The following is a 115,343-nucleotide window of genomic DNA, read 5'->3' as shown; positions in this document are numbered from 1 at the left end:
GTTGATCGCCGGGGCGCCGTGGGCGCTGATCATGTCGGCGGTACTGCTGTTTCTGGTGCTCAAGTTGCTGCCCCCGGAAAGCAATAGCATTCCCGGTGGCAAGGAAGCGGTGGCGCAGTCCCTGGTGGAGATCGGCCCGATGACCGGGCCGCAGAAGCGCTTGCTGACCGTTTCGGTATTGCTGCTGCTGGCCTGGGCCACGGAAGGGCGCCTGCACAGCTTCGATACCACCTCCACCACCTACGCCGGCCTGGTGTTCCTGCTGCTGCCGGGGATCGGCGTGATGACCTGGAAGGACGTGCAGTCGCGTATCCCCTGGGGCACGGTGATTGTGTTCGGTGTGGGCATCAGCCTGGGTACCGCGTTGCTCACCACCCAGGCCGGGCAATGGCTGGGCGCGCAGGTGGTGGGGCATACCGGCCTGGATCAACTGGGGCCGCTGGGGGTGTTTGCGATCCTCGGCGCATTCCTGATTGTGATTCACCTGGGTTTTGCCAGCGCCACCGCGCTGACCTCGGCGTTGTTGCCGATCCTGATTGCCGTACTGCAAACCCTGCCGGGAGACTTCAGCCGGCTGGGCATGACCATGTTGCTCGGGTTTGTGGTCAGCTACGGTTTTATCCTGCCGATCAACGCCCCGCAGAACATGGTGTGCCTGGGCACCGGCACCTTCACCGCGCGGCAGTTTGCCAAGGTGGGCTTGCTGGTCACGGTGATTGGCTATCTGCTGATGCTGGTGTTTGCCGCCACCTACTGGAGCTGGCTGGGCTGGATCTAAAACCTCCTGTGGGAGCTGACTCTCACAGGGGGGGGGTCGGCTGGGCACATATTTGCGCCACATCACAAATCAAATGTGGGAGCAGGCCAGCTCCCACAAAGATGACAAGATGAACCCCGCTCAGGTCTACTAAGCTCTGAGTCAGGGTTTTACCGGCCTCGTGCGTCGGTCATCAAGGTCACGAATGGATAAATACACCCCGCACACCTGGCAACCCCACGAGCGTCCGAGCTTGCCGGGGTCGCCGTCGACGCCCCATCACCCCACGCTCAAACGCTGGGCTTTTGCCCTGGTTGGGGTGCTGGTGGCAATCACCGGCGGCCTGGGCAATGCGCTGGTGATCGCCAATCTGCCGTATCTGCAAGGGGCATTGGGCGCGACCACCGCCGAAATGGCCTGGCTACCCGCCGCCTATGTGATGACCAACGTGTCCATGAACCTGCTGCTGGTGAAGTTCCGCCAGCAGTTCGGCTTGCGCGCGTTTACCGAGGTGTTCCTGGTGCTCTACGCCCTGGTCACCTTTGGCCATCTGTTCGTCAATGACCTCAGTTCGGCAATCGCCGTGCGTGCCGCCCACGGCATGGTGGGCGCGGCCCTCAGTTCCCTGGGGTTGTACTACATGGTCCAGGCGTTCCCGGCGAAGTGGCGGCTCAAGGCTCTGGTGCTGGGCCTGGGTACCGCGCAACTGGCGTTGCCGATGGCGCGGCTGTTTTCCGAAGACTTGCTGCAGATTGCCGAGTGGCGCGGCCTGTATCTGTTTGAGCTGGGCATGGCGCTGACTTGCCTGGGCTGTGTGTTCCTGCTCAAGTTGCCGCCGGGCGATCGCTTCAAGACCTTTGAAAAGCTCGACTTCCTGACCTTTGCTTTGCTCGCCTCGGGCGTGGCATTGCTCTGCGCGGTACTGTCCCTGGGGCGCATCGACTGGTGGCTGGAAGCCCCGTGGATCGGCGTGGCCTCGGCCTGTTCCCTGGTGCTGATCATGGCCGGGCTGGCCATCGAACATAACCGTGCCAACCCGCTGCTGATGACCCGCTGGCTGGGCGGCGGGGTGATGATTCGCCTGGCCCTGGCGGTAATCCTGATCCGCATGGTGCTGTCGGAGCAATCCACCGGCGCCGTGGGCTTTTTGCAGGCGCTGAATATGAGCAGCGAGCAGATGCGCACCCTGTACCTGGTGATGCTGTTGGGGGCGATCAGTGGCCTGGTGATCAGCGCGTTGACCATCAACCCGGCACACTTGCTGATGCCCCTGGTGATTTCCCTGGCGCTGATGGCCACGGGCTCGGTGATGGACAGCTTCTCCAGCAACCTGACGCGGCCGCAGAACATGTACCTGAGCCAGTTTCTGCTGGGGTTTGGCGGTACCTTCTTCCTCGGCCCGACCATGGTGCTGGGCATGCGCAATGTGCTGGCCAACCCGCGCAACCTCGTGAGTTTCTCGGTGTTGTTCGGGATCTGCCAGAACCTCGGCGGGCTGATGGGCGCGGCGTTGCTCGGCACCTTCCAGGTGGTGCGGGAGAAATTCCATTCGAGCATGATTGTCGAACACCTGACCCTGCTGGATCCGCGGGTCGCGGCCCGTGTACAAAGCGGCGGCTCGGCCTACGGCTCGGTGATTGCCGACCCGGAACTGCGCAACCTGATGGGCATCCGCAGCCTGGCCACGGCGGCCACCCGCGAGGCCAATGTCATGGCTTATAACGACGTGTTTATGCTGATCGCGATCATCGCGATCCTCACCATGTTGTGGATCTTTACCCGCAGCCTGTGGCTGATGAGCACCACCAAGAAAGCTGCCGCCAGTGCAGCGCCTTCCGTTCAACCTAGCGGCGCACTTCCTTCATGAGCGAACCTACGGCTACCACCACGACCACCAATGCCATTGCCGCCACCCCGGAGGGCAGCACGCCACCGGGTGCGACGGCCACCGAGCCGCGCTCCCTGGGCGTGCGCATCGTCTCGTCCCTGGGCTTTGCCGCGATTGCCATCGTTGGCGTGTTGATTGTGCTGTACGCCTGGCAATTGCCGCCGTTCAGCAGCGCCGTGGAAACCACCGAAAACGCTCTGGTACGCGGCCAGGTGACGATCATCAGCCCACAATTGGGCGGTTATGTGTTCGAGGTGCCGGTGCAGGACTTCCAGCACGTCAAGGCCGGGGATTTGCTGGTACGCCTCGACGACCGCATCTACAAGCAACGCCTGGACCAGGCCCAGGCGCAACTGGCGGTGCAGCAGGCCGCCCTGGCCAACGTGGTGCAACAGCGCAACAGTGCCGAGGCGACCATCAAGCTGCGCCAGGCCGCCCTGGCCGACAGTCAGGCCCAGGCGCGTAAAAGTACTGCGGACCTGCGTCGCAACGAAGAGCTGATCAGCGACGGCTCGGTGTCGCGCCGCGAACTGGACGTGACCCGCGCCGCCAACGCGCAAACCATCGCCGCTGTGGCCCAGGCCCAGGCCAGCCTGGAAATCGCCCGCCAGGACCTGCAGACGGTAATCGTCAATCGCGGCTCCCTGGAAGCGGCGGTGGCCAGTGCCGATGCGGCGGTGGAGCTGGCGCGGATCGACCTGTCGAACACCCGCGTCCTGGCCCCCCGGGACGGTCAACTGGGGCAGATTGGTGTACGTCTGGGGGCCTACGTCAACTCCGGCGCGCAGCTGATGGCACTGGTGCCGAACCAGTTGTGGGTGATCGCCAATATGAAAGAAACCCAGATGGACAACGTGCAGGTGGGCCAGCCGGTAACGTTTACCGTGGATGCCCTGGACCACCGCAAGTTTCATGGCACGGTGCAGCGTATTTCGCCGGCGACGGGGTCTGAGTTCAGCCTGTTGCAGGCCGATAACGCCACCGGCAACTTCGTCAAGATCGCCCAGCGCGTGCCGGTGCGGATCACGGTGGACCCCGATCAGGAGCAAAGCGAACGCCTGCGACCGGGGCTGTCGGTGGTGGTGAGTATCGACACGGCGGGGCGCTTGAAGAACAGTCCGCCTTGAACTGGATGATGCTCCTACAGCATCGGTGGCAGGGTGCCCAATAGGGAAACGGCCGCCACCGCCGCCGCGCCCAACAGCCATTCCAGCAACACGCTGGCCTGCAATTGGCCACGTCGCTGCTGGCAATCCTGGGTCCGTAGCCGGTTCAGCACTGCCAGGCCGAGCATGCCCGCCACCAGCAGCGCCTTGATCAACAGGATCAAGGCAAACCCGCTGAACAGCGGGGTAGGCCAGAATTGCCCGGTGAGCACGCGGATATTGATCAGCCCGGTGACCAGCAAACCCGCCACCAGCCCGTAACCGACGCCACTGAAGCGCTGCAGAATCTCTTCCAGGGGCGTGTGCTGCGTTTGGCGCAGGAGCAGGACCAACAACAGCAACCCACCGAGCCACGCACCGACGCAGAGCAGGTGCACCGCCTGGTTGAGGATCAGCAATTGGCCGCTAAGGCCACTGAGCATGGCGCCATGGCCCACGGGGGCCAGGGTTGCCAGGAGCAGCGTCGTCAGGGGCAGGCGCGCGCGGTTGCAACGTGTCAGCAGGCTCAGCACCAACAGGCCATTCAACAGCAGGTGCACGCTCCAGACCTGGCCGAAAAAAGTCTTGCCCAGCACCAATTGCACCGTTGCAAGGTCCAGCGCCAGCAAGTCGCTGCCGGCCATGCTGGCACTGATCAACAGCAGCCACGCCACGCCGCTGCCCAGGGCCAGCCAGGCCAGTGGCCCGGTGAGGCGCGCCAGTTGCCGGTCCACTGCCGGCTGGGGCTTGGTGCCCAGGAGCAAGGGCCGGAACACACTGGCCCCGAACATCAGCAGCACCGCCATAAAGTGCAGGAAACGGCACAGCACCAGCAGGGTTGCCATGGGTTATTGGCCGACCTTGAAGCTGTAGCTGCCTGCGCTCTTGTGGGTATCGACCGAGATGGCGTGCCACTCGACCTTGTAGGTGCCGGCAGCCAACGGGGCGGCCGGGGTCACCACCAGGGTTTTCTTGTCTTTGTCCGGGGTTTCCAGGCCCTTGACCGCCACTTCGGTGCCGTCCCTGCTCAGGGACACCTTGGTGAACGTGGCTTCGACGCCTTCGGAAAACACCAGGCGCAGGTCGGCGGGGGCCGTGACGGTGCTGTCGGCCGCCGGCGTGGTGCTTTTCAGGTGGGCGTGGGCCAAGGCCGCCTGGGCGCCCAGCAGAGAGGTCAGCAAGGCAACCGCCATCAACGTGTTCTTGATCAACATCGTGCACTACCTATCAAGGGGAGGAGCGGGCAGTGTACGAAGTTTCCACTCAGGCTGTCGCCCCGATCTAGAGCGGATGGTAGTCTTCCAGGCATGTCGTTGTCAGGGAGCCCCTATGGGCAATCACAAGATCGGTATCCGTCGGGTCAACGTCGAAAAGATTCTGCTGGCCGCTGAAAAGGTCTTCGCCGAAAAAGGCTATGGCAGCACCGCCATGGCCGACATTGCCGAACAGGCGCAACTGCCGCGCTCCAACCTGCATTACTACTTCAGCACCAAGAGCGAGTTGTACAGCGCGGTGTTGTTCGACCTGCTGGAAGTGTGGAAGCAGGACGCGCTGTGCTTCGAAATGTTCGATGATCCACGGGTGGTGCTCAGCAGCTACATCCGGGCGAAGATGCAGCACTCGCGCAGCCGCCCCTATGGTTCGAAAGTCTGGGCCAATGAAATCATCCACGGCGCGCCGACCCTCGGCGAAGCGCTGGATGCGAGCCTCTACGATTGGGCCAAGATGAAGGAAGCGAAGATCCGCCAATGGGTGGAAGACAAGCGCATCCTCGCGGTGGAGCCGTCGAGCCTGCTGTATATGATCTGGGCCTCGACCCAGCACTATGCCGACTTCGATCACCAGGTGATGATCCTCAACGACCATCAGGCGCTGTCGGATATGCAGTTCGAGCGGGCGGTGCAGACGGTGACCAGTGTGATTCTGCGGGGGATTGGCTTGGAGCCCTGAGCTTTGGGGAGAGGTTGAGGGCCTCATCGCAGGCAAGCCAGCTCCCACATTGGATTGGATCTACACCATTGAAATGTGGAAGCTGGCTTGCCTGCGATAGCGATTTAAACGGTTACACCGCCTCCCGACAGGGGTTCCTCGGATCCTGGGTCCAGTTGAGAAACGGCTTGCCAGTGTCCATCGGCACCATCTCGATGCAATCCGCCACCGGGCAGGTGATCTGGCACAGGTTGCAGCCCACGCATTCGTCGTCGATCACTTGGTACACGTGGGTGCCATCGGCCTGCTTGAGGCTGGCAATCGCCTGGTGCGAGGTGTCTTCACAGGCAATATGGCAACGCCCGCAGCCGATGCACGCGGCCTGGTCAATCTTCGCGATGACCTGGTAGTTGATGTCCAGGTACTTCCAGTCCGTGGTGTTGCCCACCGCGCGCCCGGAAAAATCCTGCAGGCTGCTGTAGCCCTGGCTGTCCATCCAACGCGACAAGCCATCCTTCATCTCGTCGACAATCCGAAAACCATGCAGCATCGCCGCCGTGCACACCTGCACTGCACCGCAGCCCAGGGCCACGAATTCTGCGGCATCGCGCCAGTTGCCGATGCCGCCGATCCCACAGATCGGCAGGCCCTGGGTCTGGGGATCACGGGCAATTTCGGCGACCATGTTCAAGGCAATCGGCTTGACCGCCGAGCCGCAGTAGCCGCCGTGGGTGCTTTGGGTACCGACGATCGGCAGGGCGACCATGCGTTCCAGGTCGACGCTGGTGATGGAGTTGATGGTATTGATCAGCGACACCGCATCGGCGCCCCCGCGATACGCGGCACGGGCGGCCACGCGAATATCGGTGATGTTGGGCGTGAGCTTGACGATCACCGGCAGCGAACAGTAGGTCTTGCACCAGCGTGTCACCTGTTCCACGTACTCTGGCACCTGGCCCACGGCCGCGCCCATGCCCCGTTCCGGCATGCCGTGGGGGCAGCCGAAGTTCAGTTCGATGCCATCGCAACCGGTGGCTTCTACCAGGGGCAGAATGTTTTTCCATGACTCTTCGACGCACGGCACCATCAACGACACAATCAGTGCGCGGTCCGGCCAGTCCTTTTTCACCTGGGTGATTTCCCGCAGGTTGATCTCCAGGGAGCGGTCGGTAATCAGCTCGATATTGTTGATACCCAGCACTTCGCGGTTGGCGCCAAAGTGCGCCGAATAACGGGACGAGACGTTGACCGCCGCCGGGTCCTCACCCAGGGTTTTCCAGACCACGCCACCCCAGCCGGCCTCAAAGGCGCGGACCACGTTGTAGGCTTTGTCGGTGGGTGGCGCGGAGGCCAGCCAGAACGGGTTAGGGGCTTTGATACCGGCGAAGACAATCGAGAGATCGGCCATTTACGCAGCCTCCACGTTGAGCATGAGTTGAGCGTGCATGGCCTCGGCGGCCAGCTTGCCGTGTTGCACGGCCTGGACGGTGAGGTCTTGCCCGAGGCTGACGCAATCGCCGCCGGCATACACGCCGGGGATGCTGGTTTGCAGCTGCGCATCGACAAAGATCCGTTCACCCTGGCGTTGCAGTTGCTGGGCCAGGGGATCGTGCAAGGCCTGCTCGTCGAAGCCTTGGCCGATGGCCTTGAAGATCGCATCGGCCGCCAGCTCGAAGGTTTCGCCGGTGGTGTGCAGCCGGCCGTTTTCCAGGCGCGTGCGGGCAAAGCGCATACCGCGTACCTGGCCGTGGTCGTCCAGCAGCACGGTGTCGGGTTGGGCCCAGGTCAGCAGGCGGACCTGGTTGGCCTTGGCGATCTCCTGTTCATGGTCGGTGGCGCCCATGTCGGCAAGGCCACGGCGATATACCAGGTTGACGTCCCGCGCGCCCAGGCGAGCCATTTGTACGGCCATGTCGATGGCGGTATTGCCGGCACCGAGCACGATGCAGCGGTCGGCCAGGGGCAGTTGGCTGAGGTCGTCGGCCTGGCGCAGCTCACGGATGTAGTCGGTGGCGGCGAGCAGACCGGGGGCGTCTTCGTGGGGCAGGCCCAGGTGTTTGCTGGCGGCCAGGCCCAGGCCGAGGAATACCGCGTCGAATTGCTGGTGCAGGTCGCTCAGGCTCAGGTTGTCGCCCAGGCGCTGGCCGTGGCGGATTTCGATGCCGCCGATCTGCAAGAGGAAATCCAGCTCCTGCTGGGCGAAGTCATCCACCAGTTTGTACTTGGCGATTCCGTATTCATTGAGGCCGCCGGCCTTTTCCCGTGCTTCGAAAATCACCACGTCATGCCCATGCAAGGCACTGCGATGGGCACAGGACAGCCCCGCAGGCCCGGCACCGACCACCGCGATGCGCTTGCCGGTAGGGGCGGCGCGCTGGAACGGGTGTTGCTCAAAGTGCGCGTTGTCGATGGCATAGCGTTGCAACAGGCCGATCAGCACCGGGGCGCATTCGTCGCTGTGGTTGCGCACACAGGCCTGCTGGCAGAGGATTTCTGTCGGGCAGACCCGGGCGCAACTGCCGCCGAGGATATTGGCCGAGAGAATCTTCTGCGCCGCGCCCTGGACGTTGTCGGTGTGGATATTGCGAATGAACGAGGGGATGTTGATCTCGCTGGGGCACGCGTTGACGCACGGCGCGTCGTAGCAATACAGGCAGCGCGAGGCTTCCAGGTGGGCCTGGCGGGCATTGAGGGGCGGTGCCAGGTCGGTGAAATGGCTGGCGAGGGTCGCCCCATCTTCGTTGGGGTGGGGGAGGTGGTTCAGGGTCTGGATCACGGTAAGGGCCTCACGGTTTTTTTTGCCTCTGGCGGGCATTGGTTTTTTGTTGTTTGCACTGGCCTCATCGCGGGCAAGCCTGCTCCCACATTTGATCGGGTTCACCTATCAACGGGGGGCAGCTGGCTTGCCTGCGAGTGGCGATTTCAGCGGTTTATCGCGACTGACCTGGAATGCTCGGCCCGCTTGCGCAGCTGCTCGAACACCGCCGGATACGCCGGCCGTTCGACATAGCGCCCGGCACCACGCTCGGCGCGCAGGTCGCCATCGACCCACACCAGCTTGCCCTGGCTGATGGTGTGGCTGGGTACGCCGCGTACGGTCTTGCCTTCGAAGATATTGAAGTCCACCCGCTGGTGGTGGGTCTTGGCCGAGATGGTCCGTGTGCCCTGGGGATCCCACAGCACCAGGTCGGCATCGGCACCGACGCGGATCGCCCCCTTGCGTGGGTAGAGGTTGAAGATTTTTGCGGTGTTGGTGGAGGTCAATGCGACAAACTCCTGCATCGACAGGCGCCCGCTGTTGACGCCTTCGTCCCACAGCAACGCCATGCGGTCTTCGATGCCGGCGGTGCCGTTGGGGATCTTGCTGAAGTCGTCACGCCCGGCGGCCTTTTGGTCGGCGCAGAAGCAGCAGTGGTCGGTCGCGGTGGTGTGCAGGTTGCCCGATTGCAGGCCGCGCCACAGTGCGTCTTGATGCCCGCGGGGGCGGAAGGGCGGGCTCATCACGTAGCCCGCTGCGGTTTGCCAGTCGGGATGCTGGTACACGCTGTCGTCCAGCAGCAGGTGCCCGGCCAGGACCTCGCCGTAGACCGCCTGGCCCTTGGCGCGGGCGTAGGTGATTTCGTCGAGGGCTTCCTGGGTCGAAACATGCACCAGGTACAGCGGCGTGCCGATGGTTTCGGCAATCCGGATCGCCCGGCTGGCCGCTTCGCCTTCCACTTGTGAAGGGCGCGACAGCGGATGGGCTTCGGGCCCGGTGATGCCCTGGGCCATCAGCTTGCGTTGCAGGTGATACACCAGCTCGCCGTTCTCTGCATGCACGGTGGGCACCGCGCCCAGTTCCAGGCAGCGTTCGAAGCTGGCGACCAGGGTGTCGTCGGCGGCCATGATCGCGTTCTTGTAGGCCATGAAGTGCTTGAAGCTGTTGATGCCGTGGTGGCTTACCAGCTCGGCCATTTCCTCGCGCACCTGTTCGCTCCACCAGGTAATCGCGACATGAAACCCGTAGTCGGCCGCCGACTTCTCGGCCCAGCCGCGCCACTGATGGAAGGCCTCCAGCAACGACTGCTGCGGGTTGGGAATCACGAAGTCGATGATCGACGTGGTCCCGCCCGCCAGGCCTGCTGCCGTACCGCTGAAGAAGTCCTCGCTGGCCACGGTGCCCATGAAGGGCAGTTGCATGTGGGTATGGGGGTCGATACCGCCGGGCATCAGGTATTGGCCGCTGCCATCGAGTATCTCGGTGCCGGCGGGCACCTCCAGATCAGTGCCAATAGCGCGGATTAGACCGTCTGCGCACAAGACATCGGCTGGATAACTTTCATCATGGGTAACAACGGTGGCGCCGCGGATCAACAGAGACATGCCGAGTTCCTCAGGGGCTTGACCGGCTTATGCCAGTTCTAAGTGTTGTAGTTCTGCTCACCGTACAGAATCTATTCTTGTCATCGGTGACAGGAATAGAAACTAGCCCGAGTTTTTCGAATGATCAAGATTATTTTTTATAAGTATATATCTGTAATAACTTATTGATTTATAAGGGTAAAAACTGAAAATCACCAAAATGTAGCGACCTCTCACCATTTTGACGCACTTGACAGGTTCCCAATATGAGCAACATTTCCTATTGCAAATCAGACGCTTGAGAGTTGCCTCTTGACGGCAGGCAGTAATAAAAATAATTGTGTTGCACCAGATTGAGTCCTGATTGTTCGGACAACTTCTGCGTTATTTGGCCTGAGTAACGTTGAAAGTGCCGTGGGACTTTTCGGTAAACAAAATAAAGCTGATAAACATCAGCCAGTTATATAAGCGGTACGGATGCGGTGACGGTGTGCGGCACGGTAATTGAGTGCGCTGCCGGTTGGCCGGGTCCGTGATGTCATGTTGTCCATGCGGGACTGCGGCCATCCAGCGTTGAACGCCGGATGAGCAACAATAATTCAAAAAAACCGTGGAGCGGCCATGCAACAGAACAGATCGCAAGTCATAGAACGCGACGGCCTGTATGAACTCGACGCCGGCAGCGACGTCCTCGACAGCCCCCGTTACAACCACGACATGGCACCGACCAAGGTGCACGAACGAACCTGGAACAAGTGGCACATCACCGCGCTGTGGGTCGGCATGTCGATCTGTGTGCCGACCTACACCCTGGGCGGGGTGCTCACCGCGTACTTCGGCTTGTCGGTGGGCGAGGCGCTGGTGGCGATCCTGCTGGCCAATATCGTGGTGCTGGTGCCCTTGACGCTGAATGCCTTTCCGGGCACCAAGTACGGCATTCCGTTCCCGGTGCTGCTGCGTTCATCCTTCGGCATCCTTGGTTCCAATGTGCCGTGTCTGATCCGGGCGCTGGTGGCCTGCGGCTGGTTCGGTATCCAGACGATGTTCGGCGGGCTGGCGATCCACTTGTTCCTCGGCTCGATCTTCGAGGGCTGGAAGAGCCTGGGCGGCACCGGTGAGGTGATCGGCTTCATGATCTTCTGGGTGCTGAACCTGTGGGTGGTGCTGCGCGGTGCCGAGTCGATCAAATGGCTGGAAACCCTGTCGGCACCGCTGCTGGTGGCCGTGGGTATCGGCCTGCTGGTGTGGGCGTTGCCCAATGTGTCGCTCAGCGAGTTGATGGCGATCCCGCCCAAGCGGCCCGAAGGGGCGAGCCTGACGGGGTACTTTATGGCAGGGCTGACCGCGATGGTCGGGTTCTGGGCCACCTTGTCCCTGAATATTCCTGACTTCAGCCGTTATGCCAAAAGCCAGAAGGACCAGATCCTGGGGCAGATTTTCGGCCTGCCGCTGACCATGTTCCTGTTCGCCGCCCTGGGCGTGATCATGACCGCCGCCTCGGTGAAACTGGTGGGGGTCAGCGTCTCCGACCCGGTGACCCTGATCGGGCACATCCAGAGCCCGGTGTGGGTCGCGGTGGCGATGGCGCTGATCATCATTGCCACGCTGTCGACCAACACGGCGGCCAATATTGTCTCGCCCACCAACGACTTCCAGAACATCGCGCCCAAGCTGATCAACCGCACCACCGCGGTGATACTCACCGGCCTGGTGGGGCTGGCGTTGATGGCCCACGAACTGCTGAAAAAGCTCGGCCTGATCGTGTCCGATGTCAGCCTGGAAACCGTGTATTCCAATTGGTTGCTGGGTTATTCGAGCCTGTTGGGGCCGATTGCCGGGATCATGGTGGTGGACTATTTCCTGATCCGTCGCCAGCAACTGGACCTGGCGGGGCTGTACCGCGATGACGTGTACCCGGCCTGGAACGTGGCGGGTTTTATCGCTTTCGGTGTGCCGGTGGTGCTGACCTTGCTGTCGTTGGGCAGCGATGCCTTCAGCTGGTTCTACAGCTACGGCTGGTTTACCGGATCGGCATTGGGCGGGGTGTTGTATTACGGGCTGTGCAGCAAGCGCAAAACCAGTCCTATCGCCGCTAAATTTCCGTCGTAAATGCGGTCAATGTGGGAGCTGGCTTGCCTGCGATAGCAGTGGTAACTGACCCGCCGCCATCCCAGGCAAGCCAGCCCCCGCGGATATCGCGCCGACTCAAACAATAATATTGCCTGAGGAGATCCCCATGAACGCTGCCATCGACGTTCTGCAATCCACCCATCAGCACATCAACCGCGACCGCCTGTGGCAGTCGTTGATGGACCTCGCCAAGCTTGGCGCTACCCCCAAAGGCGGTGTGTGTCGCCTGGCCCTGACCGACCTTGATCGTCAGGCCCGGGATCTGTTTGTGCAGTGGTGCGAGGCGGCGGGGTGCACTGTGACCGTCGATGGGGTGGGCAATATCTTTGCTCGCCGCCCGGGGCGCAACCCGGCGCTGGCGCCGGTGATGACCGGCAGCCATATCGACACCCAACCCACTGGCGGCAAGTTCGATGGCTGCTTCGGTGTACTGGCGGGTGTGGAGGTGTTGCGCACGCTCAATGACCTGAAGATCGAAACCGAGGCGCCGCTGGAGGTGGTGGTGTGGACCAACGAAGAAGGCTCGCGCTTCCCACCGTGCATGATGGGCTCCGGGGTGTTCGCCGAGAAATTCACCCTGGCAGACACCCTGGCCAAGACCGACGCCGAGGGCGTCACGGTGGGCGATGCACTGAATGCGATTGGCTATGCAGGCACCCGGCCGGTCAGCGGGCATAAGGTGGGGGCCTATTTCGAAGCCCATATCGAACAGGGGCCGATCCTGGAAGACGAACGCAAAACCATCGGCGTGGTGCTGGGGGCGCTTGGCCAGAAATGGTTCGACCTGACCCTGCGCGGCGTTGAGGCCCATGCCGGGCCGACGCCGATGCACTTGCGCAAGGATGCTCTGGTCGGCGCTTCGGCAGTGGTGGCTGCGGTCAATGCCGCAGCCCTCGGCCATCAGCCCCATGCCTGTGGCACCGTGGGTTGCCTGCAAGCCTACCCGGGCTCGCGCAATGTGATCCCCGGCGAAGTGCGCATGACCCTCGACTTCCGCCACCTGGAACCGGCGCGCCTGGACTCGATGATTGCCCAGGTGCGCCAGGTGATCGACGACACCTGCGCCAAGCACGGCCTGACCTTCGAAATGGTGCCCACCGCCGATTTTCCACCGCTGTATTTCGATAAGGGCTGTGTCGATGCAGTGCGTGAGGCGGCCAATGGCCTGGGGTTGTCGAACATGGATATCGTCAGTGGCGCCGGGCACGACGCGATCTTCGTCGCTGAACTGGGGCCGGCGGGGATGATATTTGTGCCGTGTGAAGGCGGGATCAGCCATAACGAGATCGAAAATGCGGCACCGGATGACCTGGCGGCGGGGTGCGCGGTATTACTGCGGGCGATGCTGGCGGCGTCAGTTGCGGTCGCTCGCAAACAGCTGGCCTAGATCTGTAGGGGCCGGCTGCCTGCCGGCTCCTGGCTGGGCTCAGGCGTGATGCGCGACCGGCTTGTGGCTCTTGGCGTGTGCAGCGGGTTTGGGTTGTGGGTGATGGTGCCGGCGGGTCACGCGCAACACCCCCCACAACATGGCGCCGGCGACGGCCAGCCAGCCAAGCACCAGCATGAAAATCGTGGTTGTCAGGCTCATAAGTGCCTCCTTTTGCCCTGTGCAGGGCACTCACTGTCTTTGCAATGGACAGTCTAGCTGCCTCCCGGTTGCGTGCTATTGACCAATGGTCGTGTACATCCAACTTGTTTGCTCTATGCCGGGCTTTTTACTGTGGCCCAAGGCTATACCCGCGTCCCCGGGCGCCCTATGATCAACGCCCCAGCCCGCTGATGATCAAGAGAGTGAAGAAGTTGCGTTTACGGTCGAACCTCAAAACATCCTTGTTGGTGGCTGCCTGCGTCCTCGGCTTGGCCGCGTGTGCGGGGCATCCCACTCCCTCGAACATCCGCGGTTTGCCCGAGCGCGTAGAGCTCAACGGGGTGCCGGCGTTTCGCGGTGACACCTATCAGGGTGGTCCGGCCGCTTTGGCTAGCATGCTGTCGCAACAAGGCATTGTGATTACACCGGGGTTGCTGGATAAGCCATTGCACTTGCCGGGCGGGGAAGCCGACCTTGAGCGCAATATGCAGGTACTGGCGCGTGAGTACGGGATGCTGGTGTATCCGCTGGACCCCAAGCTGACCGCGCTGTTGGCGCAGGTGGCGGCGGGGTACCCGGTGATGGTGCGGATTACCGAGGGCTCGACGCTATGGGCCGAGCCGCGTTATGCGGTGCTGGTGGGGTTTAATCAGCAAAACAGTACGGTGGTGTTGCGAGTTGCCAGGGACCGGAGACGCCCAGTGGCGTTCAGCGACTTCGAGTCCGCCTGGAAAAGCGCCGGCCAGTGGGCGGTGCTGGTCCAGCGGCCAAGCCAGTTGCCGGCCAACCTGGATGCGGGTAGGTGGCAGCAGGCCGCCAACGCCACGGCCCAGGCCGGCCAGGAACAGGCGGCCGCCCAGGCACTCAAGGTGATGGCCGAAAGGCCGAAGCAGCCATAATGCAAATGGCGCCCGAGGGCGCCGTTTTTTGTGCCTGTCAACCGTGCCTCAGTGGGACTGGGCGACCCCGGTCTGGCGGGCCTTGAGGTTCTTGTCGGCCTTGTATTGCAGGGCCACGTCCGGCACCGAGCCGCTCTTGCCGGTTTCGATCCACTTGCGGATGCGGCTGGCATCGGCAAAGTGTGTGAACTTGCCGAAGGCATCGAGGATCACCAGCGACACCGGGCGGTTGCCCATGCTGGTCACCAGCACCAGGCAGTGGCCGGCCTGGTTGGTGAAGCCGGTCTTGGTCAGCTTGATATCCCAGTTGGCACGGTTGACCAGGTGATCGGTGTTGGAAAAGCCCAGGGTGTAGTTGGGCTTGCGGAACGACACGGTTTTTTCCTTGGTGGTGCTCAATTGCGTGAGCATCGGGTACTTGCGCGCGGCCTGCACCAGCTTGCTCAAGTCGCGGGCGGTAGACACGTTATGGATCGACAGACCGGTCGGCTCGACATAGCGCGTGCTGTTCATGCCCAAGGCCTTGGCCTTGGCGTTCATCGCGGCAATAAACGCGGCATAGCCGCCCGGATAGTGATGGGCCAGGCTGGCGGCGGCGCGGTTTTCTGAGGACATCAGGGTAATCAGCAACATCTCCTTGCGCGGCATCTCGCTGTTGAGCTTGACCCGCGAGAACACCCCTTTCATTTCCGGGGTGTCGCTGATGTTGATGGAGATGTACTCGTCCATATTCTGCTTGGCGTCCAGCACCACCATGCCGGTCATCAATTTGGTGACGGAAGCAATCGGCACCACTACGTCGGGGTTGCTGGCGTAGATCACCTTGTTGGTTTGCAGGTCCACCAACATCGCGCTGCCCGAAGCGATGTGCAGTTGCGAGGTGTCCCGTGGGGCCAGGGTGGTTTCGCTGGCGTTGGCGACAGTGCCTGCGAATGCGAAGAACAGGCTGACAAGAGAAAGACGAATATTCACGCGGATGAACTCGCTAAAAGGTAGAAAAACACCGGGTGTGACCGGCTATATGAAAAATGACGTTACATATTATTAGTATGGATCAGAAACTGATAGAGAGCCTTTAAATAAAGGCTGTAAGCCGATGATTGGTTAGGGTTGTAGCGCAAAGCGCATTGGCGCGCAGATATGGCAAAAACGCTTCTGTCAGCCCTGGGCATGTAGGACTGATACAAAAACCTCAGGGCCTTTGAGAGGGGCTTTTTGTCAGCGTTGCGTCGAGTAGGAGTCGTTGAAATCAGGGACGAAGATGAACGGTAAAACGATTCGTTGGGCCACCCATTTATTACTGTGCGTAGGGGTACTACAACGTTGTTGATCGGTGAAGCCGCAGATGCCACTGACCATCATAGGGTTATGGGGTTTGGGGATTGCACTGCTGATTGGCGTTGCTTTTAAGTGCGCAGGCATGACTTTCAGAAAGCCGCGGCGCACTGTTCTGTCGAGCGGGAATAAAAAAATCCGCTGCCAGACAGCTGGCAGCGGATTTTTCAGGAAGCCCGGCGTGACCTGTGAACAGCCTTGGGGTCAAGGCGGGGCTCTTTTGGCGTTGCAGGTGATCAGCTGTGCAGGGTTTCGGCCGCGTACAGCGTGTTTTCCAGCAGGCAGGCACGGGTCATCGGGCCAACACCACCCGGCACCGGGGTAATCCAGCCGGCACGGGGCAGGGCGGTTTCATACACCACGTCGCCCACCAGCTTGCCGTCGTCCTGACGGTTGATGCCCACGTCGATCACGATGGCGCCTTCCTTGATCCACTCACCCTTGACCAGGCCCGGCTTGCCGGCGGCGACTACCACCAGGTCGGCACGGCCGACATGGCCCGCCAGATCCTTGGTGAAGCGGTGGGTCACGGTCACGGTGCAGCCGGCCAGCAGCAGTTCCATGGCCATTGGGCGACCAACAATGTTGGACGCGCCGACGATCACGGCGTCCAGGCCGTACAGGTCGACGCCGGTGCTTTCCAGCAGGGTCATGATGCCCTTCGGCGTGCAGGGGCGCAGCAGTGGAATACGCTGGGCCAGGCGACCGACGTTATAGGGGTGGAAACCGTCGACGTCTTTGTCGGGGCGGATGCGCTCCAGCAGCAGGGAAGCATCCAGCTGCTCCGGCAGCGGCAATTGCAGCAGGATGCCGTCGATGTTCGGATCGTCGTTGAGGCCGTCGATCAGGTCGGTGAGGGCCTGCTGTGTGGTGTCGGAAGGCAAGTCGTAGGCCTTGGAAATAAAGCCGACCTCTTCACAGTCTTTACGCTTGTGCGAGACATAAACCTGGGAGGCAGGATCGCTGCCGACCAGGATCACCGCGAGCCCCGGCGTGCGCAGGCCAAGCTGGCGACGCTCGGCGACACGTTTGGCGATCTGCTGGCGCAGGCTGGCGGCGATTGATTTGCCGTCGATAAGTTGTGCAGTCATTACGCGTGATTAACCATCGAGAGGGGGAGGAAAAGTGCGCGCATTCTCGCACGCCAGGACGTGAGGGCAAAGGCGCTTGGTCTGCAAATTCCCCTAACCCCTTAAATAAAATGAATTTTTTTCAAAAAAGATTTGACGGCCCCTGGGGGCGTCTATACTATTCGTCGCACTTGTCGGGCACAGCCTAGCACTGGTTAAGAAGGTCGAGCGCAATAGCTGTTTGATTGTGTGAGGCTGGAAGCATTTAGTTTGTAGTCCTCCAAGAGTACAGATTAATCAGGCGCCCGTAGCTCAGCTGGATAGAGCATCCGCCTTCTAAGCGGATGGTCGCAGGTTCGAGTCCTGCCGGGTGCGCCATTAGGCAGCTTTGGCACAAGTAGCGCAAGATGGTGGGCGTAGCTCAGTTGGTAGAGCACGGGATTGTGACTCCCGTTGTCGAGGGTTCGATCCCCTTCGTCCACCCCATATTTCAAAAGGCGCCAGATTTAACGGTCTGGCGCCTTTGTTTTAAAAGTTTCAAGCCGCGGATGTGGTGGAATTGGTAGACACACTGGATTTAGGTTCCAGCGCCGCGAGGCGTAAGAGTTCGAGTCTCTTCATCCGCACCAAATACAGCGTCACCCTTGCCATGGGCTAGGTTGGGGCTTAACAGAGAAGGCAATTGGCTTCTTTGTCACGCAATATGGTGGGCGTAGCTCAGTTGGTAGAGCACGGGATTGTGACTCCCGTTGTCGAGGGTTCGATCCCCTTCGTCCACCCCATATTCCGAAAGGCGCCAGATTTAACAGTCTGGCGCCTTTTTTGTTTTAGCGGTTTGCGTATTCGGCGGCTGCAGGTACTGGGTCGCAGGGGTGGGGCGCTTCGTCGTATTTTTGTTTCTCGATGATGCCGAACTACCCGCCGGCCTTGCGTGCAAGGTCGGCTGTCAGGGAGATGGTCGCTGGCTGCTTCTATATATAGAAGGGTTGGCACAGAGCCCTGGCGTGATTGGCTGTATTTGTCACTGGGGCGAGGAGCATTCGTGCATTCGTACCTGTAAATTGCCTGCTGTTTTTTTACCCGTTTTCAGTAGGGTGACTTCTTGAGTTTGACCCACTAGAATGCATGCCCTTGATTCTTGGGTCGGAAACGGCCGGCTAACGTCTGTGCAACGAGGAATATCCATGCAAGTTTCTGTTGAAAATACTACTGCTCTCGAGCGCCGCATGAGCATCACCGTGCCGGCAGAGCGCATCGAGACCGCGGTCAACAAGCGTCTGCAGCAGACTGCCCAGAAGGCCAAGATCGCTGGTTTCCGTCCAGGCAAAGTGCCGATGAGCGAAATCAAGCGCCGTTTTGGTGCTGATGCACGTCAAGATGCTGTCGGTGACGTGATCCAGGCTTCCTTCTACGAAGCGGTTGTCGAGCAAAAGCTGAACCCGGCTGGTTCGCCTTCCATCGAGCCTAAGTCCCTGGAAGCTGGCAAGGACCTGGAATACGTTGCTGTATTCGAAGTGTTCCCGGAGTTCACCGTTGCTGGCTTCGAAGGTATCGAAATCGAGCGCCTGAGCGCCGAAGTGGCCGATGCCGACCTGGACAACATGCTGGAAATCCTGCGCAAGCAGAACACCCGTTTTGAAGTGGCCGATCGCGCTGCCCAGAACGAAGACCAGTTGAACATCGACTTCGTGGGCAAGGTTGACGGCGAAGTGTTCGCTGGCGGCTCGGCCAAGGGCACCCAGTTGGTACTGGGCTCCAACCGCATGATCCCGGGTTTCGAAGACGGTCTGGTTGGCGCTAAAGCCGGCGAAGAGCGCGTTCTGAACCTGACGTTCCCTGCTGACTACCAGAACCTGGACCTGGCTGGCAAAGCCGCCGAGTTCACTGTGACCGTCAACAGTGTTTCCGAGCCTAAGCTGCCAGAACTGAACGAAGAGTTCTTCGCCCAGTTCGGTATCAAGGAAACCGGTATCGAAGGTTTCCGCGCCGAAGTTCGCAAGAACATGGAGCGTGAGCTGCGCCAGGCCATCAAGTCCAAGGTCAAGAACCAGGTTATGGACGGTCTGCTGGCCTCCAACCCGATCGAAGTGCCTAAGGCCCTGCTGTCCAACGAAGTGGATCGCCTGCGCGTACAAGCTGTTCAGCAGTTTGGTGGCAACATCAAGCCTGATCAACTGCCGGCCGAGCTGTTCGAAGAGCAAGCCAAGCGCCGCGTTGTGCTGGGTCTGATCGTGGCTGAAGTGGTCAAGCAGTTCGACCTCAAGCCAGACGAAGATCGCGTTCGCGAAATGATCCAGGAAATGGCTTCGGCCTACCAGGAGCCTGAGCAGGTCGTGGCTTGGTACTACAAGAATGACCAGCAGCTGAACGAAGTCCGTTCGGTTGTGCTGGAAGAACAAGTTGTGGATACTGTTCTGCAGAAGGCTAAGGTGACCGACAAAGCGGTCTCTTACGAAGAAGCAGTCAAGCCGGCAGAAGCAGCACAAGCCGACTGATTGTCCAACTCGTTTGAAAATACACCCATAAGCCAGCCTCGCGCTGGCTTATGCGTATTCAAGACATGACTATTTGGGAGTAACTGCAGAGCATGTTCCGTAATTCGTATATTCAGCAGAACTCTGATATCCAGGCCGCAGGCGGCCTGGTCCCGATGGTTGTCGAGCAATCTGCTCGTGGCGAACGCGCCTACGACATCTATTCGCGCCTGCTCAAGGAGCGAGTGATCTTTCTGGTTGGTCCGGTAGAGGACTACATGGCCAACCTGATCTGTGCGCAACTGCTGTTCCTTGAAGCGGAAAACCCGGACAAGGACATCCATCTTTACATCAACTCCCCAGGCGGTTCGGTGACAGCCGGCATGTCGATCTACGACACCATGCAGTTCATCAAGCCGAACGTGTCCACCACTTGCATTGGCCAGGCCTGCAGCATGGGTGCATTCCTGCTGACAGCCGGTGCTGAAGGCAAGCGTTTCTGCCTGCCTAACTCGCGTGTGATGATTCACCAGCCACTGGGCGGTTTCCAGGGCCAGGCGTCGGACATCGAAATCCACGCCAAGGAAATCCTGTTTATCCGTGAGCGCCTCAACACGCTGATGGCCAAGCACAGCGGGCACACCCTGGAAGAAATCGAGCGCGACACTAACCGCGACAACTTCATGAGTGCCGAAGCCGCACGTGAATACGGGCTGATCGACGCCGTGATCGACAAGCGCCCCGCTTAATATAAGCAGCTCAAAATAGGCCTGGTCGGCATGTCCGACCACCGGCGGGCTTGAAAAAGCCCGCATAAGCCTTCATCTTGTGTTGCAAGCCTATCGGATTTGGATCGAACGAATGACTGACACCCGCAACGGCGAGGACAACGGCAAGCTGCTCTATTGCTCCTTCTGTGGCAAAAGCCAGCATGAAGTGCGCAAATTGATTGCCGGCCCCTCGGTCTTTATCTGCGACGAGTGCGTCGACCTGTGCAATGACATCATCCGTGAGGAGGTGCAGGAGGCACAGGCCGAGAGCAGCGCGCATAAATTGCCTTCGCCTAAAGAAATCAGCGGCATCCTTGATCAGTACGTGATTGGTCAAGAGCGTGCAAAGAAGGTTCTGGCCGTAGCGGTGTACAACCACTACAAGCGCTTGAACCAGCGTGACAAGAAAGGTGATGAGGTCGAACTCGGCAAGAGCAACATCCTGCTGATCGGTCCTACAGGCTCGGGTAAAACCCTGCTTGCAGAAACCCTCGCTCGCCTGCTGAACGTTCCCTTCACCATCGCCGACGCCACCACCCTCACTGAGGCGGGTTACGTGGGTGAAGATGTCGAGAACATCATTCAGAAACTGCTGCAGAAGTGCGATTACGACGTAGAGAAGGCCCAGATGGGTATTGTCTATATCGATGAAATCGACAAGATTTCGCGCAAGTCTGACAACCCGTCGATCACCCGGGATGTTTCCGGTGAAGGCGTGCAGCAAGCCCTGCTGAAGCTGATTGAAGGCACGGTCGCTTCCGTACCGCCCCAAGGCGGCCGCAAGCACCCGCAGCAGGAATTCCTGCAGGTTGATACGCGTAACATCCTGTTTATCTGTGGCGGTGCGTTCTCCGGCCTGGAAAAGGTTATTCAAAACCGTTCCACCCGTGGCGGCATCGGTTTCAGTGCAGAAGTGCGCAGCAAGGAAGAAGGCAAGAAGGTGGGCGAGTCCCTGCGTGAAGTCGAGCCTGACGATCTGGTCAAGTTCGGTCTGATCCCGGAGTTCGTTGGCCGTCTGCCGGTCCTGGCGACGTTGGACGAGCTGGATGAGGCTGCTCTGATTCAGATCCTCACCGAGCCGAAAAACGCCCTGACCAAGCAATACGCCAAGCTGTTCGAAATGGAAGGTGTAGACCTCGAGTTCCGTGCCGACGCGCTTAAATCGGTGGCCAAGCGGGCACTGGAGCGCAAGACCGGTGCACGCGGTTTGCGTTCGATTCTCGAAGGCGTATTGCTCGACACCATGTACGAAATCCCCTCGCAGTCCGAGGTGAGTAAAGTGGTGATCGACGAAAGCGTTATAGAAGGTAAGTCCAAGCCACTGTATATCTACGAAAACAGTGAGCCGGCTGCCAAGGCTGCGCCAGACGCGTAAGCGTTTCGCAGTTTCGGTACAAACAAGGGGCCTCTAGGGGCCCCTTTGTTTTGCATAGGAATTTTTACTGTGTGTAACTGCCAGCATTGAGCTTGTTTTTTTTACACGCAGCCCCCATCTTGGTTTCAAGCTTACTTTCATCTGTCATAGAGGCGAAATCATGAAGACAACCATTGAATTGCCTCTCCTGCCATTGCGTGATGTGGTTGTGTATCCGCACATGGTTATCCCGCTGTTCGTGGGGCGCGAGAAGTCTATCGAAGCCCTCGAGGCCGCGATGACGGGCGACAAGCAGATCCTGCTGTTGGCCCAGAGAAATCCGGCTGACGACGATCCAGGCGAAGAAGCCCTGTATCGCGTCGGCACTATTGCTACCGTTCTGCAATTGCTCAAGCTGCCAGATGGCACCGTCAAGGTGCTGGTCGAGGGCGAGCAGCGCGGTGCGGTCGAGCGCTTCATGGAGGTGGATGGCCACCTGCGTGCAGAAGTGGCGTTGATCGACGAAGTCGATGCGCCTGAGCGTGAATCCGAAGTTTTTGTACGCAGCCTGCTGTCCCAGTTCGAGCAATACGTGCAACTGGGCAAAAAAGTCCCGGCTGAGGTCCTGTCCTCCCTCAACAGCATTGATGAGCCAAGCCGCCTGGTCGACACCATGGCCGCGCACATGGCGCTGAAGATCGAGCAGAAGCAGGACATCCTCGAAATCATCGACCTGTCGACCCGGGTCGAGCACGTCTTGGCCCTGCTGGATGCCGAGATCGACCTGCTGCAGGTTGAGAAACGCATTCGCGGTCGCGTGAAGAAGCAGATGGAGCGCAGCCAGCGCGAGTACTACCTGAATGAGCAGATGAAGGCCATTCAGAAAGAGCTCGGCGACGGCGAAGAAGGCCACAACGAGATCGAAGAGCTGAAAAAGCGCATCGACGCCGCTGGCTTGCCTAAAGACGCGCTGACCAAAGCCACCGCCGAGTTGAACAAACTCAAGCAAATGTCGCCGATGTCCGCCGAAGCCACCGTGGTTCGTTCCTACATCGACTGGCTGGTGCAGGTGCCGTGGAAGGCCCAGACCAAGGTACGCCTGGACCTGGCGCGTGCCGAAGATATCCTCGACGCCGACCACTATGGCCTCGAAGAGGTCAAGGAACGCATCCTCGAATACCTCGCCGTGCAAAAGCGTGTGAAGAAGATTCGTGGCCCGGTATTGTGCCTGGTCGGTCCTCCTGGCGTGGGTAAAACCTCCCTGGCCGAGTCGATCGCCAATGCCACCAACCGCAAATTCGTGCGCATGGCCCTCGGTGGTGTGCGTGATGAAGCGGAAATTCGCGGTCATCGCCGGACTTACATCGGTTCGATGCCGGGAAGATTGATTCAAAAGATGACAAAGGTTGGCGTACGCAACCCACTGTTCCTGCTCGATGAAATCGACAAAATGGGCAGCGACATGCGGGGCGATCCGGCATCGGCCTTGCTCGAAGTGCTCGACCCCGAGCAGAACCACAATTTCAACGACCATTACCTGGAAGTCGACTACGACCTGTCCGACGTAATGTTCCTGTGCACCTCCAACTCCATGAACATCCCGCCGGCGTTGCTGGACCGGATGGAAGTGATTCGTCTGCCGGGTTACACCGAAGACGAGAAGATCAATATCGCCGTCAAATACCTCGCGCCCAAGCAGATTTCGGCCAATGGCCTGAAGAAGGGCGAGATCGAATTCGACGTCGAGTCGATCCGCGACATCATTCGTTACTACACCCGCGAGGCCGGTGTACGGGGCCTTGAGCGCCAGTTGGCGAAGATCTGCCGTAAGGCGGTCAAGGAACACGCCCTGGAAAAACGCTTCTCTGTGAAGGTCACCGCCGATGCTCTGGAACACTTCCTGGGTGTGCGTAAATTCCGCTACGGCCTGGCCGAGCAGCAGGATCAGGTAGGGCAGGTGACTGGCCTGGCGTGGACCCAGGTGGGCGGCGAATTGCTGACCATCGAAGCGGCGGTTATCCCTGGCAAAGGTCAATTGATCAAGACCGGTTCCCTGGGTGACGTGATGGTCGAATCCATCACTGCCGCGCAGACCGTGGTGCGCAGCCGCGCCCGCAGCCTGGGGATCCCCCTGGACTTCCACGAGAAGCACGACACCCACATCCACATGCCGGAAGGGGCTACCCCCAAAGACGGCCCCAGCGCTGGCGTAGGCATGTGCACGGCCCTGGTATCGGCCCTGACCGGCATCCCGGTGCGCGCCGATGTCGCCATGACCGGGGAAATCACCCTGCGCGGCCAGGTATTGGCCATTGGTGGCCTGAAGGAAAAGTTGCTGGCGGCCCACCGTGGTGGCATCAAGACGGTGATCATTCCGGAAGAGAATGTTCGCGACTTGAAGGAAATTCCTGACAACATTAAGCAGGATCTGCAGATTAAACCGGTTAAATGGATTGACGAGGTCCTGCAAATTGCGCTGCAATACGCGCCGGAGCCCTTGCCGGATGTGGCTCCGGAGATAGTCGCGAAGGACGAAAAACGCGAGACTGACTCTAAGGAAAGAATTAGCACGCATTAATACGTTTAAGCCTGGTGGCTTCCTTGACAGCTTTTTAGAGCCCTTGTTATAAAGCGGCTCTTAAGTGTCTGTAGGCCATTCAGCACTGGTTTTTGCTTTCACCAAAAAACTTAGAATCATACTCAATAGATATAAGGGGACTTAGAGTGAACAAGTCGGAACTGATTGATGCTATCGCCGCATCTGCTGATATCCCGAAAGCCGCTGCTGGCCGTGCGCTGGACGCAGTAATCGAATCCGTCACTGGCGCTCTCAAGGCCGGCGACTCCGTGGTGCTGGTAGGTTTCGGTACTTTCTCTGTGACCGATCGCCCAGCTCGCACTGGCCGTAACCCACAGACTGGCAAAGCACTGCAAATCGCTGCTGCCAAGAAACCAGGTTTCAAAGCCGGTAAAGCCCTGAAAGAAGCCGTTAACTAAGCTTCGTTCAAGCCTTTGCCTATCCGGGCTGGACGCTGGTCTGGCCTGGCAGCGGAGCGGCAACTGACCCGAGTATCCATCGGGTCGCTACGCCGGGGGGCGGGTTCAATACCCGTCCGTTCCGCCAGTTACGAGAAGGCGCATCCTCGGATGCGCCTTTCTTCTATCCGGATTCTACCCACGCTCCACGGTTGCCTAATTTTGAAGTTCAACCGTTTCTGGGGGACGCATGCTGCAGAATATCAGGGACAATTCACAAGGCTGGATTGCCAAGACCATTATCGGCCTCATCGTTGTATTGATGGCTTTCACCGGTATCGAGGCCATTTTCCAGGCCACGACCAACAGCCAGGACGCGGCCAAGGTCAACGGTGAAGAAATCAGTCAAAACGAGCTGAGCCAGGCCGTCGACATGCAACGTCGGCAGCTGATGCAACAACTGGGCAAGGACTTCGATGCGTCCTTGCTGGATGAAAAAATGCTGCGCGAAGCGGCCCTCAAGGGCCTGATCGAGCGCAAGCTGCTGCTGCAAGGCGCGGCGGATTCGAAGTTCTCCTTCTCGGAAGCTGCACTGGACCAAGTGATCCTGCAGACCCCGGAGTTCCAGGAAGACGGCAAGTTCAGCGCTGAGCGCTTTGACCAGGTGATCCGTCAACTGGGCTACAGCCGTATGCAATTCCGTCAGATGCTGACCCAGGAAATGCTGATCGGCCAACTGCGTGCAGGCATTGCCGGCAGCGGTTTTGTCACCGATCAGGAAGTCCTGAACTTTGCGCGCCTGGAAAAACAGACCCGTGATTTCGCCACCGTCAGCGTCAAGGCCGACCCGGCCGCAGTGAAACTCACTGACGACGAGGTCAAGGCTTACTACGACCAGCACGCCAAGGAGTTCATGACCCCGGACCAGGTCGTCATCGACTACCTGGAGCTGAAGAAGGCTTCGTTCTTCGACCAGGTAACGGTCAACGACGATGAGCTGCAGGCCCTGTACGAGAAAGAAACCGCCAACCTCGCTGAACAGCGTCGTGCCGCGCACATTCTGATCGAAGTCAACGACAAGGTGACCGAGGCCCAGGCCAAGGCCAAGATCGACGAAGTCCAGGCGCGTCTGGCCAAGGGCGAAAGCTTCGAGGCCCTGGCCAAGGAGTTCTCTCAGGATCCGGGCTCGGCCAACAACGGCGGCGACCTGGGTTTTGCAGGCCCTGGCGTCTACGATCCTGAGTTCGAAAGCGCCCTGTACGGCTTGAACCAGGACCAGGTCTCGGCACCGGTACGTTCCAGCTTCGGCTGGCACCTGATCAAGCTGCTGGGTGTTGAAGCGCCAGAAGTGCCATCGTTCGCCAGCCTGAAAGACAAGCTGACCCGCGAGCTGAAGACCCAGCAAGTGGAGCAGCGCTTCGTCGAGGCGACCAAGCAACTGGAAGACGCGGCATTCGAAGCCTCCGACCTGGCCCAGCCAGCTTCGGACCTGAAACTGACCGTGCACACCTCGGCGCCGTTTGGCCGTGAAGGTGGCGAAGGCATCACGGCCAACCGTGCCGTGATCCAGGCAGCTTTCAGCCCTGAAGTGCTGGATGAGGGTGCCAACAGCACCGCCATCGAACTGGATCCGGAAACCATCGTAGTCCTGCGCGCCAAGGAGCACCGCAAGCCGGAGCAATTGCCGCTGGAAAGTGTGGCGACCGCCATCCGTGCCCAGATGACCAAGGAGCGTGCAAGCGCTGCGGCGAAGGCTCACGCTGACGAGCTGATCGCCAACCTGCGCGATGGCAAGCTGGCGTTGGACAAGCCGGTTGATGGTCAGGCCTGGAAAGTCACTGAAGCGGCCACCCGTGGCCAGGAAGGCGTTGAGCCTGCCGTACTGCAGGCACTGTTCCGCATGGCCAAGCCTGTTGCTAAAGACAAGCCGACCTTTGCTGACGTGACCCTGCGTGATGGCAGCTTGATGATCGTGCGCTTGAACAGCGTCACCGAAGGGGCTGCGCCAACCGAAGAGGAGAAGGAGCAGTATCGTCGCTTCCTCGCTTCGCGCGTCGGCCAGCAAGACTTCGCTGCGTTCCGCAAGGAACTGGAAGCCAAGGCTGACATCAAGCGCTTCTGATGCTGTGATACCGCCGCAAAAAAAGACCCCGGCCTGAAACCGGGGTCTTTTTTTGCCTGTTTGTCAGGTACGGCGAGGCTGTAGGGTGGTGATCAATGCCAGCGTAGCCAAGGCGGCAACGACCCAGGGAAACCACATGACGCCCCATCCCTGAAGCAGTATGCCGCCCAGCAGCCCACCGCCGGCAATCCCCAGGTTCCACACCGTCACCAGCATCGACTGGGCTGCATCCGCCGAGTCACCGGCCGACTTGGCCAGCGCGGTTTGCAGCAAGGCAGGCAAGCCGCCAAATGCCAGGCCCCAGATGGCGACCGACAGGTAGACGACCTCGGTAGAGGCGATCCACAGCCCCAGGGCCAATGCCGCAGTGGCAAACAGCGTGCAACTGATCACCAGCAAGACCTGCAGCAGGCGGTCAATCAACAGGCCGACGATCCAGATCCCCATCAGCGCGGCCAGGCCAAATACCAGCAACACCCGGTCGATGTCGGCGCTAAGCCCGGCGGGCACCAGGAACGGCGCGATATAGGTGTACAGAATGTTGTGCGCCAGCACGTAGGTAAAGGTCACCCACAGCACCGGACGCACCCCCGGCAAACGCAGGACCTGGTGCAAGCCCAGGCGCTGTTGCGCACGTTGCCCGGCAAAGTCCGGCACCTGCCAGCGCACCCACGCCAGTAGCAGCACCGTCAGTCCGGTCATGATCGCAAAGCTCAAGCGCCAACCCACTGCAGTGCCCAGAAACGTGCCGGCAGGTATTCCAAGGGATAACGCCAGGGGCGCGCCCAGCATTGCCACGGCAATCGCCCGGCCCTGTAGGTGCGGCGCCACCATGCGGCTGGCGTATCCTGCCAGCAGTGCCCAGAGCAAGCCCGCGAACACCCCGGCCAACAGCCGTGCGACCAGGGTCAGCCAATACACGCTTGATAGTGCCGTGACACTGTTGACTAGCGCGAAGCCACCAATGGCTAGCATCAGCAAGGGGCGGCGGCGCCAGCCACGGGTGGCGATGGTCAGGGGGATGGCGGCCAGCAACGAGCCGAGGGCATACAGCGTGACGAGCTGGCCGACCAGCGCCTCGCTCACCCCGAGGCCGGCGCTCATCTGGGGCAGCAGACCTGCGGGCATCGCCTCGGTGAGGATGGTGATGAAGCCGGCGGTGGCCAGCGCCAGCAAGCCCGCCATGGGCAGGCGTTCGCGCTGGCTGGGCAGGCATTGCGGTGTACTGCAGTCATTCATGTGGCTCGGCTCCGTATTCAAGGCATCAGGACATCGGGGCAGAGTAGGGGGCTGAACCACTTGGAAAAATGGGCTAAGGTTCCGAACTTATCGGACGTTTATATCCGTAATTCGCAGGAAGTGACAATGGACAGTCTGGGCAGTATGTCGGTGTTTGTGCAGGTCGCGGAGACCCGCAGCTTTACCCAGGCCGGTCGGCTGCTGGGGGTGTCGTCCTCGGCTGTGGGCAAAAGCATTGCGCGCATGGAGCAGCGTCTGGGGGTGAGGCTGTTCCATCGCAGTACCCGCAGTATCACGCTGACGGCCGAGGGCGCGCTGTTTCTCGAGCGTTCACGGCGGATCCTGGCCGAGGTTGAAGCGGCCGAGCAGGAGTTGACTGAAGCAGCGACCACCCCCCGAGGCAAATTGCGCATCAGTTTGCCCCAGGTCAGGGGCCTGTTGATGCCGGTGCTGACCGAGTTTATGCGGGCCTATCCAGAGATTGAGCTGGACGTGGATTTTTCCGACCGCATGGTGGATGTGATCGAGGAAGGCTTCGACGCTGTGGTGCGCACCGGCAAGCCCGAGGATTCGCGGCTGTCGGCGCGGCTGCTGGGGCACTATCGGTTGGTGCTGGTGGGAGCGCCGCAGTACTTCGCCCTACACGGCGTACCGGCCTGTCCTAAGGACCTCAACCATCATGCCTGCCTGCGTCACAAGTTCTGCGCCACCGGCAAGCTGGAGAGCTGGCCCCTGCGCCATTTACCCGGCGAACCCGAGCCGGTGCTGCGTGCACCGTTGGTCAGCACTACCATCGAGTCGCTAAAGCACGCAGTGCACGAAGGCCTGGGGATTGCCTGCCTGCCGGACTTCATGGTCCGCGAATCCGTCGAGCAGGGCCGCCTGCAGCGGGTGCTGGACGATTACCTGGAGCACAGTGGCAGCTTCTGGATGCTCTGGCCGTCGAGCCGACATGCCTCGGCCAAACTGCGGGTGTTTATCGATCATATGAGCGCCAGGCTTTTTCCTGCACCGCGCGTCGAGCCGGCCAGTGACGTTTTACCGACAGGAATCCGCGCGCGCACCCGGTGATCTGTTGCACAATACCGCCCTGACCGTTTTCCTCAGGATGATCAATGTCGACTTCATTTCACTTGCGTGGCCTTGCGCTCGCGCTGGTGCTGGCAGGCGCCACGGGCTGCTCGTCGCCCAAGACCGCTATCTACGAACATGAGAATTTCGACGATTCCGGTACGTTTTCGCGCAATTACCCGGTCAGCGATGTCGCGGCCTGCGAAGCGGCACGCCGGGCGTTGCTCAGCCAGGGCTACATCATCACCAGCAGCGACCCGAAGCTGGTGAGTGGTAACAAAAGTTTCCAGCAGACCGGCGAGACCCATCTGCAGATCAGCTTCAACGTGGTGTGTGCCGAAGATGGCGGCGGCGAGCATCATGCGACGATGTTTGCCAACGCCCTGCAGGATCGCTACGCGCTGAAGAAGGTCAACAACTCCGCCAGCCTGGGGGTGGGCGTGCTCGGTTCGGTGTCGATGCCGATTGGCTCCACCGACGACTCGATGGTCAAGGTGGCCAGCGAGACCGTCACCTCACCCAAATTCTATGACCGCTACTTTGCCTTGGTGGACGTGTTCCTGCCTCAGGAAGTGAAGGCCGCCGAACACATTCCCGAAGCGCCCAAGGCCGATCTCGGCGTGCCGGAGCCCAAGCCCGCGCCGGTGGTGGACAAGGTGCAAGCGCCTCAGGAAGCGCCGACCATGCCTGTCGCACCGCCCGTCTCGGAGCCGCTTGCACCACCGGTGGAAGCCACGCCGATTGCGCCAGAGGCAGTACCGGCAGAAGTGCCAGCGCCGACTGCGCCTGTGCTGCCGCCACCGACAGAGACCATCCCGCCGCTGCCGGCCAACGGGCAGTAACTAGACGCCGGTCGGGTCGGCTTTATCGACGTCGATCCCGTAGCGGCTGATCGCCTCGCCGACTTTGGTACGGCTGATCAGGCCGTCATCAGCCAGGGCCTTCAATGTCGCCAAGACGATGAAATGGCGGTCCACCTCGAAGAACTCGCGCAGCGCTTCACGGGTATCGGACTGGCCAAAACCGTCAGTGCCCAGCGCGACAAAGCGCCTGCCTGTGACGAATGGGCGAATCTGATCGGCGAAGATCTTCATGTAGTCGGTGGCTATCACCACCGGCCCCGGGTGGTCCGCCAGGCATTGCTCCACGTAGCTGGTGCGTGGCTCGTCCTCGGGGTGCAAGAGGTTCCAGCGCTCCACCCCAAGGCCCTCGCGGCGCAGTTCAGTGAGGCTGGTAACACTCCAGACGTCACTGTCCACGGCAAAGTCCTCGCGCAGCAAATCTGCGGCGGCGATCACTTCGCGCAGGATCGAGCCACTGCCCATCAGTTGCACCTGGGCTTGCTGGCCCGCCTTCAGTCGATACATGCCCTTGAGAATTCCATCCTCGACACCTTCGGGCATGGCCGGGTGCGGGTAGTTTTCATTGAGCAGGGTGATGTAGTAGTAAATGTCCTCCTGTTCGACGTACATGCGCCGCATGCCCTCGCGGATGATTACCGCAAGCTCGTAGGCAAAGGTTGGGTCGTAGGACACGCAGCAAGGAACCACCGAGGCCAGCACATGGCTATGCCCATCATCGTGCTGTAAGCCTTCGCCCATCAGTGTGGTGCGCCCGGCGGTGGCCCCCAGCAGGAAGCCACGGGCCCGCGCATCGCCTGCGGCCCAGGCCAGGTCGCCGACACGCTGGAAACCGAACATCGAGTAGAAAATATAGAAGGGCAGCGTCATCAGGCCGTGGTTGGCGTAGGACGTGCTGGCAGCGATCCACGAAGAAAACGCGCCGGACTCATTCAGGCCCTCCTGTAGGATCTGCCCGTCTTTGCTCTCTTTGTAGTAGCTCAGTTGCCCGGCGTCCTGCGGGGTGTAGAGCTGACCCACGGCAGAATGAATACCGATCTGGCGGAACAGGCTTTCCATGCCAAAGGTGCGCGATTCGTCCGGCACAATCGGCACGATCAACTTGCCGATGTTCGGGTCTTTCAGCAGGGCGCCGAGGATGCGCACGAAGGCCATGGTAGTGGAAATGGCACGCTCGCCAGTGTCTTTGAGTTGGGTGGCAAACGCTTCGAGCGGCGGCACTTGCAGGGCCGGTACCGAACTGTGCCGGGCAGGAATATAACCGCCCAGGGCCTGGCGCCGCGCGGCAAAGTAGCGGCCTTCTTCGCTGTCGGCAGCGGGCTTGAGATAGGGGATTTCAGCCAGTTGGTCGTCAGCCACCTCCAGGCCGAACCGGTCGCGGAACGCCTTGACGGCCTCGGCGCCCATTTTCTTGAGTTGGTGATTGATGTTCTGGCCTTCGCCTGCCTCGCCCATGCCAAAACCCTTGACGGTTTTCGCCAGGATCACCGTAGGTTGCCCGGTATGGCGGACTGCGGCGGCATAAGCGTTGTAGACCTTGTCGGGGTCATGGCCGCCCCGTGAGAGCTTCCAGATATCGTCGTCGGAAAGATCCTCCACCAGTGCCAGCAACTCCGGGTATTTGCCGAAGAAGTGTTCGCGCACGTAGGCGCCGTTTTGCGACTTGTAGTTCTGATAGTCGCCATCCACACATTCCATCATGCGTTGGCGCAGCAGGCCGCTGCGGTCCTTGGCCAGCAGGGCATCCCAGCCACTACCCCAGATGACTTTGATCACGTTCCAGCCGGCAGCGCGATACAGGCTTTCGAATTCCTGGATGACTTTGGCGTTGCCCCGTACCGGGCCGTCGAGGCGTTGCAGGTTGCAGTTGACCACGAAGATCAGGTTATCGAGTTTCTCGCGCCCCGCCAGGGAGATCGCCGCCAGGGATTCCGGCTGGTCCATCTCGCCATCCCCCAGGAACGCCCAAACTTTGCGCCCCGCCTCAGGCTTGAGGGCGCGCAGGTCCAGATAGCGCATGAATCGCGCCTGGTAGGCCGCAGTGATCGGCCCCAGGCCCATGGACACGGTAGGAAACTGCCAGAAGTCCGGCATGAGGCGGGGGTGGGGATAGGACGACAGACCCTGGCCGCCGGCCTCGCGGCGGAAGTTATCGAGTTGTGCTTCGTCGATGCGCCCTTCGAGGTAGGCGCGCCCGTAGATGCCTGGCGAGGAGTGCCCCTGGATATACACCAGGTCGCCGGCAAAGGTCTCGGTTCGACCACGGAAGAAATGGTCAAAGCCTACGTCGTAGAGTACCGCGGCCGACGCATAGGTGGCGATATGCCCGCCCACGCCCGAGTGTTTACCGGCGCGCAAGACCATGGCCATGGCGTTCCAGCGGATAAACGCATTGAGCCGGCGTTCGATTGCCAGGTTGCCGGGGTAGGGCAGTTGCCGGTCCACCGCGATGGTGTTGACGTAGGGGGTGGTGACCCGCCCATGGAAGTCGCCATGTCGCGCTACGTCGAAATCCAGCAACTGATCGATCAGGTAATGGGCGCGGGGGCGACCTTCGGTGGACAGCACCGATTCGATGGACTCCAGCCATTCGCGGGTTTCCTGTGGATCGTCGTCGAGTCTTACTGCGTTGTTCGCGTTCATGTGAGGCTCCAGGTGTGCGGATACCAGCGTGCGGTTTCCTTGTGGGAAGGTGATTCGGCACGCTGCAAAAGTAATTGCAATTGCAACTACATGCCTGAATTTAGCGCGGGATGCGCTACCATTGCAACCTTCTCGAATTCCCCGGATGGTGTTGCATGTCGTCGAAAGAGCCTGATGTCTGGTTCCGTTTTGTCAGGGCCCACAGGACAGTCATCCGTGAAATCGAACGGCGCCTGGCCTTGGCCGACCTGCCGCCATACGCCTGGTACGATGCCCTGTGGGGCCTGGAAAGCGGTCCTGATGGCACTCGGCGCATGCATGAATTGGCCGATGTGCTGGCGATCGAGCGCTACAACCTGACGCGATTGGTGGACCGCCTGGAAAAGGACGGCCTGGTGGTGCGCTCGCGCTGCGAAGGTGACGGGCGCGCCGCGTTTGCCTCGATCACCGATGAGGGCCGGGTGTTGCGTAAAAAGATGTGGGGCATCTACGAAAGTACTGTGGATGAACTATTCCTCTCGCAACTCGACGCCGAGCAACGCCAGGGCTTTGCCGATGCGCTGGAGCGCACGGCCGGGCTGGCGATGCAGGCCAGTGTGCAGACCCGCGGACGGCGCAGGCCTGAAACACCATAGGCAAGGGCATGCTCTTGCTCATTTGAGGGCGTACTGTTGCAGCGCGCGCTCCACTTGTCGCACCTCGATCCGTCCCTCGTCTGCCAGCGCCTTCAGGGCCAGCACGGCAATCCAGTAGCGGTCAGGTGCCGTCGGTTGGACTGAGCCGGCCCCCAGCGCGACAAACCGTGCATCCACATGGGCCGCCAACGGGTCGACGATGGATTGCGGATAGCCGGTGACAGCGATCACCGGGCTGTGGTGGGCCGCCAGGCAATCGCGCAAGTGGCAGCTACGCTTTTCGGCCAGAGGGTGCAGGCGGTTCCAGCGCTCGGCGGCGCGTGCTTCCCGCGCCAGTCGGGTGTAGCTGGGGCAGCTCCATAACTGCGCCGATACGTTCCAGTCGGTCTCCAGCAGCCTCGCTGCATGCAGGACTTCTTCAAGTGCGCGGCCAGCCCCCAGCAAGCGCACGTGCAATTCGCCGGGTGGCTCGCGCCCGATCCGATACATCCCCTTGATTGCATCCTGTCGGTGCTGTGGCGCCAGTCCGGGTCCGTCGTCCTGGTCATGCAGGGCCAGGTAGTAAAATCCGGGCCTGCCGTCGACATACAGCGCGTGCAAACCCGCCAGCACAATCGCTCGGGTTTCGTCGCCGGAGGCTGGATCGTATGGGGTGCACTGCGGGTTGCTGGCCAGCCATAGCGCAAGTGAAGGGTGCGCGCCGTGGCGCCCGGAGGCGGGGCGGGTGTGGATGTCGTTGCACAGAATCCCGCGTTGATCGGTGCCCTGGCAGAGGGCACGCAACTGCGCCGATGAAGTGGCGTTATGTAGGTACAGCAGTGGTTTTTCCCCGGTATTACGCGCAAACCAGGTGGGCCAGGCGGTAATGCGCCTGGAGTGGGATTGGCCGCGAATGACCCAGGCTTGCCGGCGTGTCGCCGGGTGGAACTCCAGGGTGTTGGCCATGGCCATCACTGTATACAGGGGCGAGCTGCGGGGTGGTTGTTGATCGTTGAGGGTGTCGATGCAGATTCGTGCGGATTGCGCAGTGCTGGCAGTCATGAGTCACGTCCCATGGCAATGGAGAGCATCACCCTACTGGAAGTTGATATATGATTGCAATTGCAATGATTGCAGTTGCATTTAAATCGCTCGGTTAAATCCGCGCCTGGCTGCTGCGTTTAATCTTCAAGCGCAGGAACGTCATGCCCCTGTCTTTTTTTCGTCATGACGGCACTTTACGCTGGTGATGCAGGTCACTTGAGTCACCTGCTTTGATTAAACAAGGAGTCGACGATGGACGATTATCAAGAAGAGCTGCTGGAATACCAGGCCTTTGAACTGGACCCTTCGCACCCGGCCGACGACGCCACCGAGCTGTAGGCAGGCGTCAGGCGGAATGCCGCTGACTGCGGCGAAATTCCCCTGGGGTCTGGCTGTTCCAGCGCTTGAAGGCCCGTTGAAAGGCTTCCGCTGAGGCGAAACCGAGCAAGTAGGCAATTTCCCCGAACGCCAGTTCGGTATCGCGAATGTAGGTCATGGCCAGGTCGCGACGGGTGTCGTTGAGAATGGCGCGAAACTGCGTGCCTTCCTCGGCCAGTTTGCGGCGCAAGGTCCAGGTCGGCAGTTTCAGGCGTGCCGCCACTTCTTCCAGGTCGGGTTCCCGGCCGCCATTGAGCATCGGCCCCAGTAAACGTGTGATGCGCTCGCGCAGGCTGCGGGTGCGGGTCAGTTGTTCCAATTCCCGTTCACACAGTTGCAGCAGCAAGTGCCAGGTACTGGGGCAGTGCTGCGGGTTGCGCAGGCCAAGGCTGTGCTGGCTCAGGCGCAGTTGATTGAGTTCGGCGCCGAACTGGATCGGGCAATCTCCCAGCACGGTGTAGCTCGCGCTGTAGTCCGGCGCGGCGAATTCGATTTCGATCCGCTCGGCCAATACAGGCTGCTGGCACAAGGTCGCCATCTGCTGCAGCCAACCGGCCAGAATCGAGTCCACCACGAAGCGGTTATAGGCGTTGTAGGGGCTGATGGAATAGAAACGCAGCCAGGCACCCTGGGCGTCTTCATGAAAGCTCGACTGGCCACGGTAGTTGGCGCCGTACAGGGCCTCGAAGCGCGTCAGGGTGCGCGCGGCTTCGCGCACGTTGGGCGCCTGGGCGGCGGTGACGCCGGCCAGGCCAAGTTGATTCATGCGGCTCAACTGGCCCATGCGCAGGCCCAGGCTGGGGTCGCCGGTCAGTTGGATGGCTGCATGGCCCAGGCGCATATAGCGTGGGATCGACAGGCGCGCACCGGGCTCACTCAAGCGCGCCGGGTCGAGGCCGTACTGCAACAGCAGCGGCTGCGGGTCCAGGCCATGGCTGAGGATGGCGTCGGCCAGGGTATGCACGATGCCCACCGATAAGTCCCCGAGGCGCATCGGTGCCGGTTTCATGGGCTTACAGCCACACGTTCAGCAGGCGCGCACCACGCGCGTTGCTGTCGGCGAAGACTTGGCCCTGGGCACTGAGAAAGCTCTGGCCGCTGGTTCCCTGGTCCCAGAATTGCCCGCGCATGAATACGCTCATGCCCGCACCCGCGAGGCTGATGGGAGGCTGGCTGATCAGGCTCAGACGATGCCAGGCTTCGCCTTCACTGAGCTCTTCGGGCTTGAGGCTGACTTCCGGGGGCGTGGACACGCTCTTGAAGCCGCGCCATGGCTTGTCCCAGGTGTCGCGGCCAATCACCAGTGCCGGCACGGCCACCAATTGCGCACCTTGTTCGTTGAGCTTGCGGTAGTTGTCGGGGTACCAGCTGTCGCTGCCGATCAGGATGCCCAGGCGCCCGGCCGGGGTGTCGATCACGCTGATCGCGTTTTCGTCGCCCGGGGCGATAAAGCCGCGCTCATCGAAGATCGGGTAGAGCTGGCGCTGGGGTTGGCCCAACGGCAAGCCATCGCGGTCGAACACCAGGCTGGTGTTGTACAGCGCGCCATGACCGACCTGCAATTGGCCCTGGCTGACGCTCGGGTTGGGCAGGGCGATGGAGCCGGCCACCAGGGTCACTCCGAACTCTTTGGCCAGACCGCCAAACAGCACCTGGTAATCACGGGCCATGGCCGGCGCCTTCATGCGCAGGTAGGCATCGTCCAGGCGGTTATCGCCCTGGGCACTGATCAGTGCGCGCAGGAACAGCAACGGATTGCTTGCCGACAGCCAGTTCATCGCCTCTTTCAGGCTGGTGGCCTGATACAGCTGGTTTTTTTCGCCGCTGACCATCAACCAGGTGCCGACGTGCTCCGGCAGGACCACGATGGTTTTGTCGTTGATCAGGCCCATGTCCCGGGCATTGCGCAGATAGGCCGAGAGCTTCAGGTGCAGGCGTTCCAGGCTCTGGTAGTCGGCGGGGAACAGCTCCGGCTGGATGCCCAGCAGGTTGCCGTGATCGGCGGGAGTGCCCTCGTTCACCGCCAGGTTGATCCGCAGGTCCGACAGGTAATGCCCCACGGGGCGCTCCTGGGTCCAGACCAGATAGGCGGAAACGGCGGCGACCAGGGCCATGGTCAGGGTCAAAGCAAGTAATTTACGCATGGGGGAACAGACAACAGGCCGTGTGCAGGGTTCGCCCCTAGGGTAGGGCCCGTCGTCCCGCTTGCCAAGGGGCGCTGCACATTTGGATCAATAAGTTGTCAGTTTCAGTCATTGAGCGCTAAGGGCGGGGCTCTTAGTCTGTGGGACATAAACCGATGGCCGGCCATTCGAGCCTGCCACGTCCCGTGATGATCCGTTGTGGAGCTGTACCATGACCGCTGCTGCCTACCCGCACCTGCTGGCCCCGTTGGACCTGGGTTTTACCACCTTGCGCAACCGTACCCTGATGGGGTCGATGCACACCGGCCTTGAAGAAAAGCCCGGCGGCTTCGAGCGCATGGCCGCGTATTTTGCCGAGCGTGCCCGTGGCGGCGTGGGCCTGATGGTCACCGGCGGTATCGGCCCGAACGATGAAGGCGGGGTGTACTCCGGGGCAGCCAAGCTGACCACTGAAGCCGAAGCGCTCAAGCACAAGATCGTCACCCAGGCCGTACACGAGGCGGGCGGCAAGATCTGCATGCAGATCCTTCACGCCGGGCGTTATGCCTACAGCCCCAAGCAGGTTGCGCCGAGTGCGATCCAGGCGCCGATCAACCCGTTCAAGCCCAAGGAGCTGGACGAGGAAGGCATCGAGAAGCAGATCAGCGACTTTGTCACCTGCTCTCTGCTGGCCCAGGTCGCTGAGTACGACGGCGTCGAAATCATGGGTTCCGAAGGTTATTTCATTAACCAATTCCTCGCCGCCCACACCAACCATCGCACCGATCGCTGGGGTGGCGCCTACGAAAACCGTATGCGTTTGCCGGTGGAAATCGTGCGCCGGGTGCGCGAAGCCGTCGGGCCGAATTTCATCATCATCTTCCGCCTGTCGATGCTCGACCTGGTGGAAGGCGGCAGCACCTGGGAAGAAATCGTGCAGTTGGCCAAAGCCATCGAGCAGGCGGGCGCGACGATTATCAATACCGGTATCGGCTGGCATGAAGCACGCATCCCGACCATCGCCACCAAGGTGCCGCGCGGCGCGTTCAGTAAAGTCACGGCCAAGCTGCGTGGCGCGGTGCAGATCCCGTTGATCACCACCAACCGTATCAACACCCCGGAAGTGGCCGAGCAGATCCTCGCCGAGGGCGATGCCGACATGGTGTCCATGGCGCGGCCGTTCCTCGCCGACCCGGAGTTCGTCAACAAGGCCGCCGCTGGCCGGGCCGACGAGATCAATACCTGCATCGGCTGCAACCAGGCCTGCCTGGACCACACCTTCGGTGGCAAATTGACCACCTGCCTGGTCAACCCGCGCGCCTGCTACGAGACCGAGCTCAATTACCTGCCGGTCCAGCAGATCAAGAAAATCGCCGTGGTCGGTGCCGGCCCAGCCGGCCTGGCTGCTGCCACCGTGGCGGCGGAGCGCGGCCATCAGGTGACCCTGTTCGATTCGGCCAGCGAGATCGGTGGCCAGTTCAACGTGGCCAAGCGCGTGCCGGGCAAGGAAGAATTTTTTGAAACCCTGCGTTACTTCAAGCGCAAACTGCAGACCACCCATGTCGAACTGTGCCTCAACACCCGGGTCGATGTAGCGCAACTGGTGGCCGGCGGTTATGACGAGATCATTCTGGCCACCGGTATCGCGCCGCGTACCCCGGCGATTCCTGGCGTGGAAAACCCCAAGGTGCTCAGCTACCTGGACGTGCTTCTGCAGCGTAAACCGGTGGGCAAGCGCGTTGCGGTGATCGGCGCCGGTGGTATCGGCTTCGACGTGTCGGAGTTCCTTGTGCACCAGGGCGTGTCCACCAGCCTGGACCGTGAAGCGTTCTGGAAGGAGTGGGGCATCGACACCCTCCTGCAGGCGCGCGGTGGCGTGGCCGGGATCAAGGCCCAGCCCCATGCCCCGGCGCGTGAGGTGTACTTGCTGCAGCGCAAGGCTTCCAAGGTTGGCGACGGCCTGGGCAAGACCACCGGCTGGATCCACCGTACCGGCCTGAAGAACAAAAAAGTGCAGATGCTCAATAGCGTCGAGTACCTGAAGATCGACGACGCCGGCCTGCACATCCGGATCGGCGCCGAGGGCGAGCCCCAGGTGCTGGCGGTGGACAATATCGTCATCTGCGCCGGCCAAGACCCGTTGCGCGAGTTGCAGGACGGCCTGGTCGCCGCTGGCCAGAACGTGCACCTGATCGGGGGGGCCGACGTGGCTGCCGAGTTGGACGCCAAGCGCGCCATCAACCAGGGCTCGCGCCTCGCCGCCGAGCTGTAAGGCGACACGAGGGGCGGTGTTAGACTACCGCCCCTTTTTTCATGCAGACATGCACTGATGGGTCCTTTCGACTGGCTTCCCCATGCGCCCCTTGAACCTTTGCAACTGGAGTGGCTGAACGGGGTAGAGGTGGCGGTGTTGCGCCTGGACCGCATCGACCCGCTGATCAGCGGCAACAAGTGGTTCAAACTCACCGGGCACCTGGCCGAGGCGCAACAGGCGGGGGCCAGCGGTATCATCAGTCTGGGTGGCGCCTACTCCAATCATCTGCATGCCCTGGCGGCGGCCGGCAAACGCTTCGGTTTTGCCACCGTCGGCCTGCTGCGTGGGCACCCACAAGACACCCCAACCGTCCTCGACCTGCAAGCTTTCGGCATGCAACTGCACTGGCTGGGCTATGGCGGTTACCGCGCGCGCCATGGGCCGGACTTCTGGTTGCCTTGGCGCGAGCGATACCCGGATTTGCATCCCGTGCCCGAGGGCGGCGGCGCAATGACAGGGGCGTTGGGCTGTGGCGTGTTGGTCGAGCAGGTGCGCAGGCAGTTGCACACCCTGGGCTGGGCCGATTACCACGCCTGGTGGCTGGCAGCCGGTACCGGTACCACCCTGGCGGGCCTGGTGCTGGCGGAGGCGGGTGCCCATCTTGTGTACGGGGCCCTGGCGGTGCCGGATGACCACGGCGTTGCGCAGAACGTGCAGGCTATCGTGCAGGGCGGGTATGAGTTGCTGGATGCCAGCCGTGGCGGCTTTGCAAAGGTCGATCCGTTATTGCTTGAGTTTATCCAGGCCACCGAGCGGGCCAGCGGCCTGCCGTTGGAACCGCTTTACACCGGCAAGGCGCTGCTGGCGCTCAAACAACAGATCGAGGCCGGGCGCTTTGCCCCCGGCACTCGCCTGATTTTTGTGCACACCGGTGGCCTGCAAGGCCGCCGGGGTTTTGTGGGTTAACGCTTGGGCAACATGCGCAACACGGTGTTATCCCGCATGAAGTAGTGGTGGTACAGACCCGCCGCGGCATGCAGGCCGATCAGCCAATAACCGAGGGTGCCGCCCAACACATGCCAGCCTTCGATCTGCTTGGCCAGGTCCTTGTTCTCACCAATCAGCGGTGGCAACTCGATCCCGTAGAACCACACCGAATGCCCTTCGGCACTGACGATCAGCCAGCCAAAGATCGGCATGCCGATCATGAACACATACAGCGCCACATGCATCAGCGTCGCCAGCAGGGCTTGCCATTGCGGCGGCGCGGGTAAAATCTTCGGCGCCACGCCAAGGCTGCGGGCAAACAGGCGCAGCCAGACCAGTACGAATACGGTCAGGCCGAACATGAAGTGCATTTCCTTGATCAGGGTGCGGCCGCCGCTACCCTTGGGGAAAATCCCGCGAAACTCAATGGTGGTGTAGACCAGCACCAGCAGCACTAGCATCAGCCAGTGCAAGGCGATGGACATCGTACTGTAACGGGACTCGCTGTTTTTCCACGGCATCGCGTATTTCCTCACTCATCAGGGGCAAACCTCCGTTCTTTGGCGACGAAGTCCCTTTAGCCTAAACCTGTTATGCAAGGTTTGCCCGAGTGAGGGGCGATGTATTGACGTCGATCAGGCGCTTTGCGGCATTTCACCTCGGGCCAGGCGCTGATTGATGTCGGCGATCACGCCGGGCAGGTCGGTGATGGTGTCGATCAGGTAGTGCGGGCGCGAGCCGGCAAACAGCGTTTCGATGCGCTGGCGTTCACTGGCCAGGGTCGCCGGGTCCAGGGCGCGGAACTGCTCGTAGGTCAGGCCCAGGGCGTTGCCTGAGCAGGTCAGCGCCACGGTCCACATCCCGGCGCGGCGGCCTTCGAGGATGCCCGGCACGGTGTCGTCGATCTTCACGCAGGCCGCCACGTCATCGATGCCCAGGGCGATCACGTTGGCCAGGGCTTGGGCCGGCCATGGGCGGCCATTGGGTACTTCGTCGGTGGCCACGACGTGGTCGGCGATGTAGCCGTTGGTGGCGGCCAACTCGACCACTTTGTCCATCACTTGCTTGGGGTAGCCGGAGCAGGAGCCGATCTTGATCCCTTGCGCACGCAGCGCGGCAATGGTCTCCAGGGCGCCGGGAATCAGCGCCGAGTGTTCGGCGATCTTCTCGATCTGCAACGGCATGAAGCGCTCGTAGATGGCGGTCACGTCATCGTCGGTCGGCGTGCGGCCGAAGGCCTTGCGGTAGCGCTCGGCGACTTGCGGCTGATCGCACAGGGTGCGGATGTGGTCCCACTTGCCCATGCCCATCGGGCCACGGGCTTCTTCGATGGAGACCTGCACGTCGAACTCGGCAAACGCTTCGACAAAAATCTGCGTAGGCGCGAAGGAGCCGAAGTCGACCACGGTGCCGGCCCAGTCAAGGATGGCGGCCTGCAGGGTGTTGGGGTTCTGATAGTTCATGGTTTAAATCCTGTCAGTAAGGGGTAGGAGTCGGCTTGCCGGCGATGGCGGCCGTGAGGCCCCGTCGCCGAGGGAATCAGATTTTGAGTACTTCCATCTCTTGCAGCGCCTGGGCAATCGCCGCCACCGCGGCTTGCATCTCGGCCTGGTTGACATGGCCGATGCAGCCGACGCGGAAGGTCTCGACTTGGGTCAATTTGCCCGGATACAGAATGAAACCCTTGGCCTTGACCCGCTCGTAGAAGTCTTTGAACTGGTAGCGCGGATCGTTCGGCGCATGGAAGGTGACGATGATCGGCGCCTGGATCGCGCTCGGCAGGAAGCTGCGCAGGCCCAGGTCGGCCATGCCATCCAGCAGCGTCTGGCAGTTGGCTGCATAGCGCTGATGGCGCGCCGGCAAGCCGCCTTCTTCGTTGTATTGCAGCAGCGCTTCATGCAGGGCGGCCACCACGTGGGTCGGCGGGGTAAAGCGCCATTGCCCGGTCTTGGCCATGTAGGCGTGCTGGTCGAACAAATCCATGGCCAGGGAGTGGCTGTTGCCCTGGGCCGCGGCCAGGGCCTCTTTTTTCGCAAACACAAAACCCATGCCTGGCACGCCTTCCAGGCATTTGCCGGAGGCGGCGATCAGTGCATCGAACGGCACCTGGGCGGCGTCGATGGGCAGCGCGCCAAAGGAGCTCATGGCGTCGATGATCAGGTGCTTGCCGTGGCGCTGGATGACCTGGGCGATCTCCGGCAGTGGGTTGAGGATGCCGGTGCTGGTTTCGCAGTGGATCAGCGCGATATGGGTGATGCTGCTGTCAGCCTGCAACAGCCGGTCGACATCGGCGGCGGTGGTGGGCTGGTCTTCGGCGGTTTCGAAGGTGCTGAACGGGCGGCCCAGCACTTCGCAGATCTTCGCCAGGCGCTTGCCGTACGCGCCGTTGATCAGCACCAGTACCTTGCCATCGCGGGGTACCAGGGTGCCGATGGCCGCTTCGACGGCGAACGTGCCGCTGCCCTGCAAGGGCACGCAGTGATGGCTGTCGCCACCGTTGATGATCGCCAGCAGTTGCTCGCAGAGGCTGGCGGTCAGTTGGTTGAAGCGGTCATCCCACGAACCCCAGTCAACCATCATCGCCTGGCGGGTGCGGGCGGAGGTGGTCAGGGGCCCAGGTGTGAGCAGGATCGGCGCGGCAGTACTCATTCTCATGTCCTCGCAAAGCAGTGGGATGAAGCTACGGGACATAAATTGCAGTTTGGCTTGTCATCAATCAAATTGTTTGTTGTTATGCCAGCCATCAGTGAGGCCGATAGCTATGAATCTTTTCCAACTCCGTGCATTTGACGCCGTGGCCCGGGACGGCAGTTTTACCCGTGCCGCCGCACGCCTGTTTATCAGCCAGCCAGCCGTGACCGGGCATATCAAGGCGCTGGAAGAGCACTACCAGATCACCCTGCTGCGGCGTACCGCGCGGCGCGTCGAGTTGACGGAGGAGGGCATCAAGCTGGCGGCCATTACCCGCAGTATCTTCGGCCTGGTGGATGAAGCGCAGACCCTGCTCGAAGCCAACCGCCAATTGCTCACCGGGCGCCTGGAAGTGGCGGCGGATGGCCCGCATATGGTCATGCCGATGCTGGCCAAGCTGCGTGCCCGTTACCCGGGGATTACCGTCAACCTGCGCCTGGGCAATGCCCAGGAAACCCTGGCGGCGCTGCTGTCCGAGCACGCGGATGTGGCCGTGTTGACCGAAGTCGAGCCGCGCAAGGGCGTGCACCTGCAACCCTTGAACGAATCCCGTATCTGCGCCTTGGTACCGGCTGGCCATCCGTGGCTGGCGGACCCGGCGGGTATCCGTCTGGAGCAGTTGGACCAGGTGATCATGGTACTGCGCGAGCCCAGTTCCATTACCCGCCGCACCTTCGACGACGCCTGTGCCAAGGCCAGCGTGCAGCCCAGGGTGTTGCTGGAACTGGACAGCCGCGAAGCGGTGACGGAAGCGGTGGCTGCCGAGTTGGGGGTGGGCGTGGTGTCGTCGGTGGAAGTCAGCCGCGATCCGCGGGTGCATGCTATTCCCATCCGTGGCGACGGGCTGCTGAACCAACATATGCTCGGCTGCATGGAGCGGCGCCGGGAATTGCGCTTGATTCAGGCGTTCTTCGAGTTGGCTTCAGGCTGATCTTCGCGCAGGCTTTCGCGGACAATCTCCAGAAAGGTCGCCACTACCCGCCGCGAACTCTGTTCCTTGAGGCACACCAGTGTTTCCTTCATGCGCTGGGTGCAGTCGCGGATGGGCATGGCATACACCCGTGAATCGGCGCCGAACTCCGACGCCGACACCACGCCCACGCCAATCCCCACCACCACGGCCTCGCGCGCGGCTTCGCGGCCTTCCACCTGGATCGCCGGGCGGATGCGCAGCCCGGCCTGGTGCATCTCGCGCTCCAGGGTCTGACGGGTCACCGAGCCGGTTTCCCGCAGGACCAGAGGCGTGTCGTCCAGATCCGCCAGTTCGATGGACTCGCGCCCGGCCCACGGGTGGTTGCGGGCGACGAACGCCAGCATCGGGTCATCACGCAAGGGGATCGAGAGCAGGCGCTCATCGTCGACGTCACGCCCCACCAACGCCAGGTCGGCCTGATAGTTGTAGAGGCGGTACAGCGCATCATCGGTGTTGCCGGTCTCGATTTTCACGGTGATTCCCGGATAACGTTCGCAAAACCGGGCGATTTGCGGCAGCACATGCACCGGGGCGTCCACCGCCAGGGTCAGGCTGCCGGTTTGCAGGGCCTTGGAGTCTTGCAGCAGCTCCTGGGCTTCGGCGGCGATGACAAACAGGCGCTGGGTGATACTCAGCAGGCGCTCGCCGAGGTCGGTCAGGCGCACCGAGCGTTTGTTGCGATGGAACAGCAGCACGCCAAAACGCTCTTCAAGCTTGCGCACTTGGTCGGAAATGGCCGGCTGGGTGAGGAACAACCGTTCGGCCGCCAACGTGAAACTGCCATGGACAGCCACGGCATGGAAGGCTTTGAGTTGGGCGTGGGAAACCGACATGGCGCGACCTCTTACAAGCTGAGCTTATATTTGAAATACGATAAATCGATTTTACCTATTAGTCAGCCATTGCTTTGATAGCCCTCAGTCGCCGTAGGTTGAGTCCTACAACTTCGGCGATCATGAGCCCTTGCGTGCAACCTTGCAGGACTCATCTGACCAGTACCCGGTGCTCTGCCACCCGGTACTGCAGTGCAAAACAATAAAAACACAGGCAATTGCTTCCGATTCTGCCGGCACACTCACACCTGAGGTCAGAACCACCATGAATATCCCTATGGGTAGCATCAAGCGTTGGCGCGTGCAGATTTTCGCCATCACCTGGCTGGCATATGCCGCTTTCTATTTCACCCGCAAAGCATTTTCCGTGGCCAAGTTAGGGATCGTTGACGACCCGAGTTTCCCGCTGGACAAGATGATGATGGCCAACCTGGATGGCCTGTACCTGGCGGCCTATGCCGTCGGCCAGTTCACCTGGGGCATACTCGCCGACCGTTTCGGCCCACGGGTGGTGGTGTTGGGCGGGCTGGTGATTTCGGCGGCTGCCGCCCTGGTCATGGGCACGTTTGCCACCTTGCCGATCTTTGTCACGTGCATGTTGATCCAGGGGTTGGCGCAATCCACCGGCTGGTCGGGGCTGTGCAAGAACCTCGGTAGTTTCTTCCCGGCGCAACAGCGCGGGCGGGTGCTGGGCTTGTGGAGCTCGTGTTACGCGTTTGGCGGGCTGGTGGCCTCGCCCTTTGCCGGCTGGTGGGCCTACACCCTGATTGGCAGTTGGCACGCGGCATTTATCTCCAGTGCCGCGGTGGTGGCGGTGGTGGCGGTGCTGTTCTTTATTTTCCAGCGCAACACGCCACAGGACGTTGGCCTGCCAGAAGTGGAGCCCGAGCCGGCAATGAGCGCCGAAGAGCAGGCGGCGGCGAAAAAAATCAGCATCCTTGAGCCATTGCGCGAGATCTTGCGCAACCGCACGGTGCTGACCCTGGGCCTGGCGTACTTCCTGTTGAAACCGGCGCGTTACGCGATCCTGTTGTGGGGCCCGGTGATTGTCTATGAGCAGATGCCCTCGGTGGGCAAGGTCGGCGCGGCCATTGTGCCCACGGCGTTCGAGCTGGCGGGGTTGTTGGGGCCGATCATGATTGGCCTGGCGTCCGACAAACTGTTCGGCGCCCGGCGCATGCCGGCCTGTGTTCTCAGTTTGTTGGCGCTGACCGTGTCCCTGGCGCTGTTTATGGGGGCGTTGCATACCGGCAGTGTGATGTTGGTGATGGCTTTGCTGTTTGTCATGGGCCTGACCCTGTACGGGCCGGACTCGATGATCAGCAGCACGGCGGCCATTGACTTCGGTACCGCCAAGGCCGGCGCTACGGCGGCGGGTTTCGTCAACGGTTGCGGCTCGGTGGGCGCGATCCTCGGTGGCCTGCTGCCGGGCTACTTCGACACGGTGACGGTGTTTATCGTGTTCGCCGGCGCCGCCCTGTTTTCCTCGCTGGTGCTGATGCCTTATTGGAACGCCCGGCCTGCGGTATTGGCGCAAGTGGGCGACTTTGTGCCGGATCGCACTGTGGCAATCAAACCCCTGCGCACCTGAGGTACCTGCAACGCTGGCCGGTTTTTTGGTGGAACGATGGGTTCTTGCCCTATAAACTCTGCGGCCAAAGCGCCGGCCAGTAGACGTCTCGGCGCCACGGATATCAAGAGAGTGAGTCATGGGCGCACAGTGGAAGGTTAAACATAAAGAAGCGGCATCCAATGCCAAGGGCAAGATTTTCGGCAAGCTGGTGAAGGAAATCACCATTGCCGCCCGTAACGGTGCGGACACCGCGACCAACGCCCACCTGCGTCTGGTGGTCGAGCAGGCCAAAAAGGCCTCGATGCCCAAGGAAACCCTGGAGCGCGCAATCAAGAAAGGCGCGGGCCTGCTCGGCGAGACCGTGCAGTACCATCGCGTGACTTATGAAGGGTTCGCCCCGCACCAGGTGCCGTTGATCGTTGAATGCGTGACCGACAACATCAACCGCACCGTGGCGGAAATCCGCGTAGCTTTCCGCAAGGGGCAACTCGGAGCTTCGGGCTCGGTGGCCTGGGACTTTAACCATGTAGGGCTGATCGAGGCCTCGCCGGACACCCCCGATGCCGACCCGGAAATGGCCGCCATCGAAGCCGGTGCCCAGGACTTTGAAGAAGGTGAAGAAGAGGGCACGACCCTTTTCATCACCGAGACCACCGACCTGGACGCGGTGCAGAAGGCGTTGCCGGAGCAGGGTTTTACCGTGTTGTCGGCGAAGTTGGGCTACCTCGCGAAAAACCCGGTCAGCGGCCTGAGCGACGAGCAGATGGCTGAAGTCGAAGCCTTCCTGGAAGGCCTGGACAACCATGACGACGTGCAGGACATGTTCGTCGGCCTGGCGGGCTAAACCCGGCCTGGAATTATGGGCACGGGCTTGTTTGGGAGCGGGTTTGCCCGCGATTGCGGTGTATCAGATGGCACATCAGCTGGCTGACCCACTGCTATCGCGGGCAAGCCCGCTCCCACATAAGCCCGCTTCCGCATTTGCAGGGCGTTTCAGAGTGAGGACAGCAGTGCCTCGATCTCTTCGAACGCCGGACGCGCCAGCACCTGCGGCTGGCAGCAGCGGTCCCGCAGCGCCTCCAGCACCTGGCGCTGGTCATTGCTCAAACCTGCATCAATGCGCTCCAGCAACTCCCCCAGCAACACCCCGAACGCCCGCACTTCAATGCGCTGCAACGCCCTGGTTTCCAAGGTGTCGGCCGTGGCATGGAATGACGCCGCGCCAAAGTCCCCCAGCAAACAATCACCCCCGGCATTCCACAGGATATTGTGGCCATACAGGTCGCCATGGGTGATGCCGTGCCGGTGCAGGTGTGCGGCCACGGAGGCGATGCCGCGCGCCATGCGCAACGCCACAGCCACGCTGAAACGGCTGGCGGGGTCGTAGATGTCCCGTGTGCAGGACGCCAGGCTGGGCAGGCCGGCGAGGTTGCGGTAGCTCGGGTCGATCAGGTCCATCACCAGCGCGGCCTGGTCATCGGGGTGGCCGATTACCCGGCCTTGCACCTTGATCAGGTTGGGGTGCAGCCCGGCGGCAATGCAGGCCTGCATTTCATGCAGCGGTGAACCGTCGCTGGTGATGGTGCCCTTATAGAGTTTGACCGCGACCGGCTCGTTCGACGGTTTGCGCAGTGCCTTGCGAATCACCCCCGAGGCGCCTTCGCCGAGCACCTCGGCCAGCTCCAGTTCGGCCCAGGGAATATTCGCTGTGTTGTCGTCAATTGCCAGTTCGACCGCGCTTTCCACCGGGTTGCCGGCATAGGCCAGCCAGGTCAGGCGCGGCAGCGTCAGCAGCCATTGCGGCAATTGCGTCAGGCGGTTGGCGGCGATGCGCAGCAGTTCGAGGTTATGGCACTGGGCCAGGCTCGCCGGCAGTTGCTCCAGGCGATTACCGGCCAGCATGAGTTTTTGCAGCAGCGGCCGTTCGCCGAGTTCATCCGGCAAGTGGCTGAGACGGTTATCGGTGAGGATCAACCAACGCAATTGCGGCGGCAGTGCAGCAGCCGACACCTGCTCGATCTGGTTGGCCTTGAAGCCGACCATGCTCAATTGCTGGCATTGCCCCAGGCACGCCGGCAGTTCGGTGAAGGCGTTGTCCGAGCAAAACAGCACGCGCAGGTGGGGCAGCCGGTGCAGGTCGTCGGGCAGGCTGCGCAGGGCGTTGCCGCTCAGGTTGAGGATTTCCAGGGAGTCGGCCAGGTCGAAGATTTCCCGGGGGAACTGCGTCAGGCCGCAGGACAGGTCCAGGCGCTTGATGCCAGCCAGTTGGCCAGCCTTGAGTTGGGCAAGGGTATCCATGAACAGCTTAGGTCACTCGACAAGGTCAAAGGCGCTCATGATAGCGACTTGAGCGCCAGCGGGCTGACTTGTTGCAACTGCCCCAGGCGGCTGCGGGTGCGCGCCAGGTCAATCGCCTGGCCTTGCAGGGCATCGTCCAGTGGCTGTTGGCCCAGCAGGGTCAGGTGCTTGTCCTGGTCGTACAGCACGTCGATCAGGTTGATAAAGCGCTGTTGCACGGCAATCGGGCAATCGCCGAGCAGCGGCAGGTCGTCGATGATCCAGTGGTCGAAATCCTCGCACAGCAGCAGGTAATCCATCACGGCGGTGGGCTGTTCGCACAGGTCGTTGAAGGTCAAGGCCAGGCTGCGCGCCTGGTGCCAGCGCACCTGCAGTTGCCGCGAGCCGACCGCCAGCGCCAGGGGCGGGCCATCGGTGGCGGGCAGCCCCAGCTCACGGCGCTGGGCCGGGGCGCCCGGCCACACGTACTGGCCATGGGTGAAGCGCTGCAGCTGGTGGTTCTGCGCCAGGCCCCGGTAGTCCTGAGGCGCGCTGACTTCCATGACGTCCATGCGCGCGCTGATCAAGTCAATCACCGGCTTGAAGCGCTGATGGTACAGCGGGTTGGGCAGCAAGCCCTGGGGCGGGTAATTGGAGGTGACCAGCAGCAGGATGCCCCGTTGGAACAGGGCCTTGAACAGGCGGGTGATCAACATCGCGTCGCCGATGTCATGCACATGGAACTCGTCGAAACACAGCACCCGGCAGCCGTCGAGCAATTGATCCAGGGTGGCGCCCAGGGTATCGGCCTGCTGGCGGTGGGCAAACATGCCGCGGTGCAGGCGGGCGAAAAAGTCGTGGAAATGTACCCGCTGCTTGTCAGGCAACGGCAGGGCCTGGAAAAACCCGTCCAGCAGCCAGCTTTTGCCCCGGCCGACAGCGCCGTGCAGGTACAGGCTGCGGGTCGGGCGCTGGGCCAGCAGGTGTGCGGCCTGCCGCGCCATAGCGTCGATCACCTGCACCTGGCTGGGGCTGAGGGTGTAGCCCTGTTGCCGAGCCTTGTCCGCGAAGAAGCGCTGAATGGCTGGCGCGCTGTCGTGGGCGGTTTTTTTGCCCAGCAGGCGTTTGAGCAGGGGCAGGCGCCGGGGGCGGCTCTCTCGAAAAGGCATGGCGTTGGCGTCCTAGAACCGGGTGGTCTGCTTGAGCAATGGGGTGGTCGGCTCGTCCTCCGGGCTGACCATCGCATAGTTGTAGCCGGGGCTGGACCAGTATTCGGCCTGCAGTCCATCGGCACTGCGGCTGCCCCGTGGCAGCAGGGTGTTTTGCGGGCCGGGCGGGCGAATATAAAAACTGATGCGCCGGCCCTGCGGGTTCTCGTAAAGCACCATCGCTGCCGCGCCCTGATCGGTGCTGAGCAGCCGTGCGCTGACCGGGCTGAAGCCGGCCTCGCTGAGGTCTGGCAGGCGATGGGCCTGGGCGAAGTAACGGTCGAGCCAGGCTTGCATATCGCCATTGCCCTGCACCTGGTAATCGGCGGGCATGATTGGGTTCTGGGCAAACAGGCGGTACGCCTGCATGGCGTCGGTCATCGGCAGTGCGCTGGCGACCAGGGTCGCCTGCCGCGCTTGCCAGCCACCCAGGCCGCCCAGGCCGACGGCGAGCACCAGCATGGCGGCAGTGGCCAGCTGGCGGCGCGACTGGTGCTTGAGACGCTGGCGAATCTGCGCCGGATCCAACTCGGGGTTGGCCGCTGGCGGCGCACCGATGGCCGTGCGCAGGTGCTGGGCATCCTGTTGCCAGGCGTGGACCTGGGCCGCGACCTCGGGGTGGGCGGCGAGCCAGATCTGCAGTTGGCGGCGATCCGGCTCGCTGAGCTGGTGATCGACGTACGCGTGCAGGTCGCGTTCGTTGGGGGGCAGGCTGATCATTTGAGTATCCGCAGGGAAGGGCGGGTGATGTCACCGTCGCTGAGCTGGCGCAAGGCCTGGCGGGCACGGGACAGGCGTGACATCACGGTGCCGATGGGCACGTCGAGGATATGGGCGACTTCCTTGTAGCTCAAGCCTTCCACCGAAACCCACAGCAGCAGGGCGCGTTGCTCGCTGCTCAACTGGTCGAAGGCTTGCAGGGTCGATTGGGCGATCACCGTACGTTCGACTGACGGTTGCGCGTCATCACGACCGGTGAAGAACTCCAGCATCCGCGCATAACGCCGCGAACGCCGGTGCGCGTCGAGGAACTGCCGGTAGAGGATCGAGAACAGCCAGGCGCGCAAATCGCCGTCGACGCGCTTGTTGCGCCAACTGACGATGGCGCGCTCAAGCGTGGCCTGCACCAGGTCGTCGGCGCTGCTGGGGTTGCGTGTCAGGGATACGGCAAAGCGCCGTAGCCTGGGGAGGAGTTCACGCAATGAGTCGTCGAGTTCGTGCATGGCAATCTTGGTCACTGTGCTTGGACCAGGAAGACGTCCGGCCTTGGAGGTTATTCCAGGGATTGAAAAATAAACAGTGCGGGTGGGAATAGAGCGTGTCGACGCTCGTCCTGCTTCTCTCTCACCTGTGGCCGCTGGCCCTGGAGCACTGCATGCCAGATCAACCATCCCCCTTACGCCCGCCGCTGGGGCGCGCCAGCCTGATGCTGCGCCTGGCCGCTATCGGCGTGGTCGTCGGCGCCGCCGCCGGGGCGTTTGCCTACGTCAACGGTACACTCGACCCGCAGCGGTTGCGCCCCCAGGCCCTGGTCAATGCCCTGGAAACCAATAACGGCGTGCACCCCGGCTACCGGCGCAACCATTCCAAGGGTGTATGCGTGGCGGGCTATTTCGAGAGCAGTCCTGCGGCGCGTGCCTATTCCCGTGCGCAGGTATTCAGCGAGGCCCGCACCCCGGTGATCGGCCGTTTTGCCTTGCCCAGCGGCAACCCCTATGCCCCGGACAGCAGCGTGCCGATCCGCAGCCTGGCCGTGCAGTTCAACCAGGCCAACGGCCAGCAATGGCGCAGCGGGATGAACAGCATGCCAGTGTTCCCGGTGGGCACGCCCGAGGCGTTCTACCAGATGCTCAAGGCGGGGACTCCCGACCCGGCGACCGGCAAGCCGAACCCGGCCAGTATGCCGGCGTTTTTTGCCAGCCATCCGGAGACGGCGCCGTTCCTGGCCTGGGTCAAGACGGCCAGGCCGTCAGCCAGCTATGCCACCGAGCGTTACAACGGCATCAATGCGTTTTACCTGGTGAATGCCGACGGGCAGCGCCAGGCCGTGCGCTGGGGGCTGGTGCCGATGAGCCAGGACGTCAGCGCAGCCGCTGCGCCGCCAGGGGCGGATTTCCTCCAGGCCGACCTGGAGCAACGATTGGCGGCCGGCCCCCTGCGCTGGCAGTTGCAGATCACCCTGGCCAACCCCTTAGACCCGGTGGATGACGCCAGCAAGGCCTGGTCTGGGGCGCACACGGTGCTGGATGCCGGCACCCTGGTACTCGAGCGCAGTCAGCCACAGTTGGACGGTGATTGCCGCGATATCAACTTTGACCCGCTGATCCTGCCCAGTGGTATCGAAGCCTCCAATGACCCGCTGCTGGCTGCACGTTCTGCTGCCTATGCCAGTTCCTACCTGCGCCGTACCGGCGAAGTCAGCCAGTTGCACAGCGCCTCTCAGGAGTCCCAGCCATGAAGACTCAACCACGGTTTTTCGCCCCGCTGGCGCGCCTGCTGCACTGGCTGATGGCGCTGATGGTCCTTGCCATGCTGTTTATCGGTGCTGGCATGGTGGCCTCGGTGTCCCAGCGCCATGCATGGTTGTTGCACCTGCACAAGCCATTGGGCATTGCGATTCTGCTGTTGGTGATCGTGCGCCTGGTGGTGCGCTTTGCTACCCGCCAGCCGCCGCTGCCTGCCGATTTGCCGGCGTGGCAGGTGTTGGCGGCCAAGGCGTCGCATCTGCTGCTGTATGGCTTGATGCTGGCGCTGCCGTTGTTGGGATGGGCGATGATTTCGGCGGCCGGTGACCCAGTGATGCTGAGCAGTTCTTTGCAGTTACCGGCGTGGGTGCCGGCCAACGCGCAGTTGTTTGCAATTCTGCGCAAGGCCCATGGGTATCTCGCCTATTTGCTGTTCCTCACGGTGTTGCTGCATTTGGCGGCGGCGTTGTTCCATGGCTGGATTCGCCGGGATGGCGTTTTGCAAAGCATGCTCGGCAAGGACTGAGCCCCGAGGGTTGCCCACCAGTATCCCAGGGCCAGTAGGTTGATGGCGGCGCCCAGGGCACAAACGCCGAGCCAGCCGGCCCAGGCGTACATCAGGGTGGCGCCGAGCGAGCCCAGGGCGCTGCCTGCCGAATAGAACAGCATGTAGCCGGCAGCCAGGCGGCTCTGGGCTTCGGGGCGCACGCTGTAGATCAGGCTTTGGCTGGTGACATGCACGGCTTGCAGGCCGAGGTCGAAGGCAATCACCCCAAGCAACAGTGCCCACAACGAAGACTGGGTCAAGGCGATGGGCAGCCAAGACACCAGCATCAGCGCCAGGGCCGCGCCGCTGGTCCACTGTGCCCAGCCTCGGTCAGCCAGGCGCCCGGCATGGGCCGCTCCCAGCGCGCCGGCGGCACCGGCAAGGCCGAACAGGCCGATCTGGGTGTGGGACAACGACAGCGGCGGGGCGCTCAAGGGCAATACCAAGGGCGTCCATAGCACCGTGCCCGCGGCAAAAATCAGCAAGGCCAGCACTGCGCGGTCGCGCAGCACTTTTTCCTCGCGCAACAGGCTGAACACCGAGCCGAGCAACTGGCGATAGGCGCCTGGCGCCCGGGGCTGCTCGGTAGCGGGCAAGACACGCCAGAGCAGCAGCGCCATCAGCAACGTCAAGCCAGCCGACAGCAGGTACACCGAGCGCCAGCCGGCCAGGTCCGCCATGAGCCCGGACACCGTGCGCGCCAGCAGCAAGCCAACCACGATGCCACTGGTCACCAGGCCCACCACATGCCCCCGTTGCTCGGGGCGCGCCAGGTTTGCGGCGTAGGCCACCAACACCTGGGCCACCACGGCGAGCAAGCCCGTCAGCAACAGGCCAGCCAGAAACCCCACGCTGCTGTTGGACAGGGCGACCAGCAATACCGCGCCGGTGGACAGCAGTAACTGGCCGACGATCAAGTGCCGACGGTTGAGCAGATCGCCCAACGGCACCAGCAGTAATAAACCGAGGCCATAGCCGACCTGGGTCAGGCTGATCACGATGCCGACGGTGGCGGGGTCCATGGCGAACGTCGTGGCCATGGCATCCAGCAGGGGTTGGGCGTAATAGACGTTTGCCACCGACAGGCCGCAGGCAATGGCGAACAGCAGCACCACGGCGCCGCTTAACGATGATTGGGGCATGCTGAGTTCTCATTGTGGTTGTTAAATAAAACCAGTTGTACGGTAGGTATTCCGGTTTTATATTGCAACTACATTTTTATCAGGCAGGCGTTACTCATGGTCAAACTCACTCGCTTTGAAAGTGCCGAATGCCCGGTGGCGCGCTCGCTGGAGGCGATTGGCGATGGCTGGGCGCTGTTGATCATTCGCGATGCGTTCGACGGCATCCGCCGTTTTGGCGAGTTTCAGCGCAGCCTGGGCATGGCCAAGAATATTCTTTCGGCACGCTTGCGCAGCCTGGTTGGCCACGGGATTTTCGAGATTGTCCCGGCCTCGGATGGCAGTGCTTATCAGGAGTATGTGTTGACGGAAAAGGGCAGGGGGCTGTTTGCCGTGATCATTGGGTTGCGGCAATGGGGCGAAGGGTTTTTCTACGCCGAGGGCGAGGCCCATTCGGTGCTGTTGGACCGTGAGCACGGGCAGCCGCTGCAGGCTTTGCACGTGCAGGCGGCAGATGGCCGGGTGCTTGGGCCGCTGGACTGCGTGCGAGTGGCGGCGCAGTCCGAGGCTGAGGGTTAACGGCGCTTATTGGGGCAGGGTCAGCGCAGTACGTTGACCATGTCCGCCACGGTGCTCAGCACGTCCTTGCCCAGTTGCCGGGAGCGTTTGCCGGACCAGCCGGTGCGTGGATCGGGCGCATCGTCGTTGTCCTTGAACGGCATTTCCAGGGTCAGGGACAGGCAATCGAATTTCTCGCCCACGCTGTTGCACGCCAAGGTCATATTGGCCTGGCCCGGCAAGTCGCGGGTGTAGCCATGGGTGGTCTGGAAGTCGCGGGTCAGTTCGCTCAAGTGGCTGCGAAAGTGTTTTTCCAGGGCCTCGATACGCGGGGTATAGCCGGGGTTGCCTTCACACCCTGCGGTGAACACATAGGGGATTTCTTCGTCGCCGTGGATATCCAGGAACAGGTCGACGCCGTATTTTTCCATTTGCTGCTGGACGAACAGCACTTCCGGGCTCTGTTCCTGGCTTGCGCTTTGCCAGGCGCGATTGAGGTCCTGGCCCATGGCGTTGGTGCGCAAGTGACCGTGGAACGCGCCATCCGGGTTCATGTTCGGCACCAGGTACAGGTCGGCGGATGCCAGGAGTTTTTTCAGTTCAGCATCACCTTCCTGTTGCAGGCGCTCGATGATGCCTTCCATAAACCACTCGGCCATATGCTCGCCCGGGTGCTGCTGCGCAATGATCCACACTTTGCGCTGCCCGGCGTCACCCTTGCCACGGCGTAGCAGGGGAATATCACGGCCTTCGACACTCTTGCCGGTGGCCAGCAATTGCGTACCGGCGCGGTTCAGTGCCTGCTCGATCAACCAGGCGTGACGCTCGCGACTGTAGGGTTCGAAGTAGGCGAGCCAGGCGTGTTTTTGCTCGGCCTGCAGTTCGATGTGCAAGGTTTCGCCATCAAAGCGCGTCGGCACCCGGAACCAATTGACGTGGTCGTAGGACGCCACGGCGTTGTAACCGCTCCAGGCATGTTTGTAGGAGGACTGGCCGGCGTTGCTCAGGCGAAAGGTATGGGTATGACCAATGTGCATGCCTTCGGCCTTGAAGTGGAACCATTGGAAGTGCTGGCTGCGGGTATCAGGTTTGATCGCCAGCAGTAACTGATGGGCATCGCTGGTGTCGAGCACCTGGATATTGCCACTGTCGAAGTCGGTGCTGATTTTGATGGAGGTCAAGGCCACGGTCATAGTCTGATTGCCTGAATATGAGAGTTGTGGCGGGCAGTTTACACAGACGCGGGGTAAAGTCTGGACGCAAATTATTGCGAAAAGGGAGGGGGCGTCATCCTTGACGCAGCCGCAGCTTAGAGTCTATGAGATTGATTCTCAAGTGCTATCTTGGAAAGAAGCGGGCCAGAGCGCTTGATCGGCTTTCTTTCGGTGATTGTCTTTTGCTACCATGCGCGCCATCGAGCAACACACAGTCTTCATTAGCCTGAAGCCACGCCAGAATAACTGGCAAAAAAAAGACCCGGCCAAAGAGCCGGGTCAAAAACCGTGATTAGCCTGATGAGGAGATATTCCAAGAGTCCGACCTAAGGTCTCTTGGCCTATCGACTGATCTCGCGACCAGCTGCTTGCAATAATAATCATTATCATTTGCAAGTCAAATGTTTTTATCCGTCTGATAGAAATATTTTTCCTTCTGTTCCTGCACGCCTATCTGGCTATGAGGCTTTGCCGCCTGCCAGTTGCAGTGGACGCTCCAGCATGGCCTTGGCCATATCAATCAAATACACCACTGAAAACGCCAGGTCTCGGGTGCCCCCCAGCTTGTTGTTCGCCAATTCATACGCGATGGCGGCGGCGCTGCGCAGCAGGTCCGAGGCATGCACCAGGGCTTCTTCGCTGCTGACATGGGGGTTGGCCTCGAAAAAGGCCACATCGTCCACTGGCTCCGTGTCCTCTTTCAAGTAGTAGTCCAGTGCGCGTCGGGCGGCTTCGCTGCCCTGCAAGAACTTTATTTCATCGTCATCAGGTGTGCCAGGCAGGTGATCCAGGGTAGTGGTCATGAGGTCGGTGCTCTGGGTGGGAAGGTGAACAGGTGGGGTTGATAATAATACGATCTGTATTTATGTCATTTGATTGATTACTACAAACTGTTTATTGTCGCCCTGAATTCATCCGGTATTGTGTGGCCCATGGATAAATGGATAGCGTTGGTCAAAGCCAACATGAAGGCCCGCAAGGTCACGCAGCATCAACTGGCCGCACGCTTGGGCATGTCCCAGGGCGGCATTGGCCACTGGCTGGGCAAGCGCCGGGTGCCCAGCCTCGCCGATATGAACCGGGTGCTCGAAGAGCTGGGCCTGGGCTATCTGGAGACGGTGCTGGTGATCCGCGAAAAAAGCGACGCCCCGGCGAACGACGACGCCGCGTCGGTCACTCAATACAATCCGTATTTTCGTTACCCTGTGACCGACTGGAAACACCCCTGCCAGGTGCACGAACAGCGGCCAGCCTATGGCGCCACGCGTTTTGAGGCGAGCGATTACGAGGCCGACGGCGAGGCGTTCTGGCTCCAGGTGAGCGGCGATGCGATGACCGCGCCCAGCGGGCCGAGTATTGCCGAAGGGATGATGATCCTGGTAGACCCGGCCCGCGAAGCCGAGCCCGGTACATTGGTGGTGGCCCAATGGGCCGGCAGCAGCCAGGCGACCTTTCGCAAGTTGATCGAGGAAAGCGGCCAGCGTTACCTGGTGCCGCTCAACCCGACCTACCCCAAAGCCCTGCTCACCGATGACTGCCGGATCATCGGCGTGGTGGTACAGGCCACGGTGAAGTTCTAGGCCTGGGCTTCCAGCTCCACCAAGGCGCTGCCTTCGCCGACCATTTCGCCTTCCTGGCAATACAGGGCCTTGATCACGCCTCCGTGGGGCGCGCGGATGCTGTGCTCCATCTTCATCGCTTCAAGCACCACCAGTTGCGCACCGGCCTCCACCGTCTGCCCGACTTCCACCAGCACCCGCACGATGCTGCCGTTCATGGGTGCGCTCAGGCCGCCCTGATGGGCTTGTCCGGCATCGACGGCGGCGATCGGGTCAAACAGCGTCACGCTGCGCATCTCACCTTGCCAGCGCAGGAACAGCGTCTGCCCATGGCGCACGGCCAAGTGCGAACGGCGGATGCCAGCATCCTCGATCAGCAATTGTTCGCCACGCAGTTGCGGCGCGGTGCTGGTTTGCAGTGTTACCAGGCGATCCTGGCCGTCACTGCTCAAATGCAGGGATGTTTCGGCAGGCAGGCCCGCACGAAAGCCCAGGGTTGCAGCCCACGGCGAGGCAGGATCGTCCTGCCGCAGCCGGGAGGGCTGGCTTTGCATGAAAGCATGACCGGCCGCCTGCCAGAACTCATCACTCAACGCACTGGCGGCAGGCAGCAGTTGCTCCTGATAACGCGGGATAAACCCGGTATCCAACTGCGCTGCGGCAAAGGCGGGATGGCCGATGATGCGCCGTAAGAAGCCCAGGTTGGTCTTCAAGCCACCGACCGCAAACTCATCGAGCATGCTCAACAGGCGCAGGCGCGCCTGTTCGCGGTCCTCGCCCCAGGCAATCAGTTTTCCAAGCATCGGGTCGTAGAAGGGGGAGACGTCGTCCCCTTGCGCGACGCCACTGTCCACCCGCCGTCCCGGGCCAGGCGCCGATTCGCGGTACAGCGCTAGATGCCCGGTGGCCGGCAGAAAGTCATTGGCCGGGTCTTCGGCATACAGCCGCACTTCAATCGCGTGGCCGCGCAACGGCACCTGCTCCTGGGTCATGGGCAGCGGCTCGCCTTGCGCCACGCGAATCTGCCAGGCCACCAGGTCCAGGCCGGTGATGGCCTCGGTCACCGGGTGTTCTACCTGCAAGCGAGTGTTCATTTCCATAAAGAAAAACTCACCGCGCGCATCCAGCAGAAACTCCACGGTGCCGGCGCCCACATAGCCAATCGCCTGGGCGGCACGCACCGCTGCCTCGCCCATGGCCTGGCGCAGGGCAGGGCTGAGGCCGGGTGCCGGTGCTTCTTCGACGACCTTTTGATGGCGACGCTGGATCGAGCAGTCGCGTTCATTGAGGTACAGGCAATGGCCGTGCTGGTCGGCAAACACCTGGATCTCCACGTGGCGGGGCTTGATCAGGTACTTTTCCACCAGCATCTGCGCATTGCCAAACGACGACAGCGCCTCGCGCTGGGCCGAGGCCAGGGCTTCGGCCAGTTGGCTTTCGTCCTCGACCACTTTCATGCCCTTGCCGCCGCCGCCCGCCGTGGCCTTGAGCAGCACCGGGTAGCCAATGCGCGCGGCGGCCTGGCGGAAGGTTTCCAGATCCTGGCCGGCACCGTGGTAACCCGGCACCAGCGGTACGCCAGCGGTTTCCATCAATGCCTTGGCCGCCGACTTGCTGCCCATGGCATCAATGGCCGAGGCGGGCGGGCCAAGGAAAATCAGCCCGGCCTCTTCAATCGCTCGGGCAAAGCGCGGGTTTTCGGAAAGAAAACCATAGCCTGGATGAATCGCCTGGGCGCCGCTGGCCTTGGCCGCGGCGATCAGTTTGTCGATCTGCAGGTAGCTGTCGGCGGCCTTGCTGCCGCCCAGGTCCACCCGGATATCGGCTTCTCGGCTGTGGCGCGCATCGCGGTCCGTGGCGCTGTGCACGGCAACGGTGGTCATGCCCAGTGCCTTGGCCGTGCGCATGACCCGACAGGCGATTTCGCCCCGGTTGGCCACCAGTACGCAGGTAATCAACGGTGCACTCATGAACGTGGCTCCTGGGACTGCCAACTGGGCGCACGCTTTTGCAAAAATGCGCGCAAGCCTTCCTGGCCCTCGGCGCTGACGCGGATGCGCGAGATGGCGTTTTCGCAGTAACGGCGCAACGCTGGAGTCAGGGCGCCATTACCCACTTCGCGCAACAAATCCTTGCTGGCGCGCATGGCGGCCGGGCTGTTGAGCAGCAGGTTGGCGATCCATTGCTCGACGTGCTGATCCAGCGCATCCAGCGGGTAGCTTTGCGCCAATAGCCCGATGGCCTGGGCCTGCTGACCGTCGAAGCGTTCTGCGGTCAGGGCATAGCGGCGTGCCGCGCGCTCGCCAATCGCCTGCACCACAAACGGGCTGATGACCGCCGGCGCGAGGCCGATGCGTACTTCCGACAGGCAGAACTGCGCATCATCGGCGCCAATGGCCATATCGCAGCAACTGATCAGGCCCAGGGCGCCGCCGTAGGCCGCGCCCTGGACCACCGCCAGTGTCGGGATCTTCAGCTTGGCCAGGTTGTACATCAACTCCGCCAATTCGCGGGCGTCGTCGAGGTTGGTGTGGTAATCCAGTTCGGCCGACTGTTGCATCCAGGCCAGGTCCGCGCCGGCGCTGAAATGCTTGCCGCGCCCGCGCACGACCAGAAAACGCAGCGCGGCATCGGCCTGGACCTGGTCCAGGGCAATGATCAGCTCGCGGATCATTTCAGCGTTGAACGCGTTGTTCTTCTCTTCCCGGCTCAACCACAGCGTGGCAAAGCCACGGGGGTCGTTGACCAGCTCAACAGTGTTGAAATCGCTCATGGGTGCAGCTCCAATTACATGCGGAACACGCCGAAGCGGCTCGGCTCGATGGGGGCATTCAGCGCGGCGGACAAGGCCAGGGCCAGCACGTCACGGGTCTGCAAGGGGTCGATGACGCCGTCATCCCACAGGCGGGCGCTGGAGTAGTAAGGGTGGCCCTGGGTTTCGTACTGGTCGAGGATCGGCTGCTTGATCTGCGCTTCGTCCTCGGCGCTGAACGCCTGGCCACTGCGCTCGGCCTGTTCGCGCTTGACCTGCACCAGCACGCCGGCGGCCTGTTCGGCGCCCATCACGCCAATGCGGGCGTTGGGCCACATCCACAAAAAGCGCGGGTCGTAGGCGCGCCCGCACATCCCATAGTTACCGGCACCAAAGCTGCCGCCGATGATCACTGTGAATTTCGGCACCTTGGCGCAGGCCACGGCCGTGACCAGCTTGGCGCCGTGCTTGGCGATGCCGCCGGCTTCGTATTTCTGCCCGACCATAAAGCCGGTGATGTTCTGCAAGAACAGCAGGGGAATCCCGCGCTGGCAGGCCAACTCGATAAAGTGCGCGCCTTTTTGCGCCGCTTCGGCGAAGAGGATCCCATTGTTGGCGAGGATCGCGATGGGGTAGCCATGCAAATGGGCAAAGCCGCAGACCAGCGTGGTGCCGAACAACGCCTTGAATTCATCGAAGACCGAGCCGTCCACCAGTCGCGCAATCACTTCGCGTACATCGAACGGTTGCTTGGCGTCGGCCGGGATCACCCCATACAGCTCTTCGCTGGCATACAACGGCGCGACCGGCGTGCGCTGTTGCAACTGCCCCTGTTTGCGCCAGTTGAGGTTGGCGATGCTGCGACGGGCCAGGGCCAGGGCATGTTCGTCGCTGTCGGCGTAATGGTCGGCCACCCCGGAGATCTTGCAGTGCACATCGGCACCGCCAAGGTCTTCGGCGCTGACCACTTCACCGGTGGCGGCCTTCACCAGTGGAGGCCCGGCGAGGAAGATGGTGGCCTGCTGGCGCACCATGATCGCTTCATCGGCCATCGCCGGCACATAAGCGCCACCCGCCGTGCAGGAGCCCATCACCACGGCAATCTGCGGAATGCCCTGGGCGCTCATATTGGCTTGGTTGAAAAAAATCCGCCCAAAGTGCTCGCGGTCGGGGAACACCTCGTCCTGGCGCGGCAGGTTGGCGCCGCCGGAGTCCACCAGGTAAATGCAGGGCAGGCGGTTCTGTTCGGCGATGGTCTGGGCGCGCAGGTGTTTTTTCACGGTCAGCGGGTAGTAGGAACCGCCTTTTACCGTGGCATCGTTGGCGACGATCATGCATTCGACGCCTTCGACCCGGCCGATCCCGGCGATCACGCCCGCGGCCGGTACCTCTTCACCGTAAACCTGATACGCCGCCAGTTGGCTGAGTTCGAGGAACGCCGAGCCCGGGTCGAGCAGGCGGTTGATACGCTCGCGCGGCAGCAGCTTGCCACGGGAGGTATGACGCTCCTGGGCCTTGCTGCCGCCGCCTTGCTGGACCTGGGCGAGCAGGGTGTGCAAGGCATCGACCTGTTTGAGCATCGCCGCGCTGTTGCTGGCGAATTCCGCCGAACGCGGGTTGAGTTGGGTGTGCAGGGTGGCCATGGTGCACTCCCTCAGCGGGTTTCGTTAAACAGTTCGCGACCAATCAACATGCGTCGGATCTCACTGGTGCCCGCGCCGATTTCATACAGCTTGGCATCACGTAACAGACGGCCTGCGGGGAATTCATTGATGTAGCCATTGCCGCCGAGAATCTGGATCGCATCGAGGGCCATCTGTGTTGCGCGTTCGGCGCTGTACAGAATCACCCCGGCGGCGTCCTTGCGCGTGGTCTCGCCGCGCTCGCAGGCCTGGGCCACCGCATAGAGGTAGGCGCGGCTGGCGTTGAGCTGGGTGTACATGTCGGCAACTTTGCCCTGGATCAGCTGGAATTCGCCGATGCTCTGGCCGAACTGCTTACGGTCGTGGATGTAGGGGACGATCAGGTCCATGCAGGCCTGCATGATCCCGGTAGGGCCGCCGGAGAGCACCACACGCTCGTAGTCCAGGCCGCTCATCAGCACTTTGACCCCGCCATTGAGCACGCCGAGGATGTTTTCTTCGGGCACTTCGACGTCATCGAAAAACAGCTCGCAGGTGTTGGAGCCGCGCATGCCCAGCTTGTCGAACTTGTTGCTGCGGCTGAAACCCTTGGCGTCGCGCTCGACAATAAACGCGGTAATACCGTGGGCGCCTTTTTCCAGGTCGGTCTTGGCGTAGATCACATAGGTGTGGGCATCGGGACCGTTGGTGATCCAGGTCTTGCTGCCGTTGAGCACATACACGCGGCCGCGTTTGTCGGCGCGCAGCTTCATCGACACCACATCAGAGCCCGCATTCGGCTCGCTCATGGCCAGGGCGCCAATGTGTTCGCCGCTGATCAGCTTGGGCAGGTACTTGAGTTTCTGTTCATGAGTGCCGTTGCGGTTGATCTGGTTGACGCACAGGTTGGAGTGCGCCCCGTAGGACAACGCCACCGAGGCCGAGCCGCGGCTGATTTCTTCCATGGCCACCACGTGGGCCAGGTAACCCAGACCGGCACCGCCGTATTCTTCCGGCACGGTGATGCCCAGCAGGCCCATGTCACCGAACTTGCGCCACATATCCACGGGGAACAGGTTGTCGATATCAATCTGCGCTGCCCGTGGCGCCAGCTCCTTGGCCACGAAGGCCTGCACCTGGTCGCGCAGCATGTCGATGGTTTCACCGAGGGCGAAATTCAGGGTCGGGTAACTCATGGAGGGGCACCTATAAACATTATTGTTGTGGGGCTGGCGACGCCATTGGGCGATCACCTTTACGTTAACGTAAACTTGCGTTGCATGACTGTCAATCGTAGCTTACGTTAACGTCAAGCTCGCGCCTGACCGGCGCACCGTCCACCTACAAAAAAGACAATAGGGGTCGTCATGGATCAACCGAATCAGAGCTACAGCCGTGGCCCACAGGACAAGGCCTTGCTGGCCATGACCATCGGCCAGGCATTTGACCGCACGGTGGCGCAGTACCCGGAGGGCGAGGCCCTGGTGGTGCGCCATCAGCAGCTGCGCTACACCTGGCGGCAGCTGGCCGGAGCCGTGGACCTGCATGCACGCGGGCTGCTGGCGCTGGGGTTGCAGGCCGGGGATCGCCTCGGCATCTGGGCGCCGAACTGTGCCGAGTGGTGCATCAGCCAGGTGGCCAGCGCCAAGCTCGGGGTGATTCTTGTCAACGTCAACCCGGCCTACCGCAGCAGCGAGCTGGAATACGTGCTCAAGCAGTCGGGTTGCCAGTGGTTGATCTGTGCCGGTTCGTTCAAGTCCTCCGACTACCACGGCATGCTGCAGGCGCTGGTGCCGGAACTGGCGGAGCAGGGCATTGGCCAGTTGCACTGTGATCTATTGCCGGAACTGCGCGGGGTGATCAGCCTGGATGCGCGACCGCCCTCGGGGTTCATGCCCTGGTCGCAATTGTCGGCCCTGGGGACGGGGACACCCCCGGAACAATTGCAGCACCGCGAGGCCAGCCTGCACTTCGATCAAGCCGTCAATATCCAGTACACCTCCGGCACCACGGGCTTCCCCAAGGGCGCCACCCTCAGTCACCACAACATCCTCAATAACGGTTACATGGTTGGCGAAAGCCTGGGCCTGACCGCGCAGGATCGCCTGGTGATCCCGGTGCCGCTCTATCATTGCTTTGGCATGGTCATGGGTAACCTGGGCTGCATCACCCATGGCACCACCATGATCTATCCCAATGACGGCTTCGACCCACTGCTGACCCTGACCGCCGTGGCCGAAGAGCGCGCCACCGGCCTGTACGGCGTACCCACGATGTTTATTGCGGTGCTCGATCATCCGCAACGCAGCACGTTCGATCTGTCGAGTCTGCGCACTGGGATCATGGCCGGCTCCACTTGCCCGATAGAGGTGATGCGCCGGGTCATCAGCGACTTGCATATGAGCGAGGTGCAGATTGCCTACGGCATGACCGAGACCAGTCCCGTTTCCCTGCAGACCGGCGCGGATGACGATCTGGAGCGGCGCGTGACCACGGTCGGGCGGACCCAGCCGCAACTGGAAAGCAAAATCATCGACGAGGCCGGTAACACCGTGCCGCGTGGGCAGATTGGCGAGTTGTGTACCCGAGGCTACAGCGTGATGCTCGGCTACTGGAACAACCCTGAAGGCACCCGCGAAGCCATCGACGACGCCGGCTGGATGCACACCGGCGACCTGGCGACCATGGATGAGCAGGGTTATGTGTGCATCGCCGGGCGCAACAAGGACATGATCATTCGCGGTGGCGAGAACGTGTACCCACGGGAGTTGGAGGAGTTCTTCTTCACCCACCCGGCGGTGGCGGATGTACAGATCATCGGCATTCCCGATGAGCGTTATGGCGAAGAGATCGTGGCCTGGATCAAGTTTCACCCCGGGCACGTGGCCAACGAGCTGGAACTGCAAACCTGGTGCAAAGGGCGCATTGCACACTTCAAGACGCCGAAGCATTTCCGCTTTGTCGAAGAATTTCCGATGACTGTGACGGGGAAGATTCAGAAGTTTCGCATGCGTGAGATCACCATCGAGCAACTGCGTAGCGAAGACTGAGATCTGGCGCCGATCAAAAATGTGGGAGCGGGCTTGCCCGCGATGGCGGAGTGTCAGTCAACTATTCATCAGCTGACCCACCGCTATCGCGGGCAAGCCCGCTCCCACACAAGCCCGCTCTCACAGGGGATAGCAGGTGATTCACACAATTCATTTCACCCAGACAGCACAAAGGGGAGCCGAAGCTCCCCTTTAATTTGTTGTTACGTGCTCTTTTTTTATTATTGAGGGGCGGTCTATTGTTGTTTTTGGCAACCGTGGCCCTTTACCGCTGTTTTTGGCGACCCCCATCCGGGGTCAAGAGCAAACGTATTTTTTTGAGCGCTGACCTGCTTCTTCGCACGCGATCCAACCAGTGGGTAGCTACCTTGAGGTAGTTTTATTGTTCTCTGCCCGGTTGCGAGTGGCGGCTTGCGCCGTACCCTGCGAAGCACATCTTCTCCAAAAAAATCTGTTAGCTGCGTCTCTGCCGTGTTGTTTTTGTTATGTCAGAGTCGTTACGTCTTATTTTTATTAGGTTTGGTGCTTTTTATTCTTGTTATGCCATAGAGATAGCAGAAGCCGTGCCAACTTTTAAAAGTCCTTTAAAATCAATTGCTTGATTTTTTAGTAGGAAATTTACTTCAGAGAATGCGACAAAATATGTTCCCGTGTTACCCGATGTGTAGCCGCGAGGTAACACATCGGAGCAGGCGCGCTACTCAACGGGCGCTACGGGCCTTGGCCACGCGTGAGCCGGTGGGGCGGCCCAGGACCGTACAGATCTGCTGACCCGCCACAATCAACTTGTCCATGTCGATACCGGTTTCGATGCCCAGGCCGTCGAGCAGGTACAGCACGTCCTCGGTGGCCACGTTACCGCTGGCGCCCTTGGCATAGGGGCAGCCGCCAAGGCCCGCGATAGAGCTGTCGAACACCTGGATACCCTCCAGCAGGCTGGCGTAGACATTGGCGATGGCCTGGCCGTAGGTGTCATGGAAGTGTCCGGCGAGCTTTGCCCGTGGCACGTCCTTGCCCACTACCTCGAACATGCGCCGCGTAGCGCCTGCGGTGCCGGTGCCGATGGTGTCGCCCAGGGACACTTCATAGCAGCCCATGGAATACAGCTCGCGGGCCACCGCAGCGACTTGCTCCGGGGCGACCTGACCTTCATAGGGGCAACCCAAGACACAGGACACATAGCCGCGCACACTCACGCCGTGCTGTTGTGCCGCCGCCATGATGGGCGCAAAGCGCTCCAGGCTCTCGCTGATGGAGCAGTTGATATTGCGCTGGGAAAACGCCTCGGACGCCGCTGCAAATACTGCAACCTCCTTGACTCCGGCCGCCAGCGCGTCCTCGAAGCCCCGCAGGTTCGGCGCCAACGCGCCATAGATCACGCCCGGCTTGCGCTGGATCTGCGCAAACACTTCGGCCGAGCCGGCCATCTGCGGTACCCACTTGGGCGAGACAAAACTGCCGACTTCGATATAGCCCAGGCCCGCCGCGCTGAGGGCGTCGACCAGTTGCACCTTGTCGGCCACGCTGATGGGCTGGGCTTCGTTTTGCAGACCGTCGCGCGGGCCGACTTCGATCAGGCGCACCTGAGAGGGGAGAGACATGGGATCTACCTTTTTATTGGGGTTGGCCGACCTGGCTCTGGATCGTCTGTTCCAGGGCCTGGGTGCAACGTTCTTCGGCGGTGTCCAGTTCCAGTTTCATCTGCTCGATGTCCAGCAACTGCTGTTCCAACTGCTCACGGCGTTCGCTGATTTTTGCCAGCATGCTGTGCAATTGCTTTTGATTGCCGCTGCTGGGGTCGTAGAGTTCGATCAGTTCGCGGCATTCGGCCAGGGAAAAACCGATGCGCTTGCCCCGCAGGATCAGCTTCAGGCTGACTTTGTCCCGGGGCGAATAGATACGCTCCTGGCCCCGGCGCTCGGGGCGCAGCAGGCCCTGTTCTTCATAGAAACGAATGGCCCGGGTGGTGATGTCCAACTCGCGGGCCAGGTCGGAGATGCTGTAGGTCGTGCTCATGGTGGCGCTCAAGGAGGGTCTTGGCGCTACGCTAATGGCTGCTTGACGTAAACGTCAAGCAAATCACCGCCTACGCGTTATCCAGCTTCTTCTCACGCGCCGTAACCTGCTGGCACAACTCGATCATCTGCTCGCGCATCCAGCGGTTGGCCGGGTCCTGGTCGGTGCTTTCATGCCAGTACAAGTGGGTTTCCACCGGCGGCACATCATTGACCGGCAGGTTGAACGAGTGCAGCTCGTTACGCCGTGCAAAGCGCTCGGGCACGGTCATTACCATATCGGTCTGCTGCAACACCTGGGAAGCCATCAGGTAATGCTGGGAGCGCAGGGCGATCTTGCGCTGGATCCCCATTTTACCGAGGGCCAGGTCGACGTGGCCCAGGCCATTGCGCCGGCTGGAAATATGGATATGGGTCAGCGACAGGTAGTCATCGAGGCTGAACTTTTCCTTGCCCGCCATCGGGTGGCCCTTGCGCATGGCACACACGTAGCGGTCTTCCATCAGCTTGACGTGGCGCACTTGCGGGTCGGTGTTGAGCGGCGCGTCCACTGCGAAATCCAGGCGTCCGGCGGCCAGTTCCTTGGTGGTTTCCCGACGTTTGGACAGGAAACTCTCAATGATCACCGTGGGCGCCAGGCGGCGCAGGCGCTGGAACAGTGGCGGCAGGATCACCGCTTCAGTGAGGTCGGTCATGCTGATGCGGTAGGTCTTGGCCGCTTGCAATGGGTTGAAGATCCGGCTCTCTTGCACCGACACCCGCAGCAACGACAGGGCATTGCGCACCGGGCCAATGATGTTCTGGGCCATGGGGGTCGGCACCATGCCCTGGGCGGTCCGCACGAAGAGCGGGTCGTTGAAGGTCTCGCGCAGGCGTGCCAGGGCGTTGGATACGGCCGGCTGGGTGATGCCCACGATCTGTCCGGCACGGGTCAGGTTGGCTTCGGTGTAGATCGCGTCAAAGACGATGAAAAGATTGAGGTCGACCTTGCTCAGATTCATTTCGTTGCGCTCTTCTTGTTAGGTTTTCATACGCCGATCATATATCGGTGATGAATGTTAATACACGCCGAGAATAGGCTAGGTAAATTATCAGCGCTGTTCTAGCATCGTTTGCATGACCTAAACAACCTCTCCAAGAAGGGAGCTGCTCATGGATTTTGCCTATTCGCCCAAGGTTCAGGAACTGCGTGAACGCGTCACCGCGTTTATGGATGCTTACGTTTACCCTGCCGAGCCAGTGTTTGAACGCCAGGTCAGCGAAGGTGACCGCTGGCAGCCCACTGCGATTATGGAAGAGCTCAAGGCCAAGGCTAAGGCCGAAGGCCTGTGGAACCTGTTCCTGCCGGAATCCGAACTGGGCGCTGGCCTGACCAACCTGGAATACGCGCCGCTCGCCGAAATCATGGGCCGCTCCCTGCTGGGGCCGGAGCCGTTCAATTGCTCGGCGCCCGACACCGGCAATATGGAAGTGCTGGTGCGCTACGCCAACGAAGGGCAGAAACAACGCTGGCTGGAGCCCCTGCTGCGTGGCGAGATCCGCTCGGCGTTCGCCATGACCGAACCCGATGTGGCGTCTTCCGACGCCACCAACATGGCCGCCCGCGCCGAGCGCCAGGGTGACGAGTGGGTGATCAACGGTAAGAAGTGGTGGACCTCCGGCGCGTGCGACCCGCGCTGCAAGATCCTGATCTTCATGGGCCTGAGCAACCCGGATGCGCCGCGCCACCAGCAGCACTCGATGATCCTGGTACCGGTGGATGCGCCCGGGGTGAAAATCGTCCGGCCGCTGCCGGTGTTCGGCTACGACGACGCGCCCCATGGGCATGCCGAAGTCCTGTTTGACAACGTGCGTGTGCCGTACGAAAACGTCCTGCTGGGTGAAGGCCGCGGCTTTGAAATTGCCCAGGGGCGCCTTGGCCCGGGCCGTATCCATCACTGCATGCGCTCGATTGGCATGGCTGAACGGGCCCTGGAGTTGATGTGCAAGCGTTCGGTCAGCCGCACCGCCTTTGGCAAACCGCTGGCGCGCCTGGGTGGCAATATCGACAAAATCGCCGACTCGCGGATGGAAATCGACATGGCACGCCTGCTGACGTTAAAGGCCGCCTACATGATGGATACGGTCGGCAACAAAGTGGCGAAAAGTGAAATCGCCCAGATCAAGGTCGTGGCGCCGAATGTGGCTCTGAAGGTGATTGACCGGGCGATCCAGATCCATGGCGGTGCCGGGGTCTCCAATGACTTCCCGTTGGCCTACATGTACGCCATGCAACGCACCTTGCGCCTGGCCGACGGCCCGGATGAAGTGCACCGGGCGGCGATTGGCAAGTTCGAGATTGGCAAATATGTGCCTAAAGAACTGATGCGCAGCGGCCAGTAGGACCGAGTCGCCGGTATCGCGGGCAAGCCCGCCCCCACATTGTGATCGCACGCGGTCAGTGTGGGAGCGGGTTTGCCCGCGATTGCGGTGGGCCAATCCACACCCGTCTTCAGGTTTCAATAAACCCAGACCTCCACCCGGCGATTCTTGATCCGCCCCTCATCCACGGTATTCGCCGCTACCGGCATCTCGGCGCCGAAGCCGCGAATATCGCGCAACACCACACCACTTTTGACCAGCTCCCGGCGTACCGCCATTGCCCGCAGCTTGGACAGCAGGTCGGCGCGCTGCGGATCATCCTTGGCGTCACCAAACCCCACCAGCGTGACGCGCTTGTCCCGTTTATCGTGGCTATCTATATAAGCCACCACGCGGGCAAGGTCCTGGCGCGCCTTGTTGTCAAGGCTGGCGCTGCCTTCTTCGAAGCGAAAATTCACCGTCAGGCGCTGCGCCTCGCGGGCAATGGCCTGGTAGTCGGCTGGCATCGGCGCCCGTGGCTGCACGGTAATGGCCTGGACCTGCTGGGCGATAAAGCCATTGGCCGCCACGATGGCCTGGCCTTGGGCGCTCTGGGTAAAGTCCACCAGCGCTTCGGCCCAGGGATTGCTGTTGTTGGGCGGCAGATAGAAAAACAAGCGGCGCGACAGCGGGTAGTCTTCGGTGGCGATCAGGCTGCTCTGCGGCAACATGGCTTGGGAGTCGCCATCGCTGATGGCCACCGCCTTGGCCTGACGCACATAGGGCAGGCCGATAAAACCTATCCCCTGAGGGTCCTGGCTGACTGCATCGGACAATTGCTCGCTCGATTCAAAGCGCTGAGCCTTGCTGTCGAGGGTTTTGCCGCGACGGCTGAGCACCAGCTCCTTGAAGGTGTCGTAGGTGCCGGATTGATCATCGCGAGCATACAGGCGGATCTTCCCGCCGCTGCCGCCCAAGGCTTCCCAGGTGCTGATCTCGCCGCTGAAAATCTTCGCCAGTTGTTCGGTGGTCAACACCTGCAGCGGGTTGCGTGGGTGCAGGATGATTGCCAGGCCATCAATCGCGATCACCTGCTCGGCACCGGGGCTTTTCAGGTCACCCAGGGGCTCGAGGTCCACCAGTTCGCGGTCCTTGATCGGGCGTGACGCGGCCGCCAGGTCGGCCGCGGCCTGTTTCAGCGCGGCAAAGCCGGTGCTGGAACCATGGGCGGCGATCTCGACCAGTACCCGCTTGCCTTGGGGGCTGGTGCCGACGAGGCGCTCTTCGTTGGGGCGGGCGGGTGTTTCGCTGTGTACAGCCTTGAGACCCTGTTGCTCCAGCAAACCCCTGACCAGCGCCGGGCCCAACGCCGCGCCAATGGTGTTGGAGCCCTGGATGCGTAAGGCCGGGCCGTGTTCGGGAAAGGGTAGGGGCGTTGCAGAAACTGTAAGAGGAAAAACGCTGCAAAGTGTCAGCAGGTACAGAACGCGCAGCATCATGCCGGCACCTTCTCAAGCCAAAGGACGTGCGGGCAGATTAAGTCAGTAAGGTTGCCAAAATATGACTGACACCCAGCCGGTCCAAATGTGGGAGCAGGCTTACCTGCGAAGGCGGTGTGTCAGTCAACATATCTATCGACTGACCCAGCGCCATCGCAGGCAAGCCAGCTCCTACATTTTATGGTGTGGTCGCAAAGATCAGCTCAGTTCCAGCCAGATCGGCGCATGGTCCGAGGGTTTTTCCAGGCCGCGCAACTCATAGTCCACACCCGCATCCTTGACTCGTGGCAACAGGCCGTTGGAGGCCATGATCAGGTCGATCCGCAGGCCACGCTTGGGTTCGTCTTCAAAGCCGCGGCTGCGGTAATCGAACCAGCTGAAGCGATCCGCCACGTCCGGGTTGAGGTGACGGAAGCTGTCGGTCAGGCCCCAGTTCTTCAGGCGCGCCATCCACTCGCGTTCTTCCGGCAGGAAGCTGCATTTGCCGGTCTTCAGCCAGCGCTTGGCATTGTCGGCACCGATGCCGATGTCGCAATCCTCGGGGGAAATATTCACGTCGCCCATCACCACCAATGCCTGGTCATTGCTGAACTGGCTCTCCAGCAGGTGCTGCAGATCTTCGTAAAAGCGCTGCTTGGCCGGGAACTTGGTCGGGTGGTCGCGGCTTTCGCCCTGTGGGAAATAGCCATTCATGATGGTGATCGGGTTGCCGTGTTCATCGGCGAAGGTGCCCCAGATAAAGCGGCGCTGGGCATCCTCTTCGTCGCTGGCAAAACCCTTGTGCAGGGCCAGCGGTTCCTGGCGCGAGAGCAGGGCGACGCCGTAGTGGCCTTTCTGCCCGTGGTAGTACACGTGATAGCCCAGGGCCTGGACTTCGGCCAGCGGGAACTGCTCGTCGTGGACTTTGGTTTCCTGCAGGCCGATCACGTCGGGTTGATGTTTGTCGATCAGGGCCGCCAGCTGATGAGGCCGGGCGCGCAGCCCGTTGATATTAAAAGAGACGATTTTCATGGTCGGCAGTCCAGTCTGGCAAAAGGGCGATGCTAGCCGACAAGTCGGACGGGGGCCAGCGTGGCGGTAGGACAGATGCGCTGCTAATGTCTCTCAGGGAGCCAATGGCAGGGAACGACTCCGTTGCCCCGGGCTCGTAACAATAAGAGCGCGACCTTTTTGAGTGGCGCCCAGGGGAGATACGACTGATGCCCGACACCTCGACCGCCGTTGCCCAGGTGCACCTGCTCGATAGCGGCTATTCCCGCGAAGCGCGCTCGCTGCTGTACCACGCCTATCGGCATGAGCCGACCTTTGCCTATCTGTTCGAAGCTGAACGCTCAGGGTACGAGCAGCGGGTCCGCGCGACGGTGCGTGAGCTGGTCAAGCAACACTTTCTCCAGGAACTGCCGGCCATCGGCCTGTTGGTCAATGACCGCCTGATCGGCATCGCCCTGATTGCCCCGCCGCAACGGCGCCTGGGCATCACGGAAAGCTGGGCCTGGCAATTGCGCATGTGGCTGAGCACCGGTTTCAGGTGCACCCGGCGCTACCTCGAATACCATCAGGCGGTGCTGGCGTGCTTGCCATCGGAGTCGGTGCATGTGCTGCCGCTGCTGGGGGTCCACCCGCAATTCCAGGGCAAGCATTACGGCGAGCAACTGTTGGAAGCCGTGCATAACTGGTGCGCCGAAGACCCGCATTCACAAGGGGTGGTGCTGGATACCGGCAATCCGCTGTACCTGGAGTTCTACAAACGCCAGGGCTATGCCGAAGTGGCGGAGGTGGCTGTAGGACCCATTCTGGAGCATGTGTTTTTTCACCCGAATCCCCAGGTGTTACAACCTGCAACGCCTTAACCCAGAATTATTCAGACAATTCCAGGTTCTAAGGTGCTCCTCAGCTCGTGTAGCATCCGCGCCTATGAAGTTTCCAAATAAAATTACCAGCGGCTTGATTCTGCTGTTCACAAGCTGCGGCGCCTTGGCACAAAGCGAACTGGACGTGCGGGTCAAGCCTTCAAACGATGCGCTGAAGGCCAATATCGAAGGCTATATCGGCGGGGTTGGCGAGCGTGACGAAGAGGCCTTGCAGCGCTTCAGTCGCGGCGCCGAGGAGCAGGCGCGCAAGGCCGCCCAGGCACTGGGCTTTTATCAGCCGCAGATTGCCAGTGAGGTAAAGCCCGGCAAGAATCCGCGCCTGATCCTCAGCATTGACCCCGGCGAACCGGTGCATTTACGCAATGTCACGATTCGCGTCGACGGCCCGGCGGCCGAGCTCAAATCCTTCCGTGTGCCCGACAGCAAAGACCTCAAGTCCGGCGCCGTACTCAACCATGGCCATTACGAAGACGCCAAGCGCCTGATCCAGAACCAGGCCTCGCGCTTCGGCTATTTCAGTGGCCGCTTCACTCGTCAGACACTGTCCGTCGACCCCCAGGCGGGCGTGGCCGATATTGAACTGGTCTACGACAGCGGCCCGCGCTACACCCTCGGCAAGGTCAACTTTGCCGGCGATACCCCCTTTGATGAAGAGCTTTTGCAACGCATGGTGCCGTTCAAGAGTGGCGCGCCCTACGATTCCGAACTGATCGCCGAACTGAACCAGGCCCTGCAATCGAGCGGCTATTTCGAGGGCGTGCGCGTGGATGCCGCCCCGGCAGCGGCGGCCAATGATGTGATCCCGGTGGCGGTCCAACTGGAAACCCGTAAACCGCGGACCATGGGCCTGGGCCTGGGTTTTTCCACTGACGTCGGCCCGCGTGGCAAGGCCAACTGGACACGGCACTGGGTCAACCCCCGGGGGCACAGCTATGGCTGGGAGGCCGAGTTGTCGGCGCCCCGGCAGAACGTCGGCCTGTGGTACGACATTCCCCTTGATCCGCCGCTCACCGACAAGCTGCGTTTTGCCGGCGGCTATCAGAATGAAGAGCTGGCCAATACCGACACCCTCAGCAAGCTGCTCACCCTCGGCCCGGAATGGCACAGCAAATTGCCCAGCGGCTGGACACGGGTGATCTCGCTCAAATGGCAGCGCGAAGAATATCGCCTGGGGGACGACTCCGGCTTGAGCAATTTGCTGATGCCCGGTATCAGCTATTCCTACCTGCGCAGCGATAACCGCATCGACCCGCATAATGGCTATCGCCTGCAGTTCGATACCAAGGTGGCCAAGGAAGGGCTGGGCTCTGACACCAACCTGCTGTACGGCACTGCGATGATCAAGGGCTTGACCACCGTGTGGGACAAGCACCGTTTCCTCGGTCGCGCGCAGTTTGGCGGCAGCGCCACCAACGGCTACAAGTCGGTGCCGCCGTCCCTGCGCTTTTTTGCCGGTGGCGACCAAAGTGTGCGTGGCTACGAGTACCAGACCCTGTCCCCGGAAAACAACAAGGGCGACCGCATCGGTGGCCGCTACATGGTGGCCTTGAGCGCCGAGTATCAATATTCCATCGCCGAAAAATGGCGGATCGCGACCTTTGTCGATCAGGGCAACTCCTTTAACACCCTTGAGTTGCCAAGCCTGAAAACCGGGGTCGGCGTCGGCGTGCGCTGGGTGTCTCCGGTCGGCCCGATTCGTCTTGACCTGGCCCATGCCCTGGAAGATCCGGGCGGCATTCGTTTGCACTTTTCCATGGGGCCTGAGCTGTGAAGCGTGGTTTGAAAATAGCGGGTCTGAGTGTGGCAGCGGTCGTTGCCTTGGTGCCGCTGGCGGTGTGGAGCGTACTGGGTACGCAAGTCGGCAGTCGCTGGGCCCTCGGCCAAGTCCCGGGGTTGAGCGTGGAAAACTTCCAGGGCCGTTTGGGTGGGCAATGGAGCGCCGACCAGGTGCTGTGGCAACAAGACAGCAGCCGCGTAGAGCTCAATGCCCCCAAATTCGACTGGTCGCCGGCGTGCCTGCTGCGCATGACCCTGTGCATCCGGCAACTGGACGTGGAGCAGATCAGCCTGCAATTGCCACCCAGCACCGAAGACAGCAGCGGCCCGATTACCCTGCCGGACTTGAACCTGCCCGTGGCGATCGAACTGGGCGACGTGCGCGTCGGCAGCCTGCTGTTCAACGGCAGCGAAGAACTCAAGGGCCTGCAATTGGCCGCGCACTGGACAGCCGAGGGCATGCAGATCAACGCGGTACATCTGCAACGTGACGACCTGGTGCTGGATCTCAGCGGTATGCTGCACCCCGCGGGCGATTGGCCGTTGACCGCGACTGGCAACCTGAGCCTGCCCTATGCCCCGGGCGGCGCGCCGTGGACGGTGGCGCTGAACGTGACCGGTGATCTGCTCAAGACCCTCAAGCTCGACGCCGACAGCACGGGCTACCTGCCGGCCAAACTTAGCGGCGAGCTGCAACCCCTGGTCGAGAACCTGCCAGCACAGTTGCGAATCACCGCCGATGGCTTCAAACCTGCCGCCGACTTGCCGGACACCTTGCAGCTCAACCAACTGGACCTGACTGCCAAGGGCGACCTGGGCAAGGGCTATCAGTTGCTGGGCAAGGCTGTATTACCCGCAGAAAAGGGCCCGGTTGACCTGTTGCTGCAAGGCCGGGTCGATGCCAAGGGCGCGCAGCTCGCCGGCCTGGACCTGAATGCCGGGGACAAGCAAAGCCTCACGCTCAGCGCCCAACTGGATTGGCAGCAGGGCTTCAGCGCAGACGCAAAAATCGACTGGCTGGACTTCCCCTGGCATCGCCTGTATCCGCTGATTGACGAGCCGCAAGTGGTGCTACGCACCTTCAACGGTGAAGTGTCCTACAAGGACGGCAACTACCTGGGCAATCTCAAGGCCGACCTCGATGGCCCGGCCGGCAAATTCAGCCTGATCACGCCGTTCAGTGGCGACCTCAAGCAAGTGTTCCTGCCCGAGCTGAAATTGACCGCTGGCCAGGGCAAGGCCGAAGGGCACTTGAACCTGCAATTTGCCGAGGGCATCGCCTGGGATACGGCGCTGGACCTGTCGGCGTTGAACCCGGCGTACTGGGTCGCAGAATTGCCCGGTACCCTGGCCGGGCCGCTGCGCAGCAAGGGCGAGTTCAAGAACGAACAACTCAAGCTCAACGCCGACCTTGACCTCAAGGGCCGCTTGCGCGGCCAAACGGCGGTGCTGGCCGCCAAGGCCGAAGGCGCGGGCGAGCAGTGGACCCTGGCCAACCTGGATATCCGCCTGGGTGACAACCGCATCAATGGCAGCGGCAGCCTGCAACAGCGCCTGGCCGGGCAGATCGACATCAAGCTCGCACGCCTGGCCCAGCTGTGGCCGCAGTTGCGTGGGCAGGTCAATGGTCGACTCGATGTGGCCGGTACTCTAAAGGCGCCCCAGGGCAAGCTCGACCTCAAGGGCCAGCAACTGGTGTTTGAAGATAACCGCCTGCAAGCCCTCACCCTGGATGCGACGCTTGATAACGCACAACGGGCGAAGATCGACCTCAAGGGCACCGGCATCCAGGCCGGGGATACCCAGCTCGGTACCTTGACCGCCAGCGCCCAGGGCGACATCAAAAACCAGAAAGTCCAACTGGACCTCATGGGCCCCCTGGTCAAACTGGCCCTGGCCCTGGACGGCACGCTCGACAAGGGTAACTGGCGCGGGCGCCTGGCCAGTGGCGAGGTGCAGGCCGGGGGCCAGGACTGGAAGCTGCAGGCCCCGGCGAAAATCGAGCGCATGGCCGATGGCAAGCTGACCTTCGCTGCCCATTGCTGGGTCTCCGGGCCCGCCAGCCTGTGTGGCGAAGACCAGCGACTGATGCCCGATCCCAAGCTGCGTTATCACCTCAAGCAGTTCCCCATCGACAGCCTGGCGCAGTGGCTGCCCAAGGATTTCGCCTGGCAAGGCAAGCTCAACGCCGATATCCAGCTTGACCTGCCGGCCAGCGGCCCTAAAGGCCTGATCGCGGTGGATGCCAGTGGCGGCACGTTGCGGGTCAAGGACAAGGACCAGTGGCTGGACTTCCCCTACGACACCCTCAAACTGGACACCACGCTTAACCCCACGCGCATTGATACCCAGCTGAATTTCCGCGGTGGCAAGCTCGGCGAGTTGCTGCTGCAGGCGCAGATCAACCCGCTGGCGAAAAACAAGCCGATCTCCGGCAACTTCAGCCTTACCGGCCTGGACCTGGCGGTAGCGCGGCCGTTTGTGCCGATGGTGGAAAAACTCAATGGCAAGCTCAATGGCAGCGGGCGCATCTCCGGCGGCTTGTTGGCGCCGCAGGTCAACGGCAACGTCAACCTGATCGCCGGCGAGATTTCCGGACCCGAACTGCCCATCAGCCTTGAAGGCCTGAACGTGCAGGCCCTGATCGCCGGCGAAAGCGTGCAGCTCAACGGCGGTTGGCGCAGTGGCAAGGCCGGGCAGGGCAGCCTCAAGGGGCAGATCGACTGGGGCCGGGCCCTGGCCGTTGACCTCAGCCTGCAAGGCTCGCAACTGCCGGTCACGGTCGAGCCCTACGCCGAACTGGAAGTGGCGCCTGACCTGAAGATCACGCTCAAGGACGACAAGTTGGCGATTGCCGGCAATGTGCACATCCCGCGCGGTGATATCACTGTGCGCGAACTGCCGCCATCGACGGTCAAGGTCTCGGATGACACGGTGATCGTCGGCAGCCAGACCGAAGAGGGCAAGCCGCCGATGGCCATCGCCATGGACATCAACGTGGTCGTGGGCGAGGACCAGCTCAACTTTGCCGGTTTCGGCCTGACCGCCAAGGTCCAGGGCCAGGTGCATATCGGCGATAACCTGGACACCCGTGGCGAGCTGTGGCTCAACGACGGGCGCTACCGCGCCTATGGCCAGAGGCTGGATGTGCGGCGTGCGCGCCTGCTGTTTGCCGGGCCGCTGGACCAGCCATACCTGGATATCGAAGCCATCCGCAAGACCAACGACGTGATCGCCGGTATCCGCCTGAGCGGCAGTGCCGAGCAGCCGACCACGCAGATCTTCTCGGAGCCGGCCATGAGCCAGGAGCAGGCGCTGTCCTACCTGGTGCTGGGCCGTCCGTTGAGCACCACCGGCGAAGACAACAATATGCTGGCGCAAGCGGCACTGGGCCTGGGCTTGATGGGCAGTGCCGGCGTGACCTCGGACATTGCCAAGAACCTGGGGATCCAGGACTTTGAGCTGGACACCCAGGGCAGCGGCACCAACACGGCAGTGGTGGCCAGCGGCAAGATCACCGAGAAACTCAGCCTGCGTTACGGGGTCGGGGTGTTCGAGCCGGCCAGCACCATTGCCTTGCGTTACCTGTTGAGCAAGAGGGTGTACCTGGAAGTGGCCAGCGGCGTGGCCAGTTCATTGGATATCTTCTACAAGCGGGATTTCTGAGGGTTAAAGGCACATCAAGTGGTGGGAGCTGGCTTGCCAGCTCCCACCATTTTTTTGGGGTGCATTCAGCGCTTGATTACCAAGCAACCTAACTATTTATTTGACATTCGCTGCCTAGGCAGTAATATTTCGTCACACATTCACTGCCTAGGCAGTAATAAGGTGACTCCCGATGGAACACTTCACCCCGGAAAACTTCCATAACTGCCATCTCGGGCTGTTGCTGGGGCGCGCCGCGATTCTCAAAGACCGCATCATCGACACCCATATGGAACCCCACGGCATCACTGCCGCGCAGTTCAAGGTGTTGATCATCATGGCCCAGTTCGGCGTCGATACCCCGGCGGAGCTGTGCCGCAACCTGTCCCTGGACAGTGGCTCGATGACTCGCATGCTCGACCGCCTGGAGCAAAAAGACCTGCTGGCGCGCAAGCGCTCCGAGCAGGACCGGCGCCAGGTGCAACTGGTGCTGACTGCAGAAGGCCAGCGCCTGGCGGACATGCTGCCGCAGATCGGCGCCCAGGCCCTGAACCAGTTGGCTGGCGCACTCGAACCGGGGGAGTTGCAGACCCTGGAGCACATCCTGAAGAAAATCCTGATCGCTGCGGGTGATCCCATCACGTTGCAGCGGGTCGGGACTCAATGAACACGCCAGTCACGCGCGCTGAATAACGCAAGGTACTTGTCATGGCTACTGCCCAAGCAAACAACACCGCACACTCCCAACCCAACGACGGCAACCCGCGCAAACGCAAAATCATGTTGCTGGGCCTGGCGCTGATCGTCGTCCTTTGCGTCCTGGGCGTGTGGGGCTGGCACGAGCTGTATGGCCGTTGGAGCGAAAGTACCGACGATGCGTACGTGAATGGCAACGTGGTGGAAATCACCCCGCTGGTCACCGGTACCGTGGTCAGCATTGGCGCCGACGATGGCGACCTGGTCCACGAAGGCCAGGTGCTGATCAACTTCGACCCCAACGACGCCGCCGTCGGCCTGCAAAGTGCCCAGGCCAACCTGGCGCGCACGGTACGTCAGGTGCGTGGCTTGTACAGCAATGTGGATGGCATGAAAGCCCAGGTACAGGCGCAAAAAGCCCAGGTGCAAACCGCCCAGGACAACTTCAACCGCCGCAGAATCCTCGCCCAGGGCGGCGCGATTTCCCTGGAAGAACTGTCCCACGCCCGCGATGCCCTGAGCGCGGCGAGCAACTCACTGGCCAACCTGCAACAGCAACTCAATACCTCCACTGCGTTGGTGGATGACACGGTGATTTCGTCCCACCCGGATGTGCAGGCCGCTGCCGCGCAACTGCGCCAGGCCTACCTGACCAATGCGCGCAGCACCCTGATCGCACCGGTCACCGGCTACGTCGCCAAGCGCACCGTGCAACTGGGCCAGCGGGTCGAGCCGGGTACCGCGTTGATGGCGGTGATTCCCCTGGACCAACTGTGGATCGACGCCAACTTCAAGGAAACCCAACTGCGCCAGATGCGCATTGGCCAGCCGGTGGATATCGAGGCCGATCTCTACGGCAGCGACGTGAAGTACAGCGGCACCGTCGACAGCCTCGGCGCCGGTACCGGCAGCGCCTTTGCCTTGCTGCCGGCCCAGAACGCCACCGGCAACTGGATCAAGATCGTGCAGCGGGTTCCGGTGCGCATCCATATCAATGCCCAGGAGTTGGCCCAGCACCCGTTGCGGGTGGGCTTGTCGACCCAGGTGGAAGTCAATCTGCACGACCAGAGTGGCCCGGTACTGGCGCAACAACCGCCGCAAAAAGCCTCGTTCACCACCACCGTGTATGACCGCCAGTTGGCCGAGGCCGACGCGATGATCACCCAGTTGATCCATGACAACAGCGTGGCCGCGCCCAAGGCAGCACAACGCTGATGAGCAATAACGCCTCGTTCACGCCACCCAGCTTGCTGATGGCCACCATTGGCCTGTCCCTGGCGACCTTTATGCAGGTGCTCGACACCACCATCGCCAACGTGGCGTTGCCGACCATTTCCGGCAACCTGGGCGTGAGTTCGGAGCAGGGCACCTGGGTCATCACCTCTTTTGCCGTAAGCAATGCCATTGCGCTGCCATTGACCGGCTGGTTGAGCCGGCGCTTTGGTGAGGTGAAGCTGTTTTTGTGGGCGACCGTCCTGTTTGTGCTGGCCTCGTTCCTGTGTGGTGTCTCCACCTCGATGCCCGAGTTGATCGGCTTTCGCGTGCTGCAAGGCTTGGTGGCGGGCCCGTTGTATCCAATGACCCAAACCTTGCTGATTGCGGTCTATCCCCCCGCCAGGCGCGGCATGGCCTTGGCGTTGCTGGCGATGGTCACGGTGGTCGCGCCCATTGCCGGGCCTATTCTTGGCGGCTGGATTACCGACAGCTACAGCTGGCCGTGGATCTTCTTTATCAACGTGCCCATCGGGATATTTGCGGTGATGGTGGTGCGTGCGCAGCTCAAGAAACGCCCGGTGGTCACCAGTCATCAGCCGATGGACTATGTCGGGCTGCTGAGCTTGATCGTCGGGGTCGGTGCCTTGCAGATCATCCTCGACAAGGGCAATGACCTGGACTGGTTCGAATCCAATTTCATCATCATCGGCGCGGCCATTTCGGTGATCGCCCTGGCGGTGTTTGTGATCTGGGAAATGACCGACAAGCACCCAGTGGTCAACCTGCGCCTGTTTGCCCATCGCAACTTCCGCATCGGCACCATCGTCTTGGTGCTGGGCTACGCCGGGTTCTTTGGTATCAACCTGATCCTGCCGCAATGGCTGCAGACGCAGATGGGCTACACCGCGACCTGGGCCGGGCTGGCGGTGGCGCCGATCGGCATCCTGCCGGTGCTGATGTCGCCCTTTGTCGGCAAGTACGCGCACAAGTTCGACTTGCGGCTGCTGGCCGGCCTGGCGTTCCTGGCGATCGGCCTGAGCTGCTTCATGCGCGCCGGCTTCACCAATGAAGTGGACTTCCAGCATATCGCCCTGGTGCAGCTGTTCATGGGTATCGGCGTGGCGCTGTTCTTTATGCCGACCTTGAGCATCCTGATGTCCGACCTGCCGCCGCACCAGATCGCCGACGGCGCAGGCCTGGCGACCTTCCTGCGGACCCTGGGCGGCAGCTTTGCGGCATCGCTGACCACCTGGATCTGGATTCGCCGCGCGGACCAGCACCATGCCTATATGAGCGAGAGTATGAGCGTGTACGACTCGGCTACCCGCGATGCGCTGAACACCCTGGGCGGTGCGGGGCACAAGGCCTATGCGCAACTGGACCAGATCCTCACCAGCCAGGCGTACATGATGTCCACCGTGGATTACTTCACGCTGCTGGGGTGGATGTTCATGGGCTTGATCCTGCTGGTGTGGCTGGCCAAGCCGCCGTTTACTGCGAAGGCGGGGCCGGCGGCATCAGGGCACTGATCTTGACGTGTTCGCGGTTAGAAATGTGGGAGCAAGCCCGCTCCCACATTTGCTTCGTGTTGTTTGCAAGTCAGGCGCCAGGCAACGCCAACTGCGGATTGACGAAGTCAAACGCCGCCAGTTGAAACCCTTGCTCATCCACCTGCAACGCCCAACCCTGCTTGTCCCAATCTCCCAGCACAATGCGCTTGGCCGCCTGCTCGCCAATCTGCAACTTGTGAATGGCCGGGCGGTGGGTGTGGCCGTGGACCAGGGTGCGCACGCCGAAGGCTTGCATCACCCGTGGCACTTCCTCGGGCGTTACATCGACAATATCGTTGGCCTTCATGCGTACCTGGGCACGGCTTTCACTGCGCAGCTTGTGCGCCAGTTTATGGCGGGTGCGCAAGGGCAGGTGGCGCAGGATAAACAGCACGATGGGATTACGCAGGATGCGCCGCAGCTTCATATAGCCGAGGTCGCGGGTACACAGGCTGTCGCCGTGCATCAACAGCACGGGCTCGCCATACAGCTGCACGACGGTAGGGTCCTTGAGCAACGTTGCGCCTGCGGCTTTGCAGAACGCCTTGCCGATCAGGAAATCCCGGTTGCCGTGCATCAGGAATACTTGGGTGCCACTGTCGCTCAGCTCACGTAGAGCCGCGCAAATCGAACGCTGGAACGGGGTCATGCCATCGTCACCAATCCAGGCTTCGAAAAAGTCCCCCAGGATGTACAACGCTTGCGCGCCACGGGCGCGGCCGTGGAGTAAATCCAGAAACGCCCGGGTAATGTCCGGGCGCTCCTCTTCCAGATGCAAGTCTGAAATCAGCAGTATCACGCAACGATCTCGGCTTTCTCGATGATCACGTCTTCTGCTGGTACGTCCTGGTGACCGCTTTTCGTGGTGGTGGAAACACCCTTGATCTTGTCCACGACGTCGGTGCCTTCGGTGACTTTACCGAATACCGCGTAGCCCCAACCCTGTACGGTCTTGGCGCTGTGGTTGAGGAAACCGTTGTCAGCCACGTTGATGAAAAACTGCGCGGAGGCCGAATGCGGCTCCATGGTACGGGCCATGGCGACGGTGTACTTGTCGTTGGAAAGACCGTTGTCCGCTTCGTTCTGGATGCTTGGACGCTTGTCTTTCTTTTCTTTCATGCCAGGCTCGAAACCGCCGCCCTGGACCATGAAGTTGCCGATGACACGGTGGAAAACAGTGTTTTCGTAGTGGCCGGCGTTAACGTACTCGATGAAGTTGGCGACGGTGATCGGCGCTTTCTCGGCGTTCAGCTCGATGACGATGTCACCGTGGTTGGTGGTCAGTTTGACTTGAGTCATGTTCATTACTCTTTTCAGGGAATTCGTGGGTTCGGACGCCTGGGCACCTTACCGGGTTGGCTAAACTGCGGCCAAGGCGCGCAGTTTAGCGTGCCTGTCAGGAATTTCGAGGTGGTTTTTTACCGCCCATGCAATAAATGCAGCAGTTTTTGGCCATGCCCTGTCAGGTGCTTGACGGCATCGGCTATGATAAGCCCTTTGTTTGTCTGGCCCGACCCGGCCACGTACCTGTCTGTTCAAGGATCCTATGAGCAAGCCCACTGTCGACCCTACCTCGAATTCCAAGGCCGGACCTGCCGTCCCGGTCAATTTCCTGCGCCCGATCATCCAGGCGGACCTGGATTCGGGCAAGCACACGCAGATCGTCACCCGTTTCCCACCTGAGCCCAACGGTTACCTGCACATCGGCCACGCCAAGTCGATCTGTGTGAACTTCGGCCTGGCCCAGGAGTTCGGTGGCGTCACGCACCTGCGTTTCGACGACACCAACCCGGCCAAGGAAGACCAGGAATACATCGACGCCATCGAAAGCGACATCAAGTGGCTGGGCTTCGAATGGTCCGGTGAAGTGCGCTACGCCTCCAAGTATTTCGACCAGTTGTTCGACTGGGCCGTGGAGCTGATCAAGGCTGGCAAGGCCTACGTCGACGACCTGACGCCTGAGCAGGCCAAGGAATACCGTGGCACCTTGACCGAGCCGGGCAAGAACAGCCCGTTCCGCGACCGTTCGGTAGAAGAGAACCTGGACTGGTTCACCCGCATGCGCGACGGCGAGTTCCCGGACGGCGCCCGTGTATTGCGGGCCAAGATCGACATGGCCTCGCCGAACATGAACCTGCGCGACCCGATCATGTACCGCATCCGCCACGCCCATCACCACCAGACCGGTGACAAGTGGTGCATATACCCCAACTACGACTTCACCCACGGTCAGTCGGACGCCATCGAAGGCATTACCCACTCCATCTGCACCCTGGAGTTCGAAAGCCATCGCCCGCTGTACGAATGGTTCCTCGACAGCCTGCCGGTGCCGGCGCACCCGCGTCAGTACGAATTCAGCCGCCTGAACCTGAACTACACCATCACCAGCAAGCGCAAACTCAAGCAGTTGGTCGATGAGAAGCACGTACATGGCTGGGACGACCCACGCATGTCGACCCTGTCGGGCTTCCGCCGTCGTGGCTACACCCCGGCGTCGATCCGCAATTTCTGCGACATGGTCGGCACCAACCGCTCCGACGGCGTGGTTGACTACGGCATGCTCGAGTTCAGCATCCGTCAGGACCTCGACGCGAACGCCCCGCGCGCCATGTGCGTACTGCGTCCGTTGAAAGTCGTGATCACCAACTACCCGCAAGACCAGGTCGAGCACCTCGAACTGCCGCGTCACCCGCAAAAAGAAGAACTGGGCGTGCGCAAGCTGCCGTTCGCCCGTGAAATCTACATCGACCGCGATGACTTCATGGAAGAGCCGCCCAAGGGCTACAAGCGCCTGGAGCCGAATGGCGAAGTGCGCCTGCGTGGCAGCTACGTGATCCGTGCCGACGAAGCCATCAAGGACGCCGATGGCAACATCGTCGAACTGCGTTGCTCCTACGATCCTGAAACCCTGGGCAAGAACCCTGAAGGCCGCAAGGTCAAAGGCGTGGTGCACTGGGTGCCGGCCGCGGCCAGCGTCGAGTGCGAAGTGCGCCTGTACGATCGCCTGTTCCGCTCGCCTAACCCCGAGAAGGCCGAAGACAGCGCCAGCTTCCTGGACAACATCAACCCTGACTCCCTGCAAGTACTTACAGGTTGTCGTGCCGAACCGTCTTTGGGCGACGCACAGCCGGAAGACCGTTTCCAGTTCGAGCGCGAAGGCTACTTCTGCGCGGATATCAAGGACTCGAAACCTGGTCAGCCGGTATTCAACCGTACCGTGACCTTGCGTGATTCGTGGGGCCAGTGATCAAGTCTTAAGGGAAACATCGTGCTAACGATCTACAACACGCTCAGCAAGACCAAAGAAGTCTTCAAGCCGCTGGACGGCAACAAGGTGCGCATGTACGTGTGCGGCATGACCGTGTACGACTACTGCCACATCGGCCACGGCCGCAGCATGGTTGCTTTCGACCTGGTGACCCGCTGGTTGCGTTTCAGCGGCTACGACTTGACGTACGTGCGCAACATCACCGACATCGACGACAAGATCATCAATCGCGCCAATGAAAACGGCGAGTCGTTCGACGCGCTGACCGAGCGCATGATCGCCGCCATGCACGAGGACGAGGCGCGCCTCAATATCCTCAAACCAGACATGGAGCCGCGCGCCACGGACCATATCCCGGGCATGCACGCGATGATCCAGACCTTGATCGACAAGGGCTACGCCTACGCCCCGGGCAATGGCGACGTGTACTACCGCGTCGCCAAGTTCATGGGCTACGGCAAGCTGTCGCGCAAGAAAATCGAAGACCTGCGCATCGGCGCCCGCATCGAAGTCGACGAAGCCAAGCAAGACCCGCTGGACTTCGTGCTGTGGAAAGGCACCAAGCCCGGCGAGCCGAGCTGGGAATCACCCTGGGGCGCCGGGCGTCCGGGCTGGCACATCGAATGCTCGGTGATGTCCACCTGCTGCCTGGGCGAGACGTTCGACATTCATGGCGGCGGCAGCGATCTTGAGTTCCCGCACCACGAAAACGAAATCGCCCAAAGCGAAGCGGCCACCGGCAAGACCTACGCCAACGCGTGGATGCATTGCGGCATGATTCGCATCAATGGCGAGAAGATGTCCAAGTCCTTGAACAACTTCTTCACCATCCGCGACGTGCTGGAAAAGTACCACCCAGAGGTTGTGCGTTATCTGCTGGTATCGAGCCATTACCGCAGTGCCATCAACTACTCGGAAGACAACCTCAAGGACGCCAAGGGCGCCCTGGAGCGGTTCTACCACGCGTTGAAAGGCCTGCCGGTTGTGGCGCCGGCCGGTGGCGAGGCGTTTGTTGAACGCTTCACTACCGTGATGAACGACGACTTCGGCACCCCCGAAGCCTGCGCCGTACTGTTCGAGATGGTCCGCGAGATCAACCGCCTGCGCGAGAGCGATCTCGCCGCAGCGGCCGGCCTGGCGGCACGCCTCAAGGAACTGGCCAGCGTGCTGGGCGTGTTGCAAATGGAAGCGGACGACTTCCTGCAAGCCGGCGCCGAAGGGCGTGTGGACGCAGCCGAAGTCGACGCCTTGATCCAGGCCCGCCTGAATGCCCGTGCCAACAAGGACTGGGCAGAATCCGACCGCATCCGCGACCAACTCACCGCCATGGGCGTGGTATTGGAAGACGGCAAGGGCGGGACGACCTGGCGCTTGGCTGACTGACGGCTGATGCCTGCATGAATAAAAACGCCCCGACTGGTTCGGGGCGTTTTTGTTTGTGGCGGTGTTGCGAGTCAACGCTGCTCGATGGCATACCGGCTCTGGACAAAGCCATTGTCCGAGGTACAGGTAGCGATGTGGCGAAGCTCACATTCACGACCGACGTGACTGAACAAGGGAATCCCCTGGCCCAGCAGAATCGGAATGCGGGTGATGATCAACTCACTGAGCAGGCCTGCTTCAAGAAATGCCTGGATGGTCTGGCCTCCGTCGATATAAAGATGTTTCATACCGCGCTCGGCCAGTTGGTCGACGAGCATGCTCACATCGGCTGCCAACACCTCCACCTTGCCCTGTAGGTGCGCAGGAATCTCTAAGGTCTTGTGGGAAAGCGCTATGACCGGCGTGCCCTCATAGGGCCACTCTGGAAAGGACAGTACTTTTTCCAGGGTCTTGCGCCCCATGACCAACCCGTCGACTGTTGCGATGAAGCTTTCATAAGTGATGCCATTCAAGCCCGAACTTTCATATTCCGGTCGGTGCAGCCACTCAATATCCCCATCTGGTCGGGCAATAAAACCGTCAATGCTTGCTGCGATAAAGACGGAACATTTGATCCTCATGGGTGGTAAAACTCCTTTTTTATCAAGTGGAATCAAGACGGTATCACTTTAGCGCCTGCACGTTGGCGGCGAATGGGAGCGACGTGGTGGTTGAGCCGACGCAAGGTCCTCCGAAGCGTTGATCAACAACGTCTTTGGATCTGTTCCTTTGCGCACGATGAAGATGCCATGGCCTTCAGCAGACCGCTTTGTTTCAGTAGGAGGGTTCAGCGGTGAGCCGCTGCGTGAAGCGAGGTTGAGTCTGATGGCGGGCTTGGGCTGTGTTTGATCATGGTAAAGCTCCTAGAGGTTGGAGCTACTATCCATCGCTGCGAAACCCGGTCGCTGAATTTGCAGCGACTGCCGAAGATTATGGGGGGCTTCCGAGTGGTAACCCTAAAACGCTGTCGGAAATATCTGAGGGGTAGGGGGCGAAGTTCTTAAATGCGATTAGATAAATCCTCCTTTTTGTCCAGGGTTACCAGGTGGATGGGTCCTCCTGGCTGGCTTTGTCCAGATCGTCTTTCCATTTATCACTGGCTAATCTATAAACTTCCTCAAAAAACTCTCGAGGATCCTCTATTTCATCTTCATTCCAGGCCATGCTTGTATATTCATCATGGTTGTCCTCAAAGAAAGCGTTGAAATTAAAATTTTTGCTGTCTAGAGAGTGTTTCAAGGCTTTCATAAGAGTGTATCTGTGCCTGTATGAAAGCTGCTCGTCTGGGTCAAGACAGTATTTGAGTATAAGTTTTTTTCTGTCTTTTGGGTTGTTTGGGTTGTACTTTGAGAGTTCAACCCCTTTGGTCTCTTCTTGGTCGTAAATGTCAAAAACACCTACAAAATAATTCAAGCTCGCATCGAAAGGTATATGGCTGGAAAAAGGGTGAAATAGCACTTTTGTATTCCTTTTCTGGGGGATAGCGTGAATGGTGTTCCATCTTTATGAAACTTCATTTCGGCACCGTTCATGGCTTAATTTAAAATCGGATTTTGCGGATCCCTTCTGCGAAAAGGGGGCGGATCTACTTAACGAAGTGTACAGATAACGACTATAAGCGTTTGCCGAGCACCACGCCTTAGTGGTTGGCTTCATTCAGACACACTAATTAAGTGGGGCATTAATGACGGGCTTGTTTTTTATTGGCTAGGGATTAAATATGTCCGTCACTTTTATCACTCACATTATTAATGTTTAAATGGCTAAGGGTTTCTGAGATTTGAGCCAAAGCTTCGAGTCTGTCTAGAATGTTTAGATTGACGGAAGCTTTTACAGTGCTCCAATCTATCTTGCTTCCTGCGAACGTGAATTTTCTTGTATTTCATCAATTAGCTTTGCTTCTTCAGTTTTAGATAGCTCATTTTTTCGCAAACCTTCTGTTTATTTTGAGAACTGGTTCTGCAGAACCTTGGAACAGATAGTGAGTCCCTTTTTTCTTTCCCGACCAGACGTTTGCGTGAGAGCCATTTCGCTCATCACGCCGTAGTGGATGGTTTATCCAAGCACACAAACTCAGGGCGCATAGGCGATCAATGGCGGATCTACTACTGCATCGACTCGCCATCAAATAGATTCGTCCCGTACTGTATGTCACTTTGGTTTTTAAGCCCAGAGCACGCAATCATGGTCATCCAGATGAACCAAAAACGATAGATCATGATCGGTGACCCAGAACGGATAACCAGTTGTTTCGCTTATTAACAGCGCAAGGTCTTGTGCGTTTTCGAGTTTCCATGCTCTGTGACCCGTGTCAAAAACCAAAAGTATGAGGTCGTTTTTTTTTATGCGGTCTGGTATTTCCTTCCAAAAGTCAGGGTTGTGCTCGGTGCATTTCTCGTTGAAATCGACTGGATCTAGTACATTTTTTTCTGTTTTAAAGTATTTTTTGGTTAAGGTGGATATTAATGTTGCGATCTCTTCAGAATTGAGCTTCTTTGAGGAGATTTTCAACGTGTTTATAGTTTCGTCTAATTCTTCTTCTAGATAATTCATCATGGTTCTCCGATTCTTGAGCGGCTAACTGGAAGTAACTCTAAAAGTATATGGCCCCTTACTGCACCACCACCTGCCCTTTTTCCGGCAGTTTGGTAACCAATATGAGGTGATTGAGGACCTTTTTTGCTAGAAACAAGCGTTGGGTCATCAATGTTGACTTCCGTTCCTCTGTTTGGCCCTTTCTGTACACGCCACTCGGTTGGGAAGGTTTTTCCGTATTTGTCCTTTCCCCACTTGGTCACGCTGTAATCGTCCTTGGAGACCCCTATCCGGCGAAATGCCTTGCGAAAAGGGGGCGGATCTATTTAACAAAGTGTAAAGATAACGACTATAATTGTTTGCCGAGCACCAGGCCTTAGTGGTTGGCTTCATTCAGACACACTACTTAAGGGGGGCATTAATGACGGGCTTGTTTTTTATTGGCTAGGAATTAAATATGTCCGTCACTTTTATCGGGCTGCGAAACCCGGTCGCTGAATTTGCAGCGACTGCCGAAGATTATGGGGGGGGGCTTCCCAGTGGCAACCCTAAAACGCTGTCGGAAATATCTGAGAGGGGATTGATATATAACCCTTCCGGTAGTTGGTTAAAGGAACGGATCTATTTAGCGCCCTGCGGGAGCAATGGCCGTTTGCCGCCGCTCAACGCGTTTTGGTGTTGATTCATAGTGGGCAATGGTGGGCCTATTACTAAATTTACTAGCGATTAAATAGGTTCGTTCCTTTTGTTCCGGTTTTTATCAAGGTTTCTGGAAAAATAAGTTGGAAGTTGAGCCCTGAATTTTCTTTGCTTTTCCTTTTTCTACGTACTCGCTGAACTCTCGCTCGAGCGTCGTCTTGTTAGTGTATTTTTTGTATTTTTTTGGAACTTCGCATGCGTAAATGTAAAGTCTCCATGATTCGAAGCCATCAATTCGACCGTCGGGGCCGTAATCGAAGTCAATACATTTCTCGGATATGTAAACCCTACAGCCGACTCCATATAGTTCGTACGTTGCGTCATCGCTGAGCTTTCCGCGCAGCGGGATTTTTTTTGAACGCCACAGTCCTAAGATATTTTTTGTACCAAAAGATAATTCAAGTAAGTTGGTTGCCTTTTCAACTTCCTCTAAGTATTCGCTGATTAGGTCTTCTAGCGTCTGAGTTTTCATTTTCTTGACCTTTCTAGCCTATCTGGTCCAGCGATTTTTGAAGAGTTCACTACGTCATTGATGCTGCTAAATGAGGTGTGGTGGTTTTCTATATTGTCAATCAGTCTTATGGTGACAAGTGTATGTGTTCGCCTTGCTGCAGACGCCCGATGGTGCCCATATTATATAATGCGAAAAGGGGGCGGATCTATTTAACAAAGTGCACAGATAACGACTATAAGCGTTTACCGAGCATCACGCCTTAGTGGTTGGCTTAATTCGGGCGCACAAGTTAAGGGGGCGCATTAATGACGGACTTATTTTTTATTGGCTAGGGATTAACTATTTCCGTCACTTTTATCGCTGATATGCAGGTTCTGGACAAGGCTGTCGATACTGGGTACATTAAAGTATTGACTTTCAAGTGAGTGGCTCTCGTCTAGACGTCTGTTGGGTAAAGTGAAATGTTTGTTGTTTTTAAGTTTACATACTTTGGAGTATGGTCGGGCTTTTCTTTCAGGTCTATAAGGATTGTTTAAGATCCAATGCGTAGGGCTGCGCAATTATCATCATTCCCTAAGATCAGTTCTGCGGTTATGTAGGTAATGCTGTCTATGATCTCTATTTTTTCCTCATGCTGGGGTGGTCGGGTAATATTATTGTTTCCAACAAAAAATATCATTCAGGTCGAATTCGACATCAATATACTCTCCGATTTTCGGTATCGGGCCTATCCACGTTGCTACACCACGTCCGGCAGATGTCTCATAATTAACATAAGATTTTTCGCGATGAGAAAATATATTTAGTATTTTTACAATCATCTTATTTTTTTGTAGTGCGCTTTAATTGCTGGGTTGTCAATGTTCATTGTTTTGTTTTTTGGGGGAGTAAAAGGGAGCTATTATTGCATCGGCTTGCGATCAAATAGAATCGTTCCGTTTTTTACGTTTGGTAGTGTATGTGTTGTGTGTGCAGTCAAGTTTTTCAGCGGTATAGCTACCTGCAATTACTGTAAATATCACATCGCATCCGTCACTGGATGTGAAGCAATAACTTGTCCCTGTCTCGTTTGGATCTACTCGTGTTGCCTCTGCTGAGAGAGGCGTGTCAGTGGTTTCGTACATTTCGGATATTTCAGATCCGATCGCACCTATCCCTTGGAAGGCGATTAGTTTGTGGAAGGTTATTAGCCATAGCTGCTCCTGCCAGTCTGAAAACTCTATTGATAGCGTGCTTCTATCGCATATTAGTTTTTCTATTGTTCCGTCTGAAACGGGAAATTTCTTCATCTTAAGATCCTGGATGTTTTTCGCCCGGTAGAAACCCAGTTCCGTGCCCGGGCTGATAATTTTCAGGGGTGACCTTCAGTAGCGTATTTTGTTTTTCAGATTGCTTCCAGCTTAAGTCATTCGGCTTAAGCTCAATGTGATAGTGGTTGCCGTGATGTCTTGGACTAAAAGGGCCAGGATCTCCCGGGTGGCTTTCAAATCTAATGCGGGTATCTGTATTAGGCCTCCATTCCATTCGTTGGGTACCGTGTTTTGTTGTTGAAATCTTTGGCTGTACGCCTAAAGCCTCGGTAAAGTCATTTGGATCAGAAGGGAAGTGGGTGTAAGCATTCGGTATAGCAGGTGAGTTGTGGTCGGCTTCTATTTGCGATGTAGGGTCTTCGATACGAACGGCTGGTTTACACCCGCTTTCGCCCGGACACGTATTCAACCCCAACGGATCCACCCACCCCGTAGGGTTGGGCACATACAAATACCCGTTCAGCCCACCGGCCAACTTCACCGGGTCGGGCGTCAGGTAGCGTCCGTTATCCGGATTGTAGTAGCGATGCCGGTTGTAGTGCAGCCCGCTTTCCCGGTCGAAATACTGCCCCTGAAAACGCAGCGGGTTATCGACGGTGCTCACGTCCAGCCGGGTGATTTTTCCGTAGGCTTGGTAATGGGCTGACCAGACGATTTTGCCGTCCGTGTTCGTTAGCTCCTGGGGCGTACCCAGGTGGTCCAGTTGGTAGTGGAACGCCTGGGTATTGGCCGGACCAAACCCTTCCAGCAAGGCCAGCGGCCTGAAGCTATCAGGCTCGTAGAGATAGCTGCGATGCTGCCCCGCCGTGTGCTCGGCGATGACTTTGTCGCCTTGCCAGAAAAACTCAGTGGTTTTGCCCGCCACGGTTTTGCTGATGCGCCGCCCAAATGGGTCATAGCGATAACTGGCTTGGCTGCCGTCCGGTTGCGTCACGCCGATCAGGCGGTGCTGGCAGTCGTAGCGGTATTCGGTGACTAACTGCTGCGCGCGGCCACGGCGTTCGCGTATGAGGTTTCCGAAGGCGTCGTAGTCGTAATGCCGGTCGCCTTGCAGTAACAGGCGGTTGCCGACGACGATGCCGGGGCCTGGGCGGTCTTGCATCAGCAGGTTGTTCGCCGGGTCGTGGGCGAAGCGTTCGGTGGGATCCTGGGAATGGTCGGCGCGGGTCAGGCGGTCGAGGGGGTCGTAGTGGTAGTCGTGCTGGCCCTTGCGGCTGTCGAGCAGGCGGGTGAGGTTGCCGCTGTTGTCGTAGGTGTAGCGACGAAGGCCGTGGCGGTGTTCGTGTTGTGCCAGGCGGCCCTGGTCGTCGTAGTGGTAGTGGCTCAGCAGTTGGCCTTGCTGGCGCTGGTGTTCGCGGCCTGCTTTGAACAGGTGCGAGCTGAGTGTCCGGCCATTCAGGTCGATAGTGGCAAGGTGGCCGCCCTTGTCGTGGTTGAAGGTCAGGCGGTTGTTGTCCGGCAGGCGCAGGGTTTCGAGTTGGCCGCAGTGGTCGTAGCCATAACGCAGGGTGCCCCAGCCTTGGTGCTCGGCGGTCAGGCGGCTTTGCGCGTCGTATTCGTAATGCAGCGGCCAGTGGCCGTCGTCGACGCTAAGCAGATTGCCGAGACGGTCGTAGGTGTAATCCACGGTGCTGCCATCGGGCAGGGTTTTTCGGACGAGGCGGCCGGCGTTATCGCGCTGGTAGGTGGTAACCAACTGACGGTCATCGTCGCCAAACTCGGTTTTTTCCTGCAGGTGGCCGTTGAGGTCGTAGACGTAGGCGGTGCGTTGGCCGTCAAAACCGGTTTCCTGTTGGATCAGGCCGTTAGGGTGGTACTCCAGTTGATAGCGCTCACCTGCCTCGTTTTCGATCTCGGTCAGCAGCAGGCGAGTGTTGTCGTAGCGGTACTTGAGTTGAGAGCCATCGGGGTTGATCCGGCGACTGATCAGGTGCAAGCCATCGGCATATTCATACCGGGTCACACGCCCCAGTTCATCGCGCTCGGCGGTGATTTTTCCGTAGGGGTTGTAGCTCAATTCGCGGGTGGCGCCGCCTGGCATTACCACCTTGATCAGCCGGCCCACCGCGTCCCAGTGATACTGGGTCAGCGCGCCATGTTCATCCTCGCGGGCAATCTGCCGGCCCAGGTCGTCATAGCGATAACGCCGTACGCCGCCATTGGGCAGTTGCTCGCCAATCAACTGGCCAAGATCGTTCCACGTCAGGCGCTGACAGCTGTGGTCCGGGTACCAAACCGCTAAAAGCTGCCCTCGCTTGTCATAGCTGTACTCGGTGACATTGCCGGCTGGATCAGTCTGGCGCGTGATCGCGCCCTGATCATTACGCTGGTACTTCCAGACCGCCTCACCCCGGCGCATAACCCGTACGAAGCCATTCTCATACTCGTAGGAGGTAGGCTCGTCATCCCCGGGAAACAGCGCCACCAAGCGCCCAGCCTCGTCGTACTGATAGGCCGTGATCGCGCCCAGGGGATCCTGCTCAACCGTCAGCCGCCCCTGTGCGTCGTAGGACTTGAAATGCTCGCCGCCATCCGGATCAACCCGCTGCACCAGGCGTGCCCGCGGGTCATGCACGTAGACTTCCTGACTGCCATCGGCGTTAAGCAGGGTGACGCGGCCGTCATCCCAGCTATAGCGCGTATCCATCTGCGCAAAACTGGCCCAATGCCGCACACAGCGCGCCGCCTTGCCAGACCGTTCCCACTCCCAGAAAAAACTCGCCCCACCGGCCAACTGCCGCTCAGTGATCACCGCAAGGCTGTCGTACTGATAGCGCTCGCTTTCGCCGACGGCATTGATCGCCTCAAGCAGTCGCCACTGTTCGTCATAGCGGTAGGAAACAACGTTCTGCTCAGTAACCCAGGCGTCATCCGATTCGCTTCCCACGCGAAACACCTGGTAGTCCACCGCCACGATATGCCCGCGGTCATAACGCAACAGCAAGGCGCGACCGGCACCGTTATCCAGGCGCAGAATCCGCCCCAAGCCATCGCGGGAAATACCCAGGCGGTTGTCATACCCATCGCTGATCGCCGTCAGCACACCGTCGTGAAAGTGGTAGAAGCGTGCCCCCTGCGCCAGCACCAGCTCATCCGGCGCCGCCCCCAGATAAATCGCCGCTTCAGCCAGGCTATTGCTGATCGCCGGGCGGGCACTGGAGGGCAGGGGAAAGGTGGTGCTGCGGTTCTCATGGTCCGTCCACACCACCGACCCGCCGACCACCTCCAGCCGCTGCGCCAACGAGTGGCTCCAGCCAAGCCCCAGCCCGCAATCCACCTCCACGGCACTGGTGCGATACAGGCGTGTCCAGGCAAATGGCAGCACGCCATCCAGTTCGCCATCGGTCAGGGTCAGCAGTTCTTCGCCGGTGACCATGGACACCGGGCAACCGTGGGTCGCGGTTTTATCAGCGCTAGCAGTTGCTTCACCGTTGGGGTTTTTCGCGGAGGAGGGTGCGTCGTCCAACGCCTCTGCCTGCTTGAGCGTGGTATTACGCCGCGCGCCCCAGTGCATCTGCAGGCCACCCTTTTTCAAGCCGCCAACCACGCCGCGCACAGCCACCGCCTTGTAGCGATCCACCGCGCCCATAAAACGCTTGAGGATGTCGAACACGCCTTTGACGAAGCCCACTGCAACGTCAACCACCTGCTTGCCATACTTCGCCAGACGCAGCCCCAGGTACGCGATCCCGGCACCTTGCAGGGCAATGGTCAGCACCAGCGCAATCAGCAAATCAATGAGCAGCGACACCGCAAACCCGGCAATCACCTCGGCGGTTTTCCCTGCCACCTGGCTGGGCGGCAACGCCGACAACCAGATCATCGCCGTGCGCAACATCAGGTACAGCGCCGCTTCGTCGCTGGCCAGCAACATCGCCTGTTCCATCACCTGCGGCGCTTCGCGCGCCAGGGCTGCCAGCTCGGCGGCCTGGGCGCCAAGGCGTTCGATGTGCTTGGCCGGGTCCTTGAGGATGTCCTGCACCAGTGACAGGCTGTCCCACACCTCGGAAATGGCTGACCAGGTACCGGCCAATACCCCACTGCCAATGGCACTTGACGCCGACACCTGCCAGTGCGGTTTGAACCCCCTCCATTCCTTGCGCAGCCAGGCTTGTAGCTCGGCGGTCAAGCCGTTGTAGGACGCAAATAGCGCCTCCACCTGCGCCGCCGAAGCCCCGCCCTGTACGCGCACCTGATAGCGCCCACCGGCCGCGCAGTGATGGGCGCCCTTGCCCTGTTCATCCAGTTGGATAAACGTGGAACTGCCGTCCTCCAGGCCAATCACCTGCACCTGGAGATTGCCCAGCGGCACGTCATACACCGACTCGAATTTGCTTTCGATCTTCAACTCGCCGCCTGCCGGGCACACGGCAACACTGGAAGAAAAGTCGGTGTCGGTCAGGCTTACCGACACCTGGGAATCACCGACCCGCAGCACCCGCTCCATGCCCAGCAGCGACGGCAAATCCGTGGCGTGGCTGACCTTGTCCAGGGCCAGCGCGTACCAGCTTGTTACCTGCTGGCGATACAGCGCCAGGCTCTGGTGAAAGCCATCCAGCTCGTATTCGATCAGGTCGATGGGCGATGAATCAGGGGCAGGGGCTGGCATCCATGACGTCTCTGCAAAAGAAAGGCGTCGGAGAATGCCGCAGGAAAAGGGCGCTTGGAGGTGTGGTCTGTTAAATCAGAATGGGCTTACGGACAGGGGGAGTTTTTCAGTTGGAATCGGCGCTTATGCCCACATCAACTAGCGATCAGTCTTAAAGAAAGACACAGGGTTTACGGCTATGGAGCGGCGCGTAATCGCTTGTATAAGGTATTGCGGCTGACCCCCAACTCCCTCGCCAAGTGGGAGATATTGCCGCCGACCGCTGCCAGTCGTTGCTGAAGGTTTTGCCTATCGTCCAGATCGTCCATGACCACCGGCGCGCTGGGTGCGGCTTGCCCCAGGTCGACAAAAAAATCATCCGGCAGGTGCTCGGGGCGAATCGGTTGATCTTCGGCCATGACCAGCGCCACCTGCATTACGCTGCTGACCTGGCGCAGGTTGCCCGGCCAGGGGTGTTGCTCGAATAACGCCAGCACTTCAGCACTGAGCCCGGCCCACTGCGTGGGCTCGCGGTGCTGTTGCCACAGTTGCTTGAACAGCGCCTGCTTGTCACTGCGCTCGCGCAGGGGCGGCAGTTCCAGGGTCAGGCCGCCGATGCGGTAGTACAAATCCTCCCGAAACCGTCCGATCTGTACCTGTTCGCGCAGCGAACGGTTGGTCGCCGAGATAATCCGCAGGTCCACCGGGAATAATTCGCTGCTGCCCACCGGCTGGACGCAGCGCTCTTGCAATACCCGCAGCAGCCGGGCCTGGGTGGGCAAGGGCATGTCACCGATTTCATCGAGAAACAGCGTGCCTTTGTCCGCCTTGCGGATCAGGCCAATGCTGCCTTTTTGATTGGCGCCGGTGAACGCGCCTTTTTCATAGCCAAACAGCTCCGATTCCACCAGCTCCGCCGGAATTGCCGCACAGTTGACCGCGATAAACGCCTGCTGGCTGCGGGAACTGGCCTGGTGCAGGGCTTTGACGAAAACTTCCTTGCCGACACCGGTTTCACCGTGGATCAGCAGCGGAATGTCTTTTTCCAGTAGGCGTTCAGCCTGGCGCACAGCCTTTTCCACGCGGCTGTCACCAAAGTGCAGGGTCTTGAGGCCGATGGGCGCGGAGGCTGGTTCACTAAAGACCCTGGCCTGCACCGGCGCCTGTTTGGGGCGTTTGAGCAGGCACTGGAAACGGTTGCGCCCCGCAGCCTGCAGGGCAAAGGGCAGGCCTTCGGGCTGGTTGAGCAACTCCAGCAGCGAGACCTTGAACAGGCTGTCGATCATCACCCGCGACAGGCTGATGCCCAGCAAGTTGTCGGCGCGGCGATTGGCTGACAGCACCTGGCCACTTTCATCGAAGATCAGCAGGCCGGCCCATTGGCTGTCGAGGTTGTTCAGGCCGGTGTTGAAGGTCAGTTGGAAGTGTTCGCCGCCAAACAGGTTAAGGATCAGCCGGTTTTCCACGGTCTGGCTCATCATCTTGACCATGCCCAGGGTGTGGGAGGGCGGCAGGTAGCTGTCGCTGGACACATCCAGTACCGCAATGATCTCGCGGTTGGCATCAAAGATCGGCGCGGCTGAGCCGGTCATAAAACGGTTGGCCTTGAGGAAGTGTTCGTCATGTTCGATATGCACCGCCTGGGCGCAGGCCAGCGCGGTGCCGATGGCGTTGGTGCCGGTGGCGCGCTCCATCCAACTGGCTCCGGCGTTGAAGCCACGGGCCAGCTTGGGGTCGATAAAGCGTTGGGTGCCCCACGAGGTCAGGACTTGGCCCTGATTGTCGGCCAGCATGATCAGGCAGTTGGAATTGCTGAGGATGTTCTCGTAATAAGGCAGCACTTCCTGGTGGGTGGTCTGGACCAGCGCGTGCTGGCTCTCCAGCAGTTGGCTGATGCCCTCGGCGGGCAGCTGGTCGAAGCTGGGGGCGCTCTGGTGATCCAGGCCGAACGCACGGCAGCGGCGCCAGGAGTCCTGGATGATGGTGTCGTGGGGCAAAAGCGGGGCTGGTGCGGCCATGGCGGTGACCTTCTTTTTATTGTTGTTATGAACCCTATGCAATTCCAATGTGCGAGCGGGCTTGCTCAGTGTTGTTCAGAACTGTTCATTGTCAACCTGGAGGTTGTTCAATTGTTCAGTTGTGAATGTTCATTTCTGTTCAGCACTGAGCAGTGGTTTTGCTCAAGTCTTTGGCAAATCGACGTTTTTTATTATTGGCACGAAACTCGCTCTGCCTCTGGAAGAACAATTCCAATAAGAAAAAGGGCGTGTCATGTCATTGACCCTGGAACATGTGACCCGTGTCGTCGAAGGCCAGACCTGGATCGACGACGCCAACCTGCGCTTTGAAGCCGGTTCTTTCAATGTGCTGCTGGGCCGTACGCTGTCCGGCAAGACCAGCCTGATGCGCCTGATGGCCGGCCTGGACAAGCCTGACAGCGGACGCATCCTGATGAACGGCGTCGACGTCACCCATAAGCCGGTGCGCTTGCGCAATGTGTCGATGGTGTACCAGCAGTTCATCAACTACCCGACCATGACCGTGTTCGAGAACATCGCCTCGCCGCTGCGCCAGGCCGGGGCCTCCAACGAACTGATCCACAGCAAAGTGCTGGAAACCGCGAAGATGCTGCGCATCGAGAAGTTCCTGCAACGTCACCCTCTGGAGCTGTCCGGTGGCCAGCAGCAACGCACGGCGATGGCCCGGGCGCTGGTCAAGGATGCCGAGCTGATTCTGTTCGACGAACCCTTGGTCAATCTGGACTACAAACTGCGCGAAGAGCTGCGCCAGGAAATGCGCGAGCTGTTCAAGGCCCGCAACACCATTGCCATCTATGCCACCACCGAGCCCAACGAGGCACTGGCGCTGGGCGGCACCACCACCATTCTCCACGAAGGCCGGGTGATCCAGAGCGGCAAGGCCGCCGAGGTCTATCACCAACCGCAGACCGTGCTGGCGGCCGAGCTGTTTTCCGAACCGCCGATCAACCTGATGCCGGGGCGTATCAGCGGCAATGAAGTGAGTTTCGCCAGCGACGTGCACTTTCCGTTGAATGTCGACCTGCGCCCCATCGGCGAGGGCGAATTCCGCTTTGGTGTGCGCCCCAGCCATATCAGCCTGGTGCCCAGCAACGACGATGACCTGGAACTGGCAGTAACCGTGGAAGTGGCGGAGATCAGCGGCTCGGAAACCTTCCTGCATGTGCGCAGCGAGCATTTTTTGCTGGTTTTACACCTGCCGGGAGTCCACGAGTACGACGTGGATGCGCCGATCCGCATCTATATTCCGACCCATAAACTGTTTGTGTTCGATGGTCAGGGCCGTTTGGTCCAGGCTCCCGGGCGCCGTGTCGCGAGGGTTGCCTGATGGCCGAGATCCATTTGCAGAACCTGGCACATAGCTACAGCCCTACACCCGCCGGGCCTGAAGACTACGCCATTCGCGAAATGAACCACATCTGGGAGCAGGGCGGTGCCTACGCGTTGCTCGGGCCGTCTGGCTGTGGCAAGTCAACCTTGCTCAACATCATCTCCGGCCTGCTCAGCCCTTCGGAAGGCCAGGTGCTGTTCGACAACAAGGTGGTGAATGAGCTGACCCCGGAAAAGCGCAATATCGCCCAGGTTTTCCAGTTCCCGGTGGTCTACGACACCATGACCGTGTTCGATAACCTGGCATTCCCCCTGCGCAACCAGGGCATGGCCGAGGCGAAAGTGCACAGCAAGGTGCAGGAAATTGCCGAAGTGCTCGACCTGCAGAACCTGCTGGGAAAAAAGGCCCGCAACCTGAGTGCCGATGAAAAGCAAAAGGTCTCGATGGGCCGTGGGCTGGTGCGCGATGACGTCTCGGCGATCCTGTTCGATGAGCCGCTGACGGTAATCGACCCGCACCTGAAGTGGAAACTGCGGCGCAAGCTCAAGCAGATCCATGAGCAGTTCAATATCACCATGGTTTACGTCACCCACGATCAGTTGGAGGCCTCGACCTTTGCCGACAAGATCGCGGTGATGTACGGCGGGCAGATTGTGCAGTTCGGCACGCCGCGGGAATTGTTTGAGCGTCCCAGCCATACCTTTGTCGGCTATTTCATCGGCAGCCCAGGGATGAATCTGATTGAAGTGCGGGCCGAAGCTGGTGGGGTGCGGTTTGCCGGGACACATCTGGCGTTGTCCGAGGTGCAGCAGCGGCAGATCGCGGAAAAGGACTACAAAAAACTTCAGGTCGGCATTCGTCCCGAGTTTATCCATGTGTGGGACGAGCCCAATCCTGATGCGTTGCAGGCCGACGTCATGCATATCGAAGACCTGGGCACCTACAAGATCCTGACCCTCAACCTCGACGGCGCGCCGTTGAAAGTACGCCTTGCCGAAGACAAACCGGTACCCGAGGGCCGGGCGTCGATCAGCTTCCCGGCGCAATGGTTGATGGTCTATGCCGATGATTACCTGCTGGAGGCGCGGCCATGAACAAGGTGCAGAACAACAAGGCCTGGTGGCTGGTATTGCCGGTGTTCCTGCTGGTGGCGTTCAGCGCGGTAATCCCGATGATGACCGTGGTCAACTACTCGCTGCAGGACATTTTCGACCAGTCCAGCCGCTATTTCGTCGGTGCCGACTGGTACAAGCAAGTGCTGCTGGACCCGCGCCTGCATGATTCGCTGCTGCGCCAGTTCATCTATTCCGCGTGTGTGCTGTTGATTGAGATTCCGCTGGGCATTGCCATTGCCCTGACCATGCCCACCAAAGGCCGCTGGTCGTCCCTGGTGCTGATTGTGATGGCCATCCCGCTGCTGATCCCGTGGAACGTGGTCGGCACCATCTGGCAGATCTTCGGCCGTGCCGATATCGGCCTGCTGGGTTCGAGCCTGAATGCCATGGGCATCAACTACAACTATGCCGCCAACACCATGGACGCCTGGGTCACGGTGCTGGTCATGGATGTGTGGCACTGGACCTCTCTGGTGGCGCTGCTGTGCTACTCCGGGCTGCGGGCCATACCGGATGTGTACTACCAGGCCGCGCGAATTGATCGGGCATCAGCCTGGGCGGTATTCCGACATATCCAGTTGCCGAAGATGAAGAGCGTGCTGCTGATCGCCGTGATGCTGCGCTTCATGGACAGTTTCATGATCTACACCGAGCCGTTTGTCCTGACGGGAGGCGGGCCGGGGAATGCCACGACCTTCCTCAGTCAGACCTTGACCCAGATGGCTATCGGCCAATTCGACCTGGGGCCGGCGGCAGCGTTTTCCCTGGTGTATTTCCTGATCATCCTGTTGGTGTCCTGGCTGTTCTACACCGCCATGACCCACTCCGACGCCAACCGCTGAGGTCGCCAACATGAGCAAGCGCAAGGTCATCCCGCTGCTGATCTACATTCTGTTCCTGCTGGTGCCGATCTACTGGCTGCTGAACATGTCCTTCAAGAGCAACACCGAAATCCTCGGCGGCCTGACGCTGTTTCCGCAGGATTTCACCCTGGCCAACTACAAGGTGATCTTTACCGACCCCAGTTGGTACACCGGGTATCTGAACTCGCTGTACTACGTGAGCCTGAACACCGTGATTTCCCTTGCGGTGGCGCTGCCGGCGGCCTACGCGTTTTCGCGCTATCGCTTCCTCGGCGACAAGCACCTGTTCTTCTGGTTGCTGACCAACCGCATGGCGCCGCCGGCGGTGTTCCTGTTGCCGTTTTTCCAGTTGTATTCGTCCATCGGCCTGTTCGACACCCATATCGCTGTGGCTCTGGCCCACTGCCTGTTCAACGTGCCGCTGGCGGTGTGGATCCTGGAAGGCTTTATGTCGGGGGTGCCCAAGGAGATCGACGAAACGGCCTATATCGACGGCTATAGTTTTCCGAAGTTTTTCGTGAAGATCTTTATCCCGCTGATTGGCTCGGGGATCGGTGTCACGGCGTTTTTCTGCTTTATGTTTTCCTGGGTCGAACTGTTGCTGGCGCGCACGCTGACGTCCGTGAATGCCAAACCGATTGCCGCCGTGATGACCCGCACCGTGTCAGCGTCCGGGATTGACTGGGGGGTGTTGGCGGCCGCCGGGGTGCTGACCATCCTGCCGGGCATGCTGGTGATCTGGTTTGTTCGCAACCATGTGGCCAAGGGCTTTGCCCTTGGCCGGGTCTGAGGAAACGATGATGGAATGGATGGCCTGGACCACCCCGACTGCACTGTTCTTTGCGGCGATTGCCCTGTTGCTGGCGGGCATGACCACGTGGGAGCTGCGTTCGCCGAGCATTCCCCGGCGCGGGTTGTTACCGATCAGCACCACCCGTGGTGATCGTTTGTTTATCGGTCTTCTCGGGAGCGCCTACCTGCATCTGCTGGTGATTGGCGTAACCGGCTGGAGCATCTGGGTGGCGTCCGCGCTGTCTGTGGTGTGGCTGTTGTCTGTGATGCGTTGGGGATAGCCACAGGCATCCCTTTTGATCCCAACCAGGAGGTCTCTATGTTCGATAAAAACAATAAGCTGCGACATAGCATTTCATTGGCCGCTGTCTTGGCCCTCAGTGGCCTGAGTGCTGCGGCCTGGGCTGATGCCTATGAAGATGCCGCGAAAAAATGGATTGGCAGCGAGTTCAAACCGTCCACCCTCACCGAAGCCCAGCAACTTGAAGAGTTGAAGTGGTTTATCAAGGCCGCCGAGCCGTTTCGTGGGATGAAGATCAATGTGGTGTCGGAAACCCTTACCACCCACGAGTACGAATCCAAGGTGCTGGCCAAGGCATTTAGTGAAATCACCGGGATCAAGCTGACCCACGACCTACTGCAGGAAGGCGATGTGGTGGAAAAACTGCAGACCCAGATGCAGTCGGACAAGAATATCTATGACGGCTGGGTCAACGATTCCGACCTGATCGGTACGCACTTTCGCTATGGCAAGACCGAATCCATCACCGACCTGATGGCCAATGAAGGCAAGGACTTCACCTCGCCGACCCTGGACCTCAAGGACTTTATCGGCATCTCCTTTACCACTGCGCCGGATGGCAAGATCTACCAGTTGCCCGACCAGCAATTTGCCAACTTGTACTGGTTCCGCGCCGACTGGTTCGAGCGGGCCGATCTCAAGGCCAAGTTCAAGGAAAAGTACGGCTATGAGTTGGGCGTCCCGGTGAACTGGTCGGCCTATGAAGATATCGCCAAGTTCTTCAGCGAAGACGTCAAGGAAATCGACGGCAAACGCGTCTATGGCCATATGGACTACGGCAAGAAGGATCCGTCCCTGGGCTGGCGTTTTACCGATGCCTGGTTCTCCATGGCCGGGGGCGGCGACAAGGGCCTGCCCAACGGCTTGCCGGTGGACGAGTGGGGCATTCGGGTCGAGGACTGCCACCCGGTGGGTTCCAGCGTGACCCGTGGCGGCGATACCAACGGCCCGGCCGCGGTGTTTGCCACGCAGAAATATGTCGACTGGATGCGCGCCTATGCGCCACCGGAAGCGGCGGGCATGACCTTCTCCGAGTCCGGGCCGGTACCGTCCCAGGGCAACATCGCGCAGCAGATTTTCTGGTACACCGCCTTTACTGCCGATATGACCAAGCCGGGCTTGCCGGTGATGAACGCCGATGGCACGCCGAAGTGGCGCATGGCACCGTCACCACGCGGTCCATATTGGGAGGAGGGTATGAAGCTGGGGTATCAGGACGTGGGCTCCTGGACCTTCCTCAAATCCACGCCTGAGAAGCAAAAACTGGCGGCCTGGCTGTATGCGCAGTTCGTCACCTCGAAAACCGTGTCCTTGAAGAAAACCATCGTCGGCCTGACGCCAATCCGCGAATCGGACATCAACTCCCAGGCCATGACTGACCTGGCACCGAAACTCGGCGGCCTGGTGGAGTTCTATCGCAGCCCGGCGCGGGTGCAATGGACGCCGACCGGCACCAACGTGCCGGATTATCCGCGCCTGGCGCAGCTGTGGTGGAGCCATATCTCGGAAGCCGCCAGCGGCGAGAAAACCCCACAACAGGCGCTGGATGGCCTGGCCAAAGATCAGGACGCCATCATGACGCGCCTGGAGCGCTCCAAGGTGCAGCCGATCTGCGGGCCGAAGATGAACCCCGAGCGCGATGCCCAGTACTGGTTCGACCAGCCGGGTGCACCGAAGCCGAAACTGGCGAACGAAAAGCCCAAGGGTGAAACCGTGAACTATGCCGACTTGCTCAAGTCGTGGGAGGCGGCGCGTAAGTGAGGTAGGGCAGATAGCACAACGGCACCGTGAGGTGCCGTTTTTTGTGGTGTCGCTGCTACCGCCATCGCGGGCAAGCCCGCTCCCACATTGATCCGGTTTCATCATGAGAGCACGGTCATGTGTGGGAGCGGGCTTGCCCGCGATGGCGACAGCGGTGGCACCGCATATCTCCCCCCAGAAACGCAAAACGGCACCCAAGGGTGCCGTTCTGTTTACTGCTTGAGCCTAAGCGATCAACCCGCCATCACCGCATGCTGCACCAGGGTGAGCAACGGTTGTGGGTAGACACCCAGGAAGAACGCCAGCAGGGCAATGGCCAGCAGCATCACGCCACCGGCTTTTTGCTCCCAGTGCAGCTCGGCGTCCACACGGCGCAGGTTTGGCTCGATCAGGTACAGGGTGACCATCACGCGCAGGTAGTAGAACACGCCGATGGCGCTGCCCAGTACCAGGGAGGCTACCAGCCACCATTCGTGGGCTTCAACACCGGTCGCGACGATGTAGAACTTGCCGATAAAGCCGGCGGTCAGCGGGATACCGGCCAGGGACAGCATCATCACGGTCAGCACGGCGGTCAGGTACGGACGGCGCCAGAACAGGCCGCGGTATTCGTACAGGGCGTCGGCGTCCCGACCTTTGTAAGGCGAGGACATCAGGGTGATCACGCCGAACGCACCGAGGCTGGTGATCACGTAGGTGACCAGGTACACGCCGATGGCTTCCACGGCCAGGCCTTTGCTCGCCACCAGGGCGATCAGCAGGTAGCCGAAGTGGGCGATGGACGAGTAACCCAGCAGACGCTTGAGGTTGTTCTGGGTCAGGGCCAGCAGGTTACCGAACAGGATCGACGCAATGGCGATCACGGTCAGCACGTCGCTGAGTACGCCGGTGTTGGCGGCAGGGGAGATCTGGAACAGACGCACCATCACCGCAAACACTGCAACCTTGGACGCGGTAGCCAGGAACGCGGCTACCGGTGCCGGGGCGCCTTCGTACACGTCCGGGGTCCACAGGTGGAACGGTACCAGCGACAGCTTGAACGCCAGGCCGATCAGCATCATGGCCAGGCCCAGTTGGGCAAGCGGCGCAGGCATGCTGGTGGTGGCCAGTGCGTGGCCGATACCGCTGAAGCTCAGGCTACCGGCTTCGGCGTAGAGCAGGGCCATACCGAACAACAGGAACGCGGAACCGGCGGCCGACAGCACCATGTACTTGATGCCGGCTTCCAGGGAGCGCTTGTTGAAGAAGGCGTAGGCCACCAGGCCGTAGGTCGGGATCGACAGCAGTTCCAGGCCGATGAACAAACCGGCCAGGTGCTGCGCGCTGACCAGCACGATACCGCCGGCCGCAGCCAGCAGGATCAGCAGGTACAGCTCTTCGCGGTTGCCCGGGTAGCCGGTGCCGCCTTCGCCGAGGTAAGCGTGGGCGAGGGTGACGCAGGCCAGTGTCGCAACCAGGATCAACGCGGTGTACAGCAGCGCGAAGTCATCGATCATCACCAGCGGGGTCACCGCCAGTGGGGCGACCTTGAGTGCCGGGATAATCGACAGCAAGGCCAGGTTCAGACCTGCGGTAGACAGCAGGAACGTCTGTGAGTGATTGCGGCGCCAGGCGATTGCCAGCATCACCACCACAATGGTGAGGCTGGTAATCAGCAGCGGCGCAAGCGCGATAAAGTGTTGGATCGTGAATTCCATAGCGCTCTTACCGGGCCGAAGCGAGTTGAGTGAAGGCGGTGCTCAACCACTGCTGCACGCCATGCATCGTGGCGGCAGAGGTGTCGAGGAACGGTTGCGGATACACGCCGATATACACCAGCAATGCCGCAAGGCCGAGCACCATGATCAGTTCGCGAGCATCCATCCCTTTAAGGACAGCGTCCGACTTGGTCGGGCCGAAGTAGGCGCGGTGGATCATGATCAGCGAGTAGACCGAACCGAACACCAGGCCGGAGGTGGCAATCGCGGTGATCCATGGCGCACTGACGAAGCTGCCCATCAGGATCAGGAACTCGCCGACAAAGTTACCGGTGCCCGGCAAGCCCAGGGAGGCGGCTGCAAAGAACAGGCTGATCGCCGGCAGGTAGGCGATACGCGACCAGATGCCGCCCATTTCACGCATGTCACGGGTGTGCAGGCGCTCGTACAGTTGGCCACTGAGGATAAACAGTGCGGCTGCCGAAACACCGTGAGCCAGCATCTGGATCACCGCGCCTTGCAACGCCAGCTGGCTGCCGGAGTAGATGCCGATCAGTACGAAACCCATGTGGGAAACGGACGAGAAGGCAATCAGACGCTTGATGTCGGTTTGTGCGAAGGCCAGGAACGCGCCGTAGAAGATCCCGATCAGACCCAGGGTCATGGCAATCGGCGCGAACTCGGCCGAAGCATTCGGGAACAGCGGCAGGGCGAAACGCAGCAGGCCGTAGGCCGCCGTCTTCAACAGGATACCGGCCAGGTCCACGGAACCTGCGGTGGGTGCCTGGGCGTGAGCGTCAGGCAACCAGGAGTGGAACGGTACCACTGGCAGCTTCACCGCGAAGGCGATGAAGAAACCGAGCATGAGAATGTACTCGGTGGTCATCGACATCTTGGTTTTCAACAGGTCGGCGTAGTTGAAGGTAATCACGCCGGTGTTGTTGAAGTTGACCAGGACCAGGCCCAGGATCGCCACCAACATGATCAGGCCGGAAGCCTGGGTGAAGATGAAGAACTTGGTCGCCGCGTAGATCCGGGTTTTCTTGCCGTCCGAAGAACTGTGACCCCAGAGCGCGATGAGGAAGTACATCGGCACCAGCATCATTTCCCAGAAGAAGAAGAACATGAACAGGTCCAGCGCAAGGAACACGCCGACAACGCCGCCCAGGATCCACATCAGGTTCAGGTGGAAGAAGCCCACGTGACGCTCGATTTCTTTCCAGGAGCAGAGTACCGAGAGGATACCCAGCAGGCCGGTCAGCAGGATCATCAACAGCGACAGGCCATCGAGGGCCAGGTGCACGTTGATGCCGAAGCGTTCGATCCAGACGTGCTTGAATTCAAGCGCGAAGGTTGGATCGACACCCGGTGCCGGAGCAAATGAATAGTCGCCATGGGCCCACAGCCAGAGGCCGAGTGCGAGTTCCAGGGACATGGTCAGCAACGCAATCCAGCGGGGCAGGGTAGCGCCGAAGCGCTCGCCCATCCAGCAGAGCAGGCCGCCGATAAAAGGGATCAGGATTAGCCAGGGCAGAATCATGACGGGCTCGTTTCCTTTCGCAAGTTCGCAAAGTTCATATCAGACCGCTACCACTACGATGGCGCCGATCACCAGCACGGCACCGGCCGCCATGGAAGCTGCATACCAACGCAATTGGCCGGTCTCGGTGCGGCTCAGGGCGGTGTGACCGGCCTTGGCGGCACGCGGGATCAAACCAATGGTCTGGTCGAGCGGGTCTTTGCGCAGTACATGGCTGATCGCAAGGTAAGGCTTGACGAACAGTTTGTCGTAGATCCAGTCGAAGCCCCAGGCAGCGAACCACCAGGCCGAAAGGAAGCGGCCAATGCCACTGTTGGCCACGGCAGTGACGAAGCGACGCTTGCCGAGGAACAACATGGCCGCCAGCAGGATACCGGCGATGGCGATGGCGCCCGAGGCGATTTCCAGGCTGTGCTTGGCGTCGCCGCCGGCATGCCCGACGCTTTGTGGCAGTACGCCAGCCAGTGGCGGGGTGATCATGGCGCCGACGAAGGTCGACAGGATGATCAGCACCGACAGTGGCAGCCAGTGGGAAATGCCGTGACCTGCGTGGGCTTCGGTCTTGGCTTCACCGTGGAACGTGATGAAGATCAGGCGGAAGGTGTACAGCGAGGTCATGAATGCGCCAACCAGACCGGCGTACAGCAGGCCTTGGTTACCGCTGGCAAAGGCTTCCCAGAGGATTTCGTCTTTGGAGTAGAAACCTGCGGTCACCAGTGGCAGGGCTGCAAGCGCCGCGCCGCCGACGATGAAGCTGGCGTAGGCCAACGGCAGTTTCTTCCACAGGCCGCCCATCTTGAAGATGTTCTGCTCGTGGTGGCAGGCAACGATCACCGCACCGGACGCGAGGAACAGCAGGGCCTTGAAGAAGGCGTGGGTCATCAGGTGGAAGATCGCGCCGTCCCAGGCGCCGACGCCCAGGGCCAGGAACATGTAGCCGATCTGGCTCATGGTCGAGTAAGCGAGGATCCGCTTGATGTCGGTCTGCACCAGCGCGGCGAAGCCGGCCAGCACCAGGGTCACGCCACCCACCAGGCCCACCAGGTGCAGGATTTCCGGCGCCAGGGTGAACAGGCCGTGGGTACGGGCGATCAGGTAGACACCGGCGGTCACCATGGTGGCGGCGTGGATCAGTGCCGAAACCGGGGTAGGACCGGCCATGGCGTCTGCCAGCCAGGTTTGCAGTGGCAGTTGTGCCGACTTACCGACAGCGCCGCCCAGCAGCATCAGGGTCGCCAGGGTGATCCAGAAGTCGCCGACCTGGAATTTCTGCGGTGCCAGCACCAGCAGTTCCTGGATATTCAGCGTGCCCACCTGTTGGAACAGGATGAACAGGCCGATGGCCATGAACACGTCGCCGATCCGGGTCACGACAAACGCCTTGAGTGCCGCGTTACCGTTGTTGCGGTTGCTGTAGTAGAAACCGATCAACAGGTACGAGCACAGGCCCACGCCTTCCCAGCCGAAGTACAGGAACAACAGGTTATCGCCCAGCACCAGGAACAGCATGCTGGCGATAAACAGGTTGGTGTAGGCGAAGAAGCGCGAGTAACCGGCCTCACCGCGCATGTACCAGGACGCGAACAGGTGGATCAGGAAGCCCACGCCCACCACCACGCCGAGCATGGTGATCGACAGGCCGTCGACGTAGAGGGCGAAGTCAGGCTTGAAGCCTTCGACCGCCATCCACTGCCACAGCACCAGGGTGTAGTGACCCGCTTCTGGTGGCGCAACGTTGAATTGCCAGATGACGTAGGCGGCGACAATCGCCGACAGGCCAATGGAACCCACGCCGACCAGGGCCGAGAGGTTTTCCGACCAGCGTCCACGGGAGAACGACAGCAGCAGGAAACCGATCAGGGGAAATACGAAAGTCAGAAAGATCATGTTCATCCGCGCATCTCACTGGCAGCGTCGATATCAAGCGTGTGGAAGCGACGATACAGTTGCAGCAGGATCGCCAGGCCAATACTGGCCTCGGCGGCTGCCAGGCTGATCACCAGGATGAACATCACTTGCCCATCCGGCTGGCCCCAACGCGCACCCGCCACGATGAAGGCCAGTGCAGCAGCGTTCATCATGATTTCCAGGCTCATCAACACGAACAGAATGTTACGGCGAACCATCAGGCCGACCAGGCCAAGGCAGAACAGGATGCCGGCGACCGCCAGACCATGCTCCAAAGGGATAGCAGGCATCGTCATTGCTCCTTGGCTTCGTTGCGGCCCAAGTGGAAGGCAGTGATGGCTGCAGCGAGCAGCAGCATCGAAGCCAGTTCGACCACCAGCAGGTACGGGCCGAACAGGCTGATGCCCACGGCCTTGGCGTCTACGGTGGTGTGGCCGATGGCCTGGCCGCTCTGGTGAGCGAACAGTACATACAGCAGTTCAGCCAGCAGCAGCGCCGCCAGGATCACCGGGCCAAGCCAGATGCCGGGCTTGAGCCAGACGCGCTCCTGGGCGACCGAAGCCGGCCCCAGGTTGAGCATCATCACCACAAACACGAAAAGCACCATGATGGCGCCAGCGTAGGCGATCACTTCCAGGACACCGGCAAACGGTGCGCCGAGGCTGAAAAAGGTCATGGCCACGGCGATCAGCGAAATGATCAGGTAGAGCAGGGCGTGCACGGGGTTGGTGTTGGTGATCACGCGAAGCGTGGACACCACTGCAATACCCGATGCGAAATAGAAAGCGAATTCCATCTTTCTTCCTTAAGGCAGCAAGCTCTTCACGTTGATCGGCTCGGCTTCGTTTTGTGCGGCGCCCTTGGGCTTACCGGCAACGGCCATACCTGCAACACGATAGAAGTTGTAATCAGGGTTTTTACCGGGACCAGAGATCAACAGATCTTCTTTCTCGTACACCAGGTCCTGACGTTTGAACTCGGCCATCTCGAAATCCGGTGTCAGCTGGATTGCGGTGGTCGGGCAAGCTTCCTCGCAGAGGCCGCAGAAAATGCAGCGCGAGAAGTTGATGCGGAAGAAGTCCGGGTACCAGCGACCGTCTTCGGTTTCAGCTTTCTGCAGGGAGATACAGCCAACCGGGCACGCCACGGCGCACAGGTTGCAGGCTACGCAACGCTCTTCGCCATCAGGGTCGCGGGTCAGTACGATACGGCCGCGATAACGCGGCGGCAGGTACACCGCTTCTTCCGGGTATTGCAGGGTGTCGCGTTTGCGAAAGCCATGGCCGAAAACCATCACCAGGCTTCGCAACTGGGTACCGGTACCCTTAACGATGTCGCCAATATATTTGAACATGGGTCAAATCCTCACTGAACCGCGCCCGCTGGCGTGTTCAACAACACAACGGCAGCAGTCACCAGCAAATTGATCAGGGTCAGCGGCAGGCAGAAGCGCCAGCTGAAATCCATCACCTGGTCGTATCGTGGACGCGGAATGGAAGCGCGCAGCAGGATAAACAACATGATGAAGAACGCGGTCTTGAGGAAGAACCAGAAGAACGCCAACTGCGGCAGGATGCCGAACGGACCGTGCCAGCCGCCGAAGAACAGCGTGACCAGCAGGGCCGAGATCAAGATGATGCCGATGTACTCACCGACGAAGAACATGCCCCATTTCATGCCGGCATATTCAATGTGGTAACCGTCGGCCAGTTCCTGTTCCGCTTCGGGCTGGTCGAAAGGGTGACGGTGAGTCACGGCCACGCCAGCGATGAAGAAGGTACAGAAGCCGAAGAACTGCGGAATGATGAACCACAGGTTCTGTGCCTGGTACTCGACGATGTCGCGCATGTTGAACGAGCCCACCTGCACCACGATGCCCATCAGCGCCAGGCCCATGAACACTTCGTAGGACACAGTCTGGGCCGAGGCCCGCAAGCTGCCCAGCAGGGCGAACTTGTTGTTACTGGCCCAGCCGGCGAACAGCACCGCGTAGACCGACAGACCGGCCATGGCGAAGAAGAACAGCAAGCCGATGTTCAGGTCCGCCACGCCCCAGGTCGGGGTGATCGGGATGATCGCGAAGGCGATCAGCAAGGCGCTCATGGCCACGACCGGTGCCAGGGTGAAGATCACCTTGTCGGCAAACGGCGGGGTCCAGTCTTCCTTGAAGAACATTTTCAGCATGTCGGCAGCGATCTGGAACATACCAAATGGGCCAACGCGGTTCGGACCGTAACGGTCCTGCCACCAGCCCAGCAGGCGACGTTCGACGAAGCTGAGCAGGGCGCCCGCGACGACCACGGCCAACAGGATCACGATGGCCTTGACGACCGAGATGATCACGTCGATCACTTCAGGGGTGAACCAGGTCATTGCGCTGCCTCCTGCAGACCGTCAACGGTTTGGCCAAAGATCGCAGGAGGAATCCCGGCGAGGCCTTTTGGCAGTGCAACCAGGCCAGCACCCAGCTCGTCGTTGATGCGCAGCGGCAGACGCAGGGTCTGGCCGGCTACGTTCACGCTGAGTAGGGCACCATCGTTGACGCCCAGGCGATCGGCTTCGGACTTGGCCACGGACACGTAGGCTTGTGGAATGCGCTCTTGCACCGGTGCGGCTTTGGAAGAGGTCTCTTCGCTGCCGAACAGGTGGAAGAACGGCACAACCTGCCAGGTGCCCTGGGCCGGGTTGAACGGACGCGGTACTGCAGCGAACCAGTTCAGCGAATCGCCGGTGCTTTCGATCAGGCGGGTGCCCGGGTCGCCAGCGCGGATATGACCACCGACTTCGTCCTGGAACTTGTTCCAGGCCTGCGGCGAGTTCCAGCCCGGCGACCAGGCAAATGGCACCTGCTGACGGGGCTCGACCGAACCCGAGTAGCCTTCCATGGAGAAGGCGAACGCGGTGTCGTTGTCTTGCGGGGTACGCGGTTCGTGCACGCTGATATCCGCGCGCATGGCGGTACGCCCGGAGTAACGCAGCGGTTCACGGGCCAGCTTCATGCCCTTGATGCGGAACGCGGCGGACGGTGCGGCATCGACGATACGCGCCAACTGCGGTGCGCTCGCGGCGACGGCTGCGGTGACGTGGTCGAGCTGGGTCCAGTCGATCGGCTGGTTCAGCAGGGTTGCGCGCAGGGCATGCAGCCAGCGCCAGCCTTCGTGAACCAGGATGCTGGCGTCCATGTACTTTGGATCGAACACCTGGAAGAAGCGCTGGGCGCGGCCTTCCTGGCTGACCAGGGTCCCGTCGCCTTCGGCGAAGGTGGCGGCTGGCAGCACCAGGTGGGCGCGGTCGCTGGTGGCGGTCTTCTGGTGATCGGCGACGATCAGCACTTTGGCAGCATTCAGCGCGGCATCGACCTTGGTCGCATCGGTGCGGGTGTACAGGTCGTTTTCCAGTACCACGATGGCGTCCGCAGTGCCGTCGATCACGGCTTGCAGGGCGCTGTCCAGGGACTCGCCACCGAGCATGGCCAGGCCAAGGCTGTTGGCTTCCGGCACGACCAGGCTGATGGAGCCGTTCTTCTCGCGCAGCTTCAAGGCTTTGGCGATGTTGGCGGCGGCCTCGATCAGCGCCTTGGAACCCAGCGAGGTACCGGCAATGATCAGTGGACGCTTGGCCGCCAGCAGGGCATCGGCGATGCGCTGGGCCAGGGCTGCAGCTTCTGCGTCCAGGCCTTCGACGGCAGGGGCGCTGGCGTCGAGGGCGTGGGCCACGGCGAAACCGATGCGAGCCAGGTCGTCGGGCGCTGCGTGTACGCATTCTTCGGCGATATCGTCGAGCTTGGTTTCAGCCAGGCTGGCGATAAACAGCGGGTTCAGCGCGTGCTGGCCGATGTTTTTCACCGCGGCGTCGAGCCACGGCTGGACGCGCATGGCGTCGGCCATTTCTTCGGCCTTGCCTTTGACCGACTGGCGCAGCGACAGGGCGATACGTGCGGCGGTCTGGGTCAGGTCTTCACCGAGCACGAAAGTCGCGTCGTGGTCTTCGATGTCGCGCATGTTCGGTACTGGCAGCGGGCTGTCATTGAGCACTTGCAGGACCAGGCGAATGCGCTCCAGCTCACCGGCTTCGATACCGCTGTAGAAGTGCTCGGCGCCTACCAGCTCGCGCAACGCGTAGTTGCTTTCGAGGCTGGCGCGTGGCGAACCGATACCCACGATGTTGCGCCCGCGCAGCAGGTCAGCGGCTTTATCCAGCGCCGCGTCCAGGCTCAGCTTGGCGCCATCGGCCAGCAATGGCTGGCGAGGGCGGTCTTCGCGGTTGACGTAGCCATAGCCGAAACGGCCACGGTCGCACAGGAAGTACTGGTTGACCGAACCGTTGAAGCGGTTTTCGATGCGACGCAGTTCGCCATAGCGCTCGCCCGGGGAGATGTTGCAACCGCTGGAGCAGCCATGGCAGATGCTCGGCGAGAACTGCATGTCCCACTTGCGGTTGTAGCGCTCGGAGTGGGTCTTGTCGGTAAACACACCGGTCGGGCAGACCTCGGTGAGGTTGCCGGAGAACTCGCTTTCGAGCACGCCGTCTTCAACGCGACCGAAGTACACGTTGTCGTGGGCGCCGAATACGCCCAGGTCGGTGCCGCCGGCGTAGTCTTTATAGAAGCGCACACAGCGATAGCAGGCGATGCAGCGGTTCATTTCGTGGGAAATGAACGGGCCGAGGTCCTGGTTCTGGTGGGTACGCTTGGTGAAGCGATAACGGCGCTCGTTGTGGCCGGTCATCACCGTCATATCTTGCAGGTGGCAGTGACCGCCTTCCTCACAGACCGGGCAGTCGTGGGGGTGGTTGGTCATCAGCCATTCGACAACGCTGGCGCGGAACGCCTTGGATTCATCATCGTCGATGGAAATCCAGGTGTTGTCGGTGGCCGGCGTCATGCAGGACATAACGATACGACCACGGGTGTCGTTTTCGTCGGTGTACTGCTTGACCGCACACTGGCGACAGGCACCGACGCTACCAAGCGCGGGGTGCCAGCAGAAATAAGGGATGTCGAGGCCTAGTGACAGACACGCCTGTAACAGGTTGTCCGCCCCATCGACTTCGAGCGCTTTGCCGTCTACGTGGATAGTGGCCATGGTTCAAAGTTCTTCGTTGGCCCGTTGTCAGCGGGCGTGGCTAATGGAATCTTGTTATTCATGTGCATCAACACAGCCTTCAAGGCGTCAGCACATGACAAGGCGAAGGGCACGGACCCTTCGCCTATTGAAGCGTTACGCGCCGACTACGATCGGCTTTGCCAGAGGCGGGACGGCGGCGCTTTTGGGCGCGATGCCGGCTTCGAACTCCGAGCGGAAGTACTTGATTGCGCTGCCCAGTGGCTCCACGGCGCCCGGTGCGTGAGCACAGAAGGTCTTGCCCGGGCCGAGGAAACCCACGAGGCCCAGCAGGGTCTCGATATCCCCCGGCTGGCCTTCGCCTTTCTCGATCGCCATCAGGAGTTTGACGCTCCATGGCAAGCCATCGCGGCACGGGGTGCAGAAGCCACAGGATTCGCGAGCGAAGAACTGCTCCATGTTGCGCAGCAGCGAGACCATGTTCACGGTGTTGTCCACCGCCATCGCCAGGCCGGTACCCATCCGGGTGCCCACCTTGCCGATGCCGCCGGCATACATCTGTGCGTCGAGGTGCTCGGGCAACAGGAAACCGGTGCCGGCGCCGCCTGGCTGCCAGGCCTTGAGGGTGTAGCCGTCGCGCATGCCGCCGGCGTAGTCCTCGAACAGCTCACGGGCGGTCACGCCGAATGGCAGTTCCCACAGGCCAGGGTTCTTGACCTTGCCGGAGAAGCCCATGAGCTTGGTGCCCATGTCTTCGCTGCCTTCGCGGGCCAGGGATTTGTACCAGTCCACGCCGTCGGCGATGATCGCCGGCACGTTGCACAGGGTCTCGACGTTGTTCACGCACGTAGGCTTGCCCCACACGCCAACGGCGGCAGGGAAGGGCGGCTTGGAGCGTGGGTTGGCGCGGCGGCCTTCGAGGGAGTTGATCAGGGCGGTTTCTTCACCGCAGATATAACGCCCGGCGCCGGTATGCACGAACAGTTCGAAGTCAAAACCCGAACCGAGGATGTTCTTGCCCAACAGGCCTGCGGCCTTGGCTTCGGCCACGGCACGGTTCAGGTGCTTGGCGGCGGTGGTGTATTCGCCACGCAGGAAGATGTAGCCCCGGTAGGTTTTCAGCGCACGGGCACTGATCAGCATGCCTTCGATCAGCAGATGGGGCAGTTGCTCCATCAGCATGCGGTCTTTCCAGGTGTTGGGCTCCATCTCATCCGCGTTGCACAGCAGGTAACGGATGTTGATGGATTCGTCTTTAGGCATCAGGCCCCACTTCACACCCGTGGGGAAGCCTGCACCACCGCGACCTTTAAGGCCTGCGTCCTTCACGGTCTGGACGATATCGTCCTGGGCCATGTCGGCAAAGGCTTTGCGCGCTGCGGCGTAACCGTTCTTGGCCTGGTACTCGTCAAGCCATACCGCCTCGCCGTCGTCACGCAGGCGCCAGGTCAGCGGGTGAGTCTCGGCCGAACGCTTGATCAGGTTGGCGGGACCAAAAGAAGTCAGGGTCATGGGTAGCCCTCGAGCAATTGGGTGACGCCAGCAGCCTGGACGTCACCGAATGTGTCGTCGTCGATCATCAACGCCGGCGCCTTGTCACAGTTGCCCAGGCAGCAC

At 60.6% G+C, this 115,343-nt stretch carries 94 protein-coding genes and 4 tRNA genes (2 of these 98 only partly in view); 45 read left to right on the top strand and 53 right to left on the bottom strand.

What is annotated here, in order from left to right:
- The 3 genes from HU773_RS16915 to HU773_RS16905 all read left to right on the top strand — a co-directional run.
- A protein-coding gene (locus HU773_RS16915) for a DASS family sodium-coupled anion symporter (RefSeq protein ID WP_057439399.1) crosses the window boundary here: on the top strand, positions 1 to 778 show its 3' portion. The gene continues 701 nt to the left of window position 1, outside the view; 778 of the gene's 1,479 nt are visible here — the last part of the coding sequence; the start codon falls outside the window, past its left edge; it ends in the stop codon at positions 776 to 778.
- A gap of 184 nt (positions 779 to 962) precedes the next feature.
- Positions 963 to 2,624 carry an MFS transporter gene (locus HU773_RS16910; RefSeq protein ID WP_115128516.1) on the top strand — a complete coding sequence of 554 codons (1,662 nt, stop codon included), beginning with the start codon at positions 963 to 965 and terminating at the stop codon, positions 2,622 to 2,624.
- The gene (locus HU773_RS16905; protein ID WP_115128515.1) at positions 2,621 to 3,772 is read left to right on the top strand and encodes an HlyD family secretion protein; all 1,152 of its coding nucleotides are present in this window, start codon (positions 2,621 to 2,623) and stop codon (positions 3,770 to 3,772) included. Before HU773_RS16910 ends, HU773_RS16905 begins: the two co-directional genes overlap by 4 nt.
- A gap of 14 nt (positions 3,773 to 3,786) precedes the next feature.
- On the opposite strand, the gene copD is transcribed toward HU773_RS16905, so the two are convergent.
- Together copD and copC are read right to left on the bottom strand one after the other, a co-directional pair.
- On the bottom strand, positions 3,787 to 4,635 hold the full coding sequence (gene copD / locus HU773_RS16900) for a copper homeostasis membrane protein CopD (protein ID WP_169990357.1): 849 nt from the start codon (positions 4,633 to 4,635) through the stop codon (positions 3,787 to 3,789).
- Between the two features lie 3 nt (positions 4,636 to 4,638).
- On the bottom strand, positions 4,639 to 5,004 hold the full coding sequence (gene copC / locus HU773_RS16895) for a copper homeostasis periplasmic binding protein CopC (RefSeq protein WP_186625818.1): 366 nt from the start codon (positions 5,002 to 5,004) through the stop codon (positions 4,639 to 4,641).
- Positions 5,005 to 5,119: 115 nt separating this feature from the next.
- On the opposite strand from copC, the gene HU773_RS16890 reads away from it, so the two are divergent.
- A complete protein-coding gene (locus tag HU773_RS16890) occupies positions 5,120 to 5,740 on the top strand; it encodes a TetR/AcrR family transcriptional regulator (protein WP_029298440.1) in 621 nt (206 codons plus the stop codon).
- 112 nt (positions 5,741 to 5,852) lie between these two features.
- Here the strand turns inward: HU773_RS16890 and preA are convergent, their stop codons facing one another.
- From preA to hydA, 3 genes are all read right to left on the bottom strand, one after another.
- Positions 5,853 to 7,127, bottom strand: a complete 1,275-nt coding sequence (gene preA / locus HU773_RS16885; protein ID WP_186625817.1) for an NAD-dependent dihydropyrimidine dehydrogenase subunit PreA — start codon at positions 7,125 to 7,127, stop codon at positions 5,853 to 5,855.
- On the bottom strand, positions 7,128 to 8,495 hold the full coding sequence (locus HU773_RS16880; RefSeq protein WP_186625816.1) for an NAD(P)-dependent oxidoreductase: 1,368 nt from the start codon (positions 8,493 to 8,495) through the stop codon (positions 7,128 to 7,130).
- 146 nt (positions 8,496 to 8,641) lie between these two features.
- The gene (gene hydA, locus HU773_RS16875; RefSeq protein ID WP_186625815.1) at positions 8,642 to 10,081 is read right to left on the bottom strand and encodes a dihydropyrimidinase; all 1,440 of its coding nucleotides are present in this window, start codon (positions 10,079 to 10,081) and stop codon (positions 8,642 to 8,644) included.
- 600 nt (positions 10,082 to 10,681) lie between these two features.
- Here hydA and HU773_RS16870 point away from each other — a divergent pair.
- The gene (locus HU773_RS16870) at positions 10,682 to 12,169 is read left to right on the top strand and encodes an NCS1 family nucleobase:cation symporter-1 (protein ID WP_057441488.1); all 1,488 of its coding nucleotides are present in this window, start codon (positions 10,682 to 10,684) and stop codon (positions 12,167 to 12,169) included.
- 127 nt (positions 12,170 to 12,296) lie between these two features.
- Entirely contained in the window at positions 12,297 to 13,577 is a 1,281-nt protein-coding gene (locus tag HU773_RS16865; protein WP_186625814.1) for a Zn-dependent hydrolase, read from the top strand.
- 39 nt (positions 13,578 to 13,616) lie between these two features.
- Here HU773_RS16865 and HU773_RS16860 read toward each other — a convergent pair whose 3' ends face one another.
- A complete protein-coding gene (locus HU773_RS16860) occupies positions 13,617 to 13,778 on the bottom strand; it encodes a hypothetical protein (RefSeq protein WP_164844848.1) in 162 nt (53 codons plus the stop codon).
- 212 nt (positions 13,779 to 13,990) lie between these two features.
- On the opposite strand from HU773_RS16860, the gene HU773_RS16855 reads away from it, so the two are divergent.
- Positions 13,991 to 14,677 (top strand): peptidase C39 family protein, encoded by a 687-nt coding sequence (locus HU773_RS16855; protein WP_057960079.1) that lies wholly within the window; start codon positions 13,991 to 13,993, stop codon positions 14,675 to 14,677.
- A 48-nt stretch (positions 14,678 to 14,725) separates the two neighbouring features.
- Here HU773_RS16855 and pbpG read toward each other — a convergent pair whose 3' ends face one another.
- Both pbpG and folD read right to left on the bottom strand, forming a co-directional pair.
- On the bottom strand, positions 14,726 to 15,649 hold the full coding sequence (pbpG, locus tag HU773_RS16850) for a D-alanyl-D-alanine endopeptidase (protein WP_057441495.1): 924 nt from the start codon (positions 15,647 to 15,649) through the stop codon (positions 14,726 to 14,728).
- A gap of 599 nt (positions 15,650 to 16,248) precedes the next feature.
- Positions 16,249 to 17,103 carry a bifunctional methylenetetrahydrofolate dehydrogenase/methenyltetrahydrofolate cyclohydrolase FolD gene (folD, locus tag HU773_RS16845; RefSeq protein ID WP_186625813.1) on the bottom strand — a complete coding sequence of 285 codons (855 nt, stop codon included), beginning with the start codon at positions 17,101 to 17,103 and terminating at the stop codon, positions 16,249 to 16,251.
- A 280-nt stretch (positions 17,104 to 17,383) separates the two neighbouring features.
- Here folD and HU773_RS16840 point away from each other — a divergent pair.
- From HU773_RS16840 to HU773_RS16795, 10 genes are all read left to right on the top strand, one after another.
- Positions 17,384 to 17,460, top strand: a tRNA-Arg gene (locus HU773_RS16840).
- Positions 17,461 to 17,492: 32 nt separating this feature from the next.
- Positions 17,493 to 17,568: transfer RNA gene (locus HU773_RS16835), tRNA-His, on the top strand.
- Positions 17,569 to 17,626: 58 nt separating this feature from the next.
- Positions 17,627 to 17,711, top strand: a tRNA-Leu gene (locus HU773_RS16830).
- A 77-nt stretch (positions 17,712 to 17,788) separates the two neighbouring features.
- Positions 17,789 to 17,864, top strand: a tRNA-His gene (locus tag HU773_RS16825).
- A 402-nt stretch (positions 17,865 to 18,266) separates the two neighbouring features.
- A complete protein-coding gene (tig, locus tag HU773_RS16820; RefSeq protein WP_057441496.1) occupies positions 18,267 to 19,577 on the top strand; it encodes a trigger factor in 1,311 nt (436 codons plus the stop codon).
- A gap of 92 nt (positions 19,578 to 19,669) precedes the next feature.
- Complete coding sequence (clpP, locus tag HU773_RS16815) at positions 19,670 to 20,305, top strand: ATP-dependent Clp endopeptidase proteolytic subunit ClpP (protein WP_029298421.1); 636 nt, start codon at positions 19,670 to 19,672, stop codon at positions 20,303 to 20,305.
- 112 nt (positions 20,306 to 20,417) lie between these two features.
- Complete coding sequence (gene clpX / locus HU773_RS16810) at positions 20,418 to 21,701, top strand: ATP-dependent Clp protease ATP-binding subunit ClpX (protein ID WP_029298419.1); 1,284 nt, start codon at positions 20,418 to 20,420, stop codon at positions 21,699 to 21,701.
- Between the two features lie 160 nt (positions 21,702 to 21,861).
- Positions 21,862 to 24,258, top strand: coding sequence for an endopeptidase La (gene lon, locus HU773_RS16805; RefSeq protein WP_169990353.1), 2,397 nt, complete (start codon positions 21,862 to 21,864; stop codon positions 24,256 to 24,258).
- A gap of 146 nt (positions 24,259 to 24,404) precedes the next feature.
- Complete coding sequence (locus HU773_RS16800; protein WP_003174819.1) at positions 24,405 to 24,677, top strand: HU family DNA-binding protein; 273 nt, start codon at positions 24,405 to 24,407, stop codon at positions 24,675 to 24,677.
- A 229-nt stretch (positions 24,678 to 24,906) separates the two neighbouring features.
- Entirely contained in the window at positions 24,907 to 26,778 is a 1,872-nt protein-coding gene (locus tag HU773_RS16795; RefSeq protein WP_115128511.1) for a SurA N-terminal domain-containing protein, read from the top strand.
- Between the two features lie 63 nt (positions 26,779 to 26,841).
- Here the strand turns inward: HU773_RS16795 and HU773_RS16790 are convergent, their stop codons facing one another.
- Positions 26,842 to 28,017 (bottom strand): MFS transporter, encoded by a 1,176-nt coding sequence (locus HU773_RS16790; RefSeq protein ID WP_186625812.1) that lies wholly within the window; start codon positions 28,015 to 28,017, stop codon positions 26,842 to 26,844.
- A 126-nt stretch (positions 28,018 to 28,143) separates the two neighbouring features.
- Here HU773_RS16790 and HU773_RS16785 point away from each other — a divergent pair, with 126 nt between their 5' ends.
- Both HU773_RS16785 and HU773_RS16780 read left to right on the top strand, forming a co-directional pair.
- A complete protein-coding gene (locus HU773_RS16785) occupies positions 28,144 to 29,088 on the top strand; it encodes a LysR family transcriptional regulator (RefSeq protein ID WP_186625811.1) in 945 nt (314 codons plus the stop codon).
- A 44-nt stretch (positions 29,089 to 29,132) separates the two neighbouring features.
- Positions 29,133 to 29,930, top strand: a complete 798-nt coding sequence (locus tag HU773_RS16780) for a DUF2242 domain-containing protein (RefSeq protein ID WP_186625810.1) — start codon at positions 29,133 to 29,135, stop codon at positions 29,928 to 29,930.
- On the opposite strand, the gene aceE is transcribed toward HU773_RS16780, so the two are convergent.
- The gene (gene aceE, locus HU773_RS16775) at positions 29,931 to 32,591 is read right to left on the bottom strand and encodes a pyruvate dehydrogenase (acetyl-transferring), homodimeric type (protein WP_057960058.1); all 2,661 of its coding nucleotides are present in this window, start codon (positions 32,589 to 32,591) and stop codon (positions 29,931 to 29,933) included.
- A gap of 155 nt (positions 32,592 to 32,746) precedes the next feature.
- Between aceE and HU773_RS16770 the strand changes: the two genes are divergently transcribed.
- The gene (locus HU773_RS16770; protein WP_057441509.1) at positions 32,747 to 33,226 is read left to right on the top strand and encodes a MarR family winged helix-turn-helix transcriptional regulator; all 480 of its coding nucleotides are present in this window, start codon (positions 32,747 to 32,749) and stop codon (positions 33,224 to 33,226) included.
- An 18-nt stretch (positions 33,227 to 33,244) separates the two neighbouring features.
- Here the strand turns inward: HU773_RS16770 and HU773_RS16765 are convergent, their stop codons facing one another.
- From HU773_RS16765 to HU773_RS16755, 3 genes are all read right to left on the bottom strand, one after another.
- Entirely contained in the window at positions 33,245 to 34,267 is a 1,023-nt protein-coding gene (locus HU773_RS16765) for a transketolase-like TK C-terminal-containing protein (protein WP_057960057.1), read from the bottom strand.
- A gap of 328 nt (positions 34,268 to 34,595) precedes the next feature.
- Entirely contained in the window at positions 34,596 to 35,636 is a 1,041-nt protein-coding gene (locus HU773_RS16760; protein WP_057441512.1) for an AraC family transcriptional regulator, read from the bottom strand.
- Positions 35,637 to 35,640: 4 nt separating this feature from the next.
- Positions 35,641 to 36,771: a carbon-nitrogen hydrolase family protein gene (locus tag HU773_RS16755; protein ID WP_057441515.1), complete on the bottom strand. Its 1,131-nt coding sequence runs from the start codon at positions 36,769 to 36,771 to the stop codon at positions 35,641 to 35,643.
- Positions 36,772 to 36,982: 211 nt separating this feature from the next.
- Between HU773_RS16755 and HU773_RS16750 the strand changes: the two genes are divergently transcribed.
- Positions 36,983 to 39,022 (top strand): NADPH-dependent 2,4-dienoyl-CoA reductase, encoded by a 2,040-nt coding sequence (locus HU773_RS16750; protein WP_115128504.1) that lies wholly within the window; start codon positions 36,983 to 36,985, stop codon positions 39,020 to 39,022.
- Positions 39,023 to 39,079: 57 nt separating this feature from the next.
- Complete coding sequence (locus tag HU773_RS16745; RefSeq protein ID WP_057960054.1) at positions 39,080 to 39,970, top strand: 1-aminocyclopropane-1-carboxylate deaminase/D-cysteine desulfhydrase; 891 nt, start codon at positions 39,080 to 39,082, stop codon at positions 39,968 to 39,970.
- Here HU773_RS16745 and HU773_RS16740 read toward each other — a convergent pair.
- The 3 genes from HU773_RS16740 to HU773_RS16730 form a co-directional block, all read right to left on the bottom strand.
- Positions 39,967 to 40,512 carry a cytochrome b gene (locus HU773_RS16740; RefSeq protein WP_057960053.1) on the bottom strand — a complete coding sequence of 182 codons (546 nt, stop codon included), beginning with the start codon at positions 40,510 to 40,512 and terminating at the stop codon, positions 39,967 to 39,969. The genes HU773_RS16745 and HU773_RS16740 overlap by 4 nt on opposite strands.
- Before the next feature lie 114 nt (positions 40,513 to 40,626).
- Entirely contained in the window at positions 40,627 to 41,454 is an 828-nt protein-coding gene (gene phnX / locus HU773_RS16735) for a phosphonoacetaldehyde hydrolase (protein ID WP_057441522.1), read from the bottom strand.
- 76 nt (positions 41,455 to 41,530) lie between these two features.
- Positions 41,531 to 42,640 (bottom strand): 2-aminoethylphosphonate--pyruvate transaminase, encoded by a 1,110-nt coding sequence (locus tag HU773_RS16730; protein ID WP_128593479.1) that lies wholly within the window; start codon positions 42,638 to 42,640, stop codon positions 41,531 to 41,533.
- 112 nt (positions 42,641 to 42,752) lie between these two features.
- Here HU773_RS16730 and HU773_RS16725 point away from each other — a divergent pair, with 112 nt between their 5' ends.
- Entirely contained in the window at positions 42,753 to 43,613 is an 861-nt protein-coding gene (locus tag HU773_RS16725) for a LysR substrate-binding domain-containing protein (protein ID WP_120733508.1), read from the top strand.
- Here the strand turns inward: HU773_RS16725 and HU773_RS16720 are convergent.
- The gene (locus tag HU773_RS16720; protein ID WP_057441524.1) at positions 43,583 to 44,488 is read right to left on the bottom strand and encodes a LysR substrate-binding domain-containing protein; all 906 of its coding nucleotides are present in this window, start codon (positions 44,486 to 44,488) and stop codon (positions 43,583 to 43,585) included. The genes HU773_RS16725 and HU773_RS16720 overlap by 31 nt on opposite strands.
- Before the next feature lie 265 nt (positions 44,489 to 44,753).
- Here HU773_RS16720 and HU773_RS16715 point away from each other — a divergent pair, with 265 nt between their 5' ends.
- Together HU773_RS16715 and HU773_RS16710 are read left to right on the top strand one after the other, a co-directional pair.
- The gene (locus tag HU773_RS16715; RefSeq protein WP_186625809.1) at positions 44,754 to 46,079 is read left to right on the top strand and encodes an MFS transporter; all 1,326 of its coding nucleotides are present in this window, start codon (positions 44,754 to 44,756) and stop codon (positions 46,077 to 46,079) included.
- A gap of 118 nt (positions 46,080 to 46,197) precedes the next feature.
- Positions 46,198 to 46,905: a YebC/PmpR family DNA-binding transcriptional regulator gene (locus HU773_RS16710; protein ID WP_057441529.1), complete on the top strand. Its 708-nt coding sequence runs from the start codon at positions 46,198 to 46,200 to the stop codon at positions 46,903 to 46,905.
- 149 nt (positions 46,906 to 47,054) lie between these two features.
- Here HU773_RS16710 and HU773_RS16705 read toward each other — a convergent pair whose 3' ends face one another.
- Genes HU773_RS16705 through HU773_RS16690 form a run of 4 tightly spaced genes read right to left on the bottom strand, consistent with a single transcriptional unit; the run spans position 47,055 to position 50,769 of the window.
- Complete coding sequence (locus HU773_RS16705; RefSeq protein ID WP_186625808.1) at positions 47,055 to 48,359, bottom strand: protein kinase; 1,305 nt, start codon at positions 48,357 to 48,359, stop codon at positions 47,055 to 47,057.
- Positions 48,360 to 48,394: 35 nt separating this feature from the next.
- The gene (gene zapE, locus HU773_RS16700) at positions 48,395 to 49,507 is read right to left on the bottom strand and encodes a cell division protein ZapE (protein ID WP_057960050.1); all 1,113 of its coding nucleotides are present in this window, start codon (positions 49,505 to 49,507) and stop codon (positions 48,395 to 48,397) included.
- Between the two features lie 12 nt (positions 49,508 to 49,519).
- Complete coding sequence (locus HU773_RS16695; protein WP_057960049.1) at positions 49,520 to 50,266, bottom strand: anti-sigma factor family protein; 747 nt, start codon at positions 50,264 to 50,266, stop codon at positions 49,520 to 49,522.
- Positions 50,263 to 50,769, bottom strand: a complete 507-nt coding sequence (locus tag HU773_RS16690; protein WP_057441590.1) for a sigma-70 family RNA polymerase sigma factor — start codon at positions 50,767 to 50,769, stop codon at positions 50,263 to 50,265. The genes HU773_RS16695 and HU773_RS16690 overlap by 4 nt, the downstream gene beginning before the upstream one ends.
- A 152-nt stretch (positions 50,770 to 50,921) precedes the next feature.
- Between HU773_RS16690 and HU773_RS16685 the strand changes: the two genes are divergently transcribed.
- Positions 50,922 to 52,004, top strand: coding sequence for a catalase family peroxidase (locus HU773_RS16685; RefSeq protein WP_057960048.1), 1,083 nt, complete (start codon positions 50,922 to 50,924; stop codon positions 52,002 to 52,004).
- Positions 52,001 to 52,537, top strand: a complete 537-nt coding sequence (locus HU773_RS16680) for a cytochrome b (RefSeq protein WP_081044274.1) — start codon at positions 52,001 to 52,003, stop codon at positions 52,535 to 52,537. The genes HU773_RS16685 and HU773_RS16680 overlap by 4 nt, the downstream gene beginning before the upstream one ends.
- On the opposite strand, the gene HU773_RS16675 is transcribed toward HU773_RS16680, so the two are convergent.
- Positions 52,435 to 53,700, bottom strand: coding sequence for an MFS transporter (locus HU773_RS16675; RefSeq protein WP_120733501.1), 1,266 nt, complete (start codon positions 53,698 to 53,700; stop codon positions 52,435 to 52,437). The two genes, HU773_RS16680 and HU773_RS16675, sit on opposite strands and share 103 nt — an antisense overlap.
- A 96-nt stretch (positions 53,701 to 53,796) precedes the next feature.
- Between HU773_RS16675 and HU773_RS16670 the strand changes: the two genes are divergently transcribed.
- The gene (locus tag HU773_RS16670) at positions 53,797 to 54,258 is read left to right on the top strand and encodes a winged helix-turn-helix transcriptional regulator (RefSeq protein ID WP_057960045.1); all 462 of its coding nucleotides are present in this window, start codon (positions 53,797 to 53,799) and stop codon (positions 54,256 to 54,258) included.
- A gap of 20 nt (positions 54,259 to 54,278) precedes the next feature.
- Here HU773_RS16670 and HU773_RS16665 read toward each other — a convergent pair whose 3' ends face one another.
- A complete protein-coding gene (locus tag HU773_RS16665; protein WP_120733500.1) occupies positions 54,279 to 55,430 on the bottom strand; it encodes a M14 family metallopeptidase in 1,152 nt (383 codons plus the stop codon).
- 479 nt (positions 55,431 to 55,909) lie between these two features.
- Entirely contained in the window at positions 55,910 to 56,254 is a 345-nt protein-coding gene (locus HU773_RS16660) for a DUF6124 family protein (RefSeq protein ID WP_057960043.1), read from the bottom strand.
- A gap of 129 nt (positions 56,255 to 56,383) precedes the next feature.
- Between HU773_RS16660 and HU773_RS16655 the strand changes: the two genes are divergently transcribed.
- Positions 56,384 to 57,031, top strand: a complete 648-nt coding sequence (locus HU773_RS16655) for a LexA family transcriptional regulator (RefSeq protein ID WP_057960078.1) — start codon at positions 56,384 to 56,386, stop codon at positions 57,029 to 57,031.
- On the opposite strand, the gene HU773_RS16650 is transcribed toward HU773_RS16655, so the two are convergent.
- From HU773_RS16650 to HU773_RS16635, 4 genes are read right to left on the bottom strand one after another with little or no spacing between them, the layout of a single operon-like run.
- Positions 57,028 to 58,980, bottom strand: coding sequence for an acetyl/propionyl/methylcrotonyl-CoA carboxylase subunit alpha (locus HU773_RS16650; RefSeq protein WP_170060595.1), 1,953 nt, complete (start codon positions 58,978 to 58,980; stop codon positions 57,028 to 57,030). The two genes, HU773_RS16655 and HU773_RS16650, sit on opposite strands and share 4 nt — an antisense overlap.
- The gene (locus tag HU773_RS16645; protein WP_120733498.1) at positions 58,977 to 59,783 is read right to left on the bottom strand and encodes a gamma-carboxygeranoyl-CoA hydratase; all 807 of its coding nucleotides are present in this window, start codon (positions 59,781 to 59,783) and stop codon (positions 58,977 to 58,979) included. The genes HU773_RS16650 and HU773_RS16645 overlap by 4 nt, the downstream gene beginning before the upstream one ends.
- 14 nt (positions 59,784 to 59,797) lie before the next feature.
- On the bottom strand, positions 59,798 to 61,405 hold the full coding sequence (locus HU773_RS16640; RefSeq protein ID WP_057960040.1) for a carboxyl transferase domain-containing protein: 1,608 nt from the start codon (positions 61,403 to 61,405) through the stop codon (positions 59,798 to 59,800).
- 11 nt (positions 61,406 to 61,416) lie between these two features.
- A complete protein-coding gene (locus HU773_RS16635; RefSeq protein ID WP_186625807.1) occupies positions 61,417 to 62,580 on the bottom strand; it encodes an isovaleryl-CoA dehydrogenase in 1,164 nt (387 codons plus the stop codon).
- Between the two features lie 171 nt (positions 62,581 to 62,751).
- On the opposite strand from HU773_RS16635, the gene HU773_RS16630 reads away from it, so the two are divergent.
- On the top strand, positions 62,752 to 64,434 hold the full coding sequence (locus HU773_RS16630; protein WP_115128492.1) for an AMP-binding protein: 1,683 nt from the start codon (positions 62,752 to 62,754) through the stop codon (positions 64,432 to 64,434).
- A gap of 701 nt (positions 64,435 to 65,135) precedes the next feature.
- On the opposite strand, the gene HU773_RS16625 is transcribed toward HU773_RS16630, so the two are convergent.
- The 3 genes from HU773_RS16625 to HU773_RS16615 all read right to left on the bottom strand — a co-directional run bounded on the left by HU773_RS16625 (position 65,136) and on the right by HU773_RS16615 (position 67,450).
- On the bottom strand, positions 65,136 to 66,035 hold the full coding sequence (locus tag HU773_RS16625) for a hydroxymethylglutaryl-CoA lyase (RefSeq protein ID WP_057441558.1): 900 nt from the start codon (positions 66,033 to 66,035) through the stop codon (positions 65,136 to 65,138).
- A gap of 13 nt (positions 66,036 to 66,048) precedes the next feature.
- The gene (locus HU773_RS16620) at positions 66,049 to 66,450 is read right to left on the bottom strand and encodes a MerR family transcriptional regulator (protein ID WP_057960037.1); all 402 of its coding nucleotides are present in this window, start codon (positions 66,448 to 66,450) and stop codon (positions 66,049 to 66,051) included.
- Between the two features lie 70 nt (positions 66,451 to 66,520).
- Positions 66,521 to 67,450, bottom strand: a complete 930-nt coding sequence (locus HU773_RS16615; RefSeq protein ID WP_057960036.1) for a LysR family transcriptional regulator — start codon at positions 67,448 to 67,450, stop codon at positions 66,521 to 66,523.
- 151 nt (positions 67,451 to 67,601) lie between these two features.
- On the opposite strand from HU773_RS16615, the gene HU773_RS16610 reads away from it, so the two are divergent.
- Positions 67,602 to 68,831: an acyl-CoA dehydrogenase gene (locus HU773_RS16610; protein WP_120733494.1), complete on the top strand. Its 1,230-nt coding sequence runs from the start codon at positions 67,602 to 67,604 to the stop codon at positions 68,829 to 68,831.
- Between the two features lie 116 nt (positions 68,832 to 68,947).
- Here HU773_RS16610 and HU773_RS16605 read toward each other — a convergent pair whose 3' ends face one another.
- Positions 68,948 to 70,288, bottom strand: coding sequence for a phosphate ABC transporter substrate-binding/OmpA family protein (locus HU773_RS16605; RefSeq protein WP_186625806.1), 1,341 nt, complete (start codon positions 70,286 to 70,288; stop codon positions 68,948 to 68,950).
- 198 nt (positions 70,289 to 70,486) lie between these two features.
- Entirely contained in the window at positions 70,487 to 71,299 is an 813-nt protein-coding gene (xthA, locus tag HU773_RS16600; protein WP_057441571.1) for an exodeoxyribonuclease III, read from the bottom strand.
- 188 nt (positions 71,300 to 71,487) lie between these two features.
- Here xthA and HU773_RS16595 point away from each other — a divergent pair, with 188 nt between their 5' ends.
- From HU773_RS16595 to HU773_RS16570, 6 genes are all read left to right on the top strand, one after another.
- Positions 71,488 to 72,138 (top strand): GNAT family N-acetyltransferase, encoded by a 651-nt coding sequence (locus tag HU773_RS16595; protein WP_057441572.1) that lies wholly within the window; start codon positions 71,488 to 71,490, stop codon positions 72,136 to 72,138.
- A 64-nt stretch (positions 72,139 to 72,202) separates the two neighbouring features.
- Positions 72,203 to 73,930 (top strand): autotransporter assembly complex protein TamA, encoded by a 1,728-nt coding sequence (locus HU773_RS16590; protein ID WP_186625805.1) that lies wholly within the window; start codon positions 72,203 to 72,205, stop codon positions 73,928 to 73,930.
- Positions 73,927 to 77,601, top strand: coding sequence for a translocation/assembly module TamB domain-containing protein (locus HU773_RS16585; RefSeq protein ID WP_186625804.1), 3,675 nt, complete (start codon positions 73,927 to 73,929; stop codon positions 77,599 to 77,601). Before HU773_RS16590 ends, HU773_RS16585 begins: the two co-directional genes overlap by 4 nt.
- 172 nt (positions 77,602 to 77,773) lie before the next feature.
- Positions 77,774 to 78,247 (top strand): MarR family winged helix-turn-helix transcriptional regulator, encoded by a 474-nt coding sequence (locus HU773_RS16580; protein ID WP_057441577.1) that lies wholly within the window; start codon positions 77,774 to 77,776, stop codon positions 78,245 to 78,247.
- Positions 78,248 to 78,288: 41 nt separating this feature from the next.
- The gene (locus tag HU773_RS16575) at positions 78,289 to 79,491 is read left to right on the top strand and encodes an HlyD family secretion protein (RefSeq protein ID WP_115128488.1); all 1,203 of its coding nucleotides are present in this window, start codon (positions 78,289 to 78,291) and stop codon (positions 79,489 to 79,491) included.
- Complete coding sequence (locus HU773_RS16570; RefSeq protein WP_057441580.1) at positions 79,491 to 81,020, top strand: DHA2 family efflux MFS transporter permease subunit; 1,530 nt, start codon at positions 79,491 to 79,493, stop codon at positions 81,018 to 81,020. The genes HU773_RS16575 and HU773_RS16570 overlap by 1 nt, the downstream gene beginning before the upstream one ends.
- A gap of 70 nt (positions 81,021 to 81,090) precedes the next feature.
- Here the strand turns inward: HU773_RS16570 and lpxH are convergent, their stop codons facing one another.
- On the bottom strand, positions 81,091 to 81,840 hold the full coding sequence (gene lpxH / locus HU773_RS16565) for a UDP-2,3-diacylglucosamine diphosphatase (protein WP_057960031.1): 750 nt from the start codon (positions 81,838 to 81,840) through the stop codon (positions 81,091 to 81,093).
- Positions 81,837 to 82,340, bottom strand: a complete 504-nt coding sequence (locus HU773_RS16560; protein ID WP_057441582.1) for a peptidylprolyl isomerase — start codon at positions 82,338 to 82,340, stop codon at positions 81,837 to 81,839. The genes lpxH and HU773_RS16560 overlap by 4 nt, the downstream gene beginning before the upstream one ends.
- A 247-nt stretch (positions 82,341 to 82,587) precedes the next feature.
- Here HU773_RS16560 and HU773_RS16555 point away from each other — a divergent pair, with 247 nt between their 5' ends.
- Both HU773_RS16555 and cysS read left to right on the top strand, forming a co-directional pair.
- Positions 82,588 to 84,288 (top strand): glutamine--tRNA ligase/YqeY domain fusion protein, encoded by a 1,701-nt coding sequence (locus tag HU773_RS16555; protein ID WP_057960030.1) that lies wholly within the window; start codon positions 82,588 to 82,590, stop codon positions 84,286 to 84,288.
- Positions 84,289 to 84,309: 21 nt separating this feature from the next.
- Positions 84,310 to 85,692, top strand: a complete 1,383-nt coding sequence (gene cysS, locus HU773_RS16550) for a cysteine--tRNA ligase (protein WP_057441584.1) — start codon at positions 84,310 to 84,312, stop codon at positions 85,690 to 85,692.
- Between the two features lie 71 nt (positions 85,693 to 85,763).
- Here cysS and HU773_RS16545 read toward each other — a convergent pair whose 3' ends face one another.
- The 8 genes from HU773_RS16545 to HU773_RS16510 all read right to left on the bottom strand — a co-directional run bounded on the left by HU773_RS16545 (position 85,764) and on the right by HU773_RS16510 (position 97,335).
- A complete protein-coding gene (locus HU773_RS16545; protein WP_186625803.1) occupies positions 85,764 to 86,312 on the bottom strand; it encodes a dihydrofolate reductase family protein in 549 nt (182 codons plus the stop codon).
- A gap of 457 nt (positions 86,313 to 86,769) precedes the next feature.
- Complete coding sequence (locus HU773_RS16540) at positions 86,770 to 87,189, bottom strand: hypothetical protein (RefSeq protein WP_057441586.1); 420 nt, start codon at positions 87,187 to 87,189, stop codon at positions 86,770 to 86,772.
- 705 nt (positions 87,190 to 87,894) lie between these two features.
- Positions 87,895 to 88,284 (bottom strand): hypothetical protein, encoded by a 390-nt coding sequence (locus tag HU773_RS16535; RefSeq protein ID WP_170045415.1) that lies wholly within the window; start codon positions 88,282 to 88,284, stop codon positions 87,895 to 87,897.
- Positions 88,284 to 88,592, bottom strand: a complete 309-nt coding sequence (locus tag HU773_RS27650; RefSeq protein WP_120733481.1) for a polymorphic toxin type 47 domain-containing protein — start codon at positions 88,590 to 88,592, stop codon at positions 88,284 to 88,286. Before HU773_RS27650 ends, HU773_RS16535 begins: the two co-directional genes overlap by 1 nt.
- Positions 88,593 to 89,026: 434 nt before the next feature.
- A complete protein-coding gene (locus tag HU773_RS16525; protein ID WP_186625802.1) occupies positions 89,027 to 89,437 on the bottom strand; it encodes a DUF6896 domain-containing protein in 411 nt (136 codons plus the stop codon).
- 902 nt (positions 89,438 to 90,339) lie between these two features.
- Positions 90,340 to 90,708, bottom strand: a complete 369-nt coding sequence (locus HU773_RS16520) for a hypothetical protein (RefSeq protein WP_081044273.1) — start codon at positions 90,706 to 90,708, stop codon at positions 90,340 to 90,342.
- Position 90,709: 1 nt separating this feature from the next.
- Entirely contained in the window at positions 90,710 to 95,338 is a 4,629-nt protein-coding gene (locus HU773_RS16515) for an RHS repeat-associated core domain-containing protein (protein WP_217883906.1), read from the bottom strand.
- Positions 95,339 to 95,514: 176 nt separating this feature from the next.
- Positions 95,515 to 97,335 carry a sigma-54-dependent Fis family transcriptional regulator gene (locus HU773_RS16510; RefSeq protein ID WP_186625901.1) on the bottom strand — a complete coding sequence of 607 codons (1,821 nt, stop codon included), beginning with the start codon at positions 97,333 to 97,335 and terminating at the stop codon, positions 95,515 to 95,517.
- A 253-nt stretch (positions 97,336 to 97,588) separates the two neighbouring features.
- Between HU773_RS16510 and HU773_RS16505 the strand changes: the two genes are divergently transcribed.
- From HU773_RS16505 to HU773_RS16480, 6 genes are read left to right on the top strand one after another with little or no spacing between them, the layout of a single operon-like run.
- Positions 97,589 to 98,683, top strand: coding sequence for an ABC transporter ATP-binding protein (locus HU773_RS16505; RefSeq protein WP_057445261.1), 1,095 nt, complete (start codon positions 97,589 to 97,591; stop codon positions 98,681 to 98,683).
- Positions 98,683 to 99,780 (top strand): ABC transporter ATP-binding protein, encoded by a 1,098-nt coding sequence (locus HU773_RS16500; protein ID WP_120733473.1) that lies wholly within the window; start codon positions 98,683 to 98,685, stop codon positions 99,778 to 99,780. The genes HU773_RS16505 and HU773_RS16500 overlap by 1 nt, the downstream gene beginning before the upstream one ends.
- Positions 99,777 to 100,643 (top strand): carbohydrate ABC transporter permease, encoded by an 867-nt coding sequence (locus HU773_RS16495; protein ID WP_120733471.1) that lies wholly within the window; start codon positions 99,777 to 99,779, stop codon positions 100,641 to 100,643. Before HU773_RS16500 ends, HU773_RS16495 begins: the two co-directional genes overlap by 4 nt.
- A gap of 10 nt (positions 100,644 to 100,653) precedes the next feature.
- Complete coding sequence (locus HU773_RS16490; RefSeq protein WP_057960017.1) at positions 100,654 to 101,454, top strand: carbohydrate ABC transporter permease; 801 nt, start codon at positions 100,654 to 100,656, stop codon at positions 101,452 to 101,454.
- A gap of 10 nt (positions 101,455 to 101,464) precedes the next feature.
- The gene (locus tag HU773_RS16485) at positions 101,465 to 101,737 is read left to right on the top strand and encodes a DUF2160 domain-containing protein (RefSeq protein WP_029293327.1); all 273 of its coding nucleotides are present in this window, start codon (positions 101,465 to 101,467) and stop codon (positions 101,735 to 101,737) included.
- Positions 101,738 to 101,775: 38 nt separating this feature from the next.
- Entirely contained in the window at positions 101,776 to 103,518 is a 1,743-nt protein-coding gene (locus HU773_RS16480; protein ID WP_029293329.1) for an ABC transporter substrate-binding protein, read from the top strand.
- A 233-nt stretch (positions 103,519 to 103,751) separates the two neighbouring features.
- On the opposite strand, the gene nuoN is transcribed toward HU773_RS16480, so the two are convergent.
- The 10 genes from nuoN to nuoE form a co-directional block, all read right to left on the bottom strand.
- On the bottom strand, positions 103,752 to 105,215 hold the full coding sequence (nuoN, locus tag HU773_RS16475) for an NADH-quinone oxidoreductase subunit NuoN (RefSeq protein ID WP_057441395.1): 1,464 nt from the start codon (positions 105,213 to 105,215) through the stop codon (positions 103,752 to 103,754).
- A 7-nt stretch (positions 105,216 to 105,222) separates the two neighbouring features.
- Positions 105,223 to 106,755 carry an NADH-quinone oxidoreductase subunit M gene (gene nuoM, locus HU773_RS16470; RefSeq protein WP_057445263.1) on the bottom strand — a complete coding sequence of 511 codons (1,533 nt, stop codon included), beginning with the start codon at positions 106,753 to 106,755 and terminating at the stop codon, positions 105,223 to 105,225.
- A 39-nt stretch (positions 106,756 to 106,794) separates the two neighbouring features.
- Positions 106,795 to 108,648, bottom strand: a complete 1,854-nt coding sequence (gene nuoL / locus HU773_RS16465; protein WP_029293339.1) for an NADH-quinone oxidoreductase subunit L — start codon at positions 108,646 to 108,648, stop codon at positions 106,795 to 106,797.
- Complete coding sequence (gene nuoK / locus HU773_RS16460; RefSeq protein WP_003174727.1) at positions 108,645 to 108,953, bottom strand: NADH-quinone oxidoreductase subunit NuoK; 309 nt, start codon at positions 108,951 to 108,953, stop codon at positions 108,645 to 108,647. The genes nuoL and nuoK overlap by 4 nt, the downstream gene beginning before the upstream one ends.
- A gap of 2 nt (positions 108,954 to 108,955) precedes the next feature.
- Positions 108,956 to 109,459, bottom strand: coding sequence for an NADH-quinone oxidoreductase subunit J (gene nuoJ / locus HU773_RS16455; RefSeq protein WP_017476146.1), 504 nt, complete (start codon positions 109,457 to 109,459; stop codon positions 108,956 to 108,958).
- Between the two features lie 9 nt (positions 109,460 to 109,468).
- Positions 109,469 to 110,017, bottom strand: coding sequence for an NADH-quinone oxidoreductase subunit NuoI (nuoI, locus tag HU773_RS16450; protein ID WP_003174725.1), 549 nt, complete (start codon positions 110,015 to 110,017; stop codon positions 109,469 to 109,471).
- Between the two features lie 11 nt (positions 110,018 to 110,028).
- Positions 110,029 to 111,036 carry an NADH-quinone oxidoreductase subunit NuoH gene (gene nuoH / locus HU773_RS16445; RefSeq protein WP_017737147.1) on the bottom strand — a complete coding sequence of 336 codons (1,008 nt, stop codon included), beginning with the start codon at positions 111,034 to 111,036 and terminating at the stop codon, positions 110,029 to 110,031.
- Positions 111,033 to 113,747 carry an NADH-quinone oxidoreductase subunit NuoG gene (gene nuoG, locus HU773_RS16440; RefSeq protein ID WP_128593589.1) on the bottom strand — a complete coding sequence of 905 codons (2,715 nt, stop codon included), beginning with the start codon at positions 113,745 to 113,747 and terminating at the stop codon, positions 111,033 to 111,035. Before nuoG ends, nuoH begins: the two co-directional genes overlap by 4 nt.
- Positions 113,748 to 113,882: 135 nt before the next feature.
- Complete coding sequence (gene nuoF, locus HU773_RS16435; RefSeq protein ID WP_057441397.1) at positions 113,883 to 115,238, bottom strand: NADH-quinone oxidoreductase subunit NuoF; 1,356 nt, start codon at positions 115,236 to 115,238, stop codon at positions 113,883 to 113,885.
- Positions 115,235 to 115,343 carry the end of an NADH-quinone oxidoreductase subunit NuoE gene (gene nuoE / locus HU773_RS16430; protein WP_057441399.1) on the bottom strand. 389 nt of this gene lie beyond the right edge of the window, so only the last 109 of its 498 coding nucleotides appear in the window; the start codon falls outside the window, past its right edge; its stop codon occupies positions 115,235 to 115,237. The genes nuoF and nuoE overlap by 4 nt, the downstream gene beginning before the upstream one ends.

Origin of the sequence: Pseudomonas shahriarae (assembly GCF_014268455.2) — a bacterium.
In the GTDB taxonomy this organism is placed as follows: domain Bacteria; phylum Pseudomonadota; class Gammaproteobacteria; order Pseudomonadales; family Pseudomonadaceae; genus Aquipseudomonas; species Aquipseudomonas shahriarae.
This window is presented reverse-complemented; position numbering and strand designations above follow the sequence as displayed.

Coding starts and splice junctions, on each gene's coding strand:
- HU773_RS16750 (WP_115128504.1), top strand. CDS start 36,983: ATGACCGCTGCTGCCTACCCGCACCTGCTGGCCCCGTTGGACCTGGGT.
- HU773_RS16655 (WP_057960078.1), top strand. CDS start 56,384: ATGGATAAATGGATAGCGTTGGTCAAAGCCAACATGAAGGCCCGCAAG.
- HU773_RS16665 (WP_120733500.1), bottom strand. CDS start 55,430: ATGACCGTGGCCTTGACCTCCATCAAAATCAGCACCGACTTCGACAGT.
- folD (WP_186625813.1), bottom strand. CDS start 17,103: ATGACTGCACAACTTATCGACGGCAAATCAATCGCCGCCAGCCTGCGC.
- HU773_RS16765 (WP_057960057.1), bottom strand. CDS start 34,267: ATGACTGCCAGCACTGCGCAATCCGCACGAATCTGCATCGACACCCTC.
- HU773_RS16870 (WP_057441488.1), top strand. CDS start 10,682: ATGCAACAGAACAGATCGCAAGTCATAGAACGCGACGGCCTGTATGAA.
- HU773_RS16785 (WP_186625811.1), top strand. CDS start 28,144: ATGGACAGTCTGGGCAGTATGTCGGTGTTTGTGCAGGTCGCGGAGACC.
- HU773_RS16545 (WP_186625803.1), bottom strand. CDS start 86,312: ATGAGGATCAAATGTTCCGTCTTTATCGCAGCAAGCATTGACGGTTTT.
- HU773_RS16795 (WP_115128511.1), top strand. CDS start 24,907: ATGCTGCAGAATATCAGGGACAATTCACAAGGCTGGATTGCCAAGACC.
- HU773_RS16580 (WP_057441577.1), top strand. CDS start 77,774: ATGGAACACTTCACCCCGGAAAACTTCCATAACTGCCATCTCGGGCTG.
- HU773_RS16625 (WP_057441558.1), bottom strand. CDS start 66,035: ATGTCTCTCCCCTCTCAGGTGCGCCTGATCGAAGTCGGCCCGCGCGAC.
- HU773_RS16725 (WP_120733508.1), top strand. CDS start 42,753: ATGAATCTTTTCCAACTCCGTGCATTTGACGCCGTGGCCCGGGACGGC.
- HU773_RS16615 (WP_057960036.1), bottom strand. CDS start 67,450: ATGAATCTGAGCAAGGTCGACCTCAATCTTTTCATCGTCTTTGACGCG.
- HU773_RS16605 (WP_186625806.1), bottom strand. CDS start 70,288: ATGATGCTGCGCGTTCTGTACCTGCTGACACTTTGCAGCGTTTTTCCT.
- HU773_RS16500 (WP_120733473.1), top strand. CDS start 98,683: ATGGCCGAGATCCATTTGCAGAACCTGGCACATAGCTACAGCCCTACA.
- nuoK (WP_003174727.1), bottom strand. CDS start 108,953: ATGCCTGCTATCCCTTTGGAGCATGGTCTGGCGGTCGCCGGCATCCTG.
- HU773_RS16650 (WP_170060595.1), bottom strand. CDS start 58,980: ATGAGTGCACCGTTGATTACCTGCGTACTGGTGGCCAACCGGGGCGAA.
- HU773_RS16905 (WP_115128515.1), top strand. CDS start 2,621: ATGAGCGAACCTACGGCTACCACCACGACCACCAATGCCATTGCCGCC.
- HU773_RS16515 (WP_217883906.1), bottom strand. CDS start 95,338: ATGCCAGCCCCTGCCCCTGATTCATCGCCCATCGACCTGATCGAATAC.
- HU773_RS16510 (WP_186625901.1), bottom strand. CDS start 97,335: ATGGCCGCACCAGCCCCGCTTTTGCCCCACGACACCATCATCCAGGAC.
- HU773_RS16780 (WP_186625810.1), top strand. CDS start 29,133: ATGTCGACTTCATTTCACTTGCGTGGCCTTGCGCTCGCGCTGGTGCTG.
- HU773_RS16675 (WP_120733501.1), bottom strand. CDS start 53,700: ATGCCCCAATCATCGTTAAGCGGCGCCGTGGTGCTGCTGTTCGCCATT.
- HU773_RS16740 (WP_057960053.1), bottom strand. CDS start 40,512: ATGCCGTGGAAAAACAGCGAGTCCCGTTACAGTACGATGTCCATCGCC.
- HU773_RS16730 (WP_128593479.1), bottom strand. CDS start 42,640: ATGAGTACTGCCGCGCCGATCCTGCTCACACCTGGGCCCCTGACCACC.
- clpP (WP_029298421.1), top strand. CDS start 19,670: ATGTTCCGTAATTCGTATATTCAGCAGAACTCTGATATCCAGGCCGCA.
- HU773_RS16890 (WP_029298440.1), top strand. CDS start 5,120: ATGGGCAATCACAAGATCGGTATCCGTCGGGTCAACGTCGAAAAGATT.
- HU773_RS16630 (WP_115128492.1), top strand. CDS start 62,752: ATGGATCAACCGAATCAGAGCTACAGCCGTGGCCCACAGGACAAGGCC.
- HU773_RS16525 (WP_186625802.1), bottom strand. CDS start 89,437: ATGAAAACTCAGACGCTAGAAGACCTAATCAGCGAATACTTAGAGGAA.
- HU773_RS16670 (WP_057960045.1), top strand. CDS start 53,797: ATGGTCAAACTCACTCGCTTTGAAAGTGCCGAATGCCCGGTGGCGCGC.
- nuoG (WP_128593589.1), bottom strand. CDS start 113,747: ATGGCCACTATCCACGTAGACGGCAAAGCGCTCGAAGTCGATGGGGCG.
- HU773_RS16680 (WP_081044274.1), top strand. CDS start 52,001: ATGAAGACTCAACCACGGTTTTTCGCCCCGCTGGCGCGCCTGCTGCAC.
- nuoL (WP_029293339.1), bottom strand. CDS start 108,648: ATGAACATGATCTTTCTGACTTTCGTATTTCCCCTGATCGGTTTCCTG.
- HU773_RS16590 (WP_186625805.1), top strand. CDS start 72,203: ATGAAGTTTCCAAATAAAATTACCAGCGGCTTGATTCTGCTGTTCACA.
- HU773_RS16570 (WP_057441580.1), top strand. CDS start 79,491: ATGAGCAATAACGCCTCGTTCACGCCACCCAGCTTGCTGATGGCCACC.
- HU773_RS16595 (WP_057441572.1), top strand. CDS start 71,488: ATGCCCGACACCTCGACCGCCGTTGCCCAGGTGCACCTGCTCGATAGC.
- zapE (WP_057960050.1), bottom strand. CDS start 49,507: ATGCCTTTTCGAGAGAGCCGCCCCCGGCGCCTGCCCCTGCTCAAACGC.
- HU773_RS16715 (WP_186625809.1), top strand. CDS start 44,754: ATGAATATCCCTATGGGTAGCATCAAGCGTTGGCGCGTGCAGATTTTC.
- HU773_RS16910 (WP_115128516.1), top strand. CDS start 963: ATGGATAAATACACCCCGCACACCTGGCAACCCCACGAGCGTCCGAGC.
- copC (WP_186625818.1), bottom strand. CDS start 5,004: ATGTTGATCAAGAACACGTTGATGGCGGTTGCCTTGCTGACCTCTCTG.
- HU773_RS16620 (WP_057960037.1), bottom strand. CDS start 66,450: ATGAGCACGACCTACAGCATCTCCGACCTGGCCCGCGAGTTGGACATC.
- clpX (WP_029298419.1), top strand. CDS start 20,418: ATGACTGACACCCGCAACGGCGAGGACAACGGCAAGCTGCTCTATTGC.
- hydA (WP_186625815.1), bottom strand. CDS start 10,081: ATGTCTCTGTTGATCCGCGGCGCCACCGTTGTTACCCATGATGAAAGT.
- HU773_RS16490 (WP_057960017.1), top strand. CDS start 100,654: ATGAGCAAGCGCAAGGTCATCCCGCTGCTGATCTACATTCTGTTCCTG.
- HU773_RS16710 (WP_057441529.1), top strand. CDS start 46,198: ATGGGCGCACAGTGGAAGGTTAAACATAAAGAAGCGGCATCCAATGCC.
- copD (WP_169990357.1), bottom strand. CDS start 4,635: ATGGCAACCCTGCTGGTGCTGTGCCGTTTCCTGCACTTTATGGCGGTG.
- HU773_RS16645 (WP_120733498.1), bottom strand. CDS start 59,783: ATGAGCGATTTCAACACTGTTGAGCTGGTCAACGACCCCCGTGGCTTT.
- HU773_RS16865 (WP_186625814.1), top strand. CDS start 12,297: ATGAACGCTGCCATCGACGTTCTGCAATCCACCCATCAGCACATCAAC.
- HU773_RS16860 (WP_164844848.1), bottom strand. CDS start 13,778: ATGAGCCTGACAACCACGATTTTCATGCTGGTGCTTGGCTGGCTGGCC.
- HU773_RS16560 (WP_057441582.1), bottom strand. CDS start 82,340: ATGACTCAAGTCAAACTGACCACCAACCACGGTGACATCGTCATCGAG.
- HU773_RS16790 (WP_186625812.1), bottom strand. CDS start 28,017: ATGAATGACTGCAGTACACCGCAATGCCTGCCCAGCCAGCGCGAACGC.
- lon (WP_169990353.1), top strand. CDS start 21,862: ATGAAGACAACCATTGAATTGCCTCTCCTGCCATTGCGTGATGTGGTT.
- HU773_RS16755 (WP_057441515.1), bottom strand. CDS start 36,771: ATGCGTAAATTACTTGCTTTGACCCTGACCATGGCCCTGGTCGCCGCC.
- preA (WP_186625817.1), bottom strand. CDS start 7,127: ATGGCCGATCTCTCGATTGTCTTCGCCGGTATCAAAGCCCCTAACCCG.
- HU773_RS16555 (WP_057960030.1), top strand. CDS start 82,588: ATGAGCAAGCCCACTGTCGACCCTACCTCGAATTCCAAGGCCGGACCT.
- HU773_RS16485 (WP_029293327.1), top strand. CDS start 101,465: ATGGAATGGATGGCCTGGACCACCCCGACTGCACTGTTCTTTGCGGCG.
- HU773_RS16495 (WP_120733471.1), top strand. CDS start 99,777: ATGAACAAGGTGCAGAACAACAAGGCCTGGTGGCTGGTATTGCCGGTG.
- HU773_RS16520 (WP_081044273.1), bottom strand. CDS start 90,708: ATGAAGAAATTTCCCGTTTCAGACGGAACAATAGAAAAACTAATATGC.
- HU773_RS16535 (WP_170045415.1), bottom strand. CDS start 88,284: ATGAATTATCTAGAAGAAGAATTAGACGAAACTATAAACACGTTGAAA.
- nuoH (WP_017737147.1), bottom strand. CDS start 111,036: ATGACCTGGTTCACCCCTGAAGTGATCGACGTGATCATCTCGGTCGTC.
- aceE (WP_057960058.1), bottom strand. CDS start 32,591: ATGAACGCGAACAACGCAGTAAGACTCGACGACGATCCACAGGAAACC.
- HU773_RS16575 (WP_115128488.1), top strand. CDS start 78,289: ATGGCTACTGCCCAAGCAAACAACACCGCACACTCCCAACCCAACGAC.
- nuoJ (WP_017476146.1), bottom strand. CDS start 109,459: ATGGAATTCGCTTTCTATTTCGCATCGGGTATTGCAGTGGTGTCCACG.
- HU773_RS16690 (WP_057441590.1), bottom strand. CDS start 50,769: ATGCACGAACTCGACGACTCATTGCGTGAACTCCTCCCCAGGCTACGG.
- HU773_RS16640 (WP_057960040.1), bottom strand. CDS start 61,405: ATGGCCACCCTGCACACCCAACTCAACCCGCGTTCGGCGGAATTCGCC.
- HU773_RS16760 (WP_057441512.1), bottom strand. CDS start 35,636: ATGAAACCGGCACCGATGCGCCTCGGGGACTTATCGGTGGGCATCGTG.
- nuoF (WP_057441397.1), bottom strand. CDS start 115,238: ATGACCCTGACTTCTTTTGGTCCCGCCAACCTGATCAAGCGTTCGGCC.
- nuoN (WP_057441395.1), bottom strand. CDS start 105,215: ATGGAATTCACGATCCAACACTTTATCGCGCTTGCGCCGCTGCTGATT.
- HU773_RS16705 (WP_186625808.1), bottom strand. CDS start 48,359: ATGGATACCCTTGCCCAACTCAAGGCTGGCCAACTGGCTGGCATCAAG.
- HU773_RS16505 (WP_057445261.1), top strand. CDS start 97,589: ATGTCATTGACCCTGGAACATGTGACCCGTGTCGTCGAAGGCCAGACC.
- HU773_RS16685 (WP_057960048.1), top strand. CDS start 50,922: ATGCCAGATCAACCATCCCCCTTACGCCCGCCGCTGGGGCGCGCCAGC.
- HU773_RS16480 (WP_029293329.1), top strand. CDS start 101,776: ATGTTCGATAAAAACAATAAGCTGCGACATAGCATTTCATTGGCCGCT.
- tig (WP_057441496.1), top strand. CDS start 18,267: ATGCAAGTTTCTGTTGAAAATACTACTGCTCTCGAGCGCCGCATGAGC.
- HU773_RS16770 (WP_057441509.1), top strand. CDS start 32,747: ATGTCGTCGAAAGAGCCTGATGTCTGGTTCCGTTTTGTCAGGGCCCAC.
- xthA (WP_057441571.1), bottom strand. CDS start 71,299: ATGAAAATCGTCTCTTTTAATATCAACGGGCTGCGCGCCCGGCCTCAT.
- HU773_RS16635 (WP_186625807.1), bottom strand. CDS start 62,580: ATGAGTTACCCGACCCTGAATTTCGCCCTCGGTGAAACCATCGACATG.
- HU773_RS16660 (WP_057960043.1), bottom strand. CDS start 56,254: ATGACCACTACCCTGGATCACCTGCCTGGCACACCTGATGACGATGAA.
- HU773_RS16720 (WP_057441524.1), bottom strand. CDS start 44,488: ATGTCGGTTTCCCACGCCCAACTCAAAGCCTTCCATGCCGTGGCTGTC.
- HU773_RS16610 (WP_120733494.1), top strand. CDS start 67,602: ATGGATTTTGCCTATTCGCCCAAGGTTCAGGAACTGCGTGAACGCGTC.
- phnX (WP_057441522.1), bottom strand. CDS start 41,454: ATGAACTATCAGAACCCCAACACCCTGCAGGCCGCCATCCTTGACTGG.
- HU773_RS16745 (WP_057960054.1), top strand. CDS start 39,080: ATGGGTCCTTTCGACTGGCTTCCCCATGCGCCCCTTGAACCTTTGCAA.
- nuoI (WP_003174725.1), bottom strand. CDS start 110,017: ATGTTCAAATATATTGGCGACATCGTTAAGGGTACCGGTACCCAGTTG.
- nuoM (WP_057445263.1), bottom strand. CDS start 106,755: ATGATTCTGCCCTGGCTAATCCTGATCCCTTTTATCGGCGGCCTGCTC.
- HU773_RS16695 (WP_057960049.1), bottom strand. CDS start 50,266: ATGATCAGCCTGCCCCCCAACGAACGCGACCTGCACGCGTACGTCGAT.